The organism is Streptomyces sp. NBC_01635, from assembly GCF_045209715.1.
GTDB classification, from domain to species: Bacteria; Actinomycetota; Actinomycetes; order Streptomycetales; family Streptomycetaceae; genus Streptomyces; species Streptomyces hirsutus.
Window position 1 is genome coordinate 8,280,453 of the sequence record NZ_CP109277.1, and the last position, 113,816, is coordinate 8,394,268.

At 70.0% G+C, this 113,816-nt stretch carries 95 protein-coding genes, 1 tRNA gene and 10 pseudogenes (1 of these 106 only partly in view); 62 read left to right on the forward strand and 44 right to left on the reverse strand.

Features of this window, described 5'->3' with window-relative positions:
* From OHB56_RS37750 to OHB56_RS37770, 5 genes are all read left to right on the forward strand, one after another.
* Positions 1-786 carry the 3' portion of an oxygenase MpaB family protein gene (locus OHB56_RS37750; protein WP_406358355.1) on the forward strand. The gene continues 84 nt to the left of window position 1, outside the view, so only the last 786 of its 870 coding nucleotides appear in the window; its start codon lies beyond the left edge, outside the window; the stop codon is at positions 784-786.
* Between the two features lie 5 nt (positions 787-791).
* The gene (locus tag OHB56_RS37755; protein WP_406358357.1) at positions 792-1,682 is read left to right on the forward strand and encodes an oxygenase MpaB family protein; all 891 of its coding nucleotides are present in this window, start codon (positions 792-794) and stop codon (positions 1,680-1,682) included.
* A gap of 138 nt (positions 1,683-1,820) precedes the next feature.
* Positions 1,821-2,288: a DUF4334 domain-containing protein gene (locus OHB56_RS37760; RefSeq protein WP_406359292.1), complete on the forward strand. Its 468-nt coding sequence runs from the start codon at positions 1,821-1,823 to the stop codon at positions 2,286-2,288.
* A gap of 67 nt (positions 2,289-2,355) precedes the next feature.
* Positions 2,356-3,456, forward strand: coding sequence for a zinc-binding dehydrogenase (locus OHB56_RS37765; protein ID WP_406358359.1), 1,101 nt, complete (start codon positions 2,356-2,358; stop codon positions 3,454-3,456).
* 95 nt (positions 3,457-3,551) lie between these two features.
* Positions 3,552-4,241: a TetR/AcrR family transcriptional regulator gene (locus OHB56_RS37770; protein ID WP_406358361.1), complete on the forward strand. Its 690-nt coding sequence runs from the start codon at positions 3,552-3,554 to the stop codon at positions 4,239-4,241.
* Between the two features lie 31 nt (positions 4,242-4,272).
* Here OHB56_RS37770 and OHB56_RS37775 read toward each other — a convergent pair whose 3' ends face one another.
* The 3 genes and pseudogenes from OHB56_RS37775 to OHB56_RS37785 all read right to left on the reverse strand — a co-directional run bounded on the left by OHB56_RS37775 (position 4,273) and on the right by OHB56_RS37785 (position 6,543).
* On the reverse strand, positions 4,273-4,479 hold the full coding sequence (locus OHB56_RS37775; RefSeq protein ID WP_326757307.1) for a hypothetical protein: 207 nt from the start codon (positions 4,477-4,479) through the stop codon (positions 4,273-4,275).
* A gap of 16 nt (positions 4,480-4,495) precedes the next feature.
* Complete coding sequence (locus OHB56_RS37780) at positions 4,496-5,926, reverse strand: amino acid permease (protein ID WP_326756195.1); 1,431 nt, start codon at positions 5,924-5,926, stop codon at positions 4,496-4,498.
* 139 nt (positions 5,927-6,065) lie between these two features.
* Positions 6,066-6,543, reverse strand: a pseudogene (locus OHB56_RS37785) (universal stress protein).
* 162 nt (positions 6,544-6,705) lie between these two features.
* Between OHB56_RS37785 and OHB56_RS37790 the strand changes: the two are divergent.
* On the forward strand, positions 6,706-7,383 hold the full coding sequence (locus tag OHB56_RS37790) for an HAD family hydrolase (RefSeq protein WP_406358364.1): 678 nt from the start codon (positions 6,706-6,708) through the stop codon (positions 7,381-7,383).
* Positions 7,384-7,461: 78 nt separating this feature from the next.
* Here OHB56_RS37790 and OHB56_RS37795 read toward each other — a convergent pair whose 3' ends face one another.
* The 3 genes from OHB56_RS37795 to OHB56_RS37805 all read right to left on the reverse strand — a co-directional run bounded on the left by OHB56_RS37795 (position 7,462) and on the right by OHB56_RS37805 (position 11,715).
* On the reverse strand, positions 7,462-8,643 hold the full coding sequence (locus OHB56_RS37795; RefSeq protein WP_406358366.1) for a bifunctional class I SAM-dependent methyltransferase/NUDIX hydrolase: 1,182 nt from the start codon (positions 8,641-8,643) through the stop codon (positions 7,462-7,464).
* 52 nt (positions 8,644-8,695) lie between these two features.
* Positions 8,696-10,732, reverse strand: a complete 2,037-nt coding sequence (locus tag OHB56_RS37800; RefSeq protein ID WP_406358368.1) for an ATP-binding cassette domain-containing protein — start codon at positions 10,730-10,732, stop codon at positions 8,696-8,698.
* Between the two features lie 569 nt (positions 10,733-11,301).
* Positions 11,302-11,715 carry an SRPBCC family protein gene (locus tag OHB56_RS37805; RefSeq protein WP_055593652.1) on the reverse strand — a complete coding sequence of 138 codons (414 nt, stop codon included), beginning with the start codon at positions 11,713-11,715 and terminating at the stop codon, positions 11,302-11,304.
* A gap of 467 nt (positions 11,716-12,182) precedes the next feature.
* Between OHB56_RS37805 and OHB56_RS37810 the strand changes: the two genes are divergently transcribed.
* Positions 12,183-12,644 carry an ATP-binding protein gene (locus tag OHB56_RS37810; RefSeq protein ID WP_406358370.1) on the forward strand — a complete coding sequence of 154 codons (462 nt, stop codon included), beginning with the start codon at positions 12,183-12,185 and terminating at the stop codon, positions 12,642-12,644.
* 163 nt (positions 12,645-12,807) lie between these two features.
* Positions 12,808-13,515 carry a lysoplasmalogenase gene (locus OHB56_RS37815; protein WP_406358372.1) on the forward strand — a complete coding sequence of 236 codons (708 nt, stop codon included), beginning with the start codon at positions 12,808-12,810 and terminating at the stop codon, positions 13,513-13,515.
* Between the two features lie 65 nt (positions 13,516-13,580).
* On the opposite strand, the gene OHB56_RS37820 is transcribed toward OHB56_RS37815, so the two are convergent.
* Together OHB56_RS37820 and OHB56_RS37825 are read right to left on the reverse strand one after the other, a co-directional pair.
* On the reverse strand, positions 13,581-14,279 hold the full coding sequence (locus OHB56_RS37820) for a response regulator transcription factor (protein ID WP_326756203.1): 699 nt from the start codon (positions 14,277-14,279) through the stop codon (positions 13,581-13,583).
* A complete protein-coding gene (locus OHB56_RS37825) occupies positions 14,225-15,358 on the reverse strand; it encodes a sensor histidine kinase (protein WP_406358374.1) in 1,134 nt (377 codons plus the stop codon). Before OHB56_RS37825 ends, OHB56_RS37820 begins: the two co-directional genes overlap by 55 nt.
* A 216-nt stretch (positions 15,359-15,574) precedes the next feature.
* On the opposite strand from OHB56_RS37825, the gene OHB56_RS37830 reads away from it, so the two are divergent.
* Positions 15,575-16,165, forward strand: a complete 591-nt coding sequence (locus tag OHB56_RS37830; RefSeq protein WP_055593648.1) for a VanZ family protein — start codon at positions 15,575-15,577, stop codon at positions 16,163-16,165.
* A gap of 87 nt (positions 16,166-16,252) precedes the next feature.
* On the opposite strand, the gene OHB56_RS37835 is transcribed toward OHB56_RS37830, so the two are convergent.
* Positions 16,253-17,977, reverse strand: a complete 1,725-nt coding sequence (locus tag OHB56_RS37835; RefSeq protein WP_406358376.1) for a SpoIIE family protein phosphatase — start codon at positions 17,975-17,977, stop codon at positions 16,253-16,255.
* Between the two features lie 118 nt (positions 17,978-18,095).
* Between OHB56_RS37835 and OHB56_RS37840 the strand changes: the two genes are divergently transcribed.
* Positions 18,096-18,236 carry a hypothetical protein gene (locus tag OHB56_RS37840; protein WP_326756207.1) on the forward strand — a complete coding sequence of 47 codons (141 nt, stop codon included), beginning with the start codon at positions 18,096-18,098 and terminating at the stop codon, positions 18,234-18,236.
* 680 nt (positions 18,237-18,916) lie between these two features.
* Entirely contained in the window at positions 18,917-21,424 is a 2,508-nt protein-coding gene (locus OHB56_RS37845; protein WP_406358379.1) for an ATP-dependent Clp protease ATP-binding subunit, read from the forward strand.
* Positions 21,425-21,449: 25 nt separating this feature from the next.
* Here the strand turns inward: OHB56_RS37845 and OHB56_RS37850 are convergent, their stop codons facing one another.
* Positions 21,450-22,520, reverse strand: coding sequence for an inositol polyphosphate kinase family protein (locus OHB56_RS37850; protein ID WP_406358381.1), 1,071 nt, complete (start codon positions 22,518-22,520; stop codon positions 21,450-21,452).
* A 47-nt stretch (positions 22,521-22,567) separates the two neighbouring features.
* Here OHB56_RS37850 and hsaA point away from each other — a divergent pair, with 47 nt between their 5' ends.
* Positions 22,568-23,497, forward strand: a complete 930-nt coding sequence (hsaA, locus tag OHB56_RS37855; RefSeq protein WP_406358383.1) for a 3-hydroxy-9,10-secoandrosta-1,3,5(10)-triene-9,17-dione monooxygenase oxygenase subunit — start codon at positions 22,568-22,570, stop codon at positions 23,495-23,497.
* A 101-nt stretch (positions 23,498-23,598) separates the two neighbouring features.
* On the forward strand, positions 23,599-24,414 hold the full coding sequence (locus OHB56_RS37860) for an SDR family NAD(P)-dependent oxidoreductase (RefSeq protein WP_406358385.1): 816 nt from the start codon (positions 23,599-23,601) through the stop codon (positions 24,412-24,414).
* A gap of 292 nt (positions 24,415-24,706) precedes the next feature.
* Here OHB56_RS37860 and OHB56_RS37865 read toward each other — a convergent pair whose 3' ends face one another.
* A complete protein-coding gene (locus OHB56_RS37865; RefSeq protein ID WP_406358387.1) occupies positions 24,707-25,567 on the reverse strand; it encodes an SDR family oxidoreductase in 861 nt (286 codons plus the stop codon).
* A 206-nt stretch (positions 25,568-25,773) separates the two neighbouring features.
* On the opposite strand from OHB56_RS37865, the gene OHB56_RS37870 reads away from it, so the two are divergent.
* Complete coding sequence (locus OHB56_RS37870; protein WP_406358389.1) at positions 25,774-26,625, forward strand: helix-turn-helix transcriptional regulator; 852 nt, start codon at positions 25,774-25,776, stop codon at positions 26,623-26,625.
* 108 nt (positions 26,626-26,733) lie between these two features.
* Here the strand turns inward: OHB56_RS37870 and OHB56_RS37875 are convergent.
* Together OHB56_RS37875 and OHB56_RS37880 are read right to left on the reverse strand one after the other, a co-directional pair.
* Positions 26,734-27,523 (reverse strand): annotated as a pseudogene (locus OHB56_RS37875) (SDR family oxidoreductase).
* A gap of 36 nt (positions 27,524-27,559) precedes the next feature.
* Positions 27,560-27,886: an acyl-CoA dehydrogenase family protein gene (locus OHB56_RS37880; RefSeq protein ID WP_326756214.1), complete on the reverse strand. Its 327-nt coding sequence runs from the start codon at positions 27,884-27,886 to the stop codon at positions 27,560-27,562.
* Here OHB56_RS37880 and OHB56_RS37885 point away from each other — a divergent pair.
* The 4 genes and pseudogenes from OHB56_RS37885 to OHB56_RS37900 all read left to right on the forward strand — a co-directional run bounded on the left by OHB56_RS37885 (position 27,780) and on the right by OHB56_RS37900 (position 30,909).
* Positions 27,780-28,439, forward strand: coding sequence for an SDR family oxidoreductase (locus tag OHB56_RS37885; protein ID WP_326756215.1), 660 nt, complete (start codon positions 27,780-27,782; stop codon positions 28,437-28,439). The two genes, OHB56_RS37880 and OHB56_RS37885, sit on opposite strands and share 107 nt — an antisense overlap.
* 4 nt (positions 28,440-28,443) lie before the next feature.
* Positions 28,444-29,037 (forward strand): TetR/AcrR family transcriptional regulator, encoded by a 594-nt coding sequence (locus OHB56_RS37890; protein ID WP_406358392.1) that lies wholly within the window; start codon positions 28,444-28,446, stop codon positions 29,035-29,037.
* A gap of 32 nt (positions 29,038-29,069) precedes the next feature.
* Positions 29,070-30,226: pseudogene (locus OHB56_RS37895) on the forward strand (acetyl-CoA C-acetyltransferase).
* A 185-nt stretch (positions 30,227-30,411) separates the two neighbouring features.
* Positions 30,412-30,909 (forward strand): hypothetical protein, encoded by a 498-nt coding sequence (locus OHB56_RS37900; protein WP_406358394.1) that lies wholly within the window; start codon positions 30,412-30,414, stop codon positions 30,907-30,909.
* Positions 30,910-31,094: 185 nt separating this feature from the next.
* Here the strand turns inward: OHB56_RS37900 and OHB56_RS37905 are convergent, their stop codons facing one another.
* Complete coding sequence (locus OHB56_RS37905; protein WP_326756218.1) at positions 31,095-31,982, reverse strand: NAD(P)H-binding protein; 888 nt, start codon at positions 31,980-31,982, stop codon at positions 31,095-31,097.
* Positions 31,983-32,069: 87 nt separating this feature from the next.
* On the opposite strand from OHB56_RS37905, the gene OHB56_RS37910 reads away from it, so the two are divergent.
* Positions 32,070-32,666 (forward strand): TetR family transcriptional regulator, encoded by a 597-nt coding sequence (locus OHB56_RS37910; RefSeq protein WP_326756219.1) that lies wholly within the window; start codon positions 32,070-32,072, stop codon positions 32,664-32,666.
* Positions 32,667-33,469: 803 nt separating this feature from the next.
* Here OHB56_RS37910 and OHB56_RS37915 read toward each other — a convergent pair.
* Positions 33,470-35,047 (reverse strand): mucoidy inhibitor MuiA family protein, encoded by a 1,578-nt coding sequence (locus OHB56_RS37915; RefSeq protein ID WP_406358397.1) that lies wholly within the window; start codon positions 35,045-35,047, stop codon positions 33,470-33,472.
* 7 nt (positions 35,048-35,054) lie between these two features.
* Complete coding sequence (locus tag OHB56_RS37920) at positions 35,055-37,103, reverse strand: DUF4139 domain-containing protein (protein WP_406358399.1); 2,049 nt, start codon at positions 37,101-37,103, stop codon at positions 35,055-35,057.
* Positions 37,104-37,379: 276 nt separating this feature from the next.
* Between OHB56_RS37920 and OHB56_RS37925 the strand changes: the two genes are divergently transcribed.
* Complete coding sequence (locus tag OHB56_RS37925; protein WP_406358401.1) at positions 37,380-38,294, forward strand: aminoglycoside phosphotransferase family protein; 915 nt, start codon at positions 37,380-37,382, stop codon at positions 38,292-38,294.
* Between the two features lie 102 nt (positions 38,295-38,396).
* Here OHB56_RS37925 and OHB56_RS37930 read toward each other — a convergent pair whose 3' ends face one another.
* Entirely contained in the window at positions 38,397-39,299 is a 903-nt protein-coding gene (locus OHB56_RS37930) for an aminoglycoside phosphotransferase family protein (RefSeq protein ID WP_406358403.1), read from the reverse strand.
* Positions 39,300-39,478: 179 nt separating this feature from the next.
* Between OHB56_RS37930 and OHB56_RS37935 the strand changes: the two are divergent.
* From OHB56_RS37935 to OHB56_RS37945, 3 genes and pseudogenes are all read left to right on the forward strand, one after another.
* Positions 39,479-39,757 (forward strand): annotated as a pseudogene (locus OHB56_RS37935) (LysR family transcriptional regulator); the annotation flags it as partial.
* A gap of 185 nt (positions 39,758-39,942) precedes the next feature.
* Entirely contained in the window at positions 39,943-40,770 is an 828-nt protein-coding gene (locus OHB56_RS37940; RefSeq protein WP_406358404.1) for a class I SAM-dependent methyltransferase, read from the forward strand.
* Between the two features lie 397 nt (positions 40,771-41,167).
* Positions 41,168-41,572, forward strand: a pseudogene (locus OHB56_RS37945) (MFS transporter); the annotation flags it as partial.
* A gap of 141 nt (positions 41,573-41,713) precedes the next feature.
* On the opposite strand, the gene OHB56_RS37950 reads toward OHB56_RS37945, so the two are convergent.
* Positions 41,714-41,920, reverse strand: coding sequence for a DUF397 domain-containing protein (locus OHB56_RS37950; RefSeq protein WP_079034790.1), 207 nt, complete (start codon positions 41,918-41,920; stop codon positions 41,714-41,716).
* Positions 41,917-42,768, reverse strand: coding sequence for a helix-turn-helix domain-containing protein (locus OHB56_RS37955; RefSeq protein WP_406359293.1), 852 nt, complete (start codon positions 42,766-42,768; stop codon positions 41,917-41,919). The genes OHB56_RS37950 and OHB56_RS37955 overlap by 4 nt, the downstream gene beginning before the upstream one ends.
* A gap of 238 nt (positions 42,769-43,006) precedes the next feature.
* On the opposite strand from OHB56_RS37955, the gene OHB56_RS37960 reads away from it, so the two are divergent.
* The 5 genes and pseudogenes from OHB56_RS37960 (at position 43,007) to OHB56_RS37980 (ending at position 45,628) form a co-directional block, all read left to right on the forward strand.
* Complete coding sequence (locus tag OHB56_RS37960; protein WP_360042545.1) at positions 43,007-43,450, forward strand: ATP-binding protein; 444 nt, start codon at positions 43,007-43,009, stop codon at positions 43,448-43,450.
* A gap of 319 nt (positions 43,451-43,769) precedes the next feature.
* Positions 43,770-44,387, forward strand: a pseudogene (locus OHB56_RS37965) (ferredoxin-NADP reductase); the annotation flags it as partial.
* A gap of 399 nt (positions 44,388-44,786) precedes the next feature.
* Positions 44,787-45,185: a carboxymuconolactone decarboxylase family protein gene (locus OHB56_RS37970; protein ID WP_406358407.1), complete on the forward strand. Its 399-nt coding sequence runs from the start codon at positions 44,787-44,789 to the stop codon at positions 45,183-45,185.
* Positions 45,186-45,232: 47 nt separating this feature from the next.
* A complete protein-coding gene (locus OHB56_RS37975; protein ID WP_406358408.1) occupies positions 45,233-45,406 on the forward strand; it encodes a hypothetical protein in 174 nt (57 codons plus the stop codon).
* 36 nt (positions 45,407-45,442) lie between these two features.
* Positions 45,443-45,628 carry a hypothetical protein gene (locus OHB56_RS37980; protein ID WP_406358410.1) on the forward strand — a complete coding sequence of 62 codons (186 nt, stop codon included), beginning with the start codon at positions 45,443-45,445 and terminating at the stop codon, positions 45,626-45,628.
* Positions 45,629-45,672: 44 nt separating this feature from the next.
* Here the strand turns inward: OHB56_RS37980 and OHB56_RS37985 are convergent, their stop codons facing one another.
* Together OHB56_RS37985 and OHB56_RS37990 are read right to left on the reverse strand one after the other, a co-directional pair.
* Entirely contained in the window at positions 45,673-47,736 is a 2,064-nt protein-coding gene (locus tag OHB56_RS37985; RefSeq protein ID WP_406358412.1) for a SpoIIE family protein phosphatase, read from the reverse strand.
* 618 nt (positions 47,737-48,354) lie between these two features.
* A complete protein-coding gene (locus tag OHB56_RS37990) occupies positions 48,355-48,924 on the reverse strand; it encodes a DUF6328 family protein (RefSeq protein ID WP_326756231.1) in 570 nt (189 codons plus the stop codon).
* A 242-nt stretch (positions 48,925-49,166) separates the two neighbouring features.
* Between OHB56_RS37990 and OHB56_RS37995 the strand changes: the two genes are divergently transcribed.
* Positions 49,167-49,406 carry a response regulator transcription factor gene (locus OHB56_RS37995; protein ID WP_406358414.1) on the forward strand — a complete coding sequence of 80 codons (240 nt, stop codon included), beginning with the start codon at positions 49,167-49,169 and terminating at the stop codon, positions 49,404-49,406.
* A 497-nt stretch (positions 49,407-49,903) separates the two neighbouring features.
* Here the strand turns inward: OHB56_RS37995 and OHB56_RS38000 are convergent, their stop codons facing one another.
* Positions 49,904-50,926: a LacI family DNA-binding transcriptional regulator gene (locus OHB56_RS38000; RefSeq protein ID WP_406358416.1), complete on the reverse strand. Its 1,023-nt coding sequence runs from the start codon at positions 50,924-50,926 to the stop codon at positions 49,904-49,906.
* 138 nt (positions 50,927-51,064) lie between these two features.
* On the opposite strand from OHB56_RS38000, the gene OHB56_RS38005 reads away from it, so the two are divergent.
* The 6 genes from OHB56_RS38005 to OHB56_RS38030 all read left to right on the forward strand — a co-directional run bounded on the left by OHB56_RS38005 (position 51,065) and on the right by OHB56_RS38030 (position 57,445).
* Positions 51,065-52,369: an ABC transporter substrate-binding protein gene (locus tag OHB56_RS38005; protein ID WP_406358418.1), complete on the forward strand. Its 1,305-nt coding sequence runs from the start codon at positions 51,065-51,067 to the stop codon at positions 52,367-52,369.
* 10 nt (positions 52,370-52,379) lie between these two features.
* Complete coding sequence (locus tag OHB56_RS38010; protein ID WP_406358420.1) at positions 52,380-53,336, forward strand: carbohydrate ABC transporter permease; 957 nt, start codon at positions 52,380-52,382, stop codon at positions 53,334-53,336.
* On the forward strand, positions 53,333-54,151 hold the full coding sequence (locus OHB56_RS38015) for a carbohydrate ABC transporter permease (RefSeq protein WP_326756235.1): 819 nt from the start codon (positions 53,333-53,335) through the stop codon (positions 54,149-54,151). The genes OHB56_RS38010 and OHB56_RS38015 overlap by 4 nt, the downstream gene beginning before the upstream one ends.
* Entirely contained in the window at positions 54,148-56,529 is a 2,382-nt protein-coding gene (locus tag OHB56_RS38020) for a glycoside hydrolase family 3 N-terminal domain-containing protein (RefSeq protein ID WP_406358422.1), read from the forward strand. The genes OHB56_RS38015 and OHB56_RS38020 overlap by 4 nt, the downstream gene beginning before the upstream one ends.
* A gap of 146 nt (positions 56,530-56,675) precedes the next feature.
* The gene (locus tag OHB56_RS38025; protein ID WP_406359294.1) at positions 56,676-57,098 is read left to right on the forward strand and encodes a transposase family protein; all 423 of its coding nucleotides are present in this window, start codon (positions 56,676-56,678) and stop codon (positions 57,096-57,098) included.
* Between the two features lie 59 nt (positions 57,099-57,157).
* Positions 57,158-57,445: a hypothetical protein gene (locus OHB56_RS38030; RefSeq protein WP_406358424.1), complete on the forward strand. Its 288-nt coding sequence runs from the start codon at positions 57,158-57,160 to the stop codon at positions 57,443-57,445.
* 146 nt (positions 57,446-57,591) lie between these two features.
* On the opposite strand, the gene OHB56_RS38035 is transcribed toward OHB56_RS38030, so the two are convergent.
* Positions 57,592-57,765 (reverse strand): hypothetical protein, encoded by a 174-nt coding sequence (locus OHB56_RS38035; RefSeq protein WP_381168996.1) that lies wholly within the window; start codon positions 57,763-57,765, stop codon positions 57,592-57,594.
* A 2-nt stretch (positions 57,766-57,767) separates the two neighbouring features.
* On the opposite strand from OHB56_RS38035, the pseudogene OHB56_RS38040 reads away from it, so the two are divergent.
* Positions 57,768-57,965: pseudogene (locus OHB56_RS38040) on the forward strand (RNA-guided endonuclease TnpB family protein); the annotation flags it as partial.
* Positions 57,966-57,982: 17 nt separating this feature from the next.
* Here the strand turns inward: OHB56_RS38040 and OHB56_RS38045 are convergent.
* Positions 57,983-58,915 (reverse strand): glutaminase, encoded by a 933-nt coding sequence (locus OHB56_RS38045; RefSeq protein WP_406358426.1) that lies wholly within the window; start codon positions 58,913-58,915, stop codon positions 57,983-57,985.
* A gap of 115 nt (positions 58,916-59,030) precedes the next feature.
* The gene (locus OHB56_RS38050) at positions 59,031-59,882 is read right to left on the reverse strand and encodes an IS5 family transposase (protein WP_406359295.1); all 852 of its coding nucleotides are present in this window, start codon (positions 59,880-59,882) and stop codon (positions 59,031-59,033) included.
* A 254-nt stretch (positions 59,883-60,136) separates the two neighbouring features.
* Here OHB56_RS38050 and OHB56_RS38055 point away from each other — a divergent pair, with 254 nt between their 5' ends.
* Positions 60,137-62,056, forward strand: a complete 1,920-nt coding sequence (locus OHB56_RS38055; RefSeq protein WP_406358428.1) for an ABC transporter ATP-binding protein — start codon at positions 60,137-60,139, stop codon at positions 62,054-62,056.
* A gap of 254 nt (positions 62,057-62,310) precedes the next feature.
* Positions 62,311-62,553: a DUF5302 domain-containing protein gene (locus OHB56_RS38060; RefSeq protein WP_326756242.1), complete on the forward strand. Its 243-nt coding sequence runs from the start codon at positions 62,311-62,313 to the stop codon at positions 62,551-62,553.
* Positions 62,554-63,288: 735 nt separating this feature from the next.
* On the opposite strand, the gene OHB56_RS38065 is transcribed toward OHB56_RS38060, so the two are convergent.
* The 8 genes from OHB56_RS38065 to OHB56_RS38100 all read right to left on the reverse strand — a co-directional run bounded on the left by OHB56_RS38065 (position 63,289) and on the right by OHB56_RS38100 (position 72,435).
* Positions 63,289-64,458, reverse strand: a complete 1,170-nt coding sequence (locus tag OHB56_RS38065) for a hypothetical protein (protein WP_406358431.1) — start codon at positions 64,456-64,458, stop codon at positions 63,289-63,291.
* 124 nt (positions 64,459-64,582) lie between these two features.
* Positions 64,583-65,617 carry a 2-hydroxyacid dehydrogenase gene (locus OHB56_RS38070; protein ID WP_406358432.1) on the reverse strand — a complete coding sequence of 345 codons (1,035 nt, stop codon included), beginning with the start codon at positions 65,615-65,617 and terminating at the stop codon, positions 64,583-64,585.
* Entirely contained in the window at positions 65,614-66,237 is a 624-nt protein-coding gene (locus OHB56_RS38075; RefSeq protein ID WP_406358434.1) for a histidine phosphatase family protein, read from the reverse strand. Before OHB56_RS38075 ends, OHB56_RS38070 begins: the two co-directional genes overlap by 4 nt.
* A complete protein-coding gene (locus OHB56_RS38080) occupies positions 66,234-67,730 on the reverse strand; it encodes an FGGY-family carbohydrate kinase (protein WP_406358436.1) in 1,497 nt (498 codons plus the stop codon). The genes OHB56_RS38075 and OHB56_RS38080 overlap by 4 nt, the downstream gene beginning before the upstream one ends.
* Entirely contained in the window at positions 67,727-69,238 is a 1,512-nt protein-coding gene (locus OHB56_RS38085) for an FGGY family carbohydrate kinase (protein WP_406358438.1), read from the reverse strand. Before OHB56_RS38085 ends, OHB56_RS38080 begins: the two co-directional genes overlap by 4 nt.
* A 4-nt stretch (positions 69,239-69,242) precedes the next feature.
* Complete coding sequence (locus tag OHB56_RS38090; RefSeq protein WP_406358440.1) at positions 69,243-70,493, reverse strand: sugar ABC transporter permease; 1,251 nt, start codon at positions 70,491-70,493, stop codon at positions 69,243-69,245.
* Positions 70,490-71,344 (reverse strand): ATP-binding cassette domain-containing protein, encoded by an 855-nt coding sequence (locus tag OHB56_RS38095; RefSeq protein WP_406358442.1) that lies wholly within the window; start codon positions 71,342-71,344, stop codon positions 70,490-70,492. Before OHB56_RS38095 ends, OHB56_RS38090 begins: the two co-directional genes overlap by 4 nt.
* A 32-nt stretch (positions 71,345-71,376) precedes the next feature.
* Entirely contained in the window at positions 71,377-72,435 is a 1,059-nt protein-coding gene (locus OHB56_RS38100) for a sugar ABC transporter substrate-binding protein (protein WP_406358444.1), read from the reverse strand.
* A gap of 293 nt (positions 72,436-72,728) precedes the next feature.
* Here OHB56_RS38100 and OHB56_RS38105 point away from each other — a divergent pair, with 293 nt between their 5' ends.
* The 8 genes from OHB56_RS38105 (at position 72,729) to sbnA (ending at position 84,360) form a co-directional block, all read left to right on the forward strand.
* A complete protein-coding gene (locus OHB56_RS38105) occupies positions 72,729-73,547 on the forward strand; it encodes a DeoR/GlpR family DNA-binding transcription regulator (protein WP_406358446.1) in 819 nt (272 codons plus the stop codon).
* A 142-nt stretch (positions 73,548-73,689) separates the two neighbouring features.
* Complete coding sequence (locus OHB56_RS38110; protein WP_406358448.1) at positions 73,690-73,935, forward strand: hypothetical protein; 246 nt, start codon at positions 73,690-73,692, stop codon at positions 73,933-73,935.
* Positions 73,936-74,579: 644 nt separating this feature from the next.
* Positions 74,580-74,942, forward strand: coding sequence for a hypothetical protein (locus OHB56_RS38115; protein ID WP_326756251.1), 363 nt, complete (start codon positions 74,580-74,582; stop codon positions 74,940-74,942).
* 369 nt (positions 74,943-75,311) lie between these two features.
* Complete coding sequence (locus OHB56_RS38120) at positions 75,312-77,909, forward strand: Pls/PosA family non-ribosomal peptide synthetase (RefSeq protein ID WP_406359296.1); 2,598 nt, start codon at positions 75,312-75,314, stop codon at positions 77,907-77,909.
* Positions 77,910-77,921: 12 nt separating this feature from the next.
* Positions 77,922-81,185, forward strand: coding sequence for a non-ribosomal peptide synthetase (locus OHB56_RS38125; RefSeq protein WP_406358450.1), 3,264 nt, complete (start codon positions 77,922-77,924; stop codon positions 81,183-81,185).
* A 42-nt stretch (positions 81,186-81,227) separates the two neighbouring features.
* Complete coding sequence (locus OHB56_RS38130; RefSeq protein WP_406358452.1) at positions 81,228-82,232, forward strand: TauD/TfdA family dioxygenase; 1,005 nt, start codon at positions 81,228-81,230, stop codon at positions 82,230-82,232.
* Positions 82,229-83,299 (forward strand): 2,3-diaminopropionate biosynthesis protein SbnB, encoded by a 1,071-nt coding sequence (gene sbnB / locus OHB56_RS38135; protein WP_406358454.1) that lies wholly within the window; start codon positions 82,229-82,231, stop codon positions 83,297-83,299. Before OHB56_RS38130 ends, sbnB begins: the two co-directional genes overlap by 4 nt.
* A 35-nt stretch (positions 83,300-83,334) precedes the next feature.
* Positions 83,335-84,360, forward strand: a complete 1,026-nt coding sequence (gene sbnA / locus OHB56_RS38140; protein ID WP_406358456.1) for a 2,3-diaminopropionate biosynthesis protein SbnA — start codon at positions 83,335-83,337, stop codon at positions 84,358-84,360.
* Between the two features lie 277 nt (positions 84,361-84,637).
* Here sbnA and OHB56_RS38145 read toward each other — a convergent pair.
* Together OHB56_RS38145 and OHB56_RS38150 are read right to left on the reverse strand one after the other, a co-directional pair.
* Positions 84,638-84,978: pseudogene (locus OHB56_RS38145) on the reverse strand (IS3 family transposase); the annotation flags it as partial.
* A gap of 269 nt (positions 84,979-85,247) precedes the next feature.
* Positions 85,248-87,074 carry a glycoside hydrolase family 3 protein gene (locus OHB56_RS38150; protein WP_406358458.1) on the reverse strand — a complete coding sequence of 609 codons (1,827 nt, stop codon included), beginning with the start codon at positions 87,072-87,074 and terminating at the stop codon, positions 85,248-85,250.
* Between the two features lie 882 nt (positions 87,075-87,956).
* On the opposite strand from OHB56_RS38150, the gene OHB56_RS38155 reads away from it, so the two are divergent.
* On the forward strand, positions 87,957-88,325 hold the full coding sequence (locus tag OHB56_RS38155) for a hypothetical protein (protein WP_406358460.1): 369 nt from the start codon (positions 87,957-87,959) through the stop codon (positions 88,323-88,325).
* 118 nt (positions 88,326-88,443) lie between these two features.
* Here the strand turns inward: OHB56_RS38155 and OHB56_RS38160 are convergent, their stop codons facing one another.
* Complete coding sequence (locus tag OHB56_RS38160) at positions 88,444-89,910, reverse strand: non-reducing end alpha-L-arabinofuranosidase family hydrolase (RefSeq protein WP_406358462.1); 1,467 nt, start codon at positions 89,908-89,910, stop codon at positions 88,444-88,446.
* Between the two features lie 731 nt (positions 89,911-90,641).
* On the opposite strand from OHB56_RS38160, the gene OHB56_RS38165 reads away from it, so the two are divergent.
* Together OHB56_RS38165 and OHB56_RS38170 are read left to right on the forward strand one after the other, a co-directional pair.
* On the forward strand, positions 90,642-92,072 hold the full coding sequence (locus OHB56_RS38165) for an endo-1,4-beta-xylanase (protein ID WP_406358464.1): 1,431 nt from the start codon (positions 90,642-90,644) through the stop codon (positions 92,070-92,072).
* Positions 92,073-92,569: 497 nt separating this feature from the next.
* The gene (locus OHB56_RS38170; protein WP_326756260.1) at positions 92,570-92,854 is read left to right on the forward strand and encodes a hypothetical protein; all 285 of its coding nucleotides are present in this window, start codon (positions 92,570-92,572) and stop codon (positions 92,852-92,854) included.
* Between the two features lie 359 nt (positions 92,855-93,213).
* On the opposite strand, the gene OHB56_RS38175 is transcribed toward OHB56_RS38170, so the two are convergent.
* On the reverse strand, positions 93,214-94,626 hold the full coding sequence (locus OHB56_RS38175) for an aminopeptidase P family protein (protein WP_406358466.1): 1,413 nt from the start codon (positions 94,624-94,626) through the stop codon (positions 93,214-93,216).
* Positions 94,627-94,871: 245 nt separating this feature from the next.
* Here OHB56_RS38175 and OHB56_RS38180 point away from each other — a divergent pair, with 245 nt between their 5' ends.
* Positions 94,872-95,855 (forward strand): LuxR family transcriptional regulator, encoded by a 984-nt coding sequence (locus tag OHB56_RS38180; protein WP_406358468.1) that lies wholly within the window; start codon positions 94,872-94,874, stop codon positions 95,853-95,855.
* 364 nt (positions 95,856-96,219) lie between these two features.
* Here OHB56_RS38180 and OHB56_RS38185 read toward each other — a convergent pair.
* Positions 96,220-97,435, reverse strand: a pseudogene (locus OHB56_RS38185) (IS3 family transposase).
* A gap of 221 nt (positions 97,436-97,656) precedes the next feature.
* Between OHB56_RS38185 and OHB56_RS38190 the strand changes: the two are divergent.
* Together OHB56_RS38190 and OHB56_RS38195 are read left to right on the forward strand one after the other, a co-directional pair.
* Positions 97,657-98,061, forward strand: a complete 405-nt coding sequence (locus OHB56_RS38190) for a hypothetical protein (RefSeq protein ID WP_406358470.1) — start codon at positions 97,657-97,659, stop codon at positions 98,059-98,061.
* 828 nt (positions 98,062-98,889) lie between these two features.
* Positions 98,890-99,186, forward strand: a complete 297-nt coding sequence (locus OHB56_RS38195; RefSeq protein WP_326756265.1) for a GYD domain-containing protein — start codon at positions 98,890-98,892, stop codon at positions 99,184-99,186.
* A gap of 60 nt (positions 99,187-99,246) precedes the next feature.
* On the opposite strand, the gene OHB56_RS38200 is transcribed toward OHB56_RS38195, so the two are convergent.
* Positions 99,247-99,349: transfer RNA gene (locus OHB56_RS38200), tRNA-OTHER, on the reverse strand.
* 490 nt (positions 99,350-99,839) lie between these two features.
* Here OHB56_RS38200 and OHB56_RS38205 point away from each other — a divergent pair.
* From OHB56_RS38205 to OHB56_RS38215, 3 genes are all read left to right on the forward strand, one after another.
* A complete protein-coding gene (locus OHB56_RS38205; RefSeq protein WP_406358472.1) occupies positions 99,840-100,184 on the forward strand; it encodes an SCO0607 family lipoprotein in 345 nt (114 codons plus the stop codon).
* A 709-nt stretch (positions 100,185-100,893) separates the two neighbouring features.
* Positions 100,894-101,343, forward strand: a complete 450-nt coding sequence (locus OHB56_RS38210) for a helix-turn-helix domain-containing protein (RefSeq protein WP_406358474.1) — start codon at positions 100,894-100,896, stop codon at positions 101,341-101,343.
* A 3-nt stretch (positions 101,344-101,346) separates the two neighbouring features.
* Complete coding sequence (locus tag OHB56_RS38215) at positions 101,347-101,949, forward strand: PIN domain-containing protein (RefSeq protein ID WP_406358476.1); 603 nt, start codon at positions 101,347-101,349, stop codon at positions 101,947-101,949.
* Here OHB56_RS38215 and OHB56_RS38220 read toward each other — a convergent pair.
* Positions 101,944-102,186: a hypothetical protein gene (locus OHB56_RS38220; RefSeq protein ID WP_406358478.1), complete on the reverse strand. Its 243-nt coding sequence runs from the start codon at positions 102,184-102,186 to the stop codon at positions 101,944-101,946. The genes OHB56_RS38215 and OHB56_RS38220 overlap by 6 nt on opposite strands.
* A gap of 98 nt (positions 102,187-102,284) precedes the next feature.
* Here OHB56_RS38220 and OHB56_RS38225 point away from each other — a divergent pair, with 98 nt between their 5' ends.
* Positions 102,285-103,178 carry a GntR family transcriptional regulator gene (locus OHB56_RS38225; RefSeq protein ID WP_406359297.1) on the forward strand — a complete coding sequence of 298 codons (894 nt, stop codon included), beginning with the start codon at positions 102,285-102,287 and terminating at the stop codon, positions 103,176-103,178.
* Here the strand turns inward: OHB56_RS38225 and OHB56_RS38230 are convergent.
* Both OHB56_RS38230 and OHB56_RS38235 read right to left on the reverse strand, forming a co-directional pair.
* Positions 103,112-103,423: a hypothetical protein gene (locus tag OHB56_RS38230; RefSeq protein ID WP_406359330.1), complete on the reverse strand. Its 312-nt coding sequence runs from the start codon at positions 103,421-103,423 to the stop codon at positions 103,112-103,114. The genes OHB56_RS38225 and OHB56_RS38230 overlap by 67 nt on opposite strands.
* Before the next feature lie 157 nt (positions 103,424-103,580).
* Positions 103,581-104,462: a DUF3152 domain-containing protein gene (locus OHB56_RS38235; RefSeq protein WP_406358480.1), complete on the reverse strand. Its 882-nt coding sequence runs from the start codon at positions 104,460-104,462 to the stop codon at positions 103,581-103,583.
* Positions 104,463-104,626: 164 nt separating this feature from the next.
* Here OHB56_RS38235 and OHB56_RS38240 point away from each other — a divergent pair, with 164 nt between their 5' ends.
* The 4 genes and pseudogenes from OHB56_RS38240 to OHB56_RS38255 all read left to right on the forward strand — a co-directional run.
* On the forward strand, positions 104,627-105,313 hold the full coding sequence (locus OHB56_RS38240) for a response regulator (protein WP_381204638.1): 687 nt from the start codon (positions 104,627-104,629) through the stop codon (positions 105,311-105,313).
* Complete coding sequence (locus OHB56_RS38245) at positions 105,310-106,941, forward strand: ATP-binding protein (RefSeq protein WP_406358482.1); 1,632 nt, start codon at positions 105,310-105,312, stop codon at positions 106,939-106,941. Before OHB56_RS38240 ends, OHB56_RS38245 begins: the two co-directional genes overlap by 4 nt.
* Positions 106,938-107,525 (forward strand): hypothetical protein, encoded by a 588-nt coding sequence (locus OHB56_RS38250; RefSeq protein WP_406358484.1) that lies wholly within the window; start codon positions 106,938-106,940, stop codon positions 107,523-107,525. The genes OHB56_RS38245 and OHB56_RS38250 overlap by 4 nt, the downstream gene beginning before the upstream one ends.
* A gap of 197 nt (positions 107,526-107,722) precedes the next feature.
* Positions 107,723-108,088: pseudogene (locus tag OHB56_RS38255) on the forward strand (hypothetical protein); the annotation flags it as partial.
* 417 nt (positions 108,089-108,505) lie between these two features.
* On the opposite strand, the gene OHB56_RS38260 reads toward OHB56_RS38255, so the two are convergent.
* Positions 108,506-109,738 carry an IS701 family transposase gene (locus OHB56_RS38260; protein ID WP_406358933.1) on the reverse strand — a complete coding sequence of 411 codons (1,233 nt, stop codon included), beginning with the start codon at positions 109,736-109,738 and terminating at the stop codon, positions 108,506-108,508.
* A gap of 325 nt (positions 109,739-110,063) precedes the next feature.
* Here OHB56_RS38260 and OHB56_RS38265 point away from each other — a divergent pair, with 325 nt between their 5' ends.
* Positions 110,064-111,290: an IS701 family transposase gene (locus tag OHB56_RS38265; protein WP_406359251.1), complete on the forward strand. Its 1,227-nt coding sequence runs from the start codon at positions 110,064-110,066 to the stop codon at positions 111,288-111,290.
* A 279-nt stretch (positions 111,291-111,569) separates the two neighbouring features.
* Here OHB56_RS38265 and OHB56_RS38270 read toward each other — a convergent pair whose 3' ends face one another.
* Positions 111,570-111,974, reverse strand: a complete 405-nt coding sequence (locus OHB56_RS38270) for a type II toxin-antitoxin system PemK/MazF family toxin (RefSeq protein ID WP_063731101.1) — start codon at positions 111,972-111,974, stop codon at positions 111,570-111,572.
* 211 nt (positions 111,975-112,185) lie between these two features.
* On the opposite strand from OHB56_RS38270, the gene OHB56_RS38275 reads away from it, so the two are divergent.
* Positions 112,186-113,424, forward strand: coding sequence for an IS701 family transposase (locus tag OHB56_RS38275; protein ID WP_406359298.1), 1,239 nt, complete (start codon positions 112,186-112,188; stop codon positions 113,422-113,424).
* Positions 113,425-113,816 lie beyond the last annotated feature (392 nt).

Sequence of the window (113,816 nt, forward strand, 5' to 3'; positions counted from 1 at the left end):
CAGCTGCTGTTGCTGCAGGTGTCGCACCCGGTGGTCGGGGCCGGTGTCGCGGACCACAGCACCTTCCGCGCCGAACCCTGGCCCCGCCTGATCCGTACGCTCCTCTCGCTCACCACGGTCGTCTACGGAGGGCAGGAGGCCGCCACCGCCGAGGCGCGCCGCCTCATATGGGTGCACACGCCGATGAAGGGCACCGACTCGGCGGGCCGCCGCTACCACGCACTGAACCCCGAGGCCTACCACTGGGTCCACGCGACCCTCGTCAAGGGTCCCGTGGACGCCCAGCGCCTGTTCGGCAAGGGCATGCCGGAGGAGGAACTGGAGGAGTACTACCGCGGGATGCGGGACGTCGGCCGCGTATGGGGCCTGCAGGACCATCACCTTCCCCCGGACTGGCCGTCCTTCGTCGAGTACTACGACGAGATGGTGGCCCAGCGCCTGGAACACAATCAGTCGGTCCAGGACGTCCTGGAGGAACTCGCCCGCCCCGCCAAGCCGTTCCGCCGGCTCCCCGGCCTGCTCTGGTGGCCGTTCGCCCGGGTCGCCGCGCACTACGCCCTGCTGGTCACCGTCGGTACCCTGCCCCCCGAGCTGCGGGAACGGCTGCACCTGAACTGGAGCAAGCGGCAGGAACGCGCCCTGCGGCGCTTCGCGCGACTGGTGCGCCTCCTGACGGCACTCGTCCCTCCGCCGCTGAGGATCACCCTCTCCCTGGCCATCGCCTACTGGGCCACCCACCGGCCGGGCACCGACCCCGCCGCCCGGCGGCCCCTCGGAGCGTGGTGACAGCCATGGACAGCGGTCACGCACACGCGGCCGGCCCGGACACGGGTCCCGAGCCCGGCCCGGACCGCCGCTCCGAGCCCGTTCCGTTCGAGCCGGGCTCCCTCCTCTGGGACATCGCCGGTGACGTCCGGCTCCTGCTCTCCCTGCCCGCCGCCCTGGTGCTCCAGGTCGCCCACCCGGCGGTCGGCGCGGGGGTCGACGAGCACTCCGTGTTCCGCACCGACCCCTGGGGCCGGGCCGAGCGCTCACTGGACTCCCTGCAGCTGTGGGTCTACGGCGGCGAACAGGCCATCGAGGAGGGCCGCAGGCTCCGCAGACTGCACAGGACCATCAGCGGCACCGACACCCGAGGCCGCCCCTACCACGCACTCGCCCCCGCCCCCTACGCCTGGGTGCACGCCACCGCCTACCCGGTCTTCCTGAGAGCGGCGCAGTACCTGTCCCACCCGCTCGACGAGCGGGACGAACGCCGCCTCTACGACGAACTCCTCCACCTCGGCGCCATCCTCGGCATCAAACAGCGCGACATGCCGCGCACGCCGGAGGAGTTCTGGCCGTACTTCGACACGATGGTCCGGGAAGAGCTGGAGAGGACGCCCGTCGTGGCGGAACTGCTCGACCCGCGGCGGCCGATCCCTCCGCCGGACGGCGCGGGCGCGCTCCTGCGCCGGACCTGGCCGGTGCTCCGCCCGCTCCTGGCGCGGCTGCACGTCTTCGTCACGACCGGCCTGCTCCCGCCGACCGTCCGCGAGCACCTCGGCCTGGCCTGGACGGCACGGGACGAACGCGGACTGCGCCGCCTGGGCGCCGTCGTCCGCACGGTGGTCCCGCTGCTGCCCGAGCGCCTGCGCTACCTGCCCAGGGCCCGCGCCGCCCGCCGCGCAGCCCGTACGTGACCCCGACACCCGTACGGCGGCCCGTACGGGCCGCCCCGAGCGGCCGGTGACCGCTTCCTCCGCTCGCTTCACCCCCGTGGAAGGGACCCCATGCACAGCGACACGCACCGCGACACGCACCGCGGCACAGACAGTGGCATGGACCTCGACAAGGCTCGGGCCCGGTTCGCCGCACTGCGCGGCAGGAAGAGCACCGTCCCGGCCGCCGAACTCGACGAGATCTGGGCCGCGTTGCCGACCGTCCGCGTCGAGGAGATCCTCGGCACCTGGCAGGGCAGCGGCTTCGACACCGGACATCCGGTCCACCGCCGCCTGTCGGCGTCCGGCTGGTACGGCAAGACATTCCTCGCGGCCGACGACGCCAAGCCGCTGATCATGCGCGGGGAGGACGGCCGCCTGTACTCCGACACCGAGCTGGGCAAGGGCGAAGCCAGCCTGTGGATGGTCGAGTTCCGGGGCGAGGTGACGGCCACCATGGTCTACGACGGCCAGCCGGTCCTGGACCACTTCAAGGCGGTCGACGACCGCACCCTCATGGGCGTCATGAACGGCAAGGGCTTCAGCGAGAGCGGCCCCTTCTACTACTTCGTCCTCGAACGAGCATGAGCGGGAGGGCGCCGACGCGGGCCGACGGGACCGGGGTCCGGGCGACCGGCGACGCCGGAGCACGCCGGTGAAGGCCGCGGTGGTGGACACGACGGGCGGCGGTTTCACCGTCCAGGACGTCGACATCGCCGAACCCCTGGGCCGCGAGGTACTGGTGGAGGTGCGGGCGTCCGGCCTCTGCCACACCGACCTCACCCTCGCCGGACAGGCCGCCTCGCCGTATCCGCCGCCGGTCGTCCTGGGCCACGAGATCGCCGGTGTCGTCACCGCCGTCGGACCGCACGCCACCGAGTTCACCGCCGGCGACCATGTGGTGGGCTGCCTCGTCCAGTGGTGCGGCACCTGCCCGGCCTGCCACGACGACAGGCCGTACCAGTGCCGCCGTCCCGAGACCACCCTGCGCGACCCGAAGCGGCACGGCCTCCCACGGCTCAGCCGCGACGGCCGCCGCGTCACCCAGGGGATGGGCCTGGGCGGCTTCGCCCAGCAGGCACTCGTCCACGAGAACCAACTCACCGCCGTTCCCCACCGCTTGCCGCCCGCCCTCGCCGCCCTGCTGGGCTGCGCGGTGCTGACCGGCGCCGGGTCCGTCCTCAACGCCGCGCGCGTCCGGGAGGGCGACACCGTGGCCGTGATCGGAACGGGCGGCGTCGGGCTGAACACGATCGGCGCGGCGGGACGCGCCGGTGCCTCGCGCATCGTCGCGGTCGACATCCAGGACGTCCGGCTACGGCGTGCACGCGCCTTCGGTGCCACCGATGTCGTCAACTCCGCGACCACGGACGCCGTTTCGGTGGTCCGCGACCTCACCGGCGGTGGCGTGCGGCACGCCTTCGACATCGTCGGCACGGCGGCGACGGCGGACCGGGCCTTGCGCATGACCGCCCCCGGCGGGGACGTGTACGTAGTGGGCCTGGCCGACGGCGACACAGGCGAACTGAGCCTCTCCCTGCCCCGACTGCTCCTCCAGCAGAAGCGGATCCAAGGGCTGATCATGGGGTCGGCCACTCCTCGCCGGGACATCGCCCACTACGCCGAGCTGTATCTGCGCGGGCTCCTGAACCTCGACGACCTCGTGTCCCGGCGGATCTCCCTGGACGAGATCGACGCGGGTTACGCGGCCCTCCAGGACCCGGAGGTGGCACGCGTCGTCGTCACGTCGTTCTGAGAGCCGCTGCCACCGCCGGGCGGAGGAACGCGGCATCCGCCCGGGCCGCGACGACGACGTCAGCCCGCGGAACTCCGCTTCCCCGGCGCCCCCACGTGAACCGCCCCCACCCTCGGGGCCTGTTCGCCGAAGTGCCGCCGAAGATTCCGCTCGATGAACCGGTCGCCGCGGCGCAGCAGGTACGCGCGGGACGCCGCGGCAGGAGCGGTCCCGGGCGATGGTGGAGAACATCATCGGGGCCGGCCGGCCGGCAGGTCCTGGCCGAGTACGGCTACGCGGGCGCGTCCACCAGCCGGATCACGGCCACGGCGGGCATCAGCCCCGGCTCGCTGTACCAGTACTTCCCCCACAAGGACGCCAACGTCCTGGCGGTACTGGAACGCTACAGCGACACCCTCGTCTCGCACGTCACCACCCGGATGTCCGGCCAGTTCGCACAACCCGCACCCGTGATCGTCCGGACCACCGTCGCGGCGCTGCTCGACGGACTCGACGTCGAACCACCGCTGCTGCGCGCCGCCGTCGAGGACGGCCCCCGCCTCGACGACGGACGCGCCCTGCGCGCCTTCGAGCAGCGCATCGGCGAACTGGTCCTCGCCTACCTGACGACCCGGGGCCGGGGCCTGCGCCCCGACACTCCCCTCGACACGGCCGTATGGATGCTGGTCCGCACGGTCGAACACCTCACCGTCCGCCACCTGCTCGACCGCCCGCCCATCCCGAGGGACCAGTTCACCGAGGAACTCACCCGCCTCGTCCTCAACTACCTCCGCCCGCCTTCCTGAGGCCCCCAAGCCCAAGGCCCCGAAGCGGCGGTCAGGTCCCCGCCGGGTCGCCGATCAGCCGCTCGGCGACCCGCAGCGGAGGCACGTCGTCGAGCCGGGCGCGCAGCAGCACCCGGGCCATCAGGTGCCCGGTGTCGTGCGCCCGGGACACCACGCGGTCCCGCAGCTCGGCGGCCCCGCAGACGTCCACCGGTATCCCGGTGTCCCCGGCGATCACCATCCGGATCGAAGACCTCATCCGGGCCACCCGTTGATCACGACTCGATACGCACCTGGCGCTTGGCCAGCTCCGAGCGCTTGTACGAGTACGAGAAGTAGATCACGCACCCGATCAGGAACCAGATGACGAACCGCACCCAGGTCTGCCACTGCAGGAACGTGATCAGCCAGATCGAGAAGACCACACCCAGCGCCGGCACGAACGGCATCCACGGGGTACGGAAGCCGCGCGGCAGGTCCGGCTGCCGGTAGCGCAGCACGATCACCGCCGTGCACACCACCACGAACGCCAGCAGGATGCCGATGTTGGTCAGTTCGGCCGCCTCCGCGATCGGCAGGAAGCCGGCGATGGCGGCCGACGCCACCCCGACGATCCACGTCACGCGCGTCGGCACGTGCCGCGTGGGGTGCGTCTTCGCGAACCACTTGGGCAGCAGCCCGTCCCGTGACATGGAGAACCACACCCGGGTCACACCCAGCATGAACGTGAACATCACGGTGAGGATGCCGACGATCGCGCCCACCGCGATCACGTCCGCCAGCCGGTCCAGCCCCACCGACTGGAAGGCGGTCGAGAAGCCGCTCTCCTTGTCGATGTCCTTGTAGTTCTGCATACCGGTCAGCACCAGACAGGCCGCCACGTACAGCACCATCGCGATCGCCAGCGAGTAGATGATCGCCTTCGGCATGTGCCGCCGCGCGTCCTTGGACTCCTCGGCCGCCGTCGACATCGCGTCGTAGCCGAAGACCGCGAAGAACACGGTCGCCGCACCCGTGAACGCCCCGCTGATCCCGTAGGGGAAGAACGGGTGGTAGTTGGCGGTGTCGATGTGGAAGACACCGACCGCGATCACCACCAGCACGACCAGCACCTTCAACCCCACCACGATCGTCTCGAAGCGGGCCGCGCTGCGGATGCCGAGGGTCAGCAGCCAGGCGATGAGCAGGCACAGGAGCGCAGCGAACAGATCCACCTTGTGCCCGGCACCGGTGCCGGGCGCGCCCAGCATCCAGGCGGGCAGTTGCGCGCCCATGTCCTCGATCAGGAAACTGAAGTAGCCGGAGATGCCGATCGCGACCACCGCCACGATCGCCGTGTACTCCAGGAGCAGGTCCCAGCCGATGAACCAGCCGGCGAACTCGCCGAGCACCGCGTAGCCGTAGGTGTAGGCCGAACCCGCCTTCGGGATCAGGCTCGCGAACTCGGCGTACGACAGGGCCGCTGCCGCACTGGCCACGCCCGCGATGAGGAAGGACACCAGTACCGCGGGCCCCGCCGTGCCGTTGGCCACCGTGCCGGCGAGGGTGAAGATGCCCGCGCCGATGATGCCGCCCACACCGATCGCGGTCAGCTGCCACAGCCCCAGCGTCCGCTCCAGCCGAGGCCCCTCGCCGACTTCCGTCTCCTCGATGTGTTCGATGGGTTTACGGCGGAGAATGCCCTCGCCCATCCGGAGTCCGGCCATCTGCCTCACCTCTTCGCTCACGGCAACGGCTGACGGCGGATGGTGCGGGCCCAGCGCCACCGGGTACGGAGGACCGCCACGCACGCGGCCGGACCGCGGCGGGGCGGCCGCCGGTCCGGCCCACCGGTCCAGGCCCTGCCTACGGCACCACCGTCACCGACCATCGTCCCGCTTGCACCAGGGGACCCGCGACCGAGCCGATGATCCGATGACCGGCCTGCCCGGAGGCTCCCGCCACCACCGCGCCCGCCCTCAGCTCGTCGGCGGCCCTCGTCAGGCCGTTGTAGGGGGCGCCGCGGAACGTGGGCAACTCCCGGCGGATCTCGCCGATCCCCTTCACCCGTTCGGCTGCCTCCCGGATCTGCTGTACGAGGTGCTCGGCGATCTAGTGGGTCGTCTCGGCCACCGGCGCACCCGGGACCGCCCCGCCGTCAGCGACGGCTGCACGTACACCACCGCGAGCAGCGCGCCCTGCCCCGGGCGAGACCGGCGGCATACGCGGCGGCCCGCATCGAGGAGTCGGAGCCGTCCACGCCGATGACGACGACCTCGGGCCCGTCCGTGCCCCGCTCGAACCGGTGTGCCTGCCGCTCGTCCCGCTCGTGCTGTTCCCCCATGCCCGCGAGGCAAGCACCGGCGCAGTACTGGGCAGCTGACGAAAAGCGCCCGGGCCCGGGATCGCAGACAATCCAACTGTCGGCAGTGCCGGCAGTGCCGGTGGCTCGTGGTCATGCTGCGGATGCCGCCCCCGGCTCCTTCCGAGACCTGGAGAAAGGTCGATGAGCGAGAAGCTTTGGGTCACCTTCGACTGTTTCGGCACTCTCGTGGACTGGCGCCACGGCATCGCCACCGGCATCGAACTGGTCGCGCCCGGTAAGGGCTGGGAGCTGCTGGACGTCTACAACCGCCACGAGCCGCGGGTGCAGCGCGAGCACCCCTCCATGCGCTACAGCGACGTCCTGACGGAGGCCCTGAAGCGCACGGCCGCCGAGGCGAAGATCGATCTGCTGGAGGACGACGCCCGTGTCCTGACGGCCGGCATCCCGTTCTGGCCGGTCTTCCCCGAGGTGCGGCAGGCCCTGCGAGAGTTGCGGGAGTCCGGCTGGAACCTCGCCCTGCTCACCAATTGCGACCGCGTCGTCATCGGAGAGACCCAGCGCCGCCTGCAGGTCCGGTTCGACGCGATCGTCACCGCCGAAGACGCCGGCGCCTACAAGCCGGCCCACCACCACTTCGAGTACTTCGAGAAGTCCCTCGGCGTCACCCGTGACCGCTGGGTGCACGTGGCGCAGAGCTACTTCCACGACATGGTTCCGGCCGGCGAACTCGACATCACCCGCGTGTGGATCAACCGTCTCCACGCGAGCGACGCCCCTTCGATCGCGCACGCCGTACGCCCCGACCTGAGCGACCTGGCGGCCACCGTCAACGATGTCCATCAGAAGTACAACAGCTGATCTGCGGCTGCCTCCGTCCGTCCGATCCGTCGGCAGCACCCCCGCCGGACCGGTCACCACGGGCGCCGGTCACGGCGATCACCGTCGTGCCGTGCGGTGGCCGTACGGCGTGAAATGCGCCGGAGTGTGGTCGATGGGCAGGTCGGGACGCCAGGCGGTGAGGATCTGGGCGCTGCACACGAACAGACCGCCGGGCAACCGGTCCAGGGGATACCAGGCCCACTCGCCGACGCTCTCGTCCGGCTGCGTGGCCGGCCGGCCCTGCCATGCGTGGACGACGGCACCGACGGTGACCCGTACGACGTCATCGACGTGGTCGACCAGCGTTCCCAGAAGCGTGACATCGTCGGGCCGGGCGATCAGCCCGGTTTCCTCGGCGAGTTCACGCACCACGGTCGTTTCCAGGGACTCCCCGGCCTCCACGGTCCCGCCGGGCAGCTCGAAGGTGCCGTGCCGGTGGCGCCCGAGCAGCACGCCCTGGTCACCGAGGACGATGGCACCGACACCGACGGCCGCGTGCGGCACGGGAGGCCTCGTGGTGCGGGGCCGACTGGAGACGTGTACGGGCCGGACCGGGAGACGACGGGCGCGGACGAGTTGCTGCACGACCGGGCTGTCCTCGTCGGAGGACCGCAGCAGGTCGATGCCCTCGACCCGGAAGCCGTACTCCGCGAGCAGGTCCTCCCACAACCGCGGTGCCAGAACCCACATCCGGGTGGAGAGAGGCGGCTCGTCACGGAGCCTGACCATCTGCTCGCGGGCCCCGACCGTCGTGGACGGACCGCGGCCGTGCAGGTCGGTGTGGAGGAGCGAGAGAACCAGCGGGGCGCCGGGGCGGAGTCCGTCGCGCAGCGCGGGCAGGACGCGGTGCGGGTCGACGAAGGCCAGGCTTCCGATGGCATACGCGGCATCGAAGGGTTCGGCCGTACGAAGGAGGTCGACCACGTCGCCGTGCACGAACCGCACGCCCGGCGTACCCGCGTGGGCGCCGGTGGCCCGTCGGTGCTGGGTGGCGGACCGTTCGACCGCGGTCACCTGCGCGCCGTGTGCGCGGGCCAGGTGCACGGCGTAGTGCCCGGCACCGGAGCCGATGTCCAGGACACGTTTTCCGGCGATGTCGCCGAGGAGCTCCGTACCGGGGCCGACCCCTTTCCAGGGACTCCACTCCAGTCGTTCGGGGACGGGCGGCATGTACCCGTGATCCAGCTGACGTCGGCCGTACGTGGTCCAGGCTTCGGTGTTGAGGTCCTCGACGGTCATGCGAACTCCCAGGGGCGGAGGGCGGGGGAGGGACCCATGCGAAGGGGCTCCTTCAAGCAGGGTCCACGACGGTGGGCGGGGCAGGGTGGGGCACGGTGGGTGCCGGGGCGTACTGGGCGGCCTGGGCGTCGAACATCGCGGCGTACCGGCCCCGGGCGGCCATCAGCTCCTGGTGACTGCCCTGTTCGGCCAGTCGGCCCTGGTGCAGGACGTAGATGCGGTCGGCGTGCCGGACCCCGGACATGCGGTGGGTGACCAGGACGACGGCCAGGTCCGGGGAGGCGAGCCGGCGGATGCGGTCGAAGGCGGCGATCTCGGCCTGCGGGTCGAGGGCGGAGGTGGGTTCGTCCACGATCAGGACGCCCTCCGCCGCCGCGGTGGAGCTGCGCCAGTGGGTGCGGGCCAGGCCGATCTTCTGCCACTCGCCGCCGGACAGTTCACTGGCGCCGCGGAACACGCGGGCCAGCAGGCTCTGCAGGCCGTCGGGGAGTTTCGCGACGATCGGTCCGGCACTCGCGTAGTCGACGGACGGCCGAAGGTCCTCGGGGCCGGCCTCGTGGGCGGGCCGGCCGATCCGGATGTTCATCGCCGCCGTCACGGGCCAGCGCTGGAAGTCCTGGGTGAGCAGCGCGACGCGGTCGAAGAGCTGGGAGCGGTCCAGGGAAGCCACTTCGGCATCGCCCCAGCGTACGGTCCCGACCTGCGGCAGCAACAGGCCCGACAGCAGTTTCATCAGGGTGCTCTTGCCGGAGCCGTTCTCGCCCACCACGGCGGTGACCGAGCCCATGGGCAGCGTGAGCGACACCTCGTCCAGCGCGGGATCCGCCCGGTCCGGGTAGCGGTAGGTGACCTGGTCGAGCGTGACCTGTCGTACCCGCGAGGGGACGGGATCGCCCCCGCTGGGGATGGTCCGGCGCGTCGCCTCGTCCAGGAAGCGGGAGTGGTCGCGGACGTAGAGGGACTCCTCGTGCAGCTGGTTCACGTTCATCACGAGCGCGCCCAGGCTCGCCGAGCCGGAGCGGACGGCGATGACCGCGGTGCCGGCGACGGCCAGGCTCATGTGCCCGCCCATGATCAGCCAGAACATGATTCCGTAGGTGACGGCCATGGCCACGCCGGACAGCGCGGCGGCCACCCACTCCGTGACGGCCTTGCTGGAGGCCAGCCGCTCCTGCTCGGCCTCGGCGCTTTCGGCCATGCGCTCGTAGCGGCTGAGCAGGAACGGCCCGACGGAGTGGATGCGCACCTCCTGCGCGGCGGTGCGTTCGGTGAGCAGGTTGCCGATGAGGCGGCCGGCCCGTACGTGTTCGACCCAGCTCATCACCGACACGTACCGTTCCTGCGCCACCCGCATCGCGCCCCAGCCGCGTGGGGCCGCGATCAGGATCAGCATCGGCAGCAGGGCCGGGTGCAGGATGGTGAGGACTCCGGCCGTGGAGATCAGGGAAATGCCCCCGTTCAGCGAGGCCACGCAGGCGCCGATCATGCGGCGGGCGGACGCGGCGCCGTACTGGGCGACGTCGATCAGCCGCCGGAACTCCGGATCCTCGATGGCTTCCAGCTCCACCGACGCGGCGGCGGCCAGGTACTGGGTCGTGGCGATCCGCTCGACCAGCGGCTCCAGTCGGCCGGCCCGCGCGGTGGACCATCCGGCCAGACCCGAATTGACCACGGCGGCCCCGGCGCCGACGGTCAGGGCCGGGAGCATCGCGTGCAGCCGCTCCACCGGCGTGCCCGAGCCGAGCAGCGTGTGCATGACGGCGTTGACGGCGAGCAGCCCCATGGCTGCGGCGATGCCCTGTCCGACCTCGCTGATCGCGACGGCGAGCAGGGCACGCCGGTTCGCCTGACAGGCCATCCGCAAGGTCGCCCCGACCAGCCTCGGCATGGAACGCAGGGCGGACAGCATGGTCAGGTCGAGTTGGGCGTGCTCGTGTTCCGACCAGCCCATGTCGTAGCGCAGCGGACCGCCGAACAACTCCCTCTCGGCATCGGAGACCTGGGGCTCGGCCATCCGCACGCGACCGAAGAACCTCCGCACGGGACGCCTTCCGGCTTCGGCCTTCGCCCCCTTCGTGGACTCCGTCATCGTGTTCCTCCCGAGCCCGTGAGCGAGCCCCCGCTCGAACCACCCGTGACCGAAGCCCTGTCCGGCCCCGGTGTGCCGGGATCCGGTTGTTCCTGTGTGCCGGCCGAGGTCATGGTGGGCCCCCCTTGACGGTCGCTGCGGTTGGCTTCCCGGGCTCAACGACCCGGCGGGGGTTTCGAACACCTGTGTTTCGGTCGCGTGCGGAACCCCGGGATCGGGGCGTGGCGGAGCATGTGGGGTGCACCGACCCTTGTCGCACATAGGGCCAGGAATCCGGCGGCGGTGGCCGAAACGCCGAGCGTGCTTCCGGCCCGGGGCCCCATCCGCCCTGAGAGTCCGGGAACACACGCACCGAGCGGGGCCGTCTCCTGGACGGCCCCGCTCAGGGGGATGCAACCGGTTGCTTCGGTCGGTTTCCTCAGAGGGCTCGCCCCTCGCAGCGCGCGTTCTTCGCCCCTGTCACCGCGAACCCTGTTGCGGGCGGTCGGCGGCGGTCTTCCTCTCGTCCGGCCACTGCCCGGAGGCGGCTACGGCGTACTGCTTGACGCGTGCCATGGGGGCTTCATCCGTCAGCCGGCCGCGTTGTCCACGCGCAGCCGTACCTGTTCCTCCAGACGTTGAAGACTGGTGTCCAGGGCGTCGCGTACGGCTCCCTCGCCCGGGTCGTGGCTGTCGTCGAAGAACGACAGGTGCACGGTCACCTCACTGGCTCCGCTGTCGATGCCGGCGACCTGGAGCCACCCCGTGTAGCTGCCTTGGTCGCGGGTGCCCCATTCCAGCCGCATCTGGTCGGGCCGGGCACGGAACAAGGCGGAGGTGTCCTCGTCGGTGCGGTCCTCGTGCACGGTGACGGCCGGAAGCTCCCCGGCGTCCACGTGCAGGGCTTCCGGCAGCCAGGTTTCCAGCTGGTCGACCTGGGCGGCCTGGTCGAAGACGTGCTCGGGCTGGGCCGGCATGGTCCGTGAACGCTCGTACTCGGTCATCGCGATACCGTCCTCCGTCGGGGTCGTACAGCAGCGGAGTCGCCCGGCTCCCGCCGAAGAGTGTGGGGCTCTCGTCGGCCCCAGCGGCCTCCTGGCCTGGTTCGACGCGCAGCGGGCCCGCGCATGGAGGTCTCGGGTACCCGGTGACCAGGGCCGTGAATCGGTCCGAGAGCCGGTCCGGCTTCGCAACCCAGGACATGCTCGTCGAGCAGCGGCCCGGTTACGGAGTTTCCGCCCGAGCGGCCGGCTACCCATGAAATGTCGTGCCGCCCTACGTGCGGAGGCCGTAAGAGCAGAAACGGAGTGCCCATGGCGAGACGAAGGGGCCGCCGGGTCACGCCCGTACGCCCACACATCGCACCCTCCGTGCCGGGACAGTCGCCCTGTGTGCCGTCCGGGGTGCTCCCCACTGTAGGGCGACTCCGTCACCCTCGGTGAGGTGAATCAGGAAACCGTCACCGCACCTGGTGAACCGATCGTCGGCACGGCCCACTTCCGCACCATGTTTCCCACCATGGCGCACGGCGCACGGCGCGCACACCGCACGCCATGCCGCCGAGCGCCGGCTCGCCGCGCAGCGGCGGCCAAAGTCCGGCGCCGTCGCCGACGGCGGCACGGCCACGGCCTCCCTCCTCGTCGCCGAACTGGCCGCGAACGCGGCCCTGCACGGCCGGGCGCGGGGTCGGAACGCACGCTTCGCCCTCACCCTGACCCCCGCCACCCTGCGGATCGAGGTCACCGATGCGCGGGGCGAACGCCCGCCCGTGCCGAGGCCGGACGTCGAGGCCGACGGTGAGTCCGGGCGGGGTCTGCTCCTCGTCGCCTCGCTCGCGGACGCCTGGGGCTGCGAGCCGTACCCGCCGGGCGGCAAGACGGTGTGGGCGGAGCGCGGCCTCGTGGTGCCCCGCGCATGCGGCCCGACCGGTTGACCGTTGGTCAACACGGAGGCATGGTGAGGGCCATGACGGATGATCATGTTCGGTGTGGAGCAGTCTCCGGCGAGCCGCATCCGGTGCACTCTGACCGCATCCCGATCGTCCGGTGCCGGTTCCCGGGCCCTCCCGGGTGGTCGCCGAAGGTAGTGGTCTGACGATGCCGCCCCTGCTCGTCGCGTACGCGGGGCTCGTCCTGCTGAACCTGACCGGAGTGGCTCTGCACCACGAGGTTCTGGAGTGGGTCAGCAAGCCGCTGCTCGCTCCGGTGCTGGCACTGTACCTGTGGCTCCGCACGGGCCGGAGCCATCCCTTCGTGCTCGCCGCACTGATCCTGTCGACCGCGGGCGACGTGGCCCTGCTGCTGTCGGGCACCGGTGCCTTCATGGCCGGTGTCGCCTGCTTCCTGGGCGCTCAGGTCTGCTACATCACCGCCTTCGCCAAGCAGGGCGCGCTCCCGTTTCTCCGAGCGCGGCGACGGTGGTGCGCGGGCTGGCTGGTGGCGTGGGCCGTGGGGAACGTGGCTCTGGCACCCCTTCTCGGGGCCCTGGTGTGGGCGGTCGCCCCCTACAGTCTGGCCCTGGTCGCCATGGCGTGTGCCGCGCCCGTGAGGGGGAGGAGGGCGGCCTGGGGCGGTGCGCTGTTCGTCTGCTCGGACCTGCTCATCGGACTCGGCGCCGCGGGGCTGGGTTTCGGCGGACGCCCCTTCGTGGTCATGGCGACCTACGTGGCGGCGCAGTACCTGCTGACCGTCGCCTTCGCCGGCACGTCCGTGCAGCGGACCGCGTGGCTCTCCGCGGCGGACGAGGACCGGCCGTGCGCGACTCCCGCCGCCGACGGAGCGGACGGCCCTCCGCAACGCCGGTGAGGCGAGTGCGCAGCGCGGTGGCCGACCGGTCCGCCCCTGTGGATGCCGCGGCGGCCTGCCGTGCCTCAGTCCGCCCGGGCCAGTCCGACCCGCCAGGCCCATGCGGCGATCTCCACCCGGTTGCGGACGGCGAGCTTGCCCTGGATGTTGCCCAGGTGGGTCTTGACCGTGCCCACCGTGATGCTCAGGGTGTGCGAGATCTCGGCGTTGGTCAGCCCTTGTGCGACGAGCCGGACGACGTCCACTTCACGCGGGGAGAGATCCGCGTCCGGTGACCGCCGCGCACCGGGCGCCACCAGTCGGCGCAGCAGACGGACCGTGATCGAGGGGCTGATGAGGGAGTCTCCCACCGCCGCGGCCCGTACCGCCTCCGCCAGCAGCCGGGGACCGGAGTCCTTGAGGACGAAACCGCAGGCACCCGACTGGAGGGCGGTGTTGACGTACTCCTCGTCGTCGAATGTGGTGACCATGACCACCTTCGGGACGTGGTCCGCCGTGGGGCGGGTCAGCGCACGCAGCGCGTCCAGGCCGTTGAGGCGCGGCATGCGGATGTCCATCAGGACGACGTCGGGCCGGTGCCGGGCGGCCTCCTCGAGGGCGTGGACGCCGTCCACGGCCTCGGCGACGACGTCGATATCGTCCTCGGCCGCCAGGATCATGGCCATGCCGGTGCGCACGATGGCCTGGTCGTCGACGATGAGTACGCGGATCACGGCCCGTCCGTCCCGGCCGGAGCGAGCGGCAGGCAGGCGCGGACCAGCCATCCTCCGTCCGCGGTGGCACCGGCACGGAACGTGCCCCCGACTCCGGTGACCCGTTCCCGCAACCCCTTGAGGCCGTAGCCGTCGGCGGTGGCCCGGCGGGCCGTACCGTCGTTGGTGATTTCGACGACGGTCCGCTGCGGAAGAACCTGCACGCGGACCCGGACGTCGCGGCAGTCGTGGGCGTGTTTGCGTACGTTGGTGAGGGATTCCATCGTCACGCGGTGGACGACGGCGGCCACCTCCGGCGGCAGGGTCTCCGTGGGCCCGTCCTCGATGAGCTGCGAGGACACGCCTCGCATCCTGAAGTCGGCGACGAGGGTGCGCAGTCCGCGGATCTCCACCGGTGCGACGAGCGGCATCCCACTGTCCTCGGCGCGGAGTTGGCCCACCATGCGGCGCAGCGAGACCAGCGCTTCCGCGCCGGTCCGCTCGATGCGTTCCAGCGCGGGCACGACCAGGTCCGGGCGTTTGGCGGCGACCGCCTGGGCACCCTGGGCCTGCACGACGATGCCGGTCACGTGGTGAGCCACGAAGTCGTGCAGCTCCCGTGCCAGGTCGACCCTCTGGTGCAGACGGATCCGGTGCTCCCGTTGCCGTCGGTCGGCCGCCACCAGCCGGGCGGCCACACTCGCCCCCGCCACGGCCACGGCCACGAGCGTCAGGACGAAGGAGACGATGACGCTGCCTTCGTGGACGTGCAGCGCCAAGGGACGCGCGATCACCGCGGCCAGCAGGCCGACGGTGACGACCGCCGCGGGCACCGGCATGCCGCGTCGTGCGGTGACCGCCAGCACCACCAGCAGAGCCACGGGTTCGAAGGCGCCGTAGGCGGAGGACGCCGACGCCTCGCGGCCATTCAGGTGCAGCCCCACGGAGCAGGCGAGCGAGGCGACCGCGGCGGCCCCGCCCGGACAGACGATCACCCCCGGCCGGGCGCCACGCCCGGCCGACGCGAGCAGAGCCGGCAGCGAGAGGGCCGTCACCGCGGCCGAGACGCCCAGCAGGGTTCCGGTGTCCGGCTGCCGGAACGTGTCGTAGCGCACGTCCAGCAGCGCGGCGGCCACCACAGCACCGGTCACGGCCGTCCACAGCAGGGAGCGAAGGGGGCGGAAGCCGTCGCCCGGCCTCCTCCGGGGGAAACACATGCCGAGCAGCGTATGCCGACGGGCGGCGCCTTCCCTCTGCCGAAAGTCGTAGCCGTGCCGGTCAAGTCCTGTCTTTCTTCCGATCCACGCGGGGACCGCGAAGCCGGATGCTGATCGCCGAACCGCTGCCGGACGCCGTAGGAGCCTGACGTGAACGTGAACTTCGACATCCCCCCTCTCTACGTACTGGGCCCCGCACTGATCGCCTTCGCGGCCATGACCGCCGTCCGCGCACGCCGGTCGCAGCCGGGCTGGACCGGCCGGCACGCGGGATTGAGGATCACCACCGCCGTCCATGCCGCCGCGGTGCTGTCGATCACCGTCTTCCCCCTCACCGTGACCTGGGGGCAGTACGCCAACCAGACGCCCTGGTACCACCAGATCAACTTCATCCCCCTGATCACCTCCGACGTGACCGCCGTCCCCAACGTGATCATGTTCGTACCGCTCGGGATGCTGCTGCCGCTGATCAGCCGAGTGTCCGGCGCACTCCGGGCGACGGCGGTGAGCCTGCTGGCGAGCCTGTCCATCGAGCTGGCCCAGCTGCTGAGCTACGTGCTCTTCAACAACGGCCGGGCCTGCGACGTCAACGACCTTCTTGCCAACGCCCTGGGCGGCCTCATCGGCTGGCTGCTGGTGGGCGCCGCACTCAACAGGCCTTCCCCGGCCGCCTTCCTGCGTGCCATCGCCCTGCCCGGCTCGGCCGCGCACGTCCGGCGCACGGCGCTGACGACGGTGTGACCGCGCGGATCGGTGCCGCCGCAGGCGCGAAGGCCCGGGTACGCCGCTCGGCGTGCCCGGGCCGGGCTCCCGACGGGGAGCCGCCGGTCAGGATCGCTTCCGGGCGGGTGTCCGCAGGGCGAGGAGGGCGACGTCGTCGTCGTTGGCGACGGGGCGGACCCGGCGCAGCAGATGGTCGGTGAAGGAGGCCAGAGGGCGGTGGGCGAGGGCGGCGGCGTGTTGGCGCAACCGGCGCAGACCCTCGTCGAGGGTGTGGCCGGGTTCTTCGATCAGGCCGTCGGTGTACAGCAGGAGGGTGGATCCGGGCGGCAGCAGGGCGACGGCGTCGGTGCGGGGTCCGTGGGTCCCGGTGCCCAGGAGAATGCCGTGGCCGTCCGTGAGGTAGTCGGCCAGGCCGTCGTGGCTGATCAGCAGGGGTGGCGGGTGGCCGGCGTTGGTCCAGGACAGTTTCCAATGGCCGTCGTCCGCCTCCTCGAGCCGGGCGAAGATCACGGTGGCCATGGCGACGTCGGTGATGTGCAGGAGCGCCTCGTCCAGCCGGCCGACGATCCGGCTGGGGGGTTCCCGCAGGGCCCAGGCGTAAGCGCGGAGCATGTTGCGCAGCTGCGCCATGCCGGCCGCGGCCTCCAGATCGTGACCCACGACGTCTCCCACGGCCAGCGCGGTGGCGCCGTCGGACAAGGAGAAGGCGTCGTACCAGTCGCCTCCGACCTGTGAGGCGTCGGGTGCGGGCAGGTAGCGCACCGTCATCTGCAACCCGGGCACACGCGGCATCTGGGGCAGCAGGTGGTTCTGCATGGTCTCCGCGACCTTGCGCTGGCGTTCGTAGAGGCTCGCGTTGTCCAGGGCGAGGCCGGCCCGGCGGGCGATGTCCTCGATCAGGGGGAGATCGTCGGTGGTGAAGTCCACCAGTTTCTCGGCGCGCCCCAGGGTGAGGGCCCCCAGCACTTCGCGCGTGCTGCGGATGGGGGCTATGGCCGCGGAGCGGATGCCGGTGGCCTCGAACAGACCGCGCTGTTCGAGCGCGATGCCGGAATCCGGCACCCCCTGGTAGGTCTGCGGGCCGGCCAGGGCGGAAGCGACTCCGCGCAAGGCCCTGGACAGGGGCATCTGGGAATCCTCCGGGACCGGTGGCATCGGTCCTTGCAGTCCCTCGTGGCGCACCAGGGCATCACCGTCCGCGTGGACGACGAGAGTGCGCCACACCTCGTCGTGTTCGGTGATCAAATCGACGACGGCCCAGTCCGCCAGCCGGGGCACCACCAGGGTCACCAGCCGGCGCAGCGCCTCCTCGACATCAAGAGTGGAGGTCAGCCGAGTGGTGGTCTCGGCCAGCAGCGCGAGCCGTTCGAGCTCCGGCAGCGTCCTGTCCGTCGCCTCCGGCCGAGGGTCGACCTCCAGCGGATGCCGGGCGTGGAAGAGAACGAGCGTGCCGAGTTCGTGGTCACCGACGTCGTAGGGGGTGATCAGCCACGAGATGGGCAGCAGGGAGCCGTCCCCGCATGCGAAGTAGTCCCCCTGCACCTGGGCGGTCCGCCCGGCGAGGAAAGCCTGCCGCATGCTGCATTGAGCCCTCGGCAAGAGCTGGCCGTGAGCATCCCGGTGCAGCAGGTCGTGCGCGTCGCGACCGAGGAGATCCTCGGCGGGCAGGGCCAGCAGCCGCTCGGCGTGGGCGTTGACCGCGAGCACGCGGCCCTGCTCGTCCACGACGTATGCGCCGCTCCCGAGGGCCTCCAGCGCCTTGGTGAGCGTGGCGGAAGAATCGGCCGGGAACTGTTCCCCGAGGGCCTGCGTAGGCTCCACCCCTGCCATACCCTCATCTCCTTCGCCGGCCGACGGCACGTCCGCACAGCAATATTCCCTTCCCCGGGTGCCCCAGTGCCAGTGAATCCAGCCTCGGCCTCGAGCGCGTCCCGGAAACCGGATGCGCATGGAAGCATCTCCGCCGTCGGAACTTCTCCGCCGTCGGAACCTCTACGTCGGAGGCTCCGAGCCGGCGAGCGGCTGTCGGTTCCGCATCACGGCCGGGGACGCCGGGGACAAGGTCACCTTCACCTGGACCGCGCTGTAGGCAGCGGCAGCGGCAGCAGGGGGCGGGTGCGGTGCCGGGTGCTCCCGCTCCACACGGCGGGTGCCGGAGGGACGGGTTTCCGTCCGGTCGACGGGGTTCCCCGGACGCCTCTGCGGGTCCCCCGACGCCCTTGTCGCGGTTGTTGTCCGGTCGGCCGAGGAGGCGGCGAGGGGGTCAGGAGGGCCGGGACGATCCTGATGTGCCGGTGTGTGCCGGTGTGGAGCCGGACCCGCCCGGCCCGGCCCTGTCCGGACCTGCGCCCCGCACCTTTGTCCGGTATGTGTAGGTTCATATGGATTCCGGTGACGGGTCCGCCGGGTCGGGTGATGAGGTGAGGGTGTGTCGCGGCAACGGGTGTGGACGCTGATCCCGCGCGACGTGGCGGCCCTGTCGTCCGGGAGGGGGGCGCCGGCCGCCCCGGCCGGCGCCGGAGCGTCCCCCCGGGCCCGGCCGGACGCAGGGGCGACCGCCCTCGCGCCGGTCGGCGTCATCTGTGCGCGGATCTCCGGAGGCCTGGTGCCGACGGGGTCCGGCGGCCGTACGACGCCACCACCGCGGCGTGCTCGCCCCGCCGTGCCGGGCAGGTCCGACCAGCGGTAACCGCCGTGCCGAGGTACTGACGACCCGCTCCGGACACGCGCGGTGACGCAGGGCCGAGGCCTCAGGGAAGGACGCAGGAGATGAGCACTTCGGGATTCGGTTTCGGGCCTGGCCCGTTCGACGACTTCGACGATCTCTTCGGCCGGTTCTTCGGCAGCGGGCCACTGTCCGCACAGCGGCGGCCCCGGCAGGTCGACGTCGGAAGCCTGCTGTCCGAGCGTGCCCGGGAGCTGGTCGCACGCGCTCAGCAGGCGGCAGCCCGGGAGGGCAGTGAGGAACTGGGCGCCCGGCACCTGCTGGCCGCCGCGCTCGAGGTGGACAGCACCCGGCGCATGCTCACCGAGGCCGGTGTCGACGTGGACGCGCTGGGGCGGCGTCTGGGGGCCGGCGCCGCCTTGGAGGCGGCGCCGGGATCAGGACCGAACGAGCTCTCGCCGTCGGCGAAGCGGGCGCTGCTGGACGCCTACCAGCTGTCCCGCCGCCTGGGCGCCTCCTACATCGGGCCGGAGCACATCCTGCAGGCCCTGGCCTCGAACCCGGAGTCGTCGGCCGCACGGACCCTGGCCGAGGCCGGCGGCGAGGCTGTCGCCGCTCCACCCGGGCAGGCGGCCGAGCAGCCCAGCAGCACACCGACCTTGGACGAGTTCGGGCGTGACCTGACCGAACAGGCCCGCGCGGGCAAGCTGGACCCGGTCATCGGCCGGGACGAGGAGGTCGAGCAGACCATCGAAGTCCTCTCCCGCCGCACCAAGAACAACCCGGTCCTGATCGGCGACCCCGGCGTGGGCAAGACCGCCATCGTCGAGGGCATCGCCCAGCGCATCGTGTCCGGCGACGTGCCGGTCACGCTGGAGGGCAAGCGGCTGGTCTCCCTGGACCTGGCCGGAATGGTCGCCGGGACGAAGTACCGGGGCGAGTTCGAGGAGCGGCTGAAGAAGCTGCTGGACGAGGTCGGCGAACACGGCGACGGCCTGGTGCTGTTCCTGGACGAACTGCACACCGTCGTCGGCGCGGGAGGAGGCGGCGAGGGCGCGATGGACGCCGGCAACATGCTCAAACCCGCCCTGGCCCGCGGCGAACTGCACCTGATCGGCGCGACCACCGTCGACGAGTACCGCAAGCACATCGAGAAGGACGCCGCCCTCGAGCGGCGCTTCGCCCCCATCCTGGTCGGTGAGCCCACCGTCGACGACACCGTGGAGATCCTGCGCGGCCTGCGCGACCGCTACGAGGCCCACCACCAGGTCCGCATCCAGGACGAGGCGCTGGTCGCCGCCGCCGAACTCTCCGACCGCTACGTCACCTCACGCTTCCTGCCCGACAAGGCCATCGACCTGATGGACCAGGCCGCGGCCCGCGTCCGGCTGCGCGCCAGGACCACCCCGGCCGACACCCGCGACATCGAGGACCGCATCGCCGCGCTGGGCCGGGAGAAGGACCAGGCCGTCGCCGAGGAGGACTACGAGCGCGCCAAGGACCTGCGCGACCGGGTCAGGCAGACCGAGCAGGAGCTGAAGACCGCGCAGGCCGAGGACCACGACCAGGCCGAGCCGAAGGTCACGGCCGAGGACGTCGCGGAGGTCGTCTCCCGCACCACCGGAATCCCCGTCGCCCAGCTCACCGAGGAGGAGCGGGAACGTCTCATGCGTCTGGAAGGGCACCTGCACCAGCGGGTGGTCGGCCAGGACGAGGCCGTCGCCGCTGTCGCCCGCGCGGTGCGCCGGGCCCGCGCCGGCATGGCCGACCCCGACCGGCCGGTGGGCAGCTTCCTCTTCCTCGGCCCCACCGGGGTGGGCAAGACCGAGCTCGCCCGCGCGCTGGCAGTCGCCCTCTTCGGTGACGAGAACCGCATGATCCGCTTCGACATGAGCGAGTTCCAGGAACGCCACACCGTCGCCCGACTGGTCGGCGCCCCGCCCGGATACGTCGGCTACGACGAGGCCGGCCAGCTCACCGAGGCCGTGCGCCGCCGGCCGTACGCGGTGCTGCTGCTGGACGAGGTCGAGAAGGCCCATCCGGACGTCTTCAACGTCCTGCTGCAACTGCTGGACGACGGCCGCCTCACCGACGCCCAGGGGCGCACCGTCGACTTCAAGAACACGGTCGTCATCATGACCTCCAACATCGGCGCCGACCGCATCCTCTCCGCCGGCGTCGAGGACTACGCCAAGGTCCGCGCATCGGTCATGCCCTCCCTGCAGCAGCACTTCCGGCCCGAGTTCCTCAACCGCATCGACGAGATCATCGTCTTCCGCGGCCTCGAGCGCGGCCAGCTGCGGCAGATCGTCGACCTGCTCCTGGAGCACACCCGCCGCCGGCTGCACGCCCAGGACGTCGCCCTTCAGGTCACCGACGCCGCCGCCGACCTGCTCGCCCACCTCGGCCACCAGCCCGAGTTCGGCGCCCGGCCGCTGCGCCGCACCATCCAGCGCGAGCTCGACGACCGCCTCGCCGACCTGCTCCTGTCGGGCGCCTTGGAATCCGGCGCGACCGTCCGCGTGGACGCGGTGGACGGCGAGCTCGACATCCATGCCGTGGGCGGCGACACCGCCGACAGCGAGGCCGCCGACAGCGAGGCCGCCCGGTGACCGGGCCCGTGCTCCCGCCGTCGGGTCAGCGCCTCCGTGCCGTGTTCGTGGTGTTCGTCGGTGCTGTGACGGCGGGCTGCTGCTGAGGGCTGGCGCTTCGTGGGCGCACGTGGGTGGGGTTCATCGTCGCCAGCGCAGTCTTCGTTGTGCGGACCCTTGTTGCGTCCTTGATCAGGGAGTCCATCCCGGCAAGGAACTGGTTCCGGTACTTGTCCTTGAGTCGCGTCAGGTCGGGGGCGGCCGGCCCGCCGCCGAGGCGCGGGCTGCCCTCGGGGCTGGGGGACGGGCTCTGCTTGAAGGGATTTCGCGCGTCGATCGCATGGGCGAAGTCGATGAGTCTGGCGTCCACCTTGGTCTCCCCGTTCTGGGTGCCGTGGACCGAGAACACGCTGGCGGCGATGAAGCCGAGGTCGGATCTCGCCGCCGCGTCCCTGATGCCCTGCATCTTGCCGATCAACTGATCCCACACCGCGGGGTCCTCGGAGAACTTGCCCAGGATCGACTGCGACTGCATGCCGTCCAGCACTCTGATCCCGCTCGCGTCCGTGCCCGCGACGATGCGCCACCCGCGCTGCGTCGAGCCGGTCACCGGATCGATGCCCAGGGCGAACTTGAAGCTCTTGACCCCGGCGTCCCAGGAGGACTTCTCCTGCTGCGCCTTGTTTTCCCGGTAACTCGTGGTCGACCTGCCGATCTTGGCGTCCAGGATCTTCGACTGGCTCATGTCGGACGTGATGTTCTCGATGTATATGTGCCGCCGGTCGTCGAGCGCGTTGCCGGCCGTGGCATCCAACTGGTCACCCAGCCGGTCGCGCACCTGCGCGGCCGTGTACGAAGCCGGAACGACGGGTTCGAGGTCCGGGTAGGACCCGGCGCGGACCCTTCGATAGAACTCGTTCTCCACGGAGTCGAACGGGGCCGGTTTCTCCAGGATCTGCCTGGCGGCACCGAGCGGTCTGATGCCGCCGTGCCCGCCCTGATTGACGTTCGGCTCCGGCGAGGCGGACCTCCGCCCCTCGCGCACAGCGGCCTCTTCGGCCTCGGCAATGGTCGGGAACGTCTGCTCCTGATACGTGGGCTCCGCGGGCGTGGCCATACAGGTCTCCTGTCTCGTTGCATGCGTCAACGAGACAACGGAGGCCGGTGAGGGCCGGTTCAATCCCGCTCGGGCCGCGGCCCGTCCCGCGCCGGGCGCAGGACGACGTCTGGGGCGACGACCGGGACATCCGCATCTCCTCGTCGTACGCGCCGGTGGGCCGGCTCACCCCCGTCGACGGCGGCTACCGGCTCACCGGCCGCTGGAGTTTCTCCTCGGGCTGCGAGCACGCCACATGGGCCCTGCTCGGGGCCCCGGTCGTTGGCGCGAAGGGGCGGCCGGTGGACTTCCTCACCGTGCCGGTGCCCCGGTCCGACTACACCATCGAGAACGTGTGGGACGTCGTCGGACTGCGCGGCACCGCCAGCAACGACATCCTCGTCGAGTCGGTGTTCGTGCCCGCCCACCGGGTGCTGCGCAACTACGAGCAGGCCCAGTTGAAGGGACCCGGGCAGCAGGTCAACCAGGGGCCCCTGTACCGGCTGCCGTTCGGGGCGATCTTCACGAGCGCCGTCACGGCACCGGTGATCGGGGCGGTGTCGGGCGGTTACGAGTCGTACGTGTCGCTGATGAAGGAGCGGGTGCGGCTCAGCCTGGGCGGCGGCAGGTTCACCGAGGACCCGTTCGCCCAGGTCGCCATCGCGCGCGCCGCCTCCGACATCGACGCGACCGTCCTGCAGATGGACCGCAACCTGCGCGAACTGTCCGAACTCGCCGCCGCGGGCCGGGAGATCCCCATGGAGCTGAGGCTGCGCACCCGGCGCGACCAGGTCCGGGGCACCGAACGGGCCGTCGCCGCGATCGACCTGCTCTTCAAGACCGCCGGCGGCAACGCGCTGCGACGCGGCAACCCCATCGAGCGCGCCTGGCGCGACGCCCACGCGGGCAGCGTCCACGTCGCCAACGACGTGGAACGGGCCCTGGCCATGTACGGCCGCGGGGCCTTCGGCCTCACGGTGGAGGACAACCTGGTCTGAGGGAAGCCGCCCCGGCCCGCGGGGACGCGGCCGGGGCGCGCGTACCCGGTGGGTCCGGCGCACACCGCGTTCGCCAGCGGCGGAACGCAAGGGGAGAAGACATGGAACTCGAAGGACGCGTCGCGGTCGTCACCGGCGCCGGGGACGGCATCGGCGCCGCGGTGGCCCGGCGGTTCGCCGCCGAGGGGGCCCGGGTACTGGTCGCCGAGGTGAACGAGGAGACCGGCCGTGCCACGGCCGACGCGATCGGCGGCCGCTTCGTGCGCACCGATGTCGGCGACAAGGCGCAGGTCCTGGCGATGGTCGACACCGCGGTGCGGGAGTGGGGCGGCGTCGACATCCTGGTCAACAACGCCTGGGCGACCGGCGACCTCGGACGGGTCGAGAACAAGACCGACGAGATGCTGGCCCGCGGCCTGGGCATCGGCTTCTACGGACCGTTCTGGGCGATGCGGGCGGCCTTCCCGCACATGAAGGAGCGCGGCTGGGGCCGGGTCGTCAACATGTGCAGCCTCAACGGCGTGAACGCCCACATGGGAACCCTGGAGTACAACGCCGCCAAGGAGGCCCTGCGCACCCTGACCCGGACCGCCGCCCGCGAATGGGCCCCGACCGGGATCGTGGTCAACGCCATCTGCCCCGGCGCGAAGAGCGCGGCCTACCGGCGCAGGATGAGCGGAAACCCCGAGCTGGAGAAGCAGGTCGGTGCTATGAACCCCATGGGCCGGATCGGCGACCCCGACCTGGACATCGCCCCGGCTGCGCTGTTCCTCGCGGGCGAGGGCGCACGGTACGTGACCGGCAACACGCTCTTCGTCGACGGCGGTTCGCACATCAACGGAGTCGCCTGGGCCCCCCGGGCCCCCCGACCTGCCGTGACGGTGCTACCTTCCGCGAGTTCTCGTAAGCCCTGCTGAGTTTCCGGCCGCGTGGCCAGGGAGCTCGTCCTCTCTCCAGCGGCTCTTCACGGTCTGACGTGAATCCGGCATTCCTGAAGTGTTCTCACTGTGTCTCGCCGGTCGACGGTCAGGGCGAAGGCGAGAGGGCTCGGGTCGGCACCGTACGGGCCGGGCTCGACGGTGACGACGAGGAGAAAGAGAGCCTGGGAGCCCTCCGTCTCTCCGGGCCCGGCAGAGGGCGTTGCCGCGTATCCGTCAGGTGTGCCGCCGGTGGCGGCCCTGCGGGCGCGGCCCACGTGACACCTGGCGGTCAGGTGCGCAGGCTCTGGGCAACGGTGGCGGACAGCGGTGTGGCGGGCCGGCCCAGGAGGGTGGTCAGGTCGCCGGTGACGTGGTCCAGGGCGCCGTGGGAGATCTGTACGTCGGCGTCGACGATCAGGTCGACGGCAGGTTCGGGCAGTCCGGCCTGGTGGAGGATCTGCCGGTACTGCTCGGCGGGGAGATCGGTGTAGGCGAGAGGCGTGCCGGATTGTGCCGCGGCCTCGGCTGCGAGTTCGGGCAGTGTCCAGGCGGTGTCACCGGTGAGGTCGTAGGTCTTCCCGGCCTGATCGTCGAGGGTGAGGACGACGGCTGCGGCTTCGGCGAGGTCCGCTCGGGTCGCGGAGGCGATCCGCCCGTCGCCCGCGCTGCCGGTGAGGGCGCCGCGCGCGACGGCCCCGGGCAGGGCGGCGGTGTGGTTCTCGGTGTACCAGCCGTTGCGCAGTATGACGGCGGGCAGACCGGACTCGGCGATGGCCTGCTCGGTGGCACGGTGCACTCGTGCCAGGCCCATCGGGTTGGTGGGGGCGAGGGTGACCGAGGTGTAGGCGAAAAGGCCCACGCCGGACTTGGACGCGGCGTCGATCACCGCGCGGTGCTGGGCGATACGCGTGGCGTCCGAGCCGGTGGAGGAGACCAGCAGGACCTTGTCGGCTCCCGCGAAAGCCGCCATCAGGGTCTCGGGTCGGTCGTAGTCGGCGGTGCGGACCTCGACGCCCAGGGCGGCGAGACCGGCCGCTTTGGCGGGGGTGCGGGCGGCTGCGACGACCTGGGCGGCCGGCACACCGCGCAGGAGCAGGTGCTCGATGACCTGGCGGCCGAACTGGCCGGTGGCCCCGGTGACGACGATCATGAACGGGTTTCCTTCTCGTAGGAGCGGTTGGGCCGGGTGTGGCCACCAAGGGCTGATGCTGTCGGCGTCGAAGAACGCGCTCCGATGATCAGCGTGGTGGTCGTGATCGCCAGTCTGCGGCGCGCTGCCGGGCCGGGCCAGAGACGCTTCTTCCTGGTAACGGGAGTACCAGGCTGTCCCCGGCGTGTGCTGCGACCATGGATTCCATGAGCGACTCCGGTGAACTGGCCGCGATCCTGCGGGTGTGGCGTGAGCGGCTGACCCCGCACATGGCGGGTCTGCCGGCGAACACCGCCCGGCGCACCAAAGGGCTGCGGCGCGAGGAACTGGCCGTGCTGGCAGGCGTCTCCGTCGACTACATCGTGCGCCTGGAGCAGGGGCGGGCCTCGGCGCCCTCGGCGCAGGTGTGCGCCGCGCTCGCTCAGGCATTGCAGCTCGGCGACACCGAACAGGAGCACCTGTTCCGTCTGGCCGGGCACGCCACCGGCGGTGGACACATCAGCCGGCTGGTGCCCGCGAGTATCCGCCGCCTGGTGGAACGCACCGGCGAACGGCCCGTGGCCGTCTTCGATGCGATGTGGAACCTCCTGCTCTGGAACCGCTTGTGGGCGGCGCTGGCGGGCGACCCCTCCCAGCTGCGGGAAGCCGACCGCAATTTGCTGTGGCTGCACTTCACCGGCACCTCGGACTGCCACTTGTACGGCCCCGGCAGCACCGAAGCCCTCGACGCGTCCCTGGTCGCCGACCTGCGACGCAGTACCGGCCGCTACCCTGACGACCCCCAGCCGCGACAGCTCGCCGCACGGCTGAACGAGACAAGCACGCAGTTCCGCGAACTCTGGCAGCGTCACGAGATCGCCGAACACGGCCCGACCATCAAGAGGGTCGTCCATTCCGAGGTCGGGACCCTCGACCTGGACTGCGACATCCTCACCACCCAGCGCCACGACCTGCGCATCGTGATGTACACAGCCGAACCCGGCAGCGAATCCGACAGCAGACTCGCCCTGCTCGCCACCATCGGCACTCAGTACATGAGGGACGGACCCAGGCCATGACCGCCACGGCGGTGGACGCTCGCACAGCTACGGGAAGAACGCGGGCGGGCCTGCGGCCCGTCGCCGCCCGTGCCGCGTGCCGCGTGCCGCGGCAGCCGCGGTACGCGTTCACCCCTGCCCGCCGGCCGACTTCGCGGCGAGGTAGCGCGCCGGGAACTCCCCGCCCCCGTACACCGCGAGATCGGCGCCGTTGACGTATCCGGCCAGGTCGCTCGCGAGGAACAGGCAGGCGCGGGCGACGTCCGCCGGGACGGCCATCCGTTCCATCGGAATGACGCCGGCCACCGAAGCGCCCGCGTCCGCGCCGTAGACGGAGGCGGCGCTCTCGGTACGGATCAGGCCGGTGGTGATGTGGTTGACCCGCACCTCGGGCGCCCACTCCAGGGCCAGCGCCTTGGTGAGGGCCAGCAGCCCGGCCTTGGCGGCCGTGTACGCGGCGGTGCCCGGCTGCGGGTCGTGGGCGGAGACACTGCCGATGTTGACGACCGAGCCGCCCCCCCGGCCGGGCCCGCATGAAGCGGTGGGCCCCCTGCGCCACGTAGAACGGCGAGAGGAGGTTGAGCGCGACGATCTTCTCCACGAAGCGGGGCGAGACGGTGGCCGCGTCGGCGTCCGGGGAGCCGCCCGCGTTGTTGACGAGCACGTCGAGGCGGCCGAAACGCTCCACCGCGCTGTCCACGAGCCCGGCCGCCGCCGAGGGGTCGCGCACGTCGGCGGGGACGAAGACCGCCTCCCGGCCCCGCGCCGCCGGCGGGGTGTCCGGGGCGTTGCGGCCGCAGACGACGACATCGGCCCTGGCAGCGAGGAACGCTTCGGCGATGGCCGCCCCGATCCTTTTGGTGCCGCCGGTGACCAGCACCACGCGCCCCGTGAAGTCCAGTGGATTGCCGATGTCCATGTTCTCCGGCCTCTCTTGTTCACTGGCGGTACGGGTTCAGTGCGAGGTCAGTCCGAGCCCGGCGGCGAGCCGCGCCCGGTGTGCCGCGGGCGCGCCGAACAGTTCGCCCGCTCCGTGCGCCCGCTTGAAGTAGCGGTGCGCGTCGTGCTCCCAGGTGATGCCGATCCCGCCGTGCAACTGGATCGTCTCGCCGGCCACGACCGAGAACGCCTCGGAGCAGACCGACTTGGCGACGGCGGCGGCCCGCTCCAGCGCGGTGGGGTCCTCGTCGGCGGCGAAGGCGGCGCCGAGCGCGGCCGAACGTGCCGCCCTCGCCGAGGAGTTCGGAGCGGACCACGTCGCCGCACTGCCCTGCGACGTCACCGACCAGCAGCAGGTCGACGCCCTGTTCGCCCTCGCCGCCGAGCGCCACGGCGGCCTCGACGTCGTCGTCAACAACGCGGGCCTCGGGGGCACGGCCGACCTCGTCGACATGAGCGACGACCAGTGGTCCAAGGTCCTCGACGTCACTCTCGGCGGCACCTTCCGCTGCACCCGCGTCGCCCTGCGCCGCCTCAAGGAGCAGGGCACCGGCGGGGTCGTCGTCAACAACGCCTCCGTCATCGGCTGGCGCGCCCAGCGCGGCCAGGCCCACTACGCCGCCGCCAAGGCCGGCGTCATGGCCCTGACCCGGTGTGCCGCGCTGGAGGCCGCCGACTTCGGCGTACGCGTCAACGCCGTCGCCCCGAGCCTCGCCATGCACCCGCACCTGGTGAAAGTCACCACCCCCGAACTCCTGGCCGACCTCACCGAACGCGAGGCCTTCGGCCGGTACGCCGAACCCTGGGAGATCGCCAACGTCATCGTCTTCCTGGCCAGCGGATACTCCTCGTACATGACCGGGGAGACCGTCTCCGTCAGCAGCCAGAGAGCATGAGCACATGACCGGAAACGCCAACGCCGAACGACGCGCCGAACTCCTGGCCACCGCCGCCCAGGTCTTCGCCGACCAGGGCTACAACGCCACCACCGTCCGCCGTATCGCGGACGCCGCCGGGATGCTCGCGGGCAGCCTCTACTACCACTTCGACTCCAAGGAGTCGATGCTGGACGAGATCCTCTCCACCTTCCTGGACGAACTGTGGGCTGGCTACGACACCGTCCTCGCCGCCGGACTCGGTCCCCGCGAGACCATCGAGGCCCTCGTCACCGAGTCCTTCCGGCAGATCGACCGCCACGGGCCCGCGGTCGCCATCTACCAGAAGGAGTCCAAACACCTCTCCGCCCAGCCGCGCTTCGGCTATCTCGCCGACTCCCAGGTGAAGTTCGAGAACGCCTGGCTGCGCACCCTGGAACGCGGTGTCGCGGAGAAGGTCTTCCGCGGCGACCTGGACGTGCGGCTCGTCTACCGGTTCGTCCGCGACACCGTGTGGGTGGCCGCCTCCTGGTACCGCCCCGGCGGCACCCACAGCCCGGAGGAGATCGCCCGCCAGTACCTCTCCATGGTCCTGGAAGGCATCACCCTACGCACCTGACGCCTCGTCATTCCCCTTACGAGGGAGCAGTCATGGCCGAGGCCTACATAGTCGAAGCGGTCCGCACCCCCGTCGGCCGGCGCAAGGGCGGCCTGTCCGCCGTCCACCCCGCCGACCTCGGGGCGCACGTCATCAAGGCGCTGGTCGAACGCACCGGCGTCGACCCGGCAGCCGTCGACGACGTCGTCTTCGGCTGCCTGGACACCGTCGGCCCGCAGGCCGGGACATCGCCCGCACCGCGTGGCTCGCCGCGGGCCTGCCCGAGGAGGTGCCCGGCACCACCGTCGACCACCAGTGCGGCTCCTCCCAGCAGGCCGTGCACTTCGCCGCCCAGGGCGTCCTCTCCGGCACCCAGGACCTGGTCGTCGCGGGCGGCACCCAGAACATGTCGATGATCCCCATCGCTTTCGCCGGCCGTCAGGCAGCCGAGCCCCTCGGCCTCACCGACGGCCCCTACGCGGGCTCCGAAGGCTGGCGCGCCCGCTACGGCGACGCACCCGTCAACCAGTTCCACGGCGCCGAACTCATCGCCGAGAAGTGGGGGATCAGCCGCCGGGACATGGAGGAGTTCGCCCTGCGTTCGCACCAGTGGGCCCTGCGCGCCATCGACGAGGGCCGCTTCGACCGAGAGACCGTCGCCTACGGCGACGTCACCGCGGACGAGGGCCCGCGCCGCGACACCTCGCTGGAGAAGATGGCCGGCCTCAAGCCGGTCGTCGAGGGCGGCCGGATCACCGCCGGTGTCTCCTCCCAGGTCTCCGACGGCGCCTCGGCGCTGCTCATCGCCTCCGAACGGGCCGTCGCCGAACACGGCCTCACCCCGCGCGCCCGCGTCCACCACCTGTCGGTGCGCGGCGAGGATCCGATCCGGATGCTGTCGGCACCCATCCCGGCGACGGCGTACGCGCTGAAGAAGGCCGGGATGTCCCTCGACGACATCGACCTGGTCGAGATCAACGAGGCCTTCGCGCCCGTCGTCCTGGCCTGGCTGAAGGAGACCGGGGCCGACCCGGACAAGGTCAACGTCAACGGCGGCGCCATCGCCCTCGGTCACCCGCTGGGCGCCACCGGCACCAAGCTGATGACGAGCCTCCTCCACGAACTGGAGCGCACCGGCGGCCGCTACGGCCTCCAGACCATGTGCGAGGGCGGCGGCCAGGCCAACGTCACCATCATCGAACGCCTCTGACGGACCCCGTAGCGCCACCGGCCCCGTGCCCCGGTGCTGCCGGTTGAACCCGCCGGGCGGCACCGCCCCCGTGAGCCGGTGCCGGTGTACCAGGGGGCTCAGCCCAGGGACCGGGTCACTTTCCCGAAAAGTGACCCGGTCCCTGGGCCATGTCCTCCCGTCCACCGGATCCGCACGGTCATCCGGTGACGGTGGCGGGCGCGTCGTCCCAGGCCAGTGAGGACATCCTCCACCCCGACGGGGTCCGGACGAACTGGAGCGGCACGATGTGCGCGCGGAGCCCCGACGGCAACGCGAACGCCCACTGGGCGACGGCCGGCGCCGTGGGCCGGCTGGAGGCCGCCGCCGCGACCTTCGCAGGCACGGGGAACGGCGTACTGCCGATCGGCGACGCGGGCTTCGAACACGGCGGTGACATCCCCGGCCTCGGCAGCCACGAGACCGGTAGGGACATCGACGTGTGGCCGGTCCGCACGGACTCGGCCCAGTGCACCGCAGGGCGCATCACCTGGCAGTCGTCCACCTACGACCGCGCTGCCACCCGCCGCCTCGTCCAGGAGATCCGTGCGAAGGCACCCGGCCACAGCGCACTCGTCTTCTTCAACGACCCCCAGCTGATCGCCGAGGGGCTGACCACCAGCTACCCGAACCACGACAACCACCTGCACATCCGCTACAGGTAGTCCGTCGCGGATTGGCGAACACCGCATCGGCACACCTGCACGCGAGTGGTGATCCGCCGCGGGTCGGGGCCGACCCACCGCCAAGCGTGACGGCGGCCCCGGGGCGAGGCCGAGGACGACACCCTGCGTGAGACCGACGAACAGTGCCATGAACGCGGTAACCGGACGTTGCGCCTGATGCGACGTCACGACGCCGGGGCAGGCCGCGGTCGACGAGGTGACGAACCCTCCGTGAACGCGGTGGCGTGGTCGGCGGCCCACTGGCGAAACGTTCGCGGTGCCGTCCCGAGGATGTCGGCCACCACAGTGGTGACGTACGCGGGCTGTCCGACCGCCGTGCTCCACGCGGCGAGCAGCATGTCGACGGTCGAGCTGGGCGCCGTGCCCTTCGACAGGCTTCGGAACTCGTCCGGCGTCATCTCCTCGAATGCGATCCGATGCCCCAGGGCGTCACCGATGGCGCCCACCTGCGCGGCCTGGGTCAGCGACTCGGGGCCCGTAAGAACGTAGTCGGCTCCGACGTGTCCGTCCTGATAGAGCGTCCGCGCCGTGACGGCTGCGACGTCGCGGTCGTCGACCGGTGCGGTCTCGGCAGCGCCGTAAGGCCACCGGACGACCTCGCCGGCCCGGATCGTGGGTGCCCACCAGGTCAGCGAGTTCGACGCGAACATCCCCGGCCGGATGATCGTCGACTCGAGTCCGGTGGCCGCGATGAGCCGCTCGATGTCGGCGTGCAGCACCGCCATGGGATTGGGCTGCTGGAAGAAGGGGTGCGGCGTCTGGTGCGGGGAGGAGAGGAAGACGACCCGTCGCACGTGGGCTGCCAGTCGCTCGACGACTGCCGCGGCTGTCTGAGGCGGTGCGGTCCAGACGAGGAAGACCGCACCGGCACCATTCAATGCCGGGTCGAGCGACTCGGGCACAGTGAGGTCGCCGGTGAAGACCTCGACCTTCGTCGGCAGCGTCGCCGCCGCCTCGGAGCGATGGGTGAGGGCGCGGACCGGCACGCCCGCGTCGAGGAGTCGGTCGATGACGACGCGGCCGACCCGGCCCGTCGCCCCGGTTACGAGCACGGGAGGAATGTCTGTCTGATTCACGCCGCTCATAAAAACGTTACTCGGTTAAAAAAGCAACCTGGTCATGAATGTTACGATGGTCAGGTGAGCGAGCCGACGGGACTGCGGGCCCGCAAGAAGGAGCGGACGCGCGATGCCATCGGCGACGCGGCCGTCTCGCTGTTCCTGGAGCGCGGCTTCGACCGCGTCTCGGTCAACGACATCGCCGCGGCGGCCGAAATCTCCAAGCCGACCCTCTTCCGGTACTTCCCCACCAAGGAAGACCTGGTGCTGCACCGGTTTGCGGACCATCAGGGCGAGGCGGCACGCGTCGTACGTGACCGTAAGTCCGGCATCAAACCGGTGACGGCGCTGCACCGGCACTTCCGGGCCGGCCTCGATCGGTACGACCCCGTCACCGGCCTCAACGATCATCCCGAGGTGGTGGCGTTCCATCGGCTGGTGTTCACCACACCGAGCCTGGCGGGACGGCTCACGCGGTACCAGCTCGAGGACGAAGAGGCACTGGCGGACGCTCTCGGCGAAGGCATCCAGGCACGCCTGCTAGCCGCCCAGGTACTCGCGGTCCAACGGGTGCTCGCCCGGACCAACTGGCAGAAGATCGCCGACGGTCGAACCGCCCACGACGTCCACCCCGAGGCCGTGGCCGAAGCCGACCAGGCATTCAACCAACTACGGTGACGGGCGACGCTCCCGGTCGAAGAATGCCCCGCGGTCCGGCGCACGCGTTGCCATGGGCCCGGTCAGGCCGCTTCCGCGGATGCTGGCGGCAACCGCCTCGTCGGACACAGGTCGTCGGCATGGTCCCGAGCCGGTAGTCACGGAAGGTGACGGAGGCGAGGCCGGACAGCTCACTGCCAGGTGGCCGCCGGTGGGGAATCTGAACTGCCCACTGACAACTGCTGCTGGTCGCCACCCCCGTGCCGCCGGCCTCAGACACGCGCAGAGGACTGCGAACACTGACACCGAACCTCTGCTGCCGACTCGGCAATCCCTCTTGGCGACCCGGCAGCGGCGCCATAAAGGGTGCACACGATACTGTCGCTCACACCTGCACTGAGCTGCACAAAGTAGTCTCCATTCGCCTCGCGCCACACGGTTGCCCCCGAGAAGGCGGCAGACGATGACGAGCACGGCGTCACTCGAGGCGCCATCCGCACGACCGTCGCCGAGCTGATGCCCGAGCACACTGCCGACACCGAAGTACCCCCGGTCCCGGAGCTGCCGGTCACCCTCGGCATGCCGGGCAAGGTCGCCGACTTTCTCCGCGCGGCCGAACCGGACGACGTCGAGCGGGCCGCGTTCGACCAAGGTGTGACCGTACGGCACGGCCCGTGCTGCACCCCGCGCGTCAGCGCCACCCCCGCTATCCCTCACCAACCGCCCGACCCGCCGCCCCGGCCGAGGCCCACGCGGATGTCCCGGCCGGTGCCCGCTCCTCATGCCCGACGCCCCTCACCCGTATGGTTGTGCCGACGGCGAGGTCAGAGACCGGTGACCTTGCTGCTCGCCGACACGTCGTAGACCAGGGTGACGGTGCGTCGGCCGCCGGGACCCAACGGGATGTTCCAGCGGACGATCCCGTCCGTGTCGACCGCGTCGGGCACGGGCGAGCAGGCGTCCCGGTTCAGGCGTACCTCCACCGCCGAGACCTCGGAGACGGGAATGCGTTCCCGGAGGACGATCACCCTGTCGTCCTCCTCGCCGGGGGCGGAGAACCTGGACAAGTGCAGCCGGACGGTGCGGGTGAGGACGGTCCGCTGGGCGATTCCGGCGGTCTCACGGGTCTCCTCGGTCTGCCGCAGGACCCGGTGGTCGTCCCGGCTGCCGAAGGCGAGGTCGACGGGGGCGCCGGGGGCGGTGAAGTCCAGGGTGCCGCGTCCGCCGAACCCGCCGGCGCCGATGAGGTCGACAGGCCCGGCGAGCAGCGCGTGGCCGGACCGGTTGTCGAACCGCACCACCTGGCTGACCAGGGGAGACAGCTCGGGCGAGCAGGTGTACTCACTCCGCGCGGACGAGGTGAAGGAGCCGAGCGGAACACGGTGGGCGCGGCCGTCCGCCGGCACGGAGACCGGCGCGGGGGAGTGGAGCACCCGTACTTCGCCGCCGTCGTCCACTCCCGGCAGCCCGAGCACGGGGGAGGGGCCGAGTTCCGCGATCTCCTCCTCGCGCAGGCCGACCTGGACGGTACGGCGCTCCGCGGCGGAGCGGTCCGTCAGCGTCAGCCGGTCCTCGCCGAGCCGCGGCGGTTCCGCCGCCGACGCGGAGCGGGCGGTCGACAGGGTCAGCCGTACGTTCGACCAGTCCTCGCCGGTGCTCTGCCAGACGATCGCGTCCGTGTCCAGGGTGAGGTCCTGCCCGTTCAGTACGGCCCGGTACGCGGGCCGCCACAGTGCGCACGGGACGAGGTGACTCAGACGCAGCTCTGCCCGGCCGACGGCCGAGGAGTGGACGGCCAGCTCGATGTGGCCGGTCAACTCCGCGGGCTCCGTCCCGTAGAGGTCCATGGCCCGATGGGCCTCGGAGAGTTCGGAGGCGATGCCGGCCAGCCCGGCCTCCACCGCGCGCAGTCGCTCACCGCAGGAGTTGCGTTCGCCGTCCACCCGGTCCAACTCCCGGCTCCAGCGGCCGCGTTCCGTCTCCCCGGAGCCGGCGCCCTCGGCTATGTCCCGCAGCAGATCGGCGGCGACGCGGCCGAGCAGCTCGACGCGGGCGCGCAGCCGGTCACGCTGCTGCTCCAGGGCCGACCGCTCCTCTTCCAGCGCTGTCATCCGGCGGCGCAGCGCGGAGTCGTCGTCGGCGGGCCCCGGCCCGCGCGGGGTCCAGCTGCGTACGATCCGCACGTCGAGCACGGTCGTCGAGTGGCCGGCGGTCAGCTCGGCGTGGAGGGTACGGTCGACGGCCAGCGCGCTGACCGGTCCGAGACGCAGTCGCTGGGTGCCGGACGTCAGGTCGAGCACGGCGGCCCGCTCCAGGTGAGCGCGGTCCTCCATGCAGGTGACGGCGGTGACGGGCAGGGCGATCAGGGGGATCAGAGAGATCGGCTCCGATGACGTGGACATGGCTGATTCAGCTCCTGCGGTTGCCGCCGGTGAGGGCCTTGCCGGCCGGGATCCGGATCTCGTAGCCGCCGTCGAGTGCGGCGGTGCCACCGGCGGGCAGTTCGACCCGCCACAGACGCGTGCCCGGCGTGTGCCGCTCCGGGTCCGCGCCGCTCTCGGGCACCGTCCACTCGGCTCGTTCCTCGATCCGGACGTCCGTGTCGGAAGTGACGGGCACACGCTCGCGCACTTCGACGCAGACGGGGACGGGGAGCCGGTTGGCCAGTTCCACGTGGACGCGGTGGTCGAGCACGGTGACGTTGTTGCGCAGGCCCGAGGTCGACTCGTGCAGATTCGTTCGGCGGGTGACCGCGATGGCCTCGGCCGGTCCGAGGCCCACCCGGCACTCACCGCCCGGCGCGAGCGTGGGCAAAGAGGCGGTCAGCAGGAATTCCTCGTCCACGGTCACCTCCACCGGGCCGGCCAGGAGGGCCTGTTCGGTGGCGTTGGAGAGCAGCAGCGTCGCGTACACGGTCTGTTCCACGGACGGCACACAGATGTACTCGGTGCGCAGGCCGACCGGGATCTCGCCGACGGTGACGGTGTGCCAGGCGCCGTCCGAGGGAATGTCGGCCGGCGCGGCGGCATCGAACCGGTGGTCGAAGGAGCCCGCGGACTCGCGGGGCCGCACGGCGTGCCCGGGAAGCGGCAGCGCGGCCACCGTCTCGGCGCGGCGGCGGTACTCCGCAGCCACCGGGTCGAAACCGGAACCGGGGAACAGCCGGCCCCGGCGACCGTCCGGTTCCTCCGGTCCGCACAGGACGAGCGCGGTGTAGTCGAGCTCGGCGCCGTCCGGCTGCGGCAGCCCCGCCGGGGGCGCCGACGGGACGGGCGCGGTGCCGGCCACGGACGCCCCGGGCCGCGGCGGTGCTGCTCCGGAGGCCGCGGCGGGACGGCCGCCGGTGCGTGGCCTGGCGCGTGCCGGGGGCCCGGACGGCGACAGGAGAGCACCGCTGCCGTAGGCCTGAGGAGAAGCACCCTCCGCGCCACCGGGAACCGGCGGCGCGCCATAGCCCGCCGGTGCCGGCGGAGGCAGCGGCGGAACGGGACCGGACGGAGCGGCGGCCCCGACGAGCGAGGGCGCGGCGTTCGTGTCCGGCCCGGGGCCCGCCGCGTCGTAACCGGCGAAAAGACCGTTCAGCCCCGCCGGGTGCGCACGCCAGCCCGAGGGCGTGGGGGCGGGCTGACTGCGTCCGATGCGGACCGAGCGGAGCCGGGGCAGGTCCGTGCGGCGGCGCAGGTCGGCGGTGGCCAGGGCGATACGCACCCCAGTCCAGTCCTCGCCCGTGCGCTGAGCCACCGAGGCCCGCAGCAACAGGCTTCCTTCACCGCCACCCTGACGGTAGGTCAGGCGGTAGGCCGGCACCCATACGGCGCCGGGCACCCCGTATTCCACCTCCACCTCCACCTCACCCGAGCCGTCCAGCGTGAGGACCGCACCGAACGAGGTGGCCACATGCGCCGACGGCACGTCGGTGGAGGCACGGGAGAGCCTGTCCGCCGCGACGGTGAGCTCGTGCTCGACCCGGCGCAGCTCCTCCTCCAGCGCGCGGAGCCCGCTGTGCAGTCCGGTCAGGCGCTCATCGACGAAGTCGGAGAGTTCCAGCCACGCGTCGACCGGTGTACGGCGGTGCGGGTCGTCCCGCTTGCGGGCCGGAGGCACCGGACGCAGGGCACTGATCTCCTCGATCAGCGCCGACTGCCGGTCCCGGCGGCCTTGCGCCGCCGCACAGTCGTCGCGCAGCCGCTCCACTTCGCGCCGCAAGGTGTCGGGGCGGTCCGTGTCATGGGGCTCGGCCCGTACCTCCACCCGGGCCTCGGTGACACGTATCCCGGAAGCACCGACGACGCGGGCCCGCAACGAGTCCGGGTCCAGCGACCGGGGCAGCCCCGTCACCCGTACCTGTCCGCCCGCCGGTACCGTGCCCCGGGCCCGGCGGCGGCAGAGCGCGCCCTGCGCGTACACCACCACAGAATCGAGTGCCGACGCCCACCCCGGAACCGCCCCAGCCGTCATGTGCCCCCCACCCAGCCGTATCCGTGCCGAGGGCAGCCTATGCCGTGAGGCGGTCACGGGCTCCGTGAGACCGTGCCGGCGGCCCGCGGGGCCACGACCCCGGCCGCCGGATTCACCGACGGCGTCGCCCCGCACCCGCAGGGTGGTTCGTCCGCTCTCGCCCTTCAGCCGCTGTTCTTCGTGGCGACGCCGAACGGGACAGGGCTCCGCCGGGTGAGGAACATCGGCCACAGCCGCTCCGCCACGGGACGGCCGGCGACACTATCGTTGCTTCGCATGTCCCACACCGAGATCGAGATCACCGCGGAGCTGGTCCGGGATCTGCTGCGCGACCAGCACCCCGACCTGGCCGATCACCTTCTGAGGTTCGGTGCGCGTGGCTGGGACAGCCAGATGTGGCGGCTCGGCGACGACCTCGCCGTCCGGTTGCCCTGGGCGACGCAGACCGCAGACGCGTTGCTGCGCAAGGAACACGCCTGGCTGCCCGCTCTCGCCCCGCACCTTCCGCTGCCGGTCCCCGTCCCGCAGCACCTGGGCGAGCCCTCCGAGCGGTTTCCGCGCCCCTGGATCGTCACCACTTGGGTGCCGGGCGAGCCTGCCGACCGCGCTCCCGCCACGCGCGCCGAGGAGGCGGCCGACGCCTTGGCCGTCTTCCTGACGGCTCTTCACCGTCCCGCCCCCGAGGGGGCACCTAGCGGTCGCGGCCGCGGAGGGCCGCTGGCGGACCATGCAGAGGGGTTCGCCGAGCAGCTCGCCTCGGCCACCGGGCTGGGACTGATTCCCGACCCGGACGCCGTCCACGCGGTCTGGGAAGACGCCGTTGCCGCGCCCGAATGGGCGGGCCCGGCACTGTGGCTCCACGGCGACCTGCATCCGGCCAACGTCCTCACCGCGGACGGCACCTTCTGCGGCGTGATCGACTTCGGCGACCTCTGCGCGGGTGATCCGGCCTGCGACCTCGCCGCCCCTTGGATCCTGCTGCCGGACGGCGCCGCCGACCGCTTCCACGGTGCCTACCAGCCGGCTGCGGACGCCGCGACCCTGCGCCGCGCCCGCGGCTGGGCGGTACTGCGTGCCCTCGGCGGCATCCTCATCGGAGACGCCGGCGTCCACGGCCGCCCCGGCGGCAAGCCCACCTGGGGCCCACCCGCCCACGCCTCACTGCGACGCCTCATCGCAACGGCCCGCTGAACGGCCGGGCCGAACAGGCCGTCGGAACCAGGCGTGCCCTCACCGCAGCTGACAGGCACAGTGGCAACGGCTGAGCGGATCCGGCCACAGCCACCGGGCGGATCAGCCGCCGGCCAGGGCCATAAGGAACTGCGTCTGCGCATCGTCCCGCCCTGCGCACATTTGGGGAGCCGCATTGAGGGCGGCCAGAGCCCGGCACCAATCCAGCACACGATGAGGAGACAGGCCAGGAACCAGCGCCGCCAGCTCCTCGATCCTCTGCTCCAGCATGGCTAGATCTGCAATACCCTCCAGCACCCAGTCCACAGCGTCGAAGTCCGGGTCACCCCACGTCGGCCTCGGATCGATTGCCACCATGCGGGCGCCCGGACCAGACAGCACGTTGGCCGGATGGAGATCACCATGCACGAGTCCCACGGGCCCACTGCCTGCAAGTTCCAGGGCCGCTGCCCGGGCCTGACCCAGTACCGTCGGGGCAAACAGGCCGTTCACGCGGGTCGCCGCCAACCTGCGATCGATCAAATCGAACAGGAAGTCGATCCGGTGTGAGAGAGGCTGTAGTACCGAGTGTTTCCCCGGCATGCGAGGCGAGGCCCGCAGGTCTCGCAGCAGGGCCGCGACCTCGGGCACATTCCAAGCGAGCTGCCGCACCGGCACTCCCGGTTCCACGCTCTCCAGCAGCATAGCCCCGACGGTGAGATCCACTGCCAGCAGAGTGACAACCGACGGCGTATCTGCCCAGGCCCTCAGGGCTTCGGCCTCCTCGCGGGCGATCAAGGGCTCCGGCGTGAGCTTCAGCCAGACCGAGACACCAGTGTCACGCTGCAAGCAGCGGAACACCCGCGAGGTGCCTCCGCCGCCCGCCGCGACAAGATCCAGATTCCAACGAGCAGCGAGTTCATGGACGAGAGTCGGCAACCCGTCACACCAACCGAGCACATCAGCGCCGAACCGAACGACGAGCCGATCCCGGACCTCCGGCGCGACGCGGGCCAACTCTCTCAACACGTCTCCCGCAGGTGGTCGATGCAGTTCCTGCGCATCCTATGAGCACGGTCTGTGTGCCCCCATCGCATTTCGCCATTACGCAGCGTGAAGAGGAATCGTTCCGAACTGCCCAATAAAGTGCTCAGGGTTGTCGACGCTTACCAATCTCGCCGCTTCTTACCCGTACCGTGTAAGAAGCCGAACTCACCATCGCCGGGCAGGCGTGTTCCTGCCCCACGCGCGCGAGCTGCTGCGCTTTGCCGAGCGCGTCCGCGTCCATGCGCACCGGCCGCCGTCCGTTGCGTGTCGACGTGATCACCTCGTGCAACGCGCAGTTGGGCCTGATGCGCGGCTTCCACCACGCGCACCCCGAGATCGAGCTCGACGCGCTGATGCTGTTCGACATCGAGACGGCCGTCGCCGCCCTCCGATCCGGTGCCGTCGCCGCGTTCTTCCGCGCCGGCGCAGCGCCCGGCCACGACGCCTCCGGGACCTGGACGCCGAGCTGGGTGATTCCGCACTGAACACCGCCGCGTCTGCGAACAACGTGGCCGGAGCGACGGACGGTGCCCCGGGGGCAGGCATGGCTGTCCGAGCTGCCGAGAGAGCTACCGTTAAACCAATGGCGTCCCCGTGGACGTGCCTCATAACTTGTGCGCTTGTGACTGATGACCCGAAGGTGCGCCCGAATCGCCATGACCTTGGGCGGGTGTTCAACGAGGTGCCGGAGCTCTACGACCGAGTCCGGCCGGGGTACCCTGACGAGCTGTTCGCGGACCTTGTCACCGTCACCGGCATGGACGAAGGGTCGTCGGTGCTGGAGGTGGGCTGCGGTACCGGTCAGGCGACGCGTTCGCTGGCAGCGCTCGGATGCTCAGTGACCGCCATCGAGCCGGGCAGGGAAATGGCCGCACTCGTCCGCCAACGGATCGCCACCTTCGGCAACGTCGAAGTCGAGACGTCGACGTTTGAGGAGTGGGACGACCGCGGTGGACGCTTCGATGTGCTCGTGGCTGCGTCGTCGTGGCACTGGGTCGACCCGTCGATCGGCTGGCAACGAGCGCACGACGTGCTCTGTCCCGGAGGTTGGATGGCACTGCTCGGCCACGTCGTTGTCCGCCGGCCGGGAGAGCTGGAGGTGTACGCCGAGACCGCCGACCTCCACGAGCGGTTCTGCCCCGGGAACCCCGGTTGGGGCCATCCGCCGCTGGAGGACGTCGTGCGCACCACCGACGAGGGTTGGGGACTGGTCGAAGGTTCCGGCGGATTGTTCGGCCCAACGATCGTGCGCTGGTACCCGACCGTTCAGTGGTTCAACGGGGACGGCTTTGCCGATCTCCTTCGCTCGACGTCGCTGTACCGGAGGCTCGACCGCGACGTCCGTGAGCCCTTGCTCGACGCGATCGCCGAGCGCATCCGCACGCGGATGGGCGACCGGGCTTCACGCCGTTACCTGAGCGTCCTCCGTGTCGGACAGCGCGTCGAGTGAGCCCAGTGGTTCAGCGGTAACGGACCCGCCGCACTTTCATGCCTGCCTGCCGAAGGCGCCGTGGGTTCCGGTGAAAGCACCTCAGTCACGCTGTACTCACGGCCGACGTGCCGGTAAGAACCGTGTCACCAACCGCAAACGGCGGTGATCTGGACGGGGTGCCAGGCAGCTCGAAGAAAACAGGTGGCACGCAGTCGTGCGCTCCGCCTACCTTCCGCCCGTGACTGGTGATCCGAAGCGCTTATCGAGTTGCCCACCCGCGACATCCACGGAACCGACCGTGCCGGCCTCCGACGAGCCGACAACGGTGGCCGATCGTCCACCGGCGCGACCCGGAACCACCGAGGGATTGTTCTCGGGGCGGTACGCGGCCGCCACCTCCAGTTTCGCCGCGGTGATGTTCCTGACGGGGCTTGCCGCGCTGGCCGTGGTCCCCACACTGCCGACGGCCGCACGAGACCTGGACGGGGTCTCGCTCTACCCGCTGGTGGCGGGATGCTTCGTAGCCGCGAGTCTGCTCGGTGGAGTGCTGGGCGGTCATTGGGCAGACCGCGCCGGGGCACAGCGTCCGCTGGCGGTCGGCATGGTGCTGGCGGTAGCCACCCTGTGGGTCTCGGGCGCCAGCACGTCGATCTGGCAGCTGGCAGCCGGGCGCTTCCTGGACGGGCTGGCGGGTGGGATGGTCGCGGTGTCGATCAACACCGTCATCGGCCGGGTCTACCCTGACCGCCTGCGCCCGCGCGTTCTGGCGTTGATGAGTGCCTGTTGGATCGTCCCGTCGCTCGTCGGTCCTCCGCTTTCTGTGCGATCTGGCGGGTGCAACAGCCTACGGACGACGACACCATCGACCTCTTCGCTCCCATTCCGGCCGTACGGACCGGCGATCTTGTGGGATGCGCGCGCGTGTCGGTAAAGGGGCAGTTGCTCGACCGGCATCAGCACGCTACGCGCTCGCGTGCGAGACGAACGCGGCCCACTCCTCGCGTCCGATCCGCAACGTGGGCCCGTCGGCCGGGGCCTTGGAGTCCCGTACGTACACCGAGACATGGGCCACGGCCACCTCCACGCAGTCACCGCCATCCGATCCGCTGTAGCTGCTCTTGAACCAGTGCAGTCTGTCCACGTTCTGGTTCACCCGCTCCATGCTCATGTCTCTCCCACCAGCCGTTCGATGAGCCGCGCAGACTCTTCGACGTTCAGTGCCTGCGATCGCAGCTTGCCATATCGCAACCCGAACGTACTGACCTCCGCCGGATCACTCACCGTGCACCCGACACCTTGCGACTCGAAGTACCCGAGGTGCTGATGCTCCTTCGTCTGCACAGTCACAAACGGACCGTTCTTACCAGGATGGAACCCTCGCCCCGAAGGCATCACCTGGACCTCAACGTTGCGCAACCTGCCTACCTCCAGCAGGCGTTCCCATTGGCCGCGCATGACCACCGCACCGCCCACAGGATCGCGCAGCGCCTCCTCCCCGATGATGAACGACAGCTCCGCCATCGGGTCGCGCGTCAGCAGCTTCTGGCGGCTGAGTCGTGCCTCCGTGTGCTGGTCCACGATCTCCTCACCGAACGGCGGGCAGTGACCGGCGAACACCGCTCGTGCGTACGCCTCCGTCTGCAACAGGCCCGGGACCAGTAGTGGATCGTACGAGAAGCGGCTCAGCACCTCCGCCTCGACGGCCGCGAAGTTGCGGAAGAACCGGGGGAGTTTGGCCCGGTCCACATCGGGCTGGAGCACCTCCAGAACACCACGCGCGTCCAGTACCCGTTCCGCGGCCTCGGTGAACGCCTCCTTCGCCGGGCGGCGTCCCTGCTCGACCGAGGCGACCTGTTCCAGCGAGTAACCGATCGCCTGCCCCAGCGCCTGCTGGTTCAAGTCCGCCCGTTTGCGCAGATGCCCCAGGAGCGTGCCGTAGGCCACCCAAACTCCCGGCAGGTCGCCGTCCTGCCGCGCCTTCGCACGTGCCCTGCCGCTGTTCCCGGTCTCCCGCACCTGCCTCACATCCCTTTCCGCCACCGGTTCCTCCCGAGCCCGCTCCGGTCCCGACTCCACCTGGACGGGGATACGTTCAACGGGAGGGCTGTTTGCCGGGACACGGCCGCCACTTGTCCAGCACCCGTACAAGGCCCGTACAGCCAGACCGTCACGCCGTGGGCGAGCTCCGTACCGCCTCGGCCGGTACGGCCGAAAGCCCTGGTCGGGCCGTGTTTCGGCAGCTCAGGATGGCGCCGTGAAGCCACAGGAAGACATCCGTGAACCAGGCACCTCGCACGGTGAGTTGTGCCTCCGGCTCAGCAGTACCCCGCGCGGTGCGCGGTTGGCGCGTGCCCTCGCCGTGCAGCAGCTCACCGAGTGGTGCGCCTGTCCTCACGACTCCGACCTCGCCCGTACGGTCGCTCTGGTCACGGCCGAACTCGCGTCCAACGCGGTCACCCATGGCGGCTTGCCCGGCCGCGACTTCCGGCTGACCGTGCGGCTCCTGGCGGAAACCGTCCGTATCGAGGTCACCGACACCCGCCCCGAACGCCTGCTGCCCGCCACCGCGCCCGGGCCCGTCGGCCCGGACGCCGTATCGGGGAGGGGCCTGGTCCTCGTCGACGCGTACGCGGCCCGCTGGGGGTGCAGCGTCCGGGACGCGTACACCAAGTGCGTGTGGGCGGAGGTGCGGCGGTAGGCGTCGGTCTGTGCTGCGTCGGTGCGTCGGTGCGTCGGTGCGTCGGTGCGTCGCGGTGTCGCGGTGTCGCGCGAGCCTGCCGACGGGCGTTCCGGATCATCCGCCGTCATGAGGGCACGACCTGGGCACGGCAGGCGGTCGCGGGCCATTCGTCTTCCGATTGCGGGCGGGGCGGCCCGGAGATCCCGGCCGCCCCGCCCGCGCACGTGACCCTGGACGTCAGCCCGCCCCTGGGAGGGACTTCAGCGCGGCTCGGGCCTCGTCGAGGATGCGCTCGATCAGTTCCTCGCACGAGGGCAGGTCCTCGATCAGCCCCGCCGCCCTGCTCGGGCGCTGCGGTCCGGAACACGCGGCGTACACCAGGCCCGAGCTGCTCGCCCTGAAGCACCTCCCCGGCGTGGACCTGCTCGTGGACGACCACGATGCGCGCATCGGGGCCACGATCGACGCCGCCGGGCCCGGGGACAGGGCGGGACTGCTGCGGGGCGTGGCACGTGGGGCCGTCGACTGGTCCCTCGCCCCCGGGACGGCAGGACGCCGGCGCCGCATCGTGTTCCGTTTCCTCTCCACTCCCGTCGAAGTCCGCGGAGACGAAAGCGTCCGGGCGGTGCGTGCCACCGGCGGCGCCGGTGAGCAGGAGATCCCGGCCGGCCTGGCGCTGCGGGCGGTCGGCCACCGCGGAGCGCCCCCGGCGGGACTGGCGTTCGACGAGGACACCGGGACCGTTCCGCACGAGCGCGGCCGGGTGCCGGGCAGGCCCGGGGCCTACGTCGTGGGCTGGATCAAACGCGGGCCTTCGGGAGGCATCGGAGCCAACCGCAGGTGCGCGGCCGAGACGGTCGGCACCCTGCTGGCCGACGCGGTCGCGGGCATACTGTCCACGCCGTCCGGCGGACCGAAGGCATTCCGCCGCCTCGCACGCCGCCGGCGCCGCTGACTCCCCACCCTCGACACCGTCGAATCGGCGTTCCCGTCATCGAGCCCGCGTTCCCAACCTCGAAGCGGGCCTCGACGCCGAAGCGGCGCAGACTTCGCCGGACCGCCCGGTGGAAGGCGGCGCGCCGGGCCGGATCGTGCCGCGTGCCTCCGGGACGGAGGTCGGAGACCACCGGCCGAGGGCGCCCTCGGCCCGCGCCCCGCGCCGCCGTGCCGCACTTTCCCCGCCGCTGCTCCTTTTCGGCACGGATTTCACCAACCCGCCGGGACGCGATGACGATGACACAGGGTGCCGGGAACACCTCCATTACGCTGCGTAGACGTACCGAATTGATCTCGTGCGGCGCCGCCGCTCCCGAGGGGCATCTCAGGCTCCCTCCGCCCACACGAAGGAGTTCCCATGGCGTCCGAACGTTTCCAGAAGGCACTGGAAAAGATGATGGAGTACCAGCCCAAGGACAACCCCGACATCGCGTCGCACACGAAGCTCATCGAGTACTACGAGGAACTCGCGCCCGACCTGCCGAGTCTGATCGTCGAATTCCCGTTCGGTGACATCTATTCCCGGCCGGCCCTGGACAAGAAGCAACAGGCCCTGGTCACCATCGCGGGACTGACGGCCTTCGGCACCGAGCCGCAGCTCGAACTGCACATCAACACAGCCTTCAACGTCGGTCTCACGAAGGACCAGGTCGTCGGGGCGATCATCCACCTGATTCCCTACGTCGGCTATCCGAAGTGCCTGAACGCCCTGACGCTCGTCAAAAAGGTGCTCGCCGAGCGCAACGACGTCGAATAGGACGCGCCGACAGCCGAGATCGGTCTCGCGTCACAAAGGAGATCGTCATGCATCTGGTGATCGGCCTCGGGTCGATCGGCGGAAACCTCGGCACCCACCTCGCCGAAAAGCGCCGCGAGGTCTACGGCTACGACCTCGACACCGCGCGTCGCCGAGTGGGCGCAGGAGTCGGGCTCGGCATTCTCCGGCTCCGACCTGGCCGGACATGTCTTCCGTTTTAGGGCGACCGGACGCGAGGAACTGCCGCAGGTGGAGCGGTGTACGCGTCCCCCCTCTTCCTCGGTGACCACGTCCTCGGCCCGGTCGGCACACCGGCGCTTCGCCCCCATGCCCTCGGCGAGGACGCCCTGGACGAGGCGTGGCCCCGCCCGGTGCTGGAGGGTACGACCCGTAGCCGAGGGTGGACGACGACATCCGGGCGGGCCGGTACCGCCGCCCGGTGAGGAGCGCGAGCGGGCTCGGGCGGGAGGCGGGGCGGGGACTCCGTTCACTCACCGGGGCTGAGGAGGAGCAGGGCGATGTCGTCGCCGGGGGTGGGGGCGCGGCGGATGAGGAGGTCGGCCATGGCGCCGAGGTCGGCGGGGTCGGCGTGTTCGACCAGCCCGGCGAGGGCCGCGGTGGCGTCGTCGATGTCGGTTCCGGGGGCTTCGACGAGCCCGTCGGTGTAGAGGGCGAGCACACAGCCCGGCGGCAGGGGGAATTCCAGGGTCGGGTAGCGGGTGTCCGTCTCGATACCGAGCAGGAGACCGGGTGAAACCGGGAGGAGTTGGGTGCGTCCGTCGGCATGGCGCAGCAGCGGCGGCGGGTGGCCGGCGGTGGCCAGGCACGCGCGGTGGGCGGCGAGGTCGAGATGGACGTAGAGGCAGCTGGTGAACAGGCCGGGGTCGAGGTCGGTCAGCAGGCGGTTGGTGCCGGCCAGGACGTCGGCGGGGGACGCGCCCACGGTGGCGTGGGCGTGGACGGCGGTGCGGACCTGCCCCATGAGGGCCGCGGCGTCCACGTTGTGTCCCTGTACGTCGCCGATGGCGGCACCGGCCGTGCGCTCGTCGAGACGGATGAGGTCGTAGAAGTCGCCGCCGATACCCAGGCCCCGGGTGGCCGGAAGATAGCGGGCGGCGACCTTCAGACCGGGGATGCGGGGGAGCGTGTGCGGCAGGAGGGCGGACTGCAGGCGGTGGACGAGGTGGTGTTTGGCGTCGTAGAGACGGGCGCGGTCCAGGGCCTGCCCGACCAGACCGGCCAGCGACGTGAGAACGGCGCGCTCGCCGGGCGGGAAGGCATGAGGCCGGCTGTAGGCGAGGAGGAGGGAGCCGATGGGGCGGCCGGACGCGATCAGCGGCAGAAAGGCCCAGGAGGCCATTCCGTCCTCGTGCACGGTGGACGGGTAGGCGTGCCGGAGTTCCGCGAAGGTCGCGAAGAAGTCCGGGACTCCGGTGGTGAGGACCTTGCTGCCGGGGATGTCCGAGCTCAGGGTGACGGCGTCGAAGCGGTCCACGATGTCGGCGCGGTAGCCGCGGTGGCCGCGGATCTTCAGGCGGCCGTTCTCGGCCGTCATCAGCACCATGGCCTGTGCGCCCAGAGCGGGCAGCAGCTGGTCGGCACTCTGCTCGACCACGTCCTGCACGCCGACGGCCTCGGTGAGGGTGGAGGCCAGATGCATCAGGTGGTACAGCAGAGTGGCGCGGCTGGGACCCGCGGCCGGCGCGGCCGGTGATGCGGGAGCGGTCTCGGACGGGTCGGCGCCGGTGATGCGGACGCTGATGCCGGAGCGGTCCGGGTACAGCTCGAAGGACAGCCACGTATCCGGGGGGCGCAGGACCGTGAACGCCTGCGGCCGGCGGCTGACCATCGCGGCCCGGTAGCGGTCCTCGACCTGCGGGACGTCCATCCACGGCAGCGCTTCCCAGGGCAGGGCACCCACCAGCTCGGCCTGATCGGCACCGACGAGCTCGGCGGCGGCCGGGGTGATGAAGGTGATGCGGCCGTCCGTGTCCAGTGCGCAGGACCCTCCGGGCAGGCGATCGACGAAAGCCGTGATCGCTGCCGCCTCGGCGGGGGAGAGGAGGCGTCCGGCCGGCGGGGGCAGGGTCCGCGGCCGGGCGGAGGGCAGGAGCGGATCACCGCGGTCCGCGGCCTGCCGCAGGAGGTTGCCCAGGTGACGGCAGCCCGTCTCGATGGCGTCACGCGCGCGCCGGCTCAACTGCGGTGGGTGGGCCCCGGGCCACAGCAGCACCAGCCCGCCCTGAAGGGCCGTCCCGGAAGCGACCGGGGCGGCTGCCAGCGCGAAGTCGTACGGCAGCACGAGCGCCGGCCGCGGGTAACGGCGCGCCATCTCCTCCTGACCGCCGATCCACACCAGGCGCCGCTCGCGCACGGCGTCCGCCACCGGCATCGGGTCGGACAACGCGATCCGCCGCCACGGGGCCACGAACTCATGCGGTGTCCCCGCCACGATGGCCAGCCACAAAGCGTCGTCGCCCGGTGGCAGCACATACAGCAGCCCTCCGAACGCACCGGTCTCCCGCACCACGGCGGCCATCGCGGCGTCCATCAACGGTCCACTCGAACCCGCGGCAGCGAAGAGGCCGGCACGGTTGCGCCCCGCCCGGCCGCGTCGAGCGGCAGCCGTCGGGAACCCCGTGCCCACCGGAAGTGAATCCCGGCCGCTCCACCACCGCTGTCCGCCCACGTCCCGCACTGCGGCCGGCCCGCCCGGGCCCGTCGCCGGGCCGGTGGCGCCGAGTGCGCCGGCTTCCGGTCGTCGACCACGGCGGCACAGGGGCATCCGCCGGTCCGCTCCGTGGAAGAAGGCTCACTTCTCTGCCGGACGACGGCCACGTCCCGCGGTGCGCCCTCGGTGATCCGCCGGCGGTGCTGCCGTGCCCGCCCCGTCGCGTGCGGGCGCGCTGGACGGCGGTAGCGGCTGCGGTGTCCGACCGGCTTCGGCAGGGCCGCACCACGCCGGCCACACCGAACATCACCCATACGGGGACACTACGCCCGACTCGCCGCGACGGCATATCGCCCTCCGCGAGACGCGAACGACGGCAAAGGGCGCCGACGCGTAGGCGTAAACGTGGACGAGTCCGCCGACGCGCGTCAGCGGACCGGCCCCCGCTGTCGGAGCGTTCCGGTCACGGGGGCTTGCTCGCCCCCCCGCCCGGGTGCGCTACGCGTCGTCGGTGCGGGAGCGCCGATCGGCGCGGCGTCGTAGGTACAGCGGCAGCACGTACCAGCAGAGGCCGAACCACAGCATGACCCCGCCGGCGAGCACCTCGGCGAGGACACCGGGAACCACCACACGGAGAATCAGCAGGAGCGTGCAGCCGATGGTCAGCGCGAGGAGGACCATGCCGCACATCATCAAGCGGCCGGCGGCCTCCACGAGCTCGTCCTTCATGCGCTGGCCGGACAGGAAGCGGTGGATGGAGACGGGGGCTATGAGTGATCCCGTGGCTGACGCGCCGAGCACCACGGTGATGACGTAGAGGACGCGGTCGAACGTCTCCAACTCCCTGAACAGCGGGGTGAAGGCCACACTGAGCAGGAATCCGAAAAGGATCTGCACGCCCGTCTGGGTGACCCGCGTCTCCTGCAGGATCTCGTTCCAGCGCCGATTGACCTGCTCACGCGCTGTTTCCGGTGCTTCGGCGCCGGGTTCCGGACTGCGGCTGTCGTGGCGCGCGCAGCAGGCGGTGTTCTCCCCCGCCGACTCGACCGGCTGCTCCGTCATGGTCATGGCATCCTCCGGCTCTCAGGAGATCGGTTGCCCCCTCCGGGCCCCTCCACGCAGGTTCCGGCCGTCTCAGGTGCCGGGACCGGAGTACTCGACCACGGCACAGCCGACACCGGGCTCACCCTTCCCACGCGGGCCGGACCGAGCCACGGGCTCATCGGGACGCCTTCACCGTCGACGAAGCCGTCGGACACCTGACGCGTGAGGCGGACTCGGGCGCCCTGGACCGCGCGGCCTGCGACCTGGTGCTCCGGGCAGCCGGCAGACGGCCCTCCCGGCCCCGTCGTCCGGCGGGGCTCACGGCGCGGGAGGTCGAGGTACTGCGCCTGGCCGCCCGGGGGATGACCAATCATCAAATAGGCGCGGAGCTGTCCATCTCGAGCCGCACCGTGGGCCATCACCTCGGGCACATCTACGACAGGACCGGGCGGCGAACCAGGGCCGGGGTGGCCGTCTTCGCCATGGAGCAGCAACTCCTGCCCTGAGCGCCGATCCGCAGGGCGGACGCCGCGGCTGTCGCCCGGGCGGAGGCGACGGCCCGTGCCCTTCGCGGACAGGAGCGCGTGTCCGGTGCGGGCTCCATGCGGCGGTCTTCGACACGTCGCATCCCCTGGACCGCGATTTCCCGGACCACGGCCGTCCCTCACGCGTGACCGTGCTGCGGCTGCCGCGGTCCGCCGTATCGCTGCCCGGTGACAGAACCGACCGGCTGGTGGCCGTCCGGCCGCCCACCCGGGCCGGTGCGGGCGTCGCCGCGATGCGCCGCCGTCGGCCACAATGCACCCGCACCGACTTCGCCGCCCCGCGACCACCGCACCGGACGATCGGCGAGATCGTCACCTTGTGGGGGTTCCGGCACCCCGCCGACTTCAGCCGTACCGTCCGGCGCGCCCACGGAGTGTCCCTCGGCGTTCCGGCGCACGGCCGAGTCGGCGCCCCGGCAGCTCCGCGCACGGGCGGCGAAGAATCCGCAGGCCGTGTCTCAGGCCCTCTGCAACCGAGCCGTGCTCTGTCGTACCACCAGGTGGGTCGCCAGTTCGATGCGCTGTGCCGCCGTGCCGGGGTCGTCCGGGCGGAGGAGCATGCGGGTGGCCTCCTCGGCCATGCGCCGCAGGGGCTGGTGGACCGTGGTGAGGGGCGGGCTCGACCACTGGGCCAGTGGTACGTCGTCGTAGCCCACCACCGACAGGTCCTCCGGTACGCGCAGGCCCCTGACCCTGGCCGCCTCCAGGACGCCGAGTGCCTGGAGGTCGCTGCCCGCGAAGATCGCCGTCGGCCGGCCGGGGCCGTTCAGCAGGTCCATGGTGTGTGCGAAGCCGCTCTGTACGTGGAAGTCGCCGAAGCGCATCAGACGCGGGTCGGTCTCCAGCCCCGCCATCGCCATGGCGGAGCGGTAGCCGTCGAGGCGGGCGAGCGAACAGAGCATGTCCTCGGGGCCGGTGATGATCGCGACCCGCTCGTGACCGAGGTCGGTGAGATGGCGGGTGGCGGCGAGGCCGCCGGCCCAGTTCGCGGAGCCGACCGAGGGGACGTCGGGGTCGGGGTCGCCCGCCGGGTCGATGACGACGAGGGGGATGGCCGCCGCTCTGAGCTGGCGTTTGATGTCCTCCGGGAGGGTGGAGAGGACCAGCACGACGCCGAGCGGCCTGCGTTGCAGCACGCCCGGGAGCCACTCCGGAGCGGGGGTGTGCCGGGTGCCGCTCTCGGTGAGCGCCACCGTCGCGCGGTTCTCCTTGGCGACGCTCTCCACGCCCCGGATCAGCTCCATCGCCCAGACGCTCTCCAGCTCGTGGAAGACGACTTCGATGAGCGGGGAGCGGGAGGCCGGCTGGGCGCGACGGCGGTAGCCGTGGACGTCCAGCAGCCGTTCCACCTTGGCTCGGGTCGTGCGAGAGACGTCCGATCGGCCGTTGAGGACCTTCGAAACTGTCGGCATCGAAACGCCGGCCTCTTTCGCCACCGTGGCCAGGGTGACTCTGCCGCTCGTCTCGTGGTCATCGTGCATAAACGCAGGGTACGACACCGTGCGTCGATAACGGTTTGAGTGAGTGCCGACTCGACCGTTGACCGAGACTCCCGTCTGACCTACTGTCCCACGGCATGGACTTTCGGTGATGAGGCCGAAACTTTCGAGAGGCGAACGATGAAGACACGTGCGCGCTTGCCCAGACTGGTCGCCGGTGGTGCGACGCTCACCCTGGCACTGACCCTTTCGGCCTGCGGTGACGGGGGCGGCGGGGCGTCGTCGGACGACGGCAAGATCCATGTCCTTGTCTACGGGGACGCCACCAACAAGGTCGAGAAGCAGCTCGTCGACACGTTCAACAAGACGTCCGACGTCAAGGTCGTCCTCGACACCATCCCCGGTGCGGACTACCAGAAGAAGCTTCAGACGATCATCAGCACCCCCCAGGCCCCGGACGTCTTCTTCAACTGGGGCGGCGGCAGCATCAAGCCGTTCGTCAAGGCCGATCTGCTGATGCCGCTGGACGACTTCATCAAGAAGGACCCGGGCCTGGAGGACAACTTCCTGCCGTCCGTCTTCAACAACGCCGTCGTCGACGGCAAGCCGTACGGCATCCCGATGCGCGGCACCCAGCCGGTCCTGCTCTTCCACAACAAGAAGGCCCTCGACAAGGCGGGCGTCAAGCCGCCGAAGACCTGGGACGAACTGCTCGACGCGGTCGGGAAGCTCAAGAACGCGGGCGTCACGCCGATCGCGCTCGGCGGCGGCGACGTCTGGCCGACGCAGATGTGGTTCCAGTACCTCTACGACCGCGTGGCCGGCCCCGGGCTGTTCGAGAAGGCCGTCGGGGGCGACAAGAGCGCCTGGGAGAGCGCGGACAGCAAGAAGGCCCTGGGCATGATCAGGGAGCTCGTCGACGCCGGCGCCTTCGGCAAGAACTACGACTCCGTCAAGTACACCAACGGCGGCTCGGTCCAGCTGGTGTCCTCGGGCAAGGCCGGCTTCGAGCTGATGGGCTCCTGGTACTACTCCCAGCAGCTGACGGACCACAAGGCGTTCGCCGAGAAGGACCTCGGCTACACCGCCTTCCCGACCATCGAGGGCGGCAAGGGCGACCCGGCCGACGTCGCCGGCAACACCAACAACTACTACTCGGTGATGAAGAAGACCGAGCACCCCGAGGCCGTCGCCGAGTTCCTGAAGCTCATGTACTCCGACGACTTCGTCAAGGCGCAGCTGGACATCGGCAACCTGCCGACCACGACCAACACCGACAAGTTCATCGACACCTCGGGCACCCCCGAGTACTCGCGCTTCCAGTACGACCTGGTCGCCGGTGCCCCGTCGTTCCAGCTGTCCTGGGACCAGGCGTACCCGCAGAAGGCCAGCTCGGACATGCACAAGGCCATCCAGCAGTTCTTCAACGGACAGCTCGACGCGGACGGCTTCATCAAGGCCATGCAGGCCCTCCCGACCGAGTGACGAACGGCTCATGACCACTCAGACCAAGAGCGCTCCGCCCGCCGCCGGACCCCGCAAGGGGCCCCGGCGGCGGCCGCCCGCCTCGTCCGCAACGACGGTGGGCCGCCCCGGCTTCGCCTGGGCGCTGCCCGCCGCAGTGTTCTTCGCCCTCTTCGCGATCGTCCCGCTGATCATGGTGGCGGTGCTGTCCTTCATGAGCTGGGACGGGATCGGCTCGCCCCAATTCGTCGGCACGGACAACTGGTCGCGCCTGATGGACGACCCGGTGATGCTCGAGAGCATCTGGCTGACCCTGCTCCTGACCGTGCTCGGCGTGGTCATCCAGACGCCGCTGAGCATCGTGCTCGGCGTCTGGGCCGCCGGCCACCAGCGCAACCGGGCCGTGCTGTCCGTCATCTACTTCATCCCGCTGCTGCTGTCCGCGACGGCCGTCTCCGTGCTGTGGCGGGCGCTGCTCGACCCGAACTTCGGCATCCCGGCCGACGCCACCTGGCTGTTCGGCGACGGCAACCTGTTCGGTGAACAGGCCACCGCCATCGGGGTGCTGGCCTTCGTCAGCACCTGGCAGTTCACCCCGTTCCACACACTGATCTATCAGGGCGCCGCCCGGGCCGTCCCGCAGGTGCTCTACCAGGCGGCCGAGATCGACGGGGCGGGCCGCTACCGGCAGTTCTTCCACATCACCCTGCCGCAGCTGCGCAACTCGATGATCACCTCGATGATCCTGATGATCGTCGGCGGTCTGACCACCTTCGAGACGGTCCTCATCCTGACCCAGGGCGGCCCCGGCACCGACACCACCATCAGCGCCTACTACATGTACGACAAGGCGTTCAAGGGCTTCGACTTCGGCGCCGGCTCCGCCATCGCCCTGGCCCTGGTCGTCGCGGCCACCATCATCTCGCTGATCGTCGTGCGGGTCTCCGGCTACGACAAGATGCGCAGCACCATGGAGGGTGTGTCATGAGGCGCCGTCCCCACTACCTGGCCGGCGCCGGCTCGCTCTTCTGGCTCTTCCTGGTAGGCCTGCCGCTGTACGTGATGCTCGCCGCGACCGTGCGCACCCGCCAGGACTACGCCGAGAACGGCCCGGTCTCGATCCCGGACAGCTTCACCCTGGACAACTACACCGGCGCCTTCGACTCGGGCTTCGGCCAGTACTTCTTCAACACGCTCGTCGTCACCGGCTGCGTGATCGGCATCGTGCTGCTGCTGGTCCCGCCGCTCGCCTACGCGATCGTACGCAGCCGCGGCCGGACCACGTCGGCGATCTTCCGGCTGTTCCTGCTCGGCCTCGCCATCCCCGCCCAGGCCGTCATCGTGCCGATGTTCTACCTGATCAGCGAAGCCGGGCTGTACGACAACCTGCTGGGCGTCATCCTGCCCACGGCCGCGTTCTGCCTGCCGATGTCGGCGCTCATCCTCAGCGGCGCGATGCGCGACATCTCCCCGGAGCTGTACGAGGCCATGGCCATGGACGGCGCCTCCCCGCGGCGCATGTTCTTCCAGCTCGTACTGCCGCTGTCGAGGGGCGGACTGTCCACGATCGTGGTCTTCTCCGCGCTCCAGGCGTGGAACGGCTTCCTGTTCCCGCTCGTCCTGACCCAGTCCGACTCCGCCAAGGTGGTCACCCTGGGTCTGTACAACTTCCAGACCGAACACGGCATCGACATCCCCGGCCTGCTGGGAGCCGTGGTGCTGTCCATGGTGCCCATCCTGCTCGTCTACCTGTTCGCCCGTCGCGCCCTGGTCCAGGGTCTGATGGGCGTCGGAGGAAAGTGACTGCCGACGTGGCCGTAGAGACCACCCCCGAAATCCCCCTCTGGAACGACCCCGACCGCCCCGTCGCCGCCAGAGTCGACGCGCTGATCGGCGCGATGACCCTGGACGAGAAGATCGCCCAGCTGTACGGCGTGTGGGTCGGCGCGTCCGCCAACGGCGGCGAAGTGGCCCCGCACCAGCACGACATGGAGGAGGCCGTCGACCTCGACGCGCTTCTGCCCGCCGGACTGGGCCAGTTGACCCGCCCCTTCGGTACCGCACCCGTCGACCCGGCGCTCGGCGCGCTCTCCCTGCTGCGCACCCAGTCCCGTATCACCTCGGCCAACCGCTTCGGCATTCCCGCCGTCGCGCACGAGGAGTGCCTGGCCGGCTTCGCCGCCTGGGGCGCCACCGCCTACCCCGTCCCGTTGTCCTGGGGCGCCACCTTCGACCCGGACGTGGTGCGCCGGATGGCCACCGCCATCGGCCGCGACATGCGGTCCGTCGGCATCCACCAAGGTCTGGCCCCGGTCCTCGACGTGGTGCGCGACGCCCGCTGGGGCCGGGTGGAGGAGACCATCGGCGAGGACCCCTACCTCGTCGGCACCATCGGCACCGCGTACGTCCAGGGCCTGGAGTCCGCCGGGATCGTCGCCACCCTCAAGCACTTCGTCGGCTACTCGGCCTCCCGCGCCGGACGCAACCTCGCCCCTTCGCCCATGGGCGCCCGTGAACGGGCCGACGTCCTGCTGCCGCCGTTCGAGATGGCCATACGCGAGGGCGGCGCCCGCTCCGTGATGCACTCCTACACGGACACCGACGGCGTCCCCGCCGCGGCCGACGAGAACCTGCTGACCGGACTGCTCCGTGACACCTGGGGCTTCGACGGCACCGTCGTCGCCGACTACTTCGGCATCGCCTTCCTCAAGACCCTGCACGGCGTCGCGGGCGACTGGGCGGAGGCCGCGGGCGCCGCACTGAAAGCTGGCGTCGACATCGAACTGCCCACCGTCAAGACGTTCGGCGCACCGCTCGCCGAGGCCGTCGCCGACGGCCGGGTACCGGAGCCGGTCATCGACCGCGCGCTGCGCCGCGTCCTCGGCCAGAAGGCGATGCTCGGCCTGCTCGACCAGGACTGGAGCCCGGTCCCGCCCGCGCTCGAGGGCGTCGCCCTGGACGACCCCGAGGCGCTGCGCGGCAGGATCGACCTGGACCGGCCCGAGAACCGGGAACTGGCCCGCGAGATCGCCGAGAAGGCGGTCGTCCTGCTCACCAACGACGGCACCCTGCCGCTCGCCCGGCCCCGCCGCATCGCCCTGGTCGGCCCCAACGCGACCGAGGCCACTGCCGTACTGGGCTGCTACTCCTTCCCCCAGCACGTGGGCGTGCAGCACCCGGACGTCCCGGTCGGGATCGACCTGCCCACCCTGCGGGACACCCTGGCGGCCGAGTTCCCCGGCGCGGACATCACCGTCGCCCGCGGCACCGGCGTCGACGACGGAGACCTGTCCGGCACCGGCGAAGCGGTCGACGCGGCCAGGGAGGCGGACCTCGTCATCGCCGTACTCGGCGACCGCGCGGGTCTGTTCGGCCGCGGTACCAGCGGCGAGGGTTGCGACGCGGAGTCCCTCGCCCTGCCCGGCGCCCAGCAGCACCTGCTGGACGCGCTGCTCGACTCCGGCACACCGGTGGTGACCGTCCTGCTCGCCGGACGGCCGTACGCGCTCGGCCGTGCCGTCGCCGAGTCCGCGGCGATCGTGCAGTCCTTCTTCCCCGGAGTCGCCGGCACCCGGGCGATCGCCGGGGTGCTCAGCGGCCGCACCAACCCCTCCGGACGGCTCCCGGTCAGCGTGCCGCGCGGCCCGGGGTCCCAGCCGACCACCTACCTCGGTGCACGGCTCGCCCAGGTCAGCGAGGTGTCCAACATCGACCCGACGCCGGCGTTCGGCTTCGGCCACGGCCTGACGTACACGGCGTTCGCCTGGAGCGACCTCACCGTGGACGTGCGTGAGGCCCCGACGGACGGCGAGTTCACCCTCGCCCTCACCGTCCGCAACACCGGCGAACGGTCCGGCACCGAGGTCGTCCAGCTCTACCTGCACGACCCGGTCGCCTCGGTCGTCCAGCCGGTGCAGCGCCTCGTCGGCTACACCCAGGTCCTGCTGGAGCCGGGCGAGGCCCGCCGCGTCCGCGTCACGGTCCCGGCCGACGTGGCCTCCTTCACCGGCCGCGACGGCCGCCGAGTCGTCGAACCCGGGGACCTGGAACTCCGCCTCGCCGCGTCGAGCACCGACCCCCGCCTGACGGCGACGGTCACCCTGACCGGCCCGGAACGCCAGGTCGACCACACCCGCCGCTTCCACGCGGCCTTCACACAGGACCCGGCGGCACAGGTCTGATCCGGACCGCACGAGACGGCCCTCGTCCAGTCCCCCTGTCCGGGGGCCGTCTCGTGCTGAGCCCGCTTCCGTCACTTCGGGCATTCGATGGGATCGCCGAGGTGGACGCAGAGGCGGTTGCGGCCGCGTTCGGCACGGTCGAGGCGGTGGCGAGAGGCCGCACGGCTGGGGCTGCATGTCCGGACTGCGGTCGCTTCTCGGACCAAGTTCACGACCGTTACCAGCGCAGGCTGAAGGATCTTCCTCTCGCTGGGCAGGGCCTGGTGATCCGGCTGGCGGTCCGGCGCTTCATCTGCGGGTCGGCGGACCGCCATCGCCAAGCGACAGCTCTACGGCCGAGCCGGATTCGAACTGCTCCGCAAGATGATCCTGCTCCAGTAACACTCCGAGACGCCCCAAGACCTGCGCGAGAGCCGAGAAGTAGGAACAGTTGCTGCGATAGGGATCCATGCAGGTGCCCAGCCGTGGAAGGATGGCCTCATGTTGATCCGAAAGGGCGATGCCGCGTAGGCGTCCCAAAGCCGTCCGTGCGGAGCAGTGGCGGCCACGATGGCAGTGTCCGGTCCTGAGGGTCCATGGCGTCTCCGCGCGGACCCGTGCAGCGATCCGCCGGGTCGAAGACCAGGAGATGTGGCCCAACGCGGTCGCTCATGCGCTCTCTCGTTTCGAGTGGGCTTTTGAGCAGCCTGGACGTTACCTGAACGCCTCCGAGGTCTATTCGCCCGGGTTAGAGGTAGAAGATGCCCGTGATGACCTGGAGTGGGCGATGCTGCACCTTCCTCCCGGAGCCAAACGGGACTTGGGCCGACTGATCGCGCGCATCGATGAGGAATTCGAGCGCCGTACCCTGCCGGAGCCCAACAACATCGAGTGGACAATGGCGGGCTGGTGGTGGACCAGAATGCGTGAACGCTGACGGGCCCCGGGCTCGTGACTCTTCCCTGCAATCGAACGACACCGTCACCCTCCGCGACGACTCCCCAAGATCTGTGCCAGAACCCGGTTCTCGTGAACAAAGCCAGTCTCGGATCGGGAAGAACGGGCCAAAGAGGAGGGCGGGGGTCAGATAGTGAGCTGTTGTGGGTCTCCCGGGACGGGCCCGGGCACCAGGTATGTGAAGTACTCGGTCTGGATGATCTTTCGGCGGGCTTCTTCGGGGAGGCGGGCGAGGATTCCGGGCAGGGGGCGCTCGCGGGCGACCTCGCCCTGATGCGCGAGGATCGCGCGCCACTTCACGTCTCCATGTCCGTACCTGGACATGCCGGTGGGGCATCACCCACGACCGCGACGTGAACGCCGCGAAGAAACTTCTGGCCACCGGACTGGCAGTAGCAGCCTGTGGAGACGGTGCGAGACCTCAACGGAGCACTCCGGGCGGGCAGTCGTCGATGAAGCAGGAACCCCGGCGGGCGACCGCCGGAATCCCCCGCCCTTAGACCATGTAGGACACGGTCTAAAACACTGATAGTCCGGTGAGGGTCGTGAAGCGGTCCAGGGCCGCCACTCCCGTCACCGAGTTGCCTCGCTCGTCCAGGCCGGGTCCCCATACGCAGAGCGTGCAGTGGCCGGGGACGACGGCGATGATGCCACCGCCGACGCCGCTCTTGCCGGGCAGGCCCACGCGGTAGGCGAAGTCGCCCGCGGCATCGTACGTTCCGCAGGTGAGCATGATCGCATTGACCTGTTTGGCCTGACTCTGGGTCAGCAGACGGGTGCCGTCGGCGCGGATGCCGTGCCGGGCGAGGAAGCCGGTGGCCAGGGCGAGGTCGGCGCAGGAGGCCTCGATGGAGCACTGGCGGAAGTACTGGTCGAGGAGGACCGGGACCGGGTTCCCGATGTTCCCGTACGACGCCATGAAGTGGCCGAGCGCGGCGTTGCGGTCGCCGTGGGCGGACTCGGAGGCGGCGACGCCTTTGTCGATGGCGAGCTCCGCGTTGCCGCTCTCCGCGCGCAGGAACTCCAGCAGGGTGCCTGCCGCGTCGCCGGTCTGGGTGTGGAGGCGGTCGGTGACGACGAGTGCGCCGGCGTTGATGAACGGATTGCGCGGGATGCCGTTCTCGTACTCCAACTGCACCAGCGAGTTGAAGGGGTTGCCGGAGGGCTCGCGGCTGACGTGCTCCCACAGTGTGTCGCCCTCGCAGGCCAGGTCGAGGGCGAGGGTGAAGACCTTGGAGATGGACTGTGTGGAGAACGGCTGCCGCCAGTCCCCGACTCCGTGCACCGTGCCGTCCAGCTCCGCGACGGCCATGCCGAACCGGTGCGGGTCGCATGCCGCGAGCGCCGGGATGTAGTCGGCGGGCCGACCACGCCCGGGCATGCTCTCGATCTCGGCGGCGATGCGGTGCAGAAGCGGCTGGAAGGTGTGGGACGAGGCCATGGTCGCCATTGTGCCGTCGGACCCTCCGGGGTGTGCCATGGGGTGGAGCTGGGCTGGGCGGGGGCGGGTGGTTCGTGGCTGGTCGCAGTGTGCGAATCAGCCTTAGAGGGCATCTGATCAATGTTCACGCGGATGTGAGTGGGATGTCCGTTTCGATTCGCCACGTTGGTGCGGATTCTCCGGTCAGTTCGCGGGACATTTTGTTAGCCATCGCCCAGTGGATCATCGTCTGGGATCGCTGCGGCAGGGCTTCGTAGTCCCGTGCCAGGCGGCGGTGCTGCGTCAGCCAGCCGAAGGTCCGCTCGATCACCCACCGCTTCGGTAACGGCTCGAACCCTTTCGCCCGTGGCCGCTGTACCACCTCGACATCGATGCCCAGCCGGGCGCCGTGGTTGAAGATGCTGTTCTGGTAACCGCCGTCGGCCCAGACCTTGGTGACGCCGGGGTGTGCCGCAGCCAGCTCGTCGAGCAGCAGCTTGCCGCCGGTGGTGTCGTGCGCATTCGCGGCGGTGACCAGGACAGCGAGCACCAGGCCGAGCGTGTCGGTGATCAGGTGCCGCTTGCGTCCTTTGATCTTCTTGCCGGCGTCGATGCCCTGGCTGGTCTCGGCGACGTTTGCCGAGGTCTTCACGCTCTGCGCGTCGACCACGGCCGCGGTGGGCTCCGCGCTGCGGCCGTGAGCCCGCCGGGTCTTGTCGCGTAACAGGTCGTGGACCTGCCGGGTGGTGCCGTCGGCTTCCCACTTCGCGTAGTAGTCGTAGACGGTCTTGTACGGCGGGAAGTCGTGCGGCAGGTACTCCCACGGGATGCCGGTGCGGTTGACGTACAGGATCGCGTTGACGATCTCCCGCAGATCGTGCACCCGGGCTGCCGTGCCCGGCCCGGTCCGTCTCGCCCGCCAGGCCGTGAAGACCGGCTCGATCAGAGCCCAGCGGGCATCGGACACATCACTGCGGTACGGACGACGAGTACTCACACACCGTGCAACGACCGCCAACGCCACCAGTCACAAAACCATCCCAGAACACCAACTACCTAGATCAGATGCCCTCTTAGGCCTCGACATCACCCGTTCGGCGGTGCGCCGCGGGCGATCGGCAGCCGTAGGGTCCTGAGCGCCGACCGGCATCCCTGCTCAAGGTGTCCGGTTCTCGCCCGTACGCGGTAAATGCCTGGACCGGGCGCCTCCCCGGACGGGAGACTTCCGACTTCCGAACCTCCGGGAGTGTGATGGCGACAACAGAAACGCAGAGGCCGGTACCGGGCAGGAGCGCGGTCGTTCTCGCGCTGCGCCACTACGGCCGGGAACTGCTGCGACTGCGACGGCTGGCCCTGCCCGCGCTGCTGCTGCCGGCCGTGGGCAACATCGGCATCCGCTACGTCGCCCCTCTGCTGATCGCCAAACTCGCGGGGCAGGCCGCCGACGACAGGGGTCTCACCCTCGCCTCGGCGCTGCCGTACGTGCTGGGCTTCGGCGCGGTGCTGCTGCTCGCCGAGGTCGTGTGGCGGATCGGGCAGCACTGCCTGAACCGTGTGGACGCCCTCGGCATGGAGCACCTGTACGTGCTCGGCATGGACGAACTCCTCGCCAAGGACGCCGCGTTCTTCCACGACAACTTCGCCGGCTCCCTGACCAAAAGGGTGTTGAGCTTCGGCAAGCGCTTCGAGGACTTCGTCGACACGCTGACGTACCGGATCGTGGGCAGCCTCGTGCCCCTGGTGTTCGGCGCCGTCGTGCTCTGGCACTACGAACCGCTGCTCGTCGCCGGCCTCCTCCTGATGATCGCGGTGACCGCGGTGGCCGCGACGCCTCTGATCCGTCGCCGGCAGAGGCTCGTCAACGATCGTGAGGCGGCGATCGCCCGGGTCTCCGGCCACGTCTCCGACAGCCTCACGAACATGGAGACCATCCGGGCGTTCGCAGCCGAGCGGCGGGAGGCCGACGAACACCGCAGCCGGGTCGCGGACTCCCGGCGCCTGACGCTGCAGTCGTGGGACTACGGCAACCTGCGTGTGGACACCCTGGTCGCCCCCATGGCCGTGCTGACCAACGTGCTGGGCCTGGTGGTCGCCATCGCCCTCGGTGGTCCGGGCCAGGGGGTGGAGGAGATCGTCGTCGCTTTCACCTACTACTCCAACGCGACCCAGATCATGTTCGAGTTCAACCAGATCTACCGGCGCCTGGAGAGCTCGATGACCGAGGCCGCACAGTTCACGGAGCTGCTGCTGGACCCGCCCACCGTGCTGGACCCGGCGGAGGCCGAACCGCTCGCGCCGCGGAACACCGGCATCCGCTTCGAGGCGGTGACCTTCGCCCACGAGGGTGCGGAGCCGATCTTCAAGGGTCTCGACCTGGACGTGCCCGGCGGCGCACGGATCGGTCTGGTCGGCAGGTCCGGCGGCGGCAAGACCACCCTCACCCGGCTCCTGCTGCGGATGTCGGACATCGACGACGGACGCATCCTGATCGACGGCCAGGACATCAGCCGGCTGCGCCAGGCCGACCTGCGCTCACTGATCTCCTATGTTCCGCAGGAACCCGCGATGTTCCACCGCAGCCTGCGGGACAACATCGCCTTCGCCCGGCCCGACGCCACCGACGAGGAGATCCACGCGGCGGCCGAGGCCGCACACGTCACGGAGTTCGCCGATCAGCTTCCCGAGGGCTTCGCCACCCTGGTGGGCGAGAGGGGGGTGAAGCTGTCGGGCGGTCAGCGCCAACGGGTCGCCCTCGCCAGGGCGGTCCTTCGCGACGCCCCGATCCTGCTGCTCGACGAGGCGACCAGCGCGCTGGACTCGGAGAGCGAGATCCTCGTCCAGGACGCCCTGTGGCGGCTGATGGACGGACGGACGGCCCTCGTCGTCGCCCACCGTCTGAGCACCGTCGCCGGCATGGACCGTCTCGTCGTCCTCGACCGGGGACGCGTCGTCGAACAGGGCACCCACGGGGAACTGCTCGCCGCGGACGGCGCCTACGCCAGGCTGTGGCGGCACCAGTCGGGCGGCTTCCTCGGCGAGAACAGTGAGCCGGCCCCCGACGACGATCCACCGGGAGCCGCTCTCGCCGAACTGCCGGGACCGGCCGAACCGGCGTCGGACCGGGGCGGAAAGGTGTCGCCGCGGGCTCGCACGAGCACCGGGCCCGCGTGATCGAGCCGGCTCCCGGCCCCGGCCGGGCCGCCCGTCCCCACGAGGTCCGGCGTCAGCCGGCCTTTTCCACGGCTCGGTCCGCGCTCCACCGACCGGCGGGTGCGGCACCCTCCTCACCGTGACCGGGACGGTTTCGGGCCCTCGGCCGCGAAAGGGATACCCACCGAAACGGAGCAGGATGATGTTGCCGGTGCCCCGCACCGCGCCCGGCATGACAAGCTGTGCTGGCCCACCCCCGAACCCAGGAGATCACCATGACCGCAGAGCCCGCAGCTACTGAAGGTTCGGAGCCGGCTGACCCCGAGACGTCCCCTCTGGCGCCGGACAGCGACGGCAACTACGACCTCAAGCGCAAGTTCCGTGAAGCCCTGGCGCGCAAGCGCGGTGCGCAGGCGGACGCGGCCGATGTCGCCGCCAACCCGAATGCCTCGAAGGTGCGTGCGGCGCACGGCCCGGCTGCGAGCCAGCGGTCGTTCAGGCGCAAGAGCGGCGGCTGAGTCGATCAGTCCCGCGATCCGGCCGCCCAACCGGCACTCTGCGTGCCGCCCACTCGCGCGCCCGGTGCCGTGGCCCGCAACGTGCACGTACCCCTGTGCGCGTTGCGGGTGAGGCGTAGCCGGCGGTCTGAGGCTGATCCCCGGGAGTGGACACCGGGTTTCATGCGGCGAGGGACAGCGTGGTTGATGTGATCAGTCGCTGTTCGAACCCGATCGGTGTGAGGCAGCCGAGGGAGGAATGCCGTCGGCGCCGGTTCTAGCAGGCGAGCCGGCGGAACAGCTCGAGCCTCGTCTGCGCCCTCGAAGTCCCGCGCCGTCCGCGGAGCAACTCCCGCAGCCGGACTCCGGCCGGCCCCGCCCACCCGGTGCTCGGACGTGTGCTGAGGGGTGTCCTTGCGGACCCCCGTGCGCAGCGTCTCCCCGGTGATCCCGAGCTCCGCGGCCACCGCCGCGTACGTGCGCTGGCCACCGGCGGCTCGGTACAACGCGACGGAGTCCTTCCGAAACTCTTCCGGGTACGGAGACGGGCGCCCCACCTGGACCTCCCTTCCCGGACCTACAAGATCCATCGTCAGGGTGTCCATTCCAAAGGATCAGCCTCACAGACCACAGCGCCCCCTCGGCGCCGACGACGGCCACGGGACTTCCCGCCCGTTCACCGGACGCCGGCCGACAGCAGATGCACGAACCGCGTGCTGTCCCGTGGTCCGACCCGGCCGGCCCGGCGGGGTGCCGTCAGCCGAGGGGTTCGAACGGCCCCGGAGTCTTGCCCGTCCAGCGGTGCAGACGGATCTCGCCCTCCTGCTTGAGGACGCCGTCCTCCTCCACGGCCCGGCCCTCCGCCACGTAGTAACGTCCGTCGCCCAACGCGTCGAACCCGTAGCTGCCGTGGAACTCCCAGCCGCGGATGCCGGTCGCGTCGTCGCGCAGGCCGGCCTCGCGGAGGGTGAGGAGGCTACCGGTCTCCGGCACGGGCTGTCCCTTGATCTCGCCGCGCACCGGCTCGGCGGAGCCGTCGACGGTGAAGAAGGAGTAGTTGGGGAAGCCTTCCTTCCTGCCCTTGTAGACCGCCATGATCCAGTTCCTGGTGTACGGGTCGTACTGGAGGTTCTGCACGCCGTAGGTGGTGTTGCCGGTGTGGACGAAGAACTTGCCGTCGTGGTGCTCGGGGCCGCTGTGGTGCGGGGCGTCCTGGGAGAGCGGTCGCGCGTACCTGCCCCAGGAGCCGATGTCGTACTCCAGGATCACCTGGTGGTCGTTGTCGGTCCGGCCGGTGTGGGAGTAGATGCCGTACGCGACCTTCAGCGTCTGCCTGCCGCCCCGCTCGCCGAACCCGGGGCCGAACGACACGCCGTCGATGCCGCTGCATCCGTAGCGGTGGTCGGGGGTGTCGGCGGTGTCGCCGTCGAAGACTCCGTCGCCGTCCATGTCGGCGCTGAAGTCCGCGGCCACCTCGTGGAGATGGACCGCGGTCATGACGCCGTCCCGTTCGGCGTTCATTCCGACCCGGTCGATCTCGCGGCCGTCGAAGACGGCGATGTAGAACGATTTTGCCGCCTTGTACTCGAGCGATCCGTAGACCCTGCCGCTCCGGTCGTCGACGTCGATGTCACCGAGGTGGCCGGTGAGGCCCTCGACGGTCCCGACGACCTTGCCGGCGAGGTCGGTCTTGACCAGCTTCTGGGTGAACGACCAGTAGACGAAACCGCGTCTGCGGTCCACGGTCACGCCTTGCACATGGCTGGTCGGCCAGGCGCCGCCGTACACGGAGGAGGGCAGTTCGGGATGTCGGCCGCCGGGGGCGTCCGCGGCGGCGATGCCGGGGGAAGGGGCGGCGAGGAGGAGGGCAGGGACACTGATTCCGGCGAGGAGAACGGATCGGAACGTCCGGAGCTTGCCGCGCACGCGATGTCCTTTCCACGAGATGGTGAGTCGGGCTTCACCGGAGCGCCCCGCGACGTCCGACGGGTGAGGGGCGAGCACGGGACGGACCGGTGGTGGCGGAGCCGGGGAACTCTTCGTGAGCCGGTCAGGACCGGGTCCGCAACACCTCCGGGTTGGCGCAGTGGGCCGGGGCGCGGCCGGCCAGGAACCGGGCGACCTCACCCGCCACGAGGGCCGACGCGTTGTGGGCGGTCTGCTTGCCGGCGCCGGCCAGATGCGGGGTCATGACGACGTTGGGGGTGCGCCGCAGCCGGGAGCCGGCCGGGAGCGGTTCCTCGGGGAAGACGTCGAAGGCGGCGCCGAAGAGCCGGCCCTCGTCCAGGGCGTCGCAGACGGCGTCGTAGTCGAGCAGGGAGCCGCGGGCGCAGTTGACGAGTACGCCGCCGGGGGGCATGAGCCCGATCAGCTCGCGGGAGAGCAGCCCTTCGGTCTTCGGCGTGGCCCGGGCGTGCACGGTGACGAAGGAGGAGCGGCGCATGAGTTCGGGGAGGTCCACCCGGTCCGCCGGGGCCAGGTCGGCCGCGTCGGCGTACGGGTCGGCGACCAGGACACGGGCGCCGAATCCGCGGACGATACGGGCCACCCGGGAGCCGACGGCACCGTGTCCCACGATGCCGACCGTACTGTCCTCCAGTTCGGGGCCGACGCTGTCGTAGCGGTAGTAGTCGCCCCGCCAGACGCCCGCGGTGAGGTCCTGGTGGGCGGCGGGGACACGGCGGGCGGCCGCCAGCATCAGGGCGACCGTGTGCTCGGCGGTGGCGGCGGCGTTGCGGCCGGGGGCGAAGGTGACCACGACACCGTGCCGGGTGGCCGCCGCGAGATTGGCGTTGACCGGGCCGCCCCGGCCGACGCAGAACAGGCGGAGCCCGGGGCTCGCACCGAGGATCCGTTCCGTCAGCGGTGCCATCTGGGTGACGCAGATGTCCACACCGTCCAGCGCCTCGATGAGCTGATCCTCGGTACCGGAGGCCTCGTGGACCTCGGCCACCGCGCCGAAGGGCTCGACGGGCCAGGGCAGGGTGAGTTCACGGAAGGCGGCGTCGGGTGCGACCGGCCGGAGGCGGTCGGTGAACAGGGAGCTGCGGACGAAGTGGTCGCCGGCCGCGAGGATCGTGGTCACTCGGGTACTCCTGGGGTCACGTGCTGGTTCAGCGCCAGCAGCGAGGGTGTGCCGTCGTGGAGGATCAGTTCGTTCAACGCGCAGTTGGCCAGGTGGGGGAAAACGCCGCGGTAGTCCCGCAGCGGGAGACCGAGCAGCCGGCAGAGGGCGAGCCGGATCGCGGTGGAATGGGCCACGACGAGAACGCGTCCCTCCCGGTGACCGGCCCGCAGGCCGCCGAGGAAGTCGGCGTAGCGTTCGCCGACGGCGACGGGATCCTCTCCCTCCGGGAAGTGGCTGCCGACCGGGTCGGCCTCGAAAGCCTTGAGTACGGCGGGCAGGCGCTCCCGCATCTCGGCGCGGGTCATCCCCTCGGCGATGCCGAAATCGAGTTCGCGCAGCCGTGGTTCGACCATCAAGGGCAGACCGGCGCGGGCCGCGCTCCCCTCCGCGGTCTGCCGGCAGCGTCGCAACGGGGAGGACCAGACCGCCGTGAGATCCGCCCGCCCCGCCCAGGAAGCGAGCCGGGCGGCCTGGGCGCGGCCGTGCTCGGAGAGATCGATGTCGGTGACCCCGGCATAGCGGTTCTCGTCGTGCCAGACGCTCTCTCCGTGCCGGACGAGGAAAACATGGAGGCTCATGGTGCGGTCCTTTCTCGTGCGTGGGCCGAGACGGTCTCGGGCAGCCAGCCACGCTGGACCAGCAGATCGAGCAGCCGGGCGTAGCCCTCGTCATGGGCGGACCGATGCGCGGACCGCGGCTCCAGGACCCGGTCGGGCCGCACCATCGCGGCGGCGGCACCGTCCAGAGAGCCCGGAGCCCCGCAGGCAGAGGCGGCGAGTACGGCCATGCCGAGTGCGGGCTGGGAACGGCGGGGCAGGGACAGGGGCCGGCGCAGCACATCGGCGCGGAGCTGGTTCCACACCGGGTTGCGGGTCGCGCCGCCGGTGAGGACGACGGTCCCGTCGGTGGGGGCGCCGAGCAGGTCCAGATAGTCGAAGCAGAGGCGTTCGAGGTACGCGACGCCCTGCATCAGTGCGGCGAAGTCCTCGGCGCGGCCCGCCGGTTCCCGGCTGCTGAACGCGACGGCGTCCGGGGCGACGAAGGGAAATCGCTCCCCGGGCGAGACCAGCGGATAGCGCAGCAGCCCGGTGGGCAGCAGGGGCGCCGCCTCGTCGGTCAGCCGGTCCAGTGCCGTGCCGGCGAACTCCCGGGCGACCAGGCCCGCACCGGTGCTGGAGGCACCTCCGGGCAGCCAGTGGCCGGAGGGCGAGCGGTGGGAGTAGACGACACCGTTCGGGTCGTGCAGCAGGTCCTCGGTGACCCCTTTGAGGACGAGCGTGGTGCCGAGGACCGAGTTCCAGCTGCCGACCGCGGTCGCCCCGGAGCCCAGTTGGGCCGCACAGCCGTCGGTCATTCCGGCGACCACGGGAATTCCCGGGACGAGCCCGCACTCAGCCGCGGCACCGGCGCAGACCTCGCCGATCACGGTGCCGGGCATCACCAGGCCGGGCAGGATCCCGGCGGGGATCCCCAGGGTGGCGAAGACGTGTCCGGGCCAGGCCACCGCCGCGGCGTCGGCCCCGGACTTGAGGGCGTTGCTGGTGTCGGTGGGTACCTCGTGCCCGACGAGCCTGCGGTTGATCACGTCGTTCTGGTGGGCGAGGCGCCACCCGTCCCTCAGGGCGTTCGGGTACCGGTCGAGCAGCCAGCGGAGCTTGGGAAGCCCCCAGGAACGCTGCATCCGCCGGTAGCCGGCCTTGGCCCACTGCTGTTCGCCGAGCGCGTTGACCTGCTCCGCCTCCACGGTGGCGCGGCCGTCGTCGTACATGAGACCGGGGACGACACACCTGCCGTGCCGGTCGGTCAGTGTGAGGGTCCCGGAGGTCGCGTCGACGGCCACGGCCCGGATACGACGCGGGTCGGCGCCCGTGGCGCAGGTCTGCCCGACGGCCGAGCAGACCGCACGCCACCACTGTCCCGGGTCCTGTTCATGGCGTTCGCCCCGCCGGTGACTGGTCAGCGGCGACGACCCCGTGCCGAGCAGCCGGCCGTCCGAGGTCACGGCGACCGCGTGGACCCCCTGCGTGCCCAGGTCGATGCCCAGCCACACGTCCGGGGCGGCGCCGGTCACGCGCCGGCTCCGCCGTCGGGGCCCGTGCTGCCGCGGCCGAGCGCCCAGATCGGGCGGTGCAGCTCCCGCAGCCGCAGGAACTCCGCATAGCGCTCGCCCAGGGCCCCGCCCTGGGCGGGGTCCGGCTCGAAGGTGGCGGAGATCCGCACGTGCCGGGCCGCCGCGGTGGCGAAGTCCGGCTCGCGGCCGGTCGCGACCATGCCGGTCAGCCAGGCGCCGCGGGCCCCGGTCTCCGTGTCGGCGGGGATCGCCACCGGCAGGCCGACGACATCCGCGATCAGCCGCGTCCAGTACACGCTCCGGGCCCCGCCGCCGCTGAGGGTCAACAGCTCCGGGGCGGCCGCGGAGGCGACGAGACAGTCGCGGATGGCCATGGTGACGCCCTCCACGACCGCGCGGGCCACGTCCTCCCGGCCGCTGTCCAGGGACAGACCGGACAGGGAACCGCGGGCCGCCGGATCGAAGAACGGGGCGCGTTCCCCGGCCGAGGAGACATAGGGCAGGAACCGCACTCCGGCCGTGTTGTCGGCGCCGCGCTCGGCCAGCGCCATCAGGTCGGTGACCGAGGCGAGCCCGAGAAGCCGTGCGCCCCAGTGCAGCATGTCGCCGCCGCTCATGGTCGGGAAGGCGCGCAGATAGTGCCCGGGGACGCCCAGGGGGACGGTGATGCCCACCGGCTCGTCGGTGAGCACACAGTCGGCGGAGTCGGTGACGACCTCGGTGGACAGCGTGGTGCCGAGCACGGTGCAGGCCCGGCCGGTGCTGACCGCGCCGGAGCCGATGGCGGTGGCGCAGATGTCGTAGGGCGCCAGCACCACCGGTATGCCCGCGGGCAGCCCCGTCTCGGCGGTGGCGGTGGCGGTGAGCGCGGTCACCCGGTGGTCGTCGTCCCGGAGCGGGGGCAGCAGGTCACGGGCCCACTCCACGCCGTACAGCTCGAACAGCCGCTCGGACCAGGTGCGTCGCCCGATGTCCAGGAAGGGCGCCGAGGCCTCGGACTCGTCCACGGCCGCTTCCCCGGTGAGCTTCAGGAAGATCCAGCCGCCGCAGGTCAGCAGGTGGCGGGAACGGCGCGGCCGGTCCGGGGCGTGCTTCCGCATCCAGGCCAGTACGGCGTTGGGCATGCCGGTGGACAACCGGGAGCCGCAGATCCTGAAGGCCTGCTCCAGGGTGCCGTCGCGCTCCCACCCGGTGACCAGGTCGGCGGCCCGTCCGTCGTTCCACAGCACGGCGGACCCGGTGGGGCGGCCCCGGTCGTCGACGAGCCATGCCCCGTCGCCCTGCCCGGTGACGGCGACCAGCTCGGGCGGCTCGGGCAGCGCGGCCACGACTTCGCGGGTGGCGGAGGCGACCGCCTCCCAGACCTGGCCCATGTCCTGCTCCGCCCAGCCCGGCCGGGGCCTGAGCACCTGGGTCGGCCGGTGACTGACGGTCAGTTCCGTTCCGTCCGAGCCGTATCCGACGACCTTGACCGTGGTGGTGCCGGCGTCGATGGCCAGCGACGTCATGTTCTCAGCCCCTTCCGTGTGCCTGCCGGGAGCGGCGGGCGGCGGAGTCCAGGGCGACGGCGACCAGCAGCACGCAGCCCGTGATGACGAAGCGGTACGAGGAATCGAGACTGAGCAGGGTGAGCCCGCTGGAGATCGACTGGATGACGAGGACGCCGAGCAGGGCGGCGAAGGCGGAACCACGGCCACCGAAGAGGCTGGTCCCGCCGATCACCGCGGCGGCGATGGCGTTGAGGTTCACGTCCGCGGTGCCGGTGCTCTGGTTGGCCGCCGCGAGACGGGCGGCGGCCAGGACCCCACCGGTCGCGGCGAGTGTGGAACACATGACGAACGCCGTGGTGTACACGGCGCGTACGTCGATCCCGGCCCTGCGGGCCGCTTCCGCGTTGCCGCCCACCGCGTACAGGGACCGGCCGAGTCGGGTCCGGGTGAGGACGTAGTGCAGGACCAGGACCAGGGCGACGAAGAGCACGAACATCCACGGCACACCACGGGTGCGGTTCAGGTAGTGCACCGCGAACAGCAGCGCCGCCGCCAGCGCGAGGGACTGCACCGCCAGCCACCGCGGCGAGACGGACGACAGCCCGGCACGGCGGCGACTGCGGGCACGGGCCAGGCCGACGGCGAGGAAGCCGCCGACCGCCAGAAGCATGAAGGCGTAGGCCAGCGCCTCAGGGACGAACCACACCTGGGCGAACTTCACCAGGGCGGAGTCGTACGGCAGGTTGATGGCGTTCTGGCCCCGCAGGAGCCAGAGTTGGGCGCCGAGGAAAGCCAGCAGGCCGCCCAGGGTGGCGACGAAGCTGGGCACACCGAAGCGGTTGAGCACCTGCCCGTAGAGCCAGCCGCTCAGCGCGCCGACGCCGGCCGCCGCCAGGACCGCCAGCCACACCGACTGCTCGTGACGGACCATCACCACGCCCGTGGTCGCGGCGGCGACACCGCTCATGGAGCCGACCGACAGGTCGATCTGGCCGACCAACAGGACGCACACGATGCCGAGTGCGATCACGCCCAGGGACACCATGTCGAAGGCCAGGTTCACCAGGTTGGTGCTGGACAGGAAGGTCCGGTTCAGCGACTGGAAGATCGTCCAGATCACCACGACACCGGCGACGACCGGCAGCATGCCCAGGTCGCCGTGCCGGGCCCGGCGGACCACACCTCGGACGCTGTCGCGGAAACCGTGCCGTGCCGCCAAAGGCTCGTCCTGCCGGTCGTGGGCCGCCGCCACCGGAGAACCGAGAGAGGTCACGGTTGTTCATCCTCTTCCCGAGGGACGGCCGCGCGGCGCGCGGCACGCTGCGAAACGGCGTTGTCGGCGGCACCGGTGATCGCGGCGACGACCTCTTCGGAGGAGACCTCCCGGGCGTCGAACACACCGTTGTCGCGGCCGAGCCGGAGCACGGCGACCCGGTCGGCGACCGCCCGGACGTCCTCCATGTTGTGGCTGATCATGACGACGCCGAGCCCGTTGCTCTTCAGCCGCTCGATGAGGTTGAGCACCTCGGCGGTCTGCGCGACACCGAGGGCGGCCGTCGGTTCGTCGAGCAGGATGACCTCCGGCCGGCCGAGCAGAGCCCGGGCGATCGCCACCGTCTGCCGTTGGCCGCCCGAGAGAGCGGCCACCGGGACGTCGAGCGTGGGAATCCTGGCCCGCAGCTCACACAGCAGTTCCCGGGACCGCTTCTCCATGGCGACGTCGTCCAGCATCCAGGGCCGCAGCTCCCGGCCGAGAAAGAGGTTCGCCTTGACGTCGAGGTTCTCGCACAGTGCCAGGTCCTGGTAGACCGTGGCGATGCCCAGCGCGCGTGCGGCGCTCGGAGAATCGAACGAGACCTCCCTGCCGTGGAAGGAGACCGCCCCCGCGTCGGGGGCGTACACCCCCGACAGGATCTTCACGAGGGTGGACTTGCCGGCGCCGTTGTCCCCGACCACGGCGACCACCTCACCGGCCGCGACATCGAGGTCGATCCCGCTGAGCGCGGCGACCGCGCCGAACCACTTGCTCACACCTCTCAGCGACAGCACGCCGGTCCCGTCGCTTCCAGGAGGCGTGACGGGGGGCGTGGCGGGGGTCGTTCCGGGGATCGCGGAGCCTGCCATGGGCACCCTCTCTCACTCGGGACGGGACGCCGCTACTCGATGCCCAGACGCCGGCAGTCGTCGGCGTACGGGCGGGTGCAGACGTCCTCGGCCTTGAGCACCCCATCGGGGCCGAGGACGACCTCCTTGAGGTTCTCCCGCGTCACCACCGTCGGTTCGAACAACTGCGAAGGCGTGGCGAAGAGCGTCGAGTCCGCCTCGGGCGTCTCACCCTCCATCAGCTGATGGGCGGCCTCCGCCGCCGCCTCTGCGACCGTCTTGATGGGCTTGGAGATGGTGTTGTACTGGTCGCCCGAGACGACGCGCTGGACCGCCGCCAACTCGGCGTCGTTGCCGGTGACCGGAGGGACCTTCACCTCGGCGCCCTTGAAGGCCGCGATCGCCCCGCCCCCGGTGCCGTCGTTGGCGGCCACCACACCGGCGATCCGGCCGGGGTACTGGGCGATCTGCCCGCTCACCCACTGCTGCGCCTTCTCCGGTGACCAGTCCGGGGTGTCGTACTCGGCGAGCAGGTCGAACCCGCTGTCGTCGACAGCCTTGTGGATGCCCTTCTTGATCAGCCCGGCAGCGGCGTCGGTCGGAGAGCCGTTGACCTGGAGCAGTCCGCCCTTCGCTCCCGTTTTCTTGAGATGGCCGACCAGCGACCGGCCGATGGATTCGCCGATCGCCTCGTTGTCGAACGAGACATAGAAGTCCGCGGGCTTCTTGGACACCGGGCGGTCGTAGGCGATCACCTTGACGCCCTGGGAATGTGCCATCTGCACCATGGTGGACGCCGAGTCGGAGTCGACCGGGTCCAGCACGATGACCTTGGCGCCCTGCGCCATAGCGGAGTTGGCCTGCTGTTGTTGCAACGACGCGTCGCTGTCGGCGTTCTGGTAGATGACCTTGCACTCCTGGCAGAGCGCACGCATGCGCTTCTTGAACAGGGGGGCGTCGTACTGTTCGTACCGGGTGGAGGCGAGGTCGGGCATCAGGAAGGCGACCTTGCCCACGCCGCCGGAGCCGGTCGTGGCGGGTTCCTCCGCGCACGATACGAGCGTGCCCACGGCGAGGATTCCAGTGAGAGCAAGACGTGCCGGTCTTCTCATGTCGACTCCCTGCTCGTGGACACCGAGGGCAACGTTCAGGAAACTCAGATGTTTCATTTGTGTCAACGGGCCGCAGTAATTGAACAATTGCCGTGTTGCTTCTCCACCCTTCGATGTTCGCTCGGCGTGCGGGGCCGGTATGCGGAGTCCGGCCTAGGGTCATCGTTCCGAAGCGCGGCGACAGCGTCGGCAACGTGCGCGGGCGGCCTCTCCGGAAGGAGTGACGAACGAGGTAAAGGGGAGGGGGGCAGGTCCGGAGATGTTCACTTCACAGAAAATGAACAGGAGCTTTTATGGGAGCAGAGGACCGGCAGCCGGCCGACACGAGCGGCAGGAAACCCCGCGAACGGAGGGAGCGGATCAAAGGCCGCGTCGTGGACAGGGGGTTCGTCCGGATCGATCAGCTGGCCGACGAGCTCGGCGTGACCACCATGACCATCCGCCGGGACCTCGACCACCTGCAGGACCGGGGCTGGCTGAGAAAGGTCCGCGGGGGCGCGACCGCTCAGCCTTCGACCGCCTTCCACGGCGACGTCCGCCACCGCGCCCGCGCCATGACGGCGGAGAAGGACGCCATCGCCCGCGCTGCCCTGCCTCTGGTCAAGCCCGGGCAAGCGGTCATCATCGACGACAGTACGACGGCGCTGGCGCTCACCCGTCTCCTGGACCGGCATGCCCCGTTGACCGTCATCACCAACTTCGGCCCCGTCACCCAGACGCTGGCTGACAGCCCGGGCATCGAACTCATCTCCCTGGGCGGCACCTACTACCCCGCCTACGACGCCTTCCTCGGCCTGCGCACCGTGGACGCCGTGGCCAGTCTCAGCGCCGACACGCTCTTCGCCTCCACGACCGCCATCACCCGTGGCCACTGCTACCACCAGTCGCAGGAGACGGTGGCGGTGAAGCGGGCCCTGATGGATGCCTGCGCGCGCAAGATCCTTCTGGTCGACCACACGAAGTTCCGCCGTCGCGGCCTCTACCAGCTGGCCCCCGTGACCGCCTTCGACCTCGTCATCGTCGACTCCGGTATCCCGGCTTCCGACCTCGACGCCCTCCAGGCCGACGGCGTCGAGGTCCTCGTGGCCCGCCCGGAACAGCCGCGGCCGTAGCCGACATCCGACATCCGGCACCGACATCCGACATCCGGCACCGGCACCGACATCCGGCACCGGACCGTGGGCCGTGTCGGGGACGGTCGCCGGCATCGTCGCCCGCGCCACAGTCCGGCCATCCGCGTACCGCGTGGCCCATATGCCTCTGGAGCGCGCGCACCACCGGCCGGACCGGATCCGCCGGCTCAACTCTCGTCTCTGCCGAGGACTCTTCGGCGGGACGCACGACCCCTGTCACCAGGAGTTCGACACGGAGAACACCGTGTCGCCGAACGGGGCGGTCGACGAGGCGCTGCTCGGGCTGCGCCGACCTGCCCCCGGAATCACGCCGTACGCGGCGGGGCTCGGTTGCCAGGTCACGTGTGGCTCCGGGGTGCGACTGTGAGCCGAGCGGGACGGTCTGTGCTCTCCCTGCTCTTGCTCGGACATGACGTGATGGGGACCTCGGTGCGTACGAGAGGTGCCGGTCCATAAGCTGATCCCGCTCATCTGCCGCGGCCGAGAGGAACTGCCCCATGAGCGAGCTGCGGAACCTGGCCGGCCAGGCGTCAGCGAACTTAGCAAGCAGTCGGAAAGAGTTCCTCGATGAGCGGCCGGCATCAGCCGACAGTGAGCCGTTGTACGCTGAGAAATAGCCCTTGACCTGCGGAAAGTAGGCAGGGAGCCGAATTCCGGTAGTGCCGAATGCTGCGCACCATATTCAAGTCCAAGATCTAGCGTTTGGGTGTTTGTGCAGTTCAGAGGTGTGGTGGGGCCGCTCGGGTCAGCAAACGGTCAGCATTGGGTGCGAAGGCGTCCCAGCCTGCTGACCTGGTGACCGCCACGGCGGGGGCCTGGGCGCAGGTGCCTGGCTCCCGCTCGGGAAGTCCGCTACGTGGCTCGACAGCTCGCCCGCGGCATGGGGTCCTTCTTCGAGGACTGCACTGCGCCAGGCCGACTCGCTGTCCGCGTCCGTACACCATCCGTTTCAAGGACGTGCTGGGTAGGCAGCGTGAGAAGGCCGGATGCGGTACTCAAGACCACGCGATCGTGCGCCTCGCGCAGATCTATGCGGAGAAGAAGCGGACGGCGCCGTCCGTGGTGGAAGCCCGCCGTGAACCGGGGCGGCAGACGGTCGCGGAATACGCGAAGCGGCGGCGGCCCCGGCAGCGCAGGATGACGGAGTACTTCACGGGCGAGCATGTCAACAGCTCCATCAACGTCCACATCGATCCGCGTCTTGGGTCGCGGAAGCTCAACTCAGTCACGCCGATCGTGGTCGAGCGCTTCTTGGACGAGTGGGAGGCCGATGGGATCGGTCGAGGAAACCAGGTCAACATCTTCCGCACTCTCAGGGCGAGCCTGCGCGACGCTCATGACGAGGGAGCGATGGCGGGCGACCCGGTGAAGTGAAGAAGGCATTGACTGCCGCCACGCCCACCGACCTTATCTGGGCTCAGCAGACCAGCGCCATTCCAAGCTCACCAGACTTTGTCATCACCTGGTCCGGAGGGTCCGCCATTCAGGTGGTCCGTGATGCGCCGCATACCTGCGGCTGCCCAGGGGTCACGGGCCTGCCGAGCATTTCCCCGCTCGCACGGTGATCGATTCGGAGTGGCAGCCTGACGGCAGCGGGCCGAAACTGAAGCGGCATTCCGTAACCAGAGAAGAGCACGTGCCCGAGCTTCCGATGGCTCGGCAGGACTTTGTGCGGCGCTCAAGCGCCCTGACCCGCATCCGGCGGCCGTCGGCGATCCAGACGTCCTCCTCGAAGGAGATTAAATCGTGGAGCAGCCCTCGGATGTCCATATAGAAGGACCGGACGAAAGCGCCGTCATCAGGCGGAGTGGTCCCGGTCCGACGAGAGTGGACACCGAAACGCGACTGGCGGATGCGTTGGCCGACGTCGTAGGCGTCGAGAGCGTTCCGGCCGACGCGCACTTCTTCGACGGCCTTGGTGCGAACTCGCTGATCATGGCACAGTTCTGCGCGCGGGTCCGGAAGCGGGAGGACCTGCCCTCCCCGTCCATGAAGGACATCTACAGGTACCCCACGATCCGAAGCCTGGTGGCGGCCCTCGCGGAGTCCGCCCCGGCTCCCGCTGATTCCCCGGCTGCCCTCCAGGCTTCTACGCGGATGAGGCCGCCGGATCCGGTCACGCGGACGAGTAGGCTTTCCCACGTCCTTTGCGGAACGCTTCAATTGCTGTTCTTCCTGGGGTATTCGCTAGCCGCCGGATTCGTCACCGCAGGCGGATACGAGTGGGTCGCCGCCGGTTCGGATCTGGTGGACATCTATCTGCGGTCGCTGCTGTTCGGCGGTGTCGGATTCCTGGCTCTGTGTGCTTTCCCGGTCGTCGCCAAATGGGTGCTCGTAGGTCGCTGGAAGTCATGCGAATTCCCCGTTTGGAGCATGACGTACCTGCGCTTCTGGGTCGTCAAGGTACTGCTCCATGCGAATCCGATGGTCCTCTTCGTCGGAAATCCGCTGTACGTGCTGTATCTGCGGGCACTCGGCGCGCGGATCGGCAGAGGGGTCACGATCCTCTCCCGCTCCGTCCCGGTCTGCACCGACCTGCTGACGATCGGCTCCGGCACGGTCGTCCGCAAGGACTCGTTCTTCCTCGGCTACCGGGCGCACGCGGGACGTATCCAGACCGGCCGGATCACCCTCGGCCGCGACGTCTACATCGGTGAGAAAACCGTCCTCGACATCGATACGTCCATGGGCGACGGTGCGCAGCTGGGACACACCTCGTCCCTGCACCGGGGCCAGGCCGTCCCGGACGGCGAGCGCTGGCACGGGTCCCCCGCACAGCCCACGCAGGTCGACTACCTGCGGGTCGCGCCGGCCTGGTGCGGCACCATGCGCCGGGCCTGGTTCGCTCTCGCCTCCCTGCTCCAACTGTTCTTCCTGTACACCCCGCTGGCCGTGGGCGGGATGTACATGGTGTTCAGCGAGGTGCCGGCGATCCGCAAGCGGCTCGAACCCACGGCCGCGCTGACGCTGTCGGAACTGGTGTCCGACGCGCTGGTCCTCTCCCTCGTGCTGTTCCTCGGCTTCATCACCCTGGGTCTAGCCGCCCTGTGCACCCTCCCGCGTCTGCTCAGCCTGGCCGTCAGACCGGACAGGGTGTACCCGCTCTACGGGTTCCCGTACGCGGTACATCGTGCGACGGCGCAGATGACGAACATCAAGTTCTTCGCCTGGCTCTTCGGGGACAGCTCGTACATCGTGCACTACCTGCGCGGCATTGGATACGACTTGTCGCACGTCGAGCAGACCGGGTCGAACTTCGGCACCGAGGTGCAGCACGACAGCCCCGTGCTCGTCTCCGTGGGCAGGGGAACGATGGTGGCCGACGGACTCTCCGTCATCAACGCGGACTACTCCGCAACGTCCTTCCGGCTGTCGCGGGCATCGATCGGTCCGCGCAACTTCCTGGGCAACAACATCGCCTATCCCACCGGCGGCAGGACGGGCGACAACTGCCTGCTGGCGACGAAGGTGATGGTGCCCCTGGACGGAGAGGTCCGCGAGGGGGTCGGACTCCTCGGCTCGCCGTGCTTCGAGATCCCCAGATCGGTGGAGCGCGACTCGCGGTTCGACGACCTCAGGACCGGCGAGGTCCTGCGTCGCCGCCTCGCCGCGAAGAACCGCCACAACGTGCGCACGATGGCCCTCATGCTGTTCGTGCGGTGGCTGCACACACTTACGCTCACGTTCCTCGCCCTCGCCTCCGTGCAGATGTACGGCGTGCTCGGGCACATCGTGATTGCCGCGTACATGGCGCTGACGCTGGCCCTCTCCACCGCCTACTACATCCTGGTGGAACGCTGCGCCACGTCGTTCCGCAGGCTGCGCCCCATGCTGTGCTCCATCTACGACCCCGCCTTCTGGTCGCACGAGCGCCTGTGGAAGGTCCCGGACCATTACCTGAACATCTTCAACGGAACCCCCTACAAGACTCTTGTCTGGCGACTGCTGGGCGTCCGCATCGGCAGCCGGGTCTTCGACGACGGCTGCTACCTGACGGAACGTACGCTCACCGCCATCGGCGACGAATCCACCCTCAACGCCGGGAGCAAGGTCCAGTGCCACTCGCAGGAGGACGGCACCTTCAAGTCCGACGTCACCACGCTCGGTACCGGCTGCACGCTGGGCGTCGCCGCGCACGTGCACTACGGCGTGACGATGGGCGACGGCGCGGAACTGGCGCCCGATTCCTTCCTCATGAAGGGCGAGGAGATCCCCCCGCACGCGCGCTGGGGCGGCAACCCCGCCGTCGAGATGCCGGAGGCCGAGGCACAGCCCGGTGGCACCGGCGGCAGGACACCACCGTCCGTGGCCAGCACCGCTGCTGCGGCGACCGTGAACTGAGGGAGCATTCTGATGGGAGCGCGTGTGGAGGCGGACCGGGAGTTCTGGAGCCGTGTGCTGACCGCCGGTGGTTTCACCGCAGTGCCGCGATGGGTTCGGGAGCCGGCTCCCGGTGCGGCCGAACACGAGACGTCGGTGCCCGAGGTCGTGACGGATGCGGTACGGGGACTGGCACGGCAGCTGGAAGTGCCGGTCAGCGCGCTGCTGCTGGCGGCGCACGCCAAGGTGCTGGCCGCCCTCTCCGGCGAGCAGGACGTGGTGACGGGGTACGCCGCCGAAGCGCGCGGCGAGCCCCTGCCCTGCCGCCTCGCCGTAGCCCCCGGCACCTGGCGCGCGCTGGTGTCGTCGGCTCACCATGCGGAGGCGGAAGTGCTGGCGTACCGGGAGTTCCCGGTGGAGGAGCTGCGTCACGAACTGCGGGTCGCGGAACCGTCGTACGAGGTCGTGTTCGGATCAACGGTGGCGGACGAGACACCGGCCGGCGAGGACGTCATGCACGTGCACTGGTCCGAAAGCGCTGGACGGCTCACACTGCGGCTGCGCTACCGCACGGACATCCTGGACGGCGAGAGCGCGACCCGGATCGCCGGCTACCACCTGACGGCGCTCGGCCTGATGACGGCCGATGTGGACGCCGGGCACACGCGGCAGAGCCTGCTGTCGGCCGCTGAGACGCACGAGCAGCTGGAAGGGCTGGCCGGCCCCCGGCGGACGCTGCCGGACGCGCGGGCGCACGAACTGTTCGAGCAGCGCGCGCGGGCGCATCCGGACGCGGTGGCGGCGGTGCACGGCGAGCGGCAGTGGACGTACGGTGAACTCAACGGGCGTGCCAACCGGTTGGCGCGGGCGCTGCTGGCCCGAGGACTGGGCCGCGAGGACGTGGTCGCCGTCGTCACCGAACGGGGTCTCGACTGGCTGGCCGCGACCTTGGCGGTATTCAAAGCGGGAGGCGCGTATCTGCCGATCGAGCCGCACTTCCCGCCCGGCCGTATCGCGGCGACGCTGGCGCGGGCCGGATGCCGGCTGGTGCTGACCGAATCGGGCAGCACCAGCACCCTCGACCAGGCGATGGCCACCGTACCGGAGGCCGAGAGGCTGCTCATCGCGGACCTGTACGCGGAACCGCACGCCGACGACGACCCCGGCGTCGCGGTAGACGCCGGCCAGCTCGCCTACATCTACTTCACCTCCGGCTCCACCGGCGAGCCGAAGGGGGCGATGTGCGAGCACGCGGGCATGCTCAACCATCTCTTCGCCAAGATCGACGATTTGGGCATCGGCGAGGACGGTGTGGTGGCGCAGACGGCACCGCAGTGCTTCGACATCTCGCTGTGGCAGCTGGTGTCCGCGCTGCTGGTGGGCGGGCGGACGCTGCTGGTGGGGCAGGACGTGCTCGTGGACGTGGAGCGGTTCGTCGACACACTGGCGAGCGGCCGGGCCGGTGTCACTCAGCTCGTGCCCTCCTATCTGGAGGTCCTGGTCTCGTACCTGGAGCAGCACCCCCGCGAGCTCCCGGACCTGCGCTACGTGTCGGTGACCGGTGAGGCGCTCAAACCGGAGCTGGTCCAGCGCTGGTTCGCCGTCCAGCCGGGGATCAAGCTGGTCAACGCCTACGGCCTGACAGAGACCTCGGACGACACCAACCACGAGATCATCGACGGGGTGTGCGAGCGCGTCCTGCTGGGGCGGCCCGTCAACAACGTGCACGTCTATGTAGTGGATGAGCGGCTGTCGCTGGTGCCGCTGGGCGCCCCCGGGCTGATCGCCTTCTCCGGTGTCTGTGTGGGCCGGGGCTACGTCAACGATCCCGAGCGGACCCGTGAGGCGTACCTCGAGGACCCGTACCGGCCGGGTGAGCGGCTCTACCTGGGCGGTGACTGGGGCCGCTGGCACCCCGGTGGCAAGCTGGAGTTTCTCGGGCGTCGGGACAACCAGGTCAAGATCCGCGGCTTCCGCATCGAGATCGGAGAGATCGAGAACACCCTGCTGCGGGTTCCCGGCGTGCGGGACGGCGTGGTGGTCGTCGACGACCGGGCAGGGCAGGGCAAGCACCTGATCGCCTTCTACTCGGGACGGCAGCTGCCCACGGACGAGCTGCGCGACGCGCTGGGCACCGACCTGCCCGCCTACATGGTCCCCTCCGCCTTCCACTGGCAGTCGGTCCTACCGCTGACCGTCAACGGAAAGACCGACAGGAAGGCGCTCACCGCGCTGGCCGAGCAGAGGGTGCCTGCCGCGCACGACGACGCCGCGGGCGAGCAGGACCGCGTACCGGGCACCCAGGCCGAGCGGAGGCTGGCGGCCGCCTGGGCCGAGCTGCTCGGTGTGCCCGAGCATCAGATCGGCCGTACGGACCACTTCTTCGAATCCGGGGGCACCTCCCTCACCGCGGTGAAGCTCACGATCGCGCTCAACCGCGCGGTGTCCCTCAAGGACATCACCCGGCACCCGGTACTCGCCGACCTGGCCGCCCTCCTCGACGGCGCGGCCAGGCAGCGCACGGAGCTGCTCCAGCCGCTGTCGGAGGCCAACGCGACGCCCGAGTGCACACTCGTGTGCTTCCCCTACGCGGGCGGCAACGCCGTCAACTACCAGCCGATGGCCGATGCATTGGCGGGAAGCGGTACGCGGGTCCTCGCGGTGGACCTGCCCGGTCACGACCTCGCCGCTGCCCACGAGCCGTTCGCGTCCGTCGCACAGGTGGCAGAGCGGGTCGCCGTCGAGATCACCGCGCGCGGCCTGACCCGGGTCATGCTGTGGGGCCACTCGTCGGGCACCGCACCGGCCATGGAGGCGGTCCGCAGGCTCCAGGAGCGCGGTGTGGAGGTGACGCGGCTCTTCCTCGGTGCGCAGTTGCTCGGCACCGCAGCCGAACGCCGGGTCGCTGTAAAGGAACTGACATACTGTCACAGTGCTGCGGTCGCCGCGCGTCTGGCCACGGAAGGCGGCTACATCGAGCTGGCTGAGCTGAACGCGCAGCACGCCGAGCACATCGGTGCCGCCTACCGGCATGACTGCCTGTCGGCGCACCGGTACTTCTGCGACGCCCTGGAGAACCCGCCACGGGTGAAGCTGTCGGTTCCGGTGTCGGTGGTCGTGGCCGCCGACGACCCGTGCACGGCTGGATACGCCGACGCCCACCGGGACTGGCTGCTGCTGGTTGAGCACGTGGATCTGCACGAGCTCGCGGACGGCGGCCACTACTTCCCGCGCCTCCGCCCGGGTGAGGCGGCGCAGGCCGTCCTGGCCGCCGTCGCACCGCTGGCCTCCCCCTGAACCTCACCAAGCCTCCAGAAGGGCAACCGAAAGGAAACCGAGATGTCGACCTCATTCCTGGCAGCCCCGCTCGACGTGGAGCTGCGGCCGGACAGACCGGCGTTGGTGCACATCGACACCCCCGCCGACGCCCCGAGTTGGGCGACGCAGTACCGCGAAGCGCTGCGCGCACAGGTCACCGAACACGGGGCACTGCTGGTCCGAGGCCTGGGATTGCGGGACATGGATCAGGTCGGCGCCGTCTTCTCCCGTCTGACCGGCGGTCTCATGACAGAGCGGGAGTCCTTCGCCCCTCGCCAGGAGTTCGGCCCGGGGCTCTACTCCTCCACGACCTGGCCGGCCAACCAGCCGATGTGCATGCACCACGAGCTGAGCTACACGCTGGAGACTCCCGGCCTCATGCTTTTCGCGTGTCTGACCGCGCCCGACCAGGGCGGGGCGACGGCGGTGGCCGACGCGGCCCAGATCCTTCAGGCGCTTCCCGCCGAGCCGAGGGAACGCTTCGCGCGTGAGGGCTGGCTGCTGACCCGCTCCTACAACGACGAGATCGGGGCATCCCTGGAGGAGTCGTTCGGCACCGGCGACCGCGCGGAGATCGAGCGCTACTGCCGGGCGGGCGCCATCGACTTCACCTGGCAGCCGGACGGTTCCCTGCGCACCACGCAGCGGCGCCCGGCCGTGGTCCGGCACCCTCTCACGGGCAAGGACTGCTGGTTCAACCAGATCGCCTTCCTCAACGAGTGGACGCTGGACCCGGAGGTGCGCGAGTACCTCGTGGACGTCTACGGCGACGACGGGATGCCGTTCAACACCCGCTTCGGGGACGGCAGTCCGATCGGCGAGGACATCGTCCAGCTGCTCAACGCGACCTACGAAGAGCACACCCGACGCGAGCCCTGGCAGGCCGGTGACCTGCTGCTCATCGACAACATCCGCACCGCGCACAGCAGAGAGCCCTTCACCGGAGAGCGGCAGGTGCTGGTCGGCATGGCCGAGCCCCACCGACCGGCCGACTGCGACCCGACCCCGGAGGCGAGCCGGCGATGACCAACCTGGTGTCCACCCCCACGCAGCCGGTCATGCCCGACATGGCTTCGGCGCCGACGTTCGCGGTGATCTCCGGTGAGCAGGTGCAGCAAGCACTCGACGGGCGCGAGAAGCAGATCGTCGAACTGGTCGAGGCCACCTACCGGCTGCACGGTGCCGGGGACTCGGTCAACCCGCCGTCCTACTTCCTGCGCTTTCCCGACCGCCCCACCTCACGGATCATCGCGCTGCCGGCCTCCATCGGCGGGTCCGTGCACGTCGACGGCCTCAAGTGGATCTCCAGCTTCCCGGGCAACGTGCGGGCCGGGCTGCCTCGCGCCTCCGCGGTCCTCATCCTCAACGACCCCGGCACGGGCTACCCCTTCGCCTGCCTGGAGAGCTCCATCATCAGCGCGACCAGGACGGCGGCGTCCGCCGCGCTGGCCGCCGACTGGCTCAGCCGCTCCCGGCCGCGCCCGAGCCGTGTCGGGTTCTTCGGCACGGGACTGATCGCCCGTTACATCCACACGTTTCTCGCGGGTACCGGCTGGACGTTCGACACGATCGGCGTACACGACCTCGCCGCCGACAGCGCCTCCGGATTCTGCGGGTACCTGCGGCAGAGCGGGACCACCGCCGAGGTCACCGTTCACGACAGTGCCGAGGACCTCATCCGCGTCAGCGACCTCGTGGTCTTCGCCACCGTCGCAGGCGAACCCCACGTCACCGACCCGTCCCTGTTTTCCCACAACCCCCTGGTCCTGCACGTGTCCCTGCGTGACCTCGCCCCCGAAGTCCTCATGACCTCGGCCAACTTCGTCGACGACGTCGAGCACTGTCTGAAGGCCGGCACCTCTCCCCATCTGACCGAACAGCGCACCGGCAATCGGGACTTCCTGAACGGCACGCTCGACGACGTGATGTGCGGACGGGCCGTCCCACCGACCGACCGACCGGTGGTCTTCTCACCCTTCGGACTCGGTGTCCTCGACCTCGCCGTCGGCAAGTACGTCTACGACGAGGCAGCCAGGGCGGGAAACCTCCGCCTCATCGACAACTTCTTCCACGACCTGCGCCGGTACGGCTGAAGTCGTTGCCCTTCCCCGGCGCCAGGAGGCCCATCGTGCCCGTCATATCCGCTCCTCATGACTTCAACGAAGGCCGTCTCTTCGTCGACCTGAAGTCGATCTTCGGATGCCCCCTCTACCTGAAGTGCGAGGGCTTCAACTTCGCCGGCTCCATCAAGTTGAAGGCTGCGAACGAGATGGTGGAGAGCGCCGAGCGGGCCGGCATCCTGAAACCGGGATCCGTCATCGTCGAGTCCTCGTCCGGAAACCTGGGCGTGGCTCTCAGCATGATCTCTGCGAGCAAGGGCTACCGGTTTCTGTGTGTGACGGACTCCCGTTGCAACCTGTCGACCCGCCTGCTGATGGAGGCTCTCGGCAGCCAGGTGCACATTGTGGCGGACCCGGACGAGAACGGTGGCTTCCTGGGCACACGTATCGAGTACGTCCGCTCGCTGTGTGCCTCCGACCGCCGGTACGTGTGGCTCAGCCAGTACACCAACGAGGGCAACTGGCGGGCGCACTACCGTACGACGGCACAGCAGATCGCCCGTCACTTTCCGCGCCTGGACGTCCTGTTCATCGGCGCGGGCACCGCCGGAACCCTGATGGGTTGCGCCCGCTACTTCCGGCAGTGGCACAGGCCGGTGCGCATCGTCGCCGTGGACAGCGTGGGATCGGTGGCCTTCGGCGGCGAACCAGGCCGCCGGATGATCCCCGGGCTCGGCATGAGCATGCGTCCCCCGCTGCTCGACGAGTCCTACGTCAACGAGGTGATCCACGTCCAGGAGGCGGAGACCATCCGCACCTGCCACCGCATGGCCCGGCGCGGTTTCCTGTTCGGCGGCTCCACGGGAACGGTGGTCAGCGGTGCGACGGACTGGCTGTCCCGTCACGACGCCCGCGACATCACCGCAGTGGCCATCGCACCCGACCTCGGTGAGCGCTACCTCGACACCATCTACCAGAGCAACTGGCTGCAGGACCTGTACGGCGACCAGATCTTCGAGCCGGAGCAGATGACTGCCACGATCCAGACCGAGGAGCCCGAGCCCCGCGCACGGGACCGCCGGCTACAGCCGTAGCCCGGCCTCCGTGCGACAGACTGCACCTGGGCCGGTCCGTCCGTCGGATTGGTGTGTCGGCGGCCACTCGGTGAGCTCTTTCAGCGTGGCCACTGAACGGGTGACGGCGTCGGCGTCCGCGGTGCACGAGGCTCCCGTGCCGTTGAGGGAGGTGTGCGCATGCCGAACGCTCCGGATGTGGCCGAACCGGAGCCACTCTTCCGGTCCGGTTCGGCCATGTTCGTAGGCTTCCACTGTGAAGGCATTCCAGCAGTTCCCATACCCGACTCCACCGTTACGCTTCGATGGCCGGTCGAGCTCGGCCGCGAAGAAGGCCGAGGCCGCCTTGAGGATCTCGTTGGCCCGGCGCAGCTCGGCGTTCTCGGCCTTCAGCCGCTTGATCCCCGCGGCCTCCTCCGAGGTGACCCCCGGGCGCCGTCCAGTGTCGACCTCGGCCTTGCGGACGCACGTCCGCACCGTCTCGGCGGCACCGATGCCCAGCTTCGCGGCCACTGCTTTCCTCGCGGCCCACTCGGTCGGGCAGTTGGGGCGGATCTCCGCGACCGTGCGCACCGCACGCTCGCGAAGTTCGGCAGGGTGAGGGGACGGACGGGCCTTGACTCGATCCTCTCGGGGAATCGAGCCTCCAGCAGACCCGGAGTGGTTCAAGGTCGGGGAACGGGACCGGACGTTTTGAGCGGGGTTGGGGCCAGGGCTTCGAGCGTGAGGAAACTTGGTGGGTGCTGTCCTGCGAGGGAGGTCTGACTCCTGACATCGTTGACCGGGGTGCCTTGCTCACACTGTGTCGACCGCTGGCCGGGATGGTGCGTTGCCGGCATCGAGCTGGCCGGCCCCGGTGCTCCCTCTCAGGGGGTACCGGGGCGGAAAGCTGTGCGAGGACGCGGACGTCAGTGCTCGTACGACAGGCCGTGCCCGGAGCGGAAGAGGACCTTGGTCGGGTCGTCGGCCCGCTGGATGGGCACGGGCAGTTTGCCGCGCGGCTCGACCCGGCCGGCGATCACCCGGGCGGCGGCGCGCAGTTCGACCTCGGTCCAGCAGTAGGAGACCAGTGAGGCCGGGACGTCGCCGAGGTGGGCGATGTCGTAGGGGTTGCGCACCGCGAGGTGGACGACGGGGACGCCCGTCGCGAGCAGCCGGGAGACCAGGGTGCGCTGGGAACTGGTGGCGCCGACGTTGTCGGTGGTGACCACCACCGCGTCCCGTCCCCGTGCGGCGGCCACGGCCTCGTCGATCTTCGTCGCGTCGGGGGCCCGGCCGGTGGCGAGGTGGGTGGTGCTGTAGCCCAGTTCGTCGAAGGCCCTGGCCAGCTCGGGCACCGTGGTGCGGGTGTCGTCGGTCGGGAAGGCCGGGCTGGCGCCGACCACGAGCAGCTTCTTCTGCCTGCGGCGCAGCGGGAGCGCCTCCTCCTCGTTGACCAGCAGGGTGGTGGTGCGCTCGGCGATCCGGGCGGCGGCGAGCCGGTGCCTGCGGGCGCCGACGACCCGGTCGACCGCCTTCGGGGAGATGTAGGGGCTGCCGCCGAGCAGGCCGACCTTGTCCTTGACCCGCAGGATGCGCAGGACCGACTCGTCGAGTCGGTCCTCGGTGATCTCTCCGCTGCGGACGGCGGCCAGGACGCCGTTGTAGGCGACGTCGATGTCCGGCGGGAACAGCAGTTGGTCGGCGCCGGCCTTCAGGGCGAGGACGGGCACGCGGTCGTCGCCGTACTTGGTGCGCACGCCGCGCATGTTGAGGGCGTCGGTGACGATCACGCCGTCGAAGCCGAGTTCGTCACGCAGCACGCCCTGGAGGATCGTGGGCGACAGGGTGGCCGGTTCGTTGCTGGGGTCGAGCGCGGGGACCTGGAGGTGCGCGGTCATGATCGAGTCGACGCCGGCGGCGATCGCGGCCTTGAAGGGCGGGGCGTCGATGCGGTCCCACTCCTCGCGGGTGTGGGTGATCACGGGCAGTTCGGTGTGGCTGTCCTCCCCGGTGTCCCCGTGGCCCGGGAAGTGCTTGGCGCAGGCCACGACGCCGGCCTGCTGATAACCCGTCACCTGGGCCGCCACCATGCGACCGACCTCGCGGGCGTCGGCGCCGAAGGAGCGGACGTTGATGATGGGGTTGGCCGGATTGACGTTGACGTCGGCGACCGGGGCGAAGTTCTGATGGATGCCCAGGGCGGCGAGTTCGGTGCCCGATATCCGTCCGGCGGTGCGCGCGTCGGAGAGCGAGCGGCCCGCGCCGAGCGCCATCGCGCCCGGCAGTTGGGTGGCGCCGCTGCCGATGCGGACGTTGACCCCGTGCTCCTGGTCGATGGAGATCAGGGACGGGACGGGGGTGGGCAGTGCGAGCGAGGCCCGCTGCACACCGTTCGTCAAGTCCGCGATCTGGCGGGGGTCCTGGATGTTGTTCGTCCAGCCGGAGAAGTAGATGACACCGCCGATGTGGTACTTGGCGATCAGCTCGGCAACAGTGCGGACGCCGAGTTCCCTGAGGTTGCGGTCCTGGTCGAACTGGCTGGGAGAAGTCGCCGACGTACCGTAGAAGTACGGCACGAACAGCTGGCCGATCTTCGCCTCGATGCTCATCTTGGAGATGATCTTCTTGAGGCGGTTGTCGCGCTTGTGTGCGACCGCGGGGGTGGCCGTCACGCCCACGAGGCCCGTTGCGCTCGCAGCGACCACGGTCGCGGAAGCGAGAACGGTTCGTCTGGACAGACTCCGGTCCTGCATGCGGACATGCTCCTTCCAGCCTTGCGCATCAAGGGAATCGAAGGAAACGTGAAGGACTCCGAACAGCGGGAAACGTAGCCCGCAGGTCACGGGCGGGGCAAGAGGTCTAGACAAAATAGGTCCAGACGAAATGAGGGCTCTCCTGCCGTATGCGTGGGTGCCCTGAGCTGGGCTGATACGTGAGACACGCCGCTTCTCGTGATCCTTGAGGCGCCTGGCTTGATCTTTAACCTGCGCGGCGGCGGCGTCATGGGGTGGCTGACTTCTTCGCGCGTCGTTGCGCCGGCTGTATACCGCTCCCTTGCCCGCCGGCTGCTCATCAATGCGGCGGACGTCCCTTGGTACCTTCCGATCCGGACGTGCCGCAGCCCCCAGGTCGCCTGTGGAAGTCCTCCGGGCAGGAGGACGGCAGAGCTGATCTCGGTCAGCAACTTGCTCTGGACCTCTCGACTCACCTGATGGGTCATCAGGTGAGTCGGCATCCGATCAGCATTGGACCAGGACAGTCTTCCGTGCCTGCTCCTGGTCGACGGCTTCGCGGCAGCTCGATCCGCGCGGATCACGCAGATGGGAAGCCTGCTCGCCACGGCGCACGATGTTCGGGAAAGTCTTCGAGTCGAAGGCGTGCCGTTGTGCAGTGAAGAGCGCCCTTGACCTGCAGCAAGCAGGCAGGGAGCCGTCTTCCGGGAGCCCGAAGTGCTGCGTACTCTGTTCATGTCCAGGGTCTAGCATCAGAACATTTCTGCAGGTCATAGGCGTGCTCGGGCTGCTCGGGTGGATCCAGCGGCTCGGACCCCGCTCAGCCGGTCAGCCCCCTGCGACCGCCGGGATCGCGCCCGAGCAGGAGCCTTCCGGCGCTCCAGCGAGGCACTCACCCGTGCCATGGCCGCCGCGAACGGCCCGGTGGAACGCGTCGAGGCATTCTTCGGGGAAAACCTCCGCCTCGGCGTCGAAGGCGCACATAGACCCGCCGCCCCCCTCATGGGCGCCGGTCTCCCTCCGGCCTGCCAGGAACGGCTGATGGGACTCCACCTGGAACAGGTCGAACCAGTCCGCGCAGCCGTCCGGCAGCTCGGTGCCCCCGAACCCGCGCTCACGGCGGATTCGATCGCAGGGATGCCGCACACGGCCCTTGCCGCCGTCGATGGCGGTGCTCCGCTCGCTACGGTCACGGAGCGCACGCTCGTCCTGGTGCGCCGCTGCCTTGCTCCGCTCGGCAGCATGGTCCACGCGCCGGAAGAAGGTCACTGAAGGTCCTTCACTGTGCCGGCGGGCGACCTGGGCTTTTCAGATCACGGCGTGGCGGGCTCGGCCTTCCGCCGAGCCCGCCACGCCGGCTCCCTACCGGAGCCGGACCCGCGTCATGCCGTCAGCGCTGCAGTCTCAGCAGACCCGGACGGTAGGGCAGGAGGCCGTAGTCGCCGCCGGAGTTGGGGCTGCGTCCCTGGTAGAGCAACTGCAGATTGCAGGGGTCGACGGTCATGGTCTGATCGGGGCCGGTGCGGATCAGTTCGCCATGGCTGATGTCGTTGGTCCAGGTGGCGCCGCTGTTGGCCTTGCCGGCGAAGGGATTGCTCTCGGTCGCGGCTTGGGGTGTCCAAGAGCCGTTCAGACTGGTGGCCGTGAACGAGCGGAAGTACCGGCCCTGCGAGCCGATCGCTTCGACGATCATGAGGTAACGGTTCTGGCCCTGCAGCTTGTAGACCTGCGGGGCTTCGAACAGGTTGTTCGTCGTATCGCTCATGATCACTGTCGAGGTCGAGCCGAAGCTGCCCGGGAAGTTCCCGATCGGCATACTGGCCCGGTAGATCTTGCCGTTGTCGCCGGCGAAGAACAGGTACATGTTCGTGCCGTCACCGATGAGTGTCTGGTCGATGGGCCCTGTTCCGGAGCCGGAGATGCTTCCGGAGAAGAGCACCTGCTCGGACGACCAGCCATTCGGGTTGGTGGGGTCGCTCGACGTCCGGTAGGAGAAGGCGGTCCCGCCCCACTGGTAGGCGAGCACCCAGATGTTCTTCGGCGCGAAGTAGAAGAGCGTGGGTGCGACGGTGGAATTGGACATCGTGTTCTGGCCGGCCGAGGCCATCTCCGACCAGTTGGTGAACAGGCCGAAGTTCATCGAACCCCACCTCGTCCCCGTGTCGTGCGTGGTCGCGTAGACGAGTTGTCTGCCGTTGTAGGGGGCGACGGTGAAGTCCTTGAGCGAGACCCACCCCTGCTTGGGCTGCGCCAGCACGCCCGTTGATGTCCAGCGGTAGGTCGACGGAAGATCACACGGGCCGGGGGTGTCGGCGCCGACCTTGAGGAGCTGCCACTGCTGGTTGGTGCCGCCCCAGTCGTCGTACTGGACGATGTTCGCGTTGTCGGCGGTGGAGGCGCCTTGTACTTCGAGGGCCTTGTTGCTGTGGCGCGAGATGAGCCTCACGTAGCCGTCCGAGCTGTCGGCCAGCCGCCACTGCTGGTTGGTGCCGTTCAGGTCGGCCCACTGAACGATCGAGCCGCCGTTCGCGGTGGACCAGTTGTGGACGTCCAGCACCTTGCCCGAGTGGCGGGACTTGATGCGGTAGTAGCCGTCACCGGAATCGACGAACTGCCACTGCTGCTGGTTCTGGTCGTTCCTGGTCCACTGGGTGATGCGGGCGCCGTCGTCGGTCGCCCTGTTGTAGACATCCAGGGCTTTGCCGCTGTTGCGGTTGACCAGCACATACGAGGCGTTGGGGTCTACGGTCGCGGCCTCGGCGGGCTGGGCGCCGAGGAAGGTGGCCACGAGTAGCAAGGGTGCGAGGACGCTGAGTAAGCGTCTCGGGTGGACCGGGGACAGGCGGCGAAACCGCATCAGAGGGCCTCCTTGGGGGCGGGGTGAGGTGACGCCGATGAACCGCGGAGCGGCCGCGCCGAGGGCGAGGACAGGTTCGAAACTTTCGAAGACATCCCGATTCATTGACGCCACAAGCTAGGGAGGCGGGGTCCTCCGGTCAAGGCTTTTCGCCGATCTGTCCGCAAGCGGTTCCTCCCTCCTTCGAGCGTGACAGGCTCTCGCGCCGACCGGAAAACCCTCGCAAGTTCGCGATACGGCTCGCCGGTCCAGGGATCCGTCCGGCTCGCCCCCTCCGGGATCGAAAGTTTCGAACGAAAAGTGGAAACTTTCTTCACCATGAGGGTTGACGAGTCACCGTCAACCCCTCAATCATCCTGTCTGGTAAACCGACCGTAGGCCGAGATTTCGAACCCCGTTGTCCCGAGCGGGCTGTGCCGCACGGCAGAGCCGCACACAGCTGCACGGCAGATCCGTGCACCAAAACACCTGCGCCACCCCGTTTTTCGTTCCGGTGAGGCTCGCACCGACGCGTCCTGACGCTTCGTGCGGTCGGAGAGGTGTGCAATACCGCGTGACGCCACCCGGCTGAGCCGCGACGGAGTACCCCCGTGTCTGTGTCGAGAGACCGCTGCCGCCCGGCGTACGTCACTCGGCGGCCGACCGGGCCCGTCCGTGCCGGTTGAGATCCTGCCGGGTCCCACGACCGCGGTGTCCGGTGATCCCGTCATTCCTACCTTGGAGGCACAGCCATGGGCTCTCATGCCCTTCCCAGACCCGTCGTCCGGCGGAAGATCCGCGTTCTGCTGCTGGCGCTGGTCGCCGGCGTCCTCGGTGTGGTCACCGCGCTGTTCGCGCCGCCGCCCGCTCAGGCCGCCGAGAGCACGCTCGGCGCCGCGGCGGCGCAGAGCGGCCGCTACTTCGGCGTCGCCATCGCCGCGAACAGGCTGAGCGACTCGACGTACGCGACGATCGCGGCCCGGGAGTTCAACTCGGTGACGGCCGAGAACGAGATGAAGATCGACGCCACCGAACCGCAGCGGGGCCAGTTCAACTTCACCGCCGCCGACCGCGTCTACAACTGGGCGGTGCAGAACGGCAAGCAGGTGCGCGGTCACACCCTGGCCTGGCACTCCCAGCAGCCCGGCTGGATGCAGAGCCTCAGCGGCAGCGCGCTGCGCCAGGCGATGATCGACCACATCAACGGCGTGATGGGCCACTACAAGGGCAAGATCGCACAGTGGGACGTCGTGAACGAGGCCTTCGCCGACGGCAGTTCGGGAGCCCGGCGCGACTCCAACCTGCAACGCACCGGCAACGACTGGATCGAGGTCGCCTTCCGCGCCGCGCGCGCCGCCGACCCGTCCGCCAAGCTCTGCTACAACGACTACAACGTCGAGGACTGGACCTGGGCCAAGACCCAGGCCATGTACGCCATGGTCCGGGACTTCAAGCAGCGCGGCGTGCCGATCGACTGCGTCGGCTTCCAGTCGCACTTCAACAGCGGCAGTCCCTACAACAGCAACTTCCGCACCACCCTGCAGAACTTCGCCGCCCTGGGCGTCGACGTGGCCATCACCGAACTCGACATCCAGGGTGCCTCGGCCACGACCTACGCCAACGTGGTCAACGACTGCCTGGCCGTCGCTCGCTGCCTCGGCATCACCGTCTGGGGTGTGCGTGACAGCGACTCCTGGCGATCGGAGCACACGCCGCTGCTGTTCAACAACGACGGCAGCAAGAAGCCTGCCTACACCGCCGTCCTCAACGCACTCAACGGCGGCTCCACCACACCGCCCGCGGACGGCGGAACGATCAAGGGCGTCGGTTCGGGCCGCTGCCTGGACGTGCCCAACGCCGGCACCACCGACGGCACCCAGCTCCAGCTGTGGGACTGCCACAGCGGCACCAACCAGCAGTGGACGTACACCGACGCCGGCGAGCTCAGGGTCTACGGCGACAAGTGCCTGGACGCCGCCGGCACCGGCAACGGTGCCAAGGTCCAGATCTACAGCTGCTGGGGCGGCGACAACCAGAAGTGGCGCCTCAACTCCGACGGATCCATCGTCGGCGTCCAGTCCGGCCTCTGCCTCGACGCCGTCGGGGGCGGCACCGCCAACGGCACCCTGATCCAGCTCTACTCCTGTTCGAACGGCAGCAACCAACGCTGGACCCGCGCCTGACAAGGCCTGCCGCGAACGAAAGGGCGAATCGGTGACGGCCTGCAGTGCGGTCTCCCTCGTCCCTCCACGGAGACATCGCTGATGGTCCCGGGTCGCCGCCGTGGTGGCGGCGACCCTCGCGATCGGCATGGCTTGGTGGGCGGCGTCACAACCGTCCGGTCCCCGCGGAAGCGCAGGGAGGTGGCCTTCTCCTCAAAGTGAAACGATGTTCCTCACAATCTTCGAGTCCGACGCGTGCCGATGTACAGTGACGACCGCCCTTGACCTGCACAAAGCAGGCAGGGAGCCGTCTTCCGGGAGTCCCGAATGCTGCGTACTCTGTTCAAGTCCAAGATCTAGCGTTTGGGTGTTTGCGCAGGTCAGAGGAATGATGGAGTCGCTCGGGTCAGCAAATGGTCAGCGTTGGGTGCGGAGGCGTCCCGGCTTGCTGACCTGGTGACCGCCACGGCGGGGGACCGGGCGCGGATGCCTGGTTCCCGTTCGGAAGGTCGCGTTTCGTGGCTCGTCGGCTCGCCCGCGGCAAGGGATCGTTCTTCAAGGGCTGCGGCTGTGCCAGGCCGACCCGGTGCCCGCACCCGTACACGATCCGTTTCCGGAACGGGCTGGGGAAGCAGCGTGAGGAAGGCGGCTTCGGCACGCAGGACGACGCGATCGAACGCCTCACGCAGATCTACGCGGAGAAGAAGCGCACGGCGCCGTCTGTCGCGGAAGCGCGCCGGGAGCAGTGGCAGAAGACGGTTGCGGAATACGCGAAGCAGTGGCAGCCCGGCAGCGCCGGATGACCGAGCTGAGTTCACGACAGGGTCAGGCCGACGACGGCCGCCTCACGGTCTCGGTCGGTGCCGGCAGTGTGGGCGTGGAGGCGGGAAGGCTGCCCTGCCGGGACGGCGTCGAGCCAGTCCCGGCAGCCGCTCGCCCTGGCGCTCGGTGGGCATGGCCGCGAATGACCGGACGTGGTGGGTGAGAGCATCGAGCTCCGTACAGGTGCGTCCGCACGGTGTTGAGTTGGAGATGCTGGGGCTCGGTGGGAGTCTCGGCGCCGCTGAGAATGTACCCGGCGATGTTTTCAGGGTCCCCTGCATCACCGAGGGCGACGGCGAACACCCGGTGCACTGGCGCACCGACGACGCCACCGCCGCACTCAGCCGGAGAAGCGCGCCATCCACGCCTCGACCTCGTCCGCGGCGCGTGGCAGGGCCGCCGACAGGTTCTCGTGGCCGTCGTCGGTGACGACCAGGTCGTCCTCGATCCGGACGCCGATGCCGCGCCACGCCTTGGGCACCGTCAGGTCGTCCGCCTGGAAATACAAGCCCGGCTCGACGGTCAGGCACATGCCCGGCTCCAGCACACCGTCGACGTAGTCCTCCGTGCGGGCCTGCGCGCAGTCGTGGACGTCCAGGCCCAGCATGTGACCGGTGCCGGCCATGGTGAAGCGGCGCTGCAGACCGAGCTCGTACGCGCGGTCGACGGGACCCTCGATGAAACCCCACTCGACCAGCCGTGCCGTCAGGTGGCGCTGGGCCGCCTCGTGGAAGTCGCGGTACTGGGCGCCCGGCTTGACCGCCGCCATGCCGGCCTCCTGGGCCTCGTACACCGCGTCGTAGATCTCGCGCTGCAGGGGCGTGAAGGTGCCGCTGATCGGAAGCGTGCGGGTGACGTCGGCGGTGTAGAGGGAGTGCGTCTCCACGCCCGCGTCGAGCAGCAGCAGGTCCCCCGGGCGCACCGGGCCGTCGTTGTCCGTCCAGTGCATGATCGTGGCGTGCTCGCCGGCGGCGCAGATCGAGCCGTAGCCCACGGCGTTGCCCTCGAGGCGCGCCCGGCGGAAGAACGTGCCCTCGATCCACCGCTCCGACGACGCGATCGCCCGGGAGAGTTCTGCGACGACGTCGGTGAAGCCGCGCACGGTGGAGTCCACGGCCTTGCGTAGTTCCCCGAGTTCCCAGGCGTCCTTGACGAGGCGGAGATCGCTGAGCGCCTCTTCGAGTTCGGCGTCCCGCCCCGCGTCGGTGGTGACGGCGGCCTCGAGGGAGGGGTCGATCCCACGGACGATCCGCGTCGGTGCTCCGGAGGCGGCAGCCAGGTCGGCAGCCGCGGTGCGCACGTCGCGGCACGGCAGGCCGAGTACACGCTCCGACTCGGCGAGTGAGCGGCGCCTGCCCGTCCACAGCTCCGCGTGGGCTCCCGTCCAGAACTCGTCGTCGTCCCTGCTGTCCCGCGGCAGCTGATAGCAGTAGGCGTCGTGGCCGCCGTCCGCGCGGGGTTCGAGGACGAGCGCGCCGTCCCGGACCTGGTCGCCGGCCATGTGCACGTAGCCCGAGTACGGACGGAAGGGGTAGGTGTCGTCGTTCGAGCGGACTTTGAGGTTCCCCGAGGGGACCACGAGGCGTTCGCCGGGGAACCGCGCGGAGAGCGCGGCGCGGCGGCGGGTCGCGTGCGGGGCCTGCTCGGCGAGCTGGAGGTCGTGTCGTTCGGTGTCCGCCCAGCCCGTCCGCATGAGGGCGGACAGCTCTGCGGAGATCTCCGGGTAGAGGCCGTTCTTCCGGCGCTTCGCCACGTCGTGCACCTTTTTCCGTTGGGCTTGTATGTGCTTCCAAGGAAGCCCATATCTTGGCGGCGAGGGCTGGCAAGCGCACCGTCCGGGCAGGGTGGCCCCGCCCGATGGGGTTTCGGGCTCCCTCGCTGCCGCCGGTTGGCGGCGGCTCCCGGACGGTACCGCCTCGCGACAGACGCTGGGGCCGAACAGTGCCAGTGGCACAGATCGGCCACGGGCCCGGGCGGAAAGCATCGATAATGTGCCCCATGGCGAACGCGGAACTCGGCGAGGCCCTCCGGCGGCTGGGGCTCGATCACACGGCGTGCCGGGTCTACCTGGCCCTGCTGGAGCTGGCTCCCGCTCCGCTGAGCGCGATCGGCGCGGCGGCCGGGCTGGGCGGGACCGATCTCGCCGCGGCGTACGGAGAACTGGCCGACGCCGGTCTGGCCAGTTCCGCAGCCGAGGACGGGGACACGGTGGCCCCGGTGCCGCCCGCCGCGGGCCTGGAAATCCTCGCCCGGCACCGAGCGGCCGAGCTCGAGGAGTCGCGCATCGCCGTCACCGGCGCGTTCGAGTCGTTCCGGCGCCAACGGCTCGCCGCGTACAACGACAACCTCGTCGAGGTCGTCACCGGCGAAGCCATCGGTCCGAGGATGCGCCATGCGTGGGCCAGCGCCCGCGAGCAGATCCGGCAGTTCGAGTCCCCGCCGTACGCCCCTCTGGCCGGCGCCACCGACGACGCCCTGGCGACGCTGGCCCGCGGGGTGACACAACGCGTCGTCTACTCACGGGAGTCACTGGAGTACCCCGGCCACCTGAAGGACGTCATCGAACCCTGCATCGAGGCGGGCGAGCAGGCCAGGGTGCTGCCATCGGTGCCGGTCAAGCTCTTGATCATCGATGAGGCGTACGCCCTGGTGTCATTGTCGATCAAGGAAGTGGACGTGCACAACACCATGCTGGTGGTGCAGCCGTGCGGCCTGCTCTCCGCCCTGGTGGCCCTGTTCGAGCAGGCATGGCACAACGCCCTCCCCATCCACGGCCACGCCCCCGGCCCCGTCGGCCTCCCACCCGCCGACCGTCGCCTGCTGCGTCTCCTTGCCGGCGGCGCGACCGACGACGTCATCGCCCGCGAACTGGGCATCAGCCGCCGTACGCTGTTCCGCCGCCTCCAGATCCTGATGGCCCGTCTCGGCGCCGCGAACCGCTTCCAGATGGCCCTGCAGGCACAGCGCTCCGGCTGGCTGTGACCAGGTGCCCAGGAGCCCTCTGCGACGGCTTCGCCCGGCTTCAGCGGAGAACGGTTCGTTGTGGCCCCCACGCGATCGTCACCAGGCCCCGAGAGTTCGTCATCGGCGGCGAACAGGCCGACGCTGACACCAGGGGACGAGACGGCCCGGGTGTTCCTCTCCGGAAGTCCTCGGCCGTCGCACCCGAGCCCGGAGGCCCGCGGCCTCCTGCTCACAGCGACGACCCCGAGCCCGCAGGTGGCGCTCGTCACCAGCGGCGCCACCGCTCTCTCCGGGCCCTGTTGCGCGCGGCCCGGGAAGAGTTGGCCGCCTGAGCGGGGTGGCACACGCTCTGAGGTTGATCCCCGGGAGGGGACACCGGGTTTCACGCGACGAGTGACAGCGTACGTGACGTGATCAGTTGCTGTTCGAACTCGGCTGGTGTGAGGTAGCCGAGCTCGGAATGCCGACGGCGCCGGTTGCAGTACGACAGTCAGCGGAACAGTTCGAGCCGCGTCTGTGCCTTCGAGGTCCAGCGCCTCCTGTGGAGCAACTCGCGCTTGAGGCCCTGGAAGAACGACTCGGCGAGGGCATTGTCATAGCTCGAACCGACCCGGCCCATGCTGCGCCGGATGCCGTGCCGACGGCACACCTCCGCGAAGGCGGCCGCACTGTACTGCCCTGGGCACCCCTGTCGGTGTGGAAAACGACGCCGCGAACCCGGCCGCCGCGGGTGGCCACGGCCATCTCGATCGCGTCAGTGACCAGCGAGGTGCGCATGTGGTCGGCGATCGACCAGCCCACCACCTTCCTCGAGCAGATGTCGATCACTGTGGCGAGGTAGAGCCACGTCGCGCCGAAGGCTATGTACGTGATGTCGCCGCACCACCTGGTGTTCAGCGTGTCCGCGGTGAAGTCGCGCATCACCAGGTCCGGTGCGGGCGGCGCGGTCCTGTCCGCGATCGTCGTCCGCTTCTTCTTCCGCGGGTGCCGCCCGACGATGTGGTTGATCCGCATCAGCCGGGTGACGCGCTTGCCGTTGATCCTCCGCCCCCTCGCACACAGCTCGGCATGGACGCGCGGGGCGCCGTAGGCGCCATGGTGCTCGGCGTGGATGGCGCGGATCTCGCTCACGGTCCGTTTCTCCTCGACCTGGCGCCCGGCGCGGTCCTGCTCCGTGGCCAGGTGCCGGTAGTAGCCGGCGCGGGACGCCCCGAGCACCCGGCAGATCCGCTGCACGCCGAAGTCGGCGCGGTTCTCGGAGATGAAGTCCCAGCGGTGGGGGATCACTTCACCTCCCGAGCGAAATAGGCGGCTGCCCGGCGCAGGATCTCGCGTTCCAGGTGCCACTCCTTCTCCGCCTTCAGCAGCCGGGCGTTCTCCGCTCGCAGTCGGGCCAGTTCCTCCGCCTTGCTCCCGCCCGAGTCACGGCGTCCGGGCACGGCCTGTGAGTCGTCCTTGCGGACCCACGTCCGCAGCAACTCCGCGGTGATGCCGAGATCCGCGGCCACCGCCGCGTACGTCCGCTTGCCACCCGCGGCACGGTAGAGCGCGACGGCGTCCTTTCTGAACTCCTCCGGATACGGAGACTTGCGTCCCACCTGGACATCCCTCCCTGGACCATCAAGATCCATTGTCAGGGTGTCCACTCCAAAGGAGCATCCTCAGCACCTCCGGACAACCCGGTCTCCCGTAAACACAGTGTCTGCGGCCGTTGAGAGCAACCGCCGTCGGCGGTGACGGCGAACCTGCCCGGTTTGTGGGTCCCCAAGGGGGCGAATAGCCTAGTCGCAGGGGGTCGGTTCGATCAGAGGGGCCGCCCATGAGTAAGTACAGAAACCGCGCCTGGCGCGCGACGGGAGTCATCACCGCACTCGCCACGGCCGCCGCGATCGGCTTCGTCGCCCCGGCTGAGGCTCAGTCCACCGCTCAACTGAACGCGTATGTCAGCGACGGCTGGGGTGGTGGAACCATCACTAGCAACCCCGCCGGGATCAACTGCCACACTTCGGCGTGGGATCCGTACGTCGGTGACCCGGCGCCTGACCCGACCGGTACCTGCACTGCGAGCTTCCCGATCGGGACGACGGTCCACTTCAGCGCTACAGCTGACGCGGGTTCATACGTCAACATTCCTCCCGACCCAAATCCCGTGACCATACGGGCCGGCTACAACTACACGGGGGTTGTGTTCTGCCCGAGCACCGGCCTCTGTTCTGCAGGCTAGTCGCCCGTTGCAGTTCGGTGTGTGGCCGCGCCATCCCGCCATCTGAAGTGGCCTGGGTGCCCTGCCATGTTGGGCACTTGGGCCATTCTTTCGAGCAGGGGCAGACCTGTTACGGGGGGCGAGCCTGCCCCCTGCCTCACACGCCTCCCGCCGCAGCTGCTGAAGCGCAGCGTTCAGGTCTTCCTGGTACGGCACGTAGCAGTCCCACCCTGAAGTCCCCACCAGCCCTCATCCCCTTCCTGTTTCGCTTGGGGGGGGCGGAAGCTAGCACCTGACTCTGACATTCGAGCTCTCAGCTTGGGAAGCTTGGGTTTCTTGGTACTGGTTGCTGCACTGACCTGGTGCGGAGCAGGGCTGGTAGCTCGCCGGGCGCCGACTTGGTGACCGGTGTTCCCCGTGGCTCCCCGCAATATCTGGCACGGGTCTGGCACGCCTCTTCGTCTCGAACTCTCGGCTGGGTCGCCATTGAGGTCTGGTGGACGAGTCAATCCGCCGTAGACGGCTGCTGAAGATCAGCTGCGGTCGTTGAGGTTGCTGCACTTCTCTGCTTTACACCTTCGGCGACTTGACGGGCATGAGCGAGGTTGTTTGCGGCTGGTGAGGGCGTCGGGGTGGGTGTCGCCCAGGAACTGCTCACGCTGGGCGAGGGTGGCCCCGACAGGAGGATGGTACGTGTCATGGACAGTGCAATTTCGCCGGTTCCGGCCACTGCGACCAGCCACAGGTGATCGGCTGCTGTTGCTCATTCGGGCGCACACCTTGTGCGCGTTTCGGTCGCGATGCCCAGGATTGACCTCGCGATGTGTTCCCTCATGAAGGTGAAAGACCATGCCGACGTATGTCACGTTGCTGAACTGGACCGATCAAGGGATCCGAAACTACAAGGACACCGCAAAGCGTTCCGAGGCCTTCGCCGCAGCGGCGCAGAAGCTCGAGGCGAAGGTCCTGAACCTCTACTGGACCGTCGGTTCGTACGACCTCGTGGCCGTTGTTGAGGCACCCGACGAGGAAACCGCCACCGCGCTGCTCCTGCAGCTTGGCGGAGTGGGCAACGTCCGTACGACGACCCTGCGGGCCTTTGGCCGAGAGGAGATGGATCGCATCATCGCCAAAGCCGCCGGCTGAGGGCACGTCGGCCTTGATTCCAAAAGGCCCCGGACCATGATCGGTCCGGGGCCTTTGCGCTGGTGCCCCGGCAGGATTTGAACCTGCGACACCCGCTTGAGGAGCGAGGTTGGGCGGGCGCCCGAGTGACCAGCGGCTTTGCCGTCTCGCGCGCGTCTGGTGCTGAGTGCCGTGGCGTACCGCAGTTCCCCGTGAGGCCCTGTCCGTTCTGGCACGAGAGTGGCACGGCCCGCGGACCGTGCCACAGTCCCTCGATGCGAACTACGGGCGGGGCGGTCGCTGAGGGGTGCCCAGCTGAACAAACGTGTGCCTGTGGTCGGTGAAGACTGGCTGCGGTCGGGTTGGTTGCTGTACTTCGCTGCTGTACTGCAGTTCCATCGGACCTCGACGAGCAAGGCGGTATCCGCCATACGATCGAGACGGCCCGCTGGTCGGCGTGGTGCAGGCCATTGAAGGGTGCCGACGGGGCGAACACGGTGATCGCCTTTTGGGGCAGGTCTGGCGACTAAAAAAAGGGGGGTGGCGTTGTGTGACGCCCTCACCCCGGACTGCGGCGGGTTGAGCATCCTCGGGGCGCTTCTGAGTACGCGCACTCAGGGCTCGGCGGCCTTCGTCGGCAAGGGTTGGGGAAAGCCGAACGACAGGAGAGGATCGTGCCCACGCCCCGCAGGATCAGCCGCCCCACCACCGCTTTCCGACCCGGTGGGTTCCAGGCCGTCGGTGGTGCACTTGCCGGCACGGCCGCGGTCGTGGCACTCACCGGATGTGCCGCCCCGAAGTACCAGGAGCACGTCTGCAGCAGAGGCGAGTACCCCGTCTTGCAGGTAAACGGCCCCGGTGGGGATTGCGTGGCGAACGGTGGTGAACCCCCGGCGGGATACACGCGATACCCGGAGGGCGAGGTGCCGCAGCAGGTCAACGGCAAGTGGGACGTCTATTGGAGTACCCGCACGCTCGACGAGGACGGCAACGTCATCGACCTGCCGGACGTGTACTGACTGGACGGCCCGGGCTCCGGACGGGGAGTCGTGTCGTGGACCACGGGAGGTTGGCGGAGTCTCCATGGGCGAGTCAAGCTCCACCGAGTGCGATCAGTGGCCGAAGAAGTGAGGGAGGGGCGGCAACGGGAGGTCGCCGCCAGGCTCGACGACCTCGTACGGGCCGAACGTGCGAAGCACCACAGCGGCGACCGTGCACTACAGGGAGGAGCCGCCGGAGAACTGATGGTGCGGCTGTGGTGCGCGCACCGCCGACCGGTCTGGACAGCAAAGAACCCCCGGGTCTCTGACCTGGGGGTTTCGCGTGGAGCGGGTGACGAGAATCGAACTCGCGCTCTCAGCTTGGGAAGCGACGGCGCTTGGGCGGGATGGAGGCCGTGACCTGCAGTTCCGTGGAGTACGGGCCGCAGTGCAGGTGACCGGAGACACTGCTGTGAACCGCTGTTCTCCGTCCGTAAGGGCACGCGTAGGGCACGACACCCGGGCGGCCGGCTGGGAGAGGGGCGGGTGACTGAAGCGCCTGGTCCGAGTGGGTAGGCGGCAGACATTCGGTGCCGGGTTTGCGGTGGCGCATGCGTCGTGCGGGTCGTTTTCGCCTCCGACTCGACCTGCTGCTCCCCGATCGCGACGCTGCATCACCGGCGTACCGCCCGTTCTCGAGTTACATTTATTTCAGATATGGTGGGCTTGCTTTCCCGAGGAGGCGGCCATGGCGCGAAGCAGCGTTCTTGCCGGGGCTACAAAGGTGGATCCCGAGCTCGCCCACCGGGGTGTGCTCAGGGAGGCCAGTCGTCTGGGTGCCGACGATGTCCAGGCGGTGCTGCGGACGGCCGACGGTTCTGAGCTGGTGTTGCCTTCTGAGCTGGCCCGGATACTGATTGCTTCCGCTGGTGAGCTGGCTGCCGGGCATGCGGTGACCGTTCTCGCGTCGGAGACCCGGTTGACCCCGACGGAGGCCGCCGAGCTGCTCGGCCTGTCCCGGCCGTTGGTGGTCCGGCTCCTGGACTCTGGTGAGATTCCCTCGGCCCACCTGCCTGGCAGTAGCCACCGGGTGGTGCGTCTTGCCGATGTCCTGGCGTTCCAGGCGCGTAGGGAGCGTAGGCGGGAAGGCCGCCGACGCATTGCGGACACCGTGGAGCAAGCCGATCTGCCCTACTGATCGGTGAAAGTCGGCAGGTGGCGTCGGAGGGGAAGTCGTCCCGTGCGGGTCTTTGTGGATGCCCATGTGCTCTTCCCGTTTTCGGTGATGGACTTGATGCTGGCTCTCACCGAGGACGCGGTTCACGAGCTGGTGTGGTCCGAACGGCTACTGGCCGAGTGGGAGCGCGTGATCGTCCGTGAGCAACGGCGTTCGGCCGCCTCGGCCGCGGCGGTCACCGGGACGATTCGACAGTTCTTCGCGGACTGTGAGGTCTACGAGGCCGAGTACGTACATCTCGTCGACCTCATGCCCGGGGGTGACCCGGATGACCGGCATCACGCGGCAGCCGCAATCGCGGGGAGCGCCGGGGCGCTGATCACCTGGAACCTCGACGACTTTCCTGCTGGAGAGTTGGCCGAGCGTGGTCTGCGTGTTGTGGATCCGGACAGTTATCTCTGCGAGCTCTACGCGGAGTGGCCCTGTGAGGTGCGTGAGACCGTCATCCGGCTGGCGGCAGAGAAGCGCAACCCACCCGTCACGCTTCACGACGCGCTCTCCCACCTGGCCAAGGCCGGTGTCCCGCACTTCGTCGACCGCTTCGGGGAGTCGACTCCCCCGTCATGACTCGGGTGTTTCGCACCCATCGGCGCGGCAGCGCCACGGACTCCTCGGGCCGTCGGTGCGCTCGGCGACGGTCAGGGCGAGGGCGAGTGCGGTGGTGGCGAAGGTGACCAGCCGGCCGGTGCAGCCGGGATCGGCCCGGCCCACGGTGATGGCTCCCGGGCAGCCGACGCGTTCGGCTCGGGAGAAACGGGCGGCGTGCCGGGTGACCGACCCCTTCCAACTGCCCGGTGGAGCCAAGCGACTCGTGTTCGACTCGGGCGAGTTGCTGACCATCCACACGGGGAGCCGGCTCGTCGCCCTGCGGCTCGTGCGAGTGAGAGGCGGTGACCCCGCCCGTGCCCTCACGACGCGACGCCATCGCCGATGACCTCCGGAACCGGATCGCCACCGGTCGGCTCAAGCCCGGCGAACGCCTGCCTTCTGAAGCGCATTTGGCCGCGCAATACATGGTCAGCACACCGACACTGCGGAACGTCCTCGCCGTACTCCAGGCGGAAGGCCTCGTCGAGAAGACCCACGGCAAGGGGAACTTCGTCCGCCGTCCGCTCCACAGGATCACGTACGTCGGCGGGAGGCGAACCCCGAATGCGCACAGCATGGATCTCGCACCCCTGAGCGTCACCGTCCACACCACCAGGGTGCGGGCCCGCGGGCATCTCTCGGCCCTGCTGAAGACGCCGACCGGCAGCCCTCTGGCCGAGATCCTCTGTCTCGGCCATGAGGACGAGAGACCTCACAGCCTGGCGCGCATCTACGTCCCCTGCGACCTGGCGCCGGCCGCCGTGCTCCGCGAGCCACTCCCGTACGAGGCGGTGGTGGCGCGACTGACGGAACTCCGCCCGCCGCCGGCCGAGGTACGGGAGGAGATCAGCGTTCGCCTCCCGGCACCGGAGGAGGCGTCCACCCTCCGGATCAGCTCTGCCCTGGCAGTCCTCGCCGTCACACGCCAGACGGCCGACACCGCTGGACGCGTGGTCGGGGGGAGCGCCCAACGCCTTGTCGTACGCGGCCTTCTGCTCGGGAGTGAGCGTGTCCACGTAGTCCGCGTTGGGTGTCCTGTCCGAGCCCTGCCGGGCGGCCGCACTGCCCGAAGCGCCGGCGTCGTCGGGGTAGGCGATGCCCGCGTAGATGCCGAAGCCGTACTTCCGCCGGTACTCCTTCGTCAGCGCGTAGTCCGCCCCGTTGGTGGTCCAGGAGGCGGTGGGGTCCTCGGGGCCACGGGGGTGTAGGTGAACCCCTGCTTCTTCATGCAGGCCGCGATCGCGTTCTCCAAGAGGTACTGCTTCTTGAGGTCGGCGTTCGCGTCGGCGGGAATGTCGAGCTGCCCCGACGATCCGGCCGTGGTCTTCTCACCGTCCGACGCGTGGGACTCCGAGCCGGTGTCGGTGTCGGTTCCGGTGCCACAGGCCGCCAGCAGCGGCAGCAAACTGACCGCCGCCGCGGCCAGTCTTCGGACAGTGCGGGATCGAGTCATCTACTTCCATCCGATCGGAAGGGAGGGGGATTCCGCCTGCGGACGCAGGAGAACGCGGAGTTCACAGTGGTGCCGGCAGTTCATGGCCCTGGGGCCGGTACATGACCGAGCTGTAACGGCCGTTCGCCGTGACGGCCGGCCTCGGGACCGGCGCCGGTCATACGGGCGGCCCGGTGACGAAGTCACCGTTCTCGTCGTAGGGCCAGGCGTTGGCGACGCACCCGTGCAGGCCCTTGATCTGCTGCATCATCACGGGGGCCAGTCGCCCGGCGCCCCCGCAGGTCACGTGCGAGTGGCCGAGGAAGTGCCCCACCTCGTGGTTGATGATCAGCGCCCGGTAGTCATGGATCGGCCCGTCGAAGGTGGGCGAGCCCTTGACCCAGCGCTTGAGGTTCACCACCACCCCTCCGGGAACCTCGCAGTTGTACTCGCCTCCGGTGTCCTGCTGGATGCCGGCCCAGCACAGGGCGTCCGCCGTCGCCGGTGTCGCGATCTTTATCGTGATGTCGTGCGGCGATCCCGCGCCCACCAGCTGGAACGCGTTGTCCGGGTCGTGGGTCCAGCCCCGCGGGGCGGCGAGTATCCCGGCGATCTCGTTCGCCGCCTGGGACGGCGAGATGTCGAGGCCGGTCTCGACCTCCACGACGTAGCGCACCGGGCGGGAGCCGCTGCCCACCTTCTCCCCACTGGCCTGCGCGGTGACGAACGTCCCGCTGCCCGTCGGGGGGACGTCGATCTCGGTCCGGCTCGCGGAGGGAGAGGGAGAGGGGGAGGCGGAGGGGGGCGGTGTGGGAGTGGGGGTGACGTGCGTGCTCCGCGGGTGCGGCGCACCGCTCGACGCGTCGCTCCGCCCGCCTTCCAGCAAGTACGCCGCCGAACCCAGCAGGCCGGCGGTCACCAGCAGGCTGGTCAGCAGGCTCCGGCCCCGGCGGCGCGGCCGTTCCCGGCGATGGGCGGACCGGCGTCGGCGACCGGCGCGGTGACCGGTCGTGGTGCTGCCGGTGGCGGGTGCGGATTGCCGCTGTCGTGCCGAATGCATGGCAGCTCAATCTGGTGATCCCAGATGATCCCCATGAGCCGGTGCCGTCACGGAAAGATAACGACGCCCCGCGTTCCCCGGCCCATGTGATCGTTGTGTAACGGCGGTCGGAGAGGGACCTTCCTCGGGACGGTCACCTCGTCCGGTCTGCTTACACTGCCGAAATGCCACGGGTCCTGATCGTCGAAGACGACCTAGATGTCCGCAGGGCCGTCCAACTGGGTCTGCGGCACCAGGGGCATGAGGTCTTCGCCGTGGAAACGGGGGAGGAGGGGCTGGAACAGCTCCACCCCTTCCGGCCGGACGTCGTCGTACTCGATCTCATGCTGCCCGGCATGTCCGGCCTGGACGTGTGCCGCCGGATCAGGGACCGCGACCAGGTGCCGATCATCATGGTGACGGCCCGGGGGGACGACGTCGACGTGGTCGTGGGACTGGAGACCGGTGCGGACGACTACGTGGTGAAGCCCGTGCAGGCCCGGGTGCTCGACGCACGGATACGGGCCGTACTGCGCAGACAGGACGCGTCGCTGCCGGACGGCACCCGTCCCCGGGCGGAGACGCACGGCGAGCTGGTCGTCGACCGCGCCGGGCTCGTGGTGACGCACCGCGGCGAACCCGTCACCCTCGCCCCCTCCGAACTGCGGCTGCTGCTGACCCTGTCGGCCTCGCCCGGCCAGGTGTTCAGCCGCCAGCAGCTGCTGGAAGCGGTCTGGGAACACAGCTACCACGGCGACATACGGCTCGTGGACGCCTGTGTGAAGCGACTGCGCAACAAGCTCGGCGAGGGCAGGAATCCCCGTTACGTGCAGACCGTACGCGGATTCGGTTACCGCTTCGGCACCTCATGAGCGACCGGATGTCCACGCGGACGCGGAGGACCGCGCGGATGCGGAAGGCCGCCGGGACGCGGAGAACCGTGCCTGAGGCCCCCACGGCCGACGAGACCCCCGCCGCCGGCCCGGGGGCCGGCCCCCGGCGGTTCCTCCGGGCGGCCCTGGCGCGCATCCCGCTCCCCCTGCGCGGCCTGCGCCCCCGCCTGCTGACGTCCTTCGTCCTGGTGGCCGTGGCCAGCGCCCTGGGCACCGGGGCCCTCGCCTTCCGCGAGGCGCGCACGGGGGTGCTCCAGCAGAGCCAGGACTCCGTCATCAACCGGTTCCGTACGAGCGTCGACGCCGTCGCGCCCAGCATCCCCCTGGCCCCGGACCGGTCGGACCTCCAGTTCGCGGTGGACCAGGTGCTGTACGCGAACCGTTCGTCGGGCTGGCGGATCATGGCCACGTACGGTGGCCACCGCGCCTATGCGCCGAGCGCCGGTTTCGTCGAGCCGAGCCCCGAAATGCTCCGGTCCGTCCGGGACCGACGTGTCGCGGTGTTCCAGCGGATGAACGTCGACGGGCGTCCTCGTCTCGTCGTCGGCATGCCCGTCACGTACACCTCGGGCGAGGGCACGGAGCCCAGGCTCTCCGGGTTCGTGATGTATCTGGAGGTCCCGCAGACCACCGAGGAGGGGTACGTCGAGGCCATGGTCAGCGGCATCGAGCGGGCCACCCTGGTGGCCCTGTGCCTCGCCGTCGTCCTGGCGCTGCTCGCCGCGAGCGGCGTACTGCGACCCGTACGGGCGTTGCGCCGGGCGACGCGCCGGATGGCCGCGGGGCACCTCGACGTACGGCTGGACGTCACCGGCTCCGACGAACTGGCCGATCTCTCCCATTCCTTCAACGAGACGGCGGCCGAACTGGAGCGAACCGTACGGGAGCTGCGTCGCCTGGAGGCCCAGGGACGCCGCTTCGTGGCGGACGTCTCCCACGAACTGCGCACGCCGCTGGCGGCGATGTCGGCGGTCACCGACGTGCTGGACCTGGAGGGGGAAGGGGAGACCGGTGAGGCGCTGCGGCTCATCAGCGAGGGAACGAACCGGCTGAGCGGATTGGTGAACGACCTGATGGAGATCTCCCGTTTCGACGCGGGGGCGGCCGAACTCAACCGGGACGAGATCGACCTGGCCGAGTCCGTACGGCGCACCGTCGCCTCCCGGTGGCGGCAGGAGCAGGTGGAGACCCGGCTGCCCGGACCGGGTGAGCTCCGCGCGCGCGTCGATCCGCGCAGACTCGACGTGGTGACGGCCAATCTGATCGGCAACGCGCTGCGGCACGGAGAGCCGCCCGTGCGGCTGACCATGGGGGTACGGGTGGACGGGGCGGGCATGGCGTGGGCCGTCATCGAGGTGACCGACAACGGACCGGGGATCGCTGAGGAGGCCATGCCGCACATCTTCGAGCGGTTCTACAAGGCGAGCACCTCACGGGCCAGGAGCGAGAGCAACGGGCTGGGTCTGGCCATCACGGCGGAGAACGTGCGCCTGCACGGGGGGCGCATCCGGGCGGCGAACCTGCCCCGGGGCGGCGCGGTGTTCACGGTCGAACTCCCGCTGCACCGCGACGACACCGACACCGAGGCCGACGGGGGCACCCGGTGAGGGGCTCGCGGACGGCAGCGCTGCTGTCCGGGCTCACGGCGGTGGCCGCGGTCGCGCTCACGGCGTGCGGAGTCCCCCCGTCCGGTGTCATCGAGACCGGTGCGCCGGCGAGCGGCATGTTCTCCCCCAGTCCGACACCACCCTCGACGCCCGCCACCATCTCCCTCTTCTTCCTGCGCGACGGGGAGTTGATGCCCTATCCCCACCGGATCGACGACGCCGGGGACCTCGAGGCCGTCGTACACCTGCTGTTCGAGGCGTCGGCCGCGAACGAGACCGCGACGGCCACCACGGAGCTGCCCCGCCTGACGGACGCGCCACGGGTGGTGGTCGCCGACGGTATCCTCTTCGTCCAACTCCCCGGTAAGACGGCTCCGCTGAGCCGTCGGGCCATGCTCCAGCTGACGTGCACGGTGAACCACGCGGAAGCCGATGGCGGCACCGCGCCCCGTTCCGCCACGTCCCTCAGCCTCCATGTGCTCGGGGACGGATGGACGATGACGGAGTCGGACCACGCGTGCCCCGTCGTGCCCCAGCCACGGGCGCAACCGGAAGCACTGACCCCGCAGGAGCCCTCCGGCTGACCACCGGCCCCCGCCCAGGACCGGAGTCCGCCTTCCGGCCACGGCCACCCGCCTGACCGCGCGGTGGCAGGCCGGCCACGCCGCCCTGCCGGCCCGCCGGAGCACCACGCCGGCCGGGCAGCAGTGGGACGCCACACCCCGACCCCACGCGGACACCGAGGAACACGAGCCGGTTCGCCACCACCCTCGAACCCGCTCGCACCCCGTTCCGGCGGAAGTGGCGCCGGGCTCGTGCGGTCGCCGGCCTCCCGGACGGCTTCCGCTTCTACGACCTCCGCCACACCGGACACACCCTGTCGACCCGCTCGGGCGCCACCCTCCGGGACACGATGGTGCGCGCCGGCCAGTCCTCCGAGAAGGCGGCGCTGATCTACCGGGACTCCGACGAGGAGCGGCAGCGGGAGGTCGCCGCCGGACTGGACGACCTCGTGCGCGCCGGGCGTGCGAAGCGCCACACCGACGACCGTGCGCACCACAGGGGGAGCCGTCGGCGGGCTGACGGCGCGGTTGTGGTGCGGCACCCGCTCACCGGTCTGGACAACAAAGAACCCCCGGGTCGCTGACCTGGGGGTTTCGCATGGAGCGGGTGACGAGAATCGAACTCGCGCTCTCAGCTTGGGAAGCTGAGGTGATCTACGGGCGGTTGCTCGACTGGCCTGGGCGGAAGCGCTGCCAACGTCCGATGGCTTGTCGGGCTGGTTCCCGGTGTTCCCCCGTGGCTCCCCGCACGATCTGGCACGGGTGTGGCACGAACCTTGGCCAACACAGCCGGTCACGACGGCGAGTGCGTCGACCGGTTAGTTAGTACTCCAGCAGTACTTCGCGTCTTGACCTGCGCGGTTGTCGAGCGGTGGGAGTGTAGCGGGCACCGCCCGGTCAGGGGCGGTTTCTGACCGGGCCCCCCTCGAAGGAGTGTCCCCGACGGCGATAGTGGCAGTGGCGGGCAACGGCTTGGCGTCGTCGACGCCAGTGCGACCAGTTCAGCGCGTGGGTGTGGGCACGGGGGTGGCGGGGAGCGCGAGCTGCCAGGAGCCGCCGCACTTCCGCCACGGTGAGCTCGATGACCTCGGCTTCCTCACCGGTGCAGCCCCCTTTTCGCGGGCCTGCGCGGTCATGGCTGCGAGGAAGGCGTGCGCGAGCATGGCGAGGGTGATGTGCCGGTACCAGCCGACGTAGCGGCGGACTTCGTACTGGTCTAGGCCGCACTCGTTTTTTGCCGCCTGGAAGCACTCCTCGATCGCCCACCTGGTGCCGGCGACCCGCACCAGGTCGTCCACCCCCGCGTCCAGAGGTGCGTAAGCGAGGTAGTAGGCGATCTCGTCCGGCTTGCTCACGCTGCGCCGTGCCAGCGCCCACCGTCGACACACCAACTCCCTTATCTGGTAGTCGAATTCGGCGACTGTGGGCAGCTGGATCGCGGCCCAGTCGTACATCCGCTGACCCTTGGCGCCCTGTCCGCACGAGCGGCGCTCCCACGCTTCCTCCGGGGCCTGGGCGAAGAGGTGATCGATGCGCGGGCATCCCACGGTGAACTGGGACTTCGGCACAGCCACGACGTAGCCGACACCGGCGTTCTCCAGCATGCGGCGGAAACGGCATTCCTGGCCGTAGGCGGAGTCCGCGGTGACCCAGGCGATCGGCAACGGCGAGGCCAGTGCGCGCAGCACGATCGCCTTGGCGAGGGCGCCCTTGGTCGCGAACTCCCGCTCGTCGGGGATCTTCGCGGCGTGGCAGCGGTCACGATCGGTGGTCCAGGACTTGGGCAGGTACAGCTCCCGGTCCACCAACGCGCGGCCGGTGGAGCTGGCGTAGGCGGCGAAGACGCCGATCTGGCAGTTCTCGGTGCGGCCGGCGGTGCCGGAGTACTGGCGTTGTACGCCGGCCGAGGTGGTGCCCTTTTTGATGAACCCGGTGTCGTCCACGATCAGTACCCCGTCGGGGTGGCCGATGCTCTTGGCGACGAAAGCCTGCAGGTCGTCGCGGATGTCGTCAGGGTTCCAGCGGGCGCGGGAGAGCAGGTGCTGCAGGCCGTCGGGGGTGGCGTGGCCAGCGTGCTCGGCCAACTGCCAGCTGTTTTTTCGGGCCACCGGCGCCAGCAGTCCGTGTACGTAGGCTCGCATGCGGCGGCGGGGTTCGACGCGGCCGAAGCGGTGTCCGATGTCGTTGAAGAGGTCGTCCAGGTCGTGGTCCCAGGTCTCGGCTGCCTGTTCAATTGCGATCACGACGGGAGGCTTCCCGGCCTCGAGACACCGCTTGCCGTCGGGGACACTCCTTCGAGGGGGGCCCGGTCAGAAACCGCCCCTGACCGGGCGGTGCCCGCTACACTCCCACCGCTCGACAACCGCGCAGGTCAAGACGCGAAGTACTGCTGGAGTATTAGTACTCCAGCCGGACTTCTGTATTTACCCTGGTCAACGGCCTGGCAGCGGGGAGTGTAGCGGGTGCGCTGTGGTCGTGGGACGGTCTTGCCGGGGCCGTCCCACCAACGTGTGCCCGCGCCGCATGTAATGACAGCGCGACGAGCAGTCCGTTGTCGTGATCCACGACGTACCGACGAACGCCTGGGACCTGGAACTCGAAGAACTCTTCCTGCGGATCGGTGGACGCTTCTCCCGTGTGGAACCACGCCGGCGGATGCGGGACTACGTCCGCGGGCTGCTCGGCCCGGTCGGCCGCAAGAACAGCTGGCAGCTCGCCGAGTACGCCGGCCACGCCACCCCACACGGCCTGCAGCACCTGCTCTCCCACAGCCGGTGGGACGCCGACGGCCTGCGCGACGACCTGCAAACCTACGTCGCCGAACAACTCGGCATGCCAGACGGTGTGTTGATTGTCGACGACACCGGATTCGTGAAGAAGGGCACCACCTCTGCCGGAGTGCAGCGCCAATATTCCGGCACAGCCGGCCGCACCGAAAACTGCCAGATCGGGGTGTTTGCCGCCTATGCCACCACCCGCGGCCACGCCCTGGTCGACCGCGAGCTCTACCTGCCCAAGTCCTGGACCGGTGACCGCGAGCGCTGCCGAGCGGCCCGCGTCCCCGACGACCGCACCTTCGCCACCAAGGGCGACCTCGCCCGCGACATGATCGAGCGCGCCCTGGCCTCTCCGCTCCCTTTCACCTGGGTCACCGCCGATTCCGCCTACGGCCAGGACTCCCACTTCCGTCGTTTCCTGGAAGACCGCGGCCTCTTCTACGTCGTGGCCGTGCCCAAGTCCCAGCAGGTGAACGGCCCGCGCATCGACCATCTCATCGAGCAGGCCCCGCTCGAGGCGTGGCAGCGTCTGTCGGCGGGGCAGGGAGCCAAGGGCGAGCGCTCCTACGACTGGGCCGCCGCCCGTCTGCCCGCCGTGGCCGAGCCCGACGGCGGCGAGCCGACCCGGCAGCGATGGATGCTGGCCCGCCGCAGCATCAGCAAACCCGACGAGATCGCCTACTACCTCGCCTGCGCCCCGCTCGAGGCCACCGCCGCCGACCTGGTCCGCGTCGCCGGTTGCCGCTGGAAGATAGAGGAGTGTTTCCAGAGCGCGAAGAACGAGTGCGGCCTGGACCAGTACGAGGTCCGCCGCTACGTGGGCTGGTACCGGCACATCACGCTCGCCATGCTCGCCCACGCGTTCCTCGCGGCGATGGCCGCCCAGGAACGCGAAAAAGGGGTGACACGGCCGACACGCCCGACCTCGTGGACCTCACACCGGCTGAAATCCGCCGTCTGCTGGCAACTGAACCCCGCCGCTATCCTGCAGGCCGCGACCACGCGGTGAACTGGTCCCGCTGGAGACGCCGCCACCAAGCACGAGCCCGACGCTGTCATTACATGCGGCGCGGGCACACGTTGGTGGGACGGCCCCGGCAAGACCGTCCCGCGACCACAGCGCACCCGCTACACTCCCCGCTGCCAGGCCGTTGACCAGGGTAAATACAGAAGTCCGGCTGGAGTATTAGTACTCCAGCCGTAGATCGTGATCTTGTTGCTGGAGTGCGGTGGAGAGGGGGCAGCGGTCAGTCGTCGACGAGATCGAGCTGGGCAGCACAGGCGTCCGCTACTCGAGTCCTTCGAGACGGCGGGCATCTTTGATCTCGCTGATCCTGGCAGCCGTCATCGGGGTCCACTCCCTCCTCTCTCCAGCGGCACGGAGGGCTTCTCCAACCTCGCTGAGCTTCACGGAGGACAACACGCCCGCCCGCTCGATCAGGTCGTCCCGGGCCACGGTGGTCAGCCATGTGCACGGAGTAAAGCCTGGACGCGGGAACGCGAACCGCAGCACGCCTTCGAAGGGCAGTCCTTCCGGGGCTCCTACGGCCACTTCAACGCCCAGGCCGCTGATGTCGACGCCCGCTGGCGCAACGACCTGCATCGCCTGAAACCCGGATGACTCCTCGTCCGAGAGCAGCACGACCGGGCGTCGCTCATCGAAGTCGACCCACCAGACTTCACCGCGTTGCATGTGTCCTCCTGGCACGAGACGGCGGGCGAACGCTGCGTGCCCCGTGCGGGACACGGAAGGGATGCGGCCCGTCTTCGCACGTCGTGACCGAGGGGCGGTGAAGACGGGCGCGGCCACCGTTGATCATCGGTGTGTGAAGACTGAAGATCATGCGGTGGCCGCGAGTCACAGCGTAGACCCTGCCCGCTGGCAGGAGGCGTTCGAGGTCCTGATGTCCCGGATAGCGGGCCGGTTCGCGCGGGTTGAACCCCGGCGTCGGGTGCGGGACTTGGTGCTGGGGCTGCTGTCGGACCTGCCGCGCAAGAACTGCTGGAGCATCGCCGAGTGGGCCGGGCAGGCCAGTCCGCATGGAATGCAGCACCTGCTCGGCTGGGCTAAGTGGGATGCCGACACCGTGCGCGATGACGTGCGCGAGTACGTGCTGGAACATCTGCACGACGACGATGCGGTGCTGGTCGTCGATGAGACCGGGGACGTGAAGAAGGGCACGCACACCGTGGGTGTCCAGCGCCAGTACACCGGCACGGCCGGGAGGATCGAAAACGCTCAGGTCGCGGTCTACCTCGTCTATGCAGGCCGCCGCGGACACGCGGCGATCGACCGCGAGCTGTACCTCCCGCGCTCCTGGACCTGCGACCCGGACCGCTGCCGGGCGGCGGGACTGGGCGAGGACACCGTCTTCGCGACCAAGCCGGAGCTGGCCGCCCGCATGATCGGCCGCTTCCTTGACGCCGGGCACCGTGTGGGCTGGGTCGCGGGCGATGAGGTCTACGGCGGCAACCCCAAGCTGCGGGCCGCGCTGGAAGAGCGCCAGGTCGGCTACGTGCTCGCCGTTGCTTGCTCGGCCGAAGTCACCACGGGCGCGGGGAAGTTCCGCGCGGATGTCCTGGCCGTGAAGGTGCCGAAGTGGGCCTGGCTGAAGCTGTCGGCAGGGGCCGGCGGCAAGGGGCACCGCTTCTACGACTGGGCCGTCATCGACCTGGCCGAACCCCGCCTCGGCAGCCACCAACTGCTGATCCGCCGCAACCGCACCACCGGTGAACTGGCTTACTACCGTTGCTGGTCGCCGGCTGCGGTGCCTTTGGCCACGCTGGTGCGGGTCGCCGGGTCGAGATGGCGGGTGGAGGAGACCTTCCAGTCCGGAAAGGGCCTGGCCGGACTGGACGAGCACCAACTCCGCCGCTTCACCTCGTGGTCGCGCTGGGTCACCCTGGCCATGCTCGCCCACGCCTTCCTCGCCGTCGTCCGCGCTGACGAACACGCCCGCCATTCCGCCCCGGACGGGCTGATCCCGCTCACCTGCAACGAGATCCAGCGACTATTCACCACGCTCGTCGTTCGGCCCGTGCACGGTGCAGCCCACCGGCTCGGCTGGTCCGACTGGCGACGCCGCCATCAGGCCCGAGCCCAGGCCAGCCATTACCGCCGACAAGCCGCGAATCAGACCTGAAGATCACGATCTACGGCTGGAGTATCAGGCACTCTCAGGAAGCGAGTTGTCCTGTGCCCCTCATGTACCTGATGTGACGTCAGGTAAGTCAGTATCTGATCAGCATCAGTCCCCGCACATTCCGAGACGGCTGTCCGAACAGACGCCTGGTCAGCGGCGTCGCAACAGCTTGGTTCGCGCGGAAACGCAGGCAGGAACCCTATCGCCAAAGTGAACCGATGTTCCTCACAATCTTCGGGCCCAACGCGTGCCGTTGTACAGTGAAGAACGCCCTTGACCTGCAGCAAGCAGGCAGGGAGCCGTCTTCCAGGAGTCCCGAATGCTGCGTACTCTGTTCAAGTCCAAGATCTAGCGTTTGGGTATTTCCGCAGGTCAGGGACCTGATCGCTGCC

What these genes read in the sequence shown, in the direction of transcription:
- OHB56_RS37755 (WP_406358357.1), top strand. Translation starts at nt 792, where the DNA reads ATGGACAGCGGTCACGCACACGCGGCCGGCCCGGACACGGGTCCCGAG.
- OHB56_RS38095 (WP_406358442.1), bottom strand. Translation starts at nt 71,344, where the DNA reads ATGGCAGGCTCCGCGATCCCCGGAACGACCCCCGCCACGCCCCCCGTC.
- OHB56_RS37760 (WP_406359292.1), top strand. Translation starts at nt 1,821, where the DNA reads ATGGACCTCGACAAGGCTCGGGCCCGGTTCGCCGCACTGCGCGGCAGG.
- OHB56_RS37975 (WP_406358408.1), top strand. Translation starts at nt 45,233, where the DNA reads ATGCATCTGGTGATCGGCCTCGGGTCGATCGGCGGAAACCTCGGCACC.
- OHB56_RS38000 (WP_406358416.1), bottom strand. Translation starts at nt 50,926, where the DNA reads ATGCACGATGACCACGAGACGAGCGGCAGAGTCACCCTGGCCACGGTG.
- OHB56_RS37790 (WP_406358364.1), top strand. Translation starts at nt 6,706, where the DNA reads ATGAGCGAGAAGCTTTGGGTCACCTTCGACTGTTTCGGCACTCTCGTG.
- OHB56_RS38150 (WP_406358458.1), bottom strand. Translation starts at nt 87,074, where the DNA reads ATGCAGGACCGGAGTCTGTCCAGACGAACCGTTCTCGCTTCCGCGACC.
- OHB56_RS38190 (WP_406358470.1), top strand. Translation starts at nt 97,657, where the DNA reads ATGAGTAAGTACAGAAACCGCGCCTGGCGCGCGACGGGAGTCATCACC.
- OHB56_RS37850 (WP_406358381.1), bottom strand. Translation starts at nt 22,520, where the DNA reads ATGGCCACGCCCGCGGAGCCCACGTATCAGGAGCAGACGTTCCCGACC.
- OHB56_RS38235 (WP_406358480.1), bottom strand. Translation starts at nt 104,462, where the DNA reads ATGCATTCGGCACGACAGCGGCAATCCGCACCCGCCACCGGCAGCACC.
- OHB56_RS37915 (WP_406358397.1), bottom strand. Translation starts at nt 35,047, where the DNA reads ATGTCCACGTCATCGGAGCCGATCTCTCTGATCCCCCTGATCGCCCTG.
- sbnB (WP_406358454.1), top strand. Translation starts at nt 82,229, where the DNA reads ATGACCAACCTGGTGTCCACCCCCACGCAGCCGGTCATGCCCGACATG.
- OHB56_RS37920 (WP_406358399.1), bottom strand. Translation starts at nt 37,103, where the DNA reads ATGACGGCTGGGGCGGTTCCGGGGTGGGCGTCGGCACTCGATTCTGTG.
- OHB56_RS38045 (WP_406358426.1), bottom strand. Translation starts at nt 58,915, where the DNA reads ATGGCGACCATGGCCTCGTCCCACACCTTCCAGCCGCTTCTGCACCGC.
- OHB56_RS38010 (WP_406358420.1), top strand. Translation starts at nt 52,380, where the DNA reads ATGACCACTCAGACCAAGAGCGCTCCGCCCGCCGCCGGACCCCGCAAG.
- OHB56_RS37815 (WP_406358372.1), top strand. Translation starts at nt 12,808, where the DNA reads ATGCCGCCCCTGCTCGTCGCGTACGCGGGGCTCGTCCTGCTGAACCTG.
- OHB56_RS37865 (WP_406358387.1), bottom strand. Translation starts at nt 25,567, where the DNA reads ATGATCGTCGTCACCGGGGCCACCGGCCAGTTCGGCCGCCAGGTCATC.
- OHB56_RS37845 (WP_406358379.1), top strand. Translation starts at nt 18,917, where the DNA reads ATGAGCACTTCGGGATTCGGTTTCGGGCCTGGCCCGTTCGACGACTTC.
- OHB56_RS38030 (WP_406358424.1), top strand. Translation starts at nt 57,158, where the DNA reads ATGTGGCCCAACGCGGTCGCTCATGCGCTCTCTCGTTTCGAGTGGGCT.
- OHB56_RS38165 (WP_406358464.1), top strand. Translation starts at nt 90,642, where the DNA reads ATGGGCTCTCATGCCCTTCCCAGACCCGTCGTCCGGCGGAAGATCCGC.
- OHB56_RS38125 (WP_406358450.1), top strand. Translation starts at nt 77,922, where the DNA reads ATGGGAGCGCGTGTGGAGGCGGACCGGGAGTTCTGGAGCCGTGTGCTG.
- OHB56_RS38275 (WP_406359298.1), top strand. Translation starts at nt 112,186, where the DNA reads ATGTCCCGGATAGCGGGCCGGTTCGCGCGGGTTGAACCCCGGCGTCGG.
- OHB56_RS37780 (WP_326756195.1), bottom strand. Translation starts at nt 5,926, where the DNA reads ATGGCCGGACTCCGGATGGGCGAGGGCATTCTCCGCCGTAAACCCATC.
- OHB56_RS38055 (WP_406358428.1), top strand. Translation starts at nt 60,137, where the DNA reads ATGGCGACAACAGAAACGCAGAGGCCGGTACCGGGCAGGAGCGCGGTC.
- OHB56_RS38110 (WP_406358448.1), top strand. Translation starts at nt 73,690, where the DNA reads ATGCCTCTGGAGCGCGCGCACCACCGGCCGGACCGGATCCGCCGGCTC.
- OHB56_RS37990 (WP_326756231.1), bottom strand. Translation starts at nt 48,924, where the DNA reads ATGACCATGACGGAGCAGCCGGTCGAGTCGGCGGGGGAGAACACCGCC.
- OHB56_RS38230 (WP_406359330.1), bottom strand. Translation starts at nt 103,423, where the DNA reads ATGACTCGATCCCGCACTGTCCGAAGACTGGCCGCGGCGGCGGTCAGT.
- OHB56_RS37925 (WP_406358401.1), top strand. Translation starts at nt 37,380, where the DNA reads ATGTCCCACACCGAGATCGAGATCACCGCGGAGCTGGTCCGGGATCTG.
- OHB56_RS37835 (WP_406358376.1), bottom strand. Translation starts at nt 17,977, where the DNA reads ATGGCAGGGGTGGAGCCTACGCAGGCCCTCGGGGAACAGTTCCCGGCC.
- OHB56_RS38075 (WP_406358434.1), bottom strand. Translation starts at nt 66,237, where the DNA reads ATGAGCCTCCATGTTTTCCTCGTCCGGCACGGAGAGAGCGTCTGGCAC.
- OHB56_RS38005 (WP_406358418.1), top strand. Translation starts at nt 51,065, where the DNA reads ATGAAGACACGTGCGCGCTTGCCCAGACTGGTCGCCGGTGGTGCGACG.
- OHB56_RS38015 (WP_326756235.1), top strand. Translation starts at nt 53,333, where the DNA reads ATGAGGCGCCGTCCCCACTACCTGGCCGGCGCCGGCTCGCTCTTCTGG.
- OHB56_RS38245 (WP_406358482.1), top strand. Translation starts at nt 105,310, where the DNA reads ATGAGCGACCGGATGTCCACGCGGACGCGGAGGACCGCGCGGATGCGG.
- OHB56_RS37820 (WP_326756203.1), bottom strand. Translation starts at nt 14,279, where the DNA reads ATGGCTGGTCCGCGCCTGCCTGCCGCTCGCTCCGGCCGGGACGGACGG.
- OHB56_RS38100 (WP_406358444.1), bottom strand. Translation starts at nt 72,435, where the DNA reads ATGAGAAGACCGGCACGTCTTGCTCTCACTGGAATCCTCGCCGTGGGC.
- OHB56_RS38180 (WP_406358468.1), top strand. Translation starts at nt 94,872, where the DNA reads ATGGCGAACGCGGAACTCGGCGAGGCCCTCCGGCGGCTGGGGCTCGAT.
- OHB56_RS38210 (WP_406358474.1), top strand. Translation starts at nt 100,894, where the DNA reads ATGGCGCGAAGCAGCGTTCTTGCCGGGGCTACAAAGGTGGATCCCGAG.
- OHB56_RS38160 (WP_406358462.1), bottom strand. Translation starts at nt 89,910, where the DNA reads ATGCGGTTTCGCCGCCTGTCCCCGGTCCACCCGAGACGCTTACTCAGC.
- OHB56_RS38060 (WP_326756242.1), top strand. Translation starts at nt 62,311, where the DNA reads ATGACCGCAGAGCCCGCAGCTACTGAAGGTTCGGAGCCGGCTGACCCC.
- OHB56_RS37860 (WP_406358385.1), top strand. Translation starts at nt 23,599, where the DNA reads ATGGAACTCGAAGGACGCGTCGCGGTCGTCACCGGCGCCGGGGACGGC.
- OHB56_RS37775 (WP_326757307.1), bottom strand. Translation starts at nt 4,479, where the DNA reads ATGAGGTCTTCGATCCGGATGGTGATCGCCGGGGACACCGGGATACCG.
- OHB56_RS38105 (WP_406358446.1), top strand. Translation starts at nt 72,729, where the DNA reads ATGGGAGCAGAGGACCGGCAGCCGGCCGACACGAGCGGCAGGAAACCC.
- OHB56_RS38195 (WP_326756265.1), top strand. Translation starts at nt 98,890, where the DNA reads ATGCCGACGTATGTCACGTTGCTGAACTGGACCGATCAAGGGATCCGA.
- OHB56_RS37795 (WP_406358366.1), bottom strand. Translation starts at nt 8,643, where the DNA reads ATGACCGTCGAGGACCTCAACACCGAAGCCTGGACCACGTACGGCCGA.
- OHB56_RS37890 (WP_406358392.1), top strand. Translation starts at nt 28,444, where the DNA reads ATGACCGGAAACGCCAACGCCGAACGACGCGCCGAACTCCTGGCCACC.
- OHB56_RS38155 (WP_406358460.1), top strand. Translation starts at nt 87,957, where the DNA reads ATGGCCGCCGCGAACGGCCCGGTGGAACGCGTCGAGGCATTCTTCGGG.
- OHB56_RS37950 (WP_079034790.1), bottom strand. Translation starts at nt 41,920, where the DNA reads ATGAGCATGGAGCGGGTGAACCAGAACGTGGACAGACTGCACTGGTTC.
- OHB56_RS37800 (WP_406358368.1), bottom strand. Translation starts at nt 10,732, where the DNA reads ATGACGGAGTCCACGAAGGGGGCGAAGGCCGAAGCCGGAAGGCGTCCC.
- OHB56_RS38130 (WP_406358452.1), top strand. Translation starts at nt 81,228, where the DNA reads ATGTCGACCTCATTCCTGGCAGCCCCGCTCGACGTGGAGCTGCGGCCG.
- OHB56_RS37870 (WP_406358389.1), top strand. Translation starts at nt 25,774, where the DNA reads ATGAGCGACTCCGGTGAACTGGCCGCGATCCTGCGGGTGTGGCGTGAG.
- OHB56_RS38270 (WP_063731101.1), bottom strand. Translation starts at nt 111,974, where the DNA reads ATGCAACGCGGTGAAGTCTGGTGGGTCGACTTCGATGAGCGACGCCCG.
- OHB56_RS37805 (WP_055593652.1), bottom strand. Translation starts at nt 11,715, where the DNA reads ATGACCGAGTACGAGCGTTCACGGACCATGCCGGCCCAGCCCGAGCAC.
- OHB56_RS37970 (WP_406358407.1), top strand. Translation starts at nt 44,787, where the DNA reads ATGGCGTCCGAACGTTTCCAGAAGGCACTGGAAAAGATGATGGAGTAC.
- OHB56_RS38240 (WP_381204638.1), top strand. Translation starts at nt 104,627, where the DNA reads ATGCCACGGGTCCTGATCGTCGAAGACGACCTAGATGTCCGCAGGGCC.
- OHB56_RS37985 (WP_406358412.1), bottom strand. Translation starts at nt 47,736, where the DNA reads ATGGACGCCGCGATGGCCGCCGTGGTGCGGGAGACCGGTGCGTTCGGA.
- OHB56_RS38085 (WP_406358438.1), bottom strand. Translation starts at nt 69,238, where the DNA reads ATGACGTCGCTGGCCATCGACGCCGGCACCACCACGGTCAAGGTCGTC.
- OHB56_RS37840 (WP_326756207.1), top strand. Translation starts at nt 18,096, where the DNA reads ATGGAAGCATCTCCGCCGTCGGAACTTCTCCGCCGTCGGAACCTCTAC.